The following is an 83,109-nucleotide window of genomic DNA, read 5'->3' on the forward strand; positions in this document are numbered from 1 at the left end:
CGGATTGCGAACGCAATGTGCCGGTCAGCATACCGCGCCCAAGCGGGCTATAGGGTACGAAACCGATACCAAGTTCACGGCAGACCGGCAGCACATTATCCTCCGGATCGCGTGCCCATAGCGAATATTCGCTTTGCAGCGCCGCGATGGGATGGACCGCATGAGCGCGGCGCAGGGTGGAAGCACCCGCTTCCGAAAGACCGATAGCGCGAATTTTTCCCTCGTCAATCAGGTCCTTCAAAGTGCCAACCACATCCTCAATCGGCACGGATGGATCGACGCGGTGCTGGTAGAACAGATCGATCACATCGATGCCGAGCCGTTTCAGGGAGGCCTCGGCTACCTCCCGGATGTGTTCGGGACGGCTGTCGACACCTTTCATCTGGCCGTCTTCGATCTTGAAGCCGAACTTGGTTGCAATAGTCACCTGGTCACGGAACGGCTTAAGCGCCTTGCCGACGAGTTTCTCGTTCTCAAACGGACCATAGACCTCTGCCGTATCGAAAAATGTCACGCCGAGCTCGACGGCGCGATGCAGCGTACGGATTGCGTCCTGCTCGTCCTGGCCACCATAGGCATGGGTCATTCCCATGCAGCCGAAACCGAGGGCGGAAACGCTCAATTGCTGGCCGAGTTTGCGCTGTTGCATAGTAGTTCCTTTCGAATGGTGGTTGAAAGTACTGAAAATTTTGCGGGAAAATCGGGAGGAGATTCTGGCAGAATGCGCCCTCATGGTGGCTGCGTCTGAGCCAGGGATCACGTTGCGAACAATAAAACGGGACGATCAATTCGATAATACCGATTTATTTTCACAGCTTGTTCTGTAATTTATAACAATGAATCGAAGCCAACTGTCACAGCTAGCCGTTCTTGCCGCCGTCGCGGCCCATGGAAGTTTCCGTGGCGCGGCGCGGGAATTGGCGATTGCGCCGTCGGCCGTCAGCCACGCGGTAGCGACGCTGGAGGACAGTCTGGGTGTGCGTCTCCTCGCGCGAACCACGCGCAGCGTCGCACCGACGGAGGCTGGGCGGCAATTGCTGGAAAGGCTGGCACCGGCACTTGAAGAGATCAACGCGGCTTTGGGCGCCGCTGTCGATTCGCGGGATCGCCCTTCGGGGATACTGCGAATCACGGCGCCCTATGTGGCTGCCCAACTGGTCATCGCACCGCGCCTGGGTGAATTCGCCAGGGCTTATCCCGACATTACACTCGATCTGCGGGTGGAAAACGGCTTCACTGATATTGTTGCAGCAGGCTTCGATGCGGGTGTGCGTCTCGGTGAAAGCCTCGAAGTGGATATGATAGCAACGCGGCTTACCGGACATGTTCGCGCGGCAATCGTTGCTGCACCGGCTTATTTCGAAAACCATCCGGTTCCGGTCGAGCCGCGCGATCTCCTGCATCACGCCTGCATCCGCCATCGTTTTCCGAGCGGTCGAACCTATCGTTGGGAGTTCGAAAGGGTGGGCGAGGCACAGGAAATCGCCATTGAGGGACCGCTGATCGTCAATGACGACAGGGTTATTCTGGAGGCGGCTTTGAACGGTGCCGGACTTGCCTATCTGTTCGAAGATTATGTTCACGATGCTTTGGCGGAAGGGCGGCTCGTCCGGGTTCTGGAAGACTGGTGCCAGCCCTTCGCCGGGCTTCATCTCTATTATCCAAGCCGTCGTCAGATGCGCCCGGCATTACGCGCATTCATCGATTTTTATCGCCACGCATCGGGAAACGGTCAGTGACGGGGATGTCGGATCACTTGCGTTATGTGGCTTTGCTGCCTGCAGAACAGCGGAATATCTTTTCACAGATGATTCTGGAAAGTCCGATGCTGGCCGACGCGCTGCAACGGTTGCATGAACTGGCCGGAGAGGCATCCGAATTCTGGCTCGTCTCTGGTGCGCTCTATAACACTATCTGGAACCGGCTGACCGGGAGACCGGCCCTGCATGGAATCAAGGATCTCGATATCATCTATTTCGACGGCAGCGATCTTTCCTGGGAAGCGGAGGATGCGGTCATCGCGCGGGGGACTGAGGTCTTTCGCGATTTTCCGCTTCCGGTGGAGATTCGCAATCAGGCGCGGGTGCATCTGTGGTTCGAAAAGCGCTTCGGACAACCCTACGCTCCGCTTCATTCGGTGACTGAATCGATAGAACGCTATGCGACGATTGCCCATTGCGTGGGCGCGCGGCTGGCAAAGGACGACGAGCCGGCAGATTGCGGGCTGCTCATCCACGCTCCTTTCGGCCTCGATGATATTTTTTCGTTTCGCATTCGGCCCAATCGTGCCATCGATAACCGCGAAACGCATGAAATCAAGGCGGACCGCGCGCTGAAATTCTGGCCGGAACTGACCGTTCAGGGCTGGGACGTGCCGGACTGAGACTTGGATTGAGCCCGGATCGGGCCCGGCTCCAGCTTTGAATAAAAGAGGGAATAGCATGTTTCGTTGGGGTATTCTTTCAACCGCCAAGATTGGTGTCACCCAGGTGATTCCAGCACTTTGCGCCTCCGATAACGGTGTCGTTCATGCCATTGCGAGTCGCGACCAGTCGCGTGCGCGCGCCGTTGCCGACCGTTTTGGTGCACCGCTGGCCTTTGGTTCCTATGAAGAACTGCTGGCAAGCGACGCCATCGACGGCGTCTATATACCGCTGCCGACATCACAACATATCGAATGGAGCCTCAAGGCTGCCGAGGCGGGCAAACACGTCCTGTGTGAAAAGCCGATCGCACTCAAGGCCGACGATATCGATCAACTCATCGCCGCGCGTGACAAGCACAAGGTCACGATGGCCGAAGCCTTCATGGTCTATTATCACCCGCAATGGATCAAGTTGCAGGAGCTTCTGGCCGAAGGTGCCATCGGCCAGCTTCGCCATGTGCAGGGCGCTTTTTCCTATTTCAATGTCGATCCGGACAATATGCGCAATCAGCCGGAACTGGGTGGTGGCGCTCTGCCGGATATCGGCGTCTATCCGACCGTGGTAACCCGTATGGTCACCGGGCAGGAACCGGTGTCGGTCAAGGCGTCGGTGGAGTATGACCCGGCCTTCGGCACCGACCGCTATGCCAATGTTTCAGCCCGCTTCGACGGCTTCGACCTGAGCTTCTATGTCGCCACGCAGCTTGGCGCTCGCCAGACGATGGTTTTCCACGGCGACAAGGGCTTCATCGAAGTCTATGCGCCGTTCAATACCGGCAAATACGGTCACGGCAGCATCGCGCTTTTCGATGCCGGTCATACGAAGGCGACAGAATGGTCGTTCGGAGATGCCAATCATTATCAGCTTCAGGCCGAAAGTTTCGTGCGGGCTGCGCGCGGTAACAAGGATGCGCGGCTTTTCTCGCTTGAAAATTCGAAAGCGAACCAGAAATTCATCGATGCCATCTACCGTGCGGCAAAAGACGGCGGATCGGCTATGGTATGATGGCCAGCACGCACTATGTTGGGCAGCGAGCGGTCCCTATTGTGTATGTCGATAGGCCCCTGTCAGTATTTCCGGGTGTGGAATCTGCCTCAGCTTGACTGTTGTGACTTGCAGTGAAAAACCGCGTTTCTTATATACGCCTCGCACAGGGCATTGATGTTCGTCTGGAAACCGGCTCGGTGTCCGGATAAATGTCGTGAAAAGAGCATTGTGAAACCGATAGGAACCGCCCATGGAACGCTCGGTAGAGGTCTTGGCGGTTTGCTGAATGGAGAGAAATATGGCTAAAGTTATTGGTATCGATCTGGGAACGACCAACTCCTGCGTATCCGTCATGGACGGCAAAAGCGCGAAGGTCATCGAAAATGCCGAAGGTGCGCGTACAACCCCTTCGATCGTTGCGTTCTCCGATAGCGACGAACGTCTCATCGGTCAGCCTGCAAAGCGTCAGGCCGTCACCAATCCGGAAGGTACCATTTTTGCGGTCAAACGCCTGATCGGGCGCCGTTTCGACGATCCGATGGTTACCAAGGACAAGGACCTGGTCCCGTATCAGATCGTCAAGGGCGACAACGGCGACGCATGGGTCGAAGTCCACGGCAAGAAATATTCCCCGTCGCAGGTCTCTGCGATGATTCTTCAGAAGATGAAGGAAACTGCTGAGTCCTATCTCGGCGAAACGGTTACGCAGGCGGTTATCACCGTTCCGGCCTACTTCAACGACGCTCAGCGCCAGGCAACCAAGGATGCAGGCAAGATCGCCGGTCTTGAAGTGCTGCGTATCATCAACGAGCCGACTGCTGCTGCACTCGCTTACGGTCTCGACAAGAACGAAGGCAAGACCATCGCTGTTTATGACCTTGGCGGCGGTACCTTCGACGTGTCGGTGCTCGAAATCGGCGACGGCGTCTTCGAAGTGAAGTCGACCAACGGCGACACCTTCCTCGGCGGTGAAGACTTTGACATGCGTCTGGTCGAATACCTGGTTTCCGAGTTCAAGAAAGAAAGCGGCATCGATCTCAAGAACGACAAGCTCGCTCTGCAGCGCCTCAAGGAAGCTGCCGAAAAGGCCAAGATCGAACTGTCGTCCTCGCAGCAGACCGAAGTCAACCTGCCGTTCATCACGGCTGACCAGACTGGTCCGAAGCACCTTGCCATCAAGCTGTCGCGCGCCAAGTTCGAAAGCCTGGTCGACGATCTCGTCCAGCGCACGATCGAGCCTTGCAAGGCAGCACTGAAGGATGCCGGTCTCAAGGCTGGTGAAATCGATGAAGTGATTCTGGTTGGCGGCATGACCCGTATGCCGAAGATTCAGGAAGTCGTGAAGGCCTTCTTCGGCAAGGAACCGCACAAGGGCGTCAATCCTGATGAAGTCGTTGCCATGGGCGCGGCCATTCAGGCCGGTGTTCTGCAGGGCGACGTCAAGGACGTTCTGCTGCTCGACGTGACCCCGCTTTCGCTGGGTATCGAAACGCTGGGCGGCGTGTTCACCCGTCTGATCGAACGCAACACCACGATCCCGACCAAGAAGTCGCAGACCTTCTCCACCGCCGAGGACAACCAGTCGGCCGTGACGATCCGCGTCTTCCAGGGCGAGCGTGAAATGGCGGCCGACAACAAGATGCTCGGCCAGTTCGACCTCGTCGGCATTCCGCCCGCACCGCGCGGCGTGCCACAGATCGAAGTGACCTTCGACATCGACGCCAATGGTATCGTCAACGTGACGGCCAAGGACAAGGGCACCGGCAAGGAACACCAGATCCGCATTCAGGCATCGGGTGGTCTTTCGGATGCTGACATCGAAAAGATGGTCAAGGACGCCGAGGCGAATGCCGAGGCGGACAAGAAGCGTCGTGATGCCGTTGAAGCCAAGAACCAGGGTGAAAGCCTCGTTCATTCGACCGAAAAGTCGCTGAGCGAATATGGCGACAAGGTTTCGGCTGACGACAAGAAGGCCATTGAGGATGCTCTCGCAAGCCTCAAGACCTCGCTTGAAGGCGACGATGCCGAGGACATCAAGGCCAAGACGCAGACGCTGGCTGAGGCTTCGATGAAACTCGGGCAGGCCATGTATGAAGCCGCTCAGGCTGCTGAAACCGGCGCCGCTGGCGGTAGCGAAGAAGCCGCTTCGAACGACGATGTTGTCGACGCCGATTACGAAGAAATCGACGACGACAAGAAGAAGTCGTAATTCTAGGCTCAATACGCTCAAGCCCGGGGCTCTGCCCCGGGCTTTTGCCAATTATTGAGATGTCATATTCGCAGGTTTTGTATAAGCCTGCATGCTGGCCGGTGTCGGTGAAAATACCGATGAAAGTGTCGGGAAAATCAGCCTCTGTTTGAAAAGTGGCTCTGGCCTGCATACATCTTGATTAGCATGAGACGGTTTCGGGCAAAGTGGTATTGATGCGGAAGCCCGGAGCGCCGCTTCGACGCGTTAGGTCGGATGGTGCTTCGATAAATGAACAATTGGAAACGCTGGCCCCTGACAAGTGTTGAACGCTTCGGGGCGTGTCGCACGAATCTGGGGACCGGTTTCGGGATACGATGTCCGTGAAAGCAAAAGGCGCGTTCCTGTCGCCGGGATAACGAACTGATGAAGATCGACTACTACGAAGCTCTGGGTGTTGAAAGAACAGCAGACGACAAGACGCTGAAGACAGCCTTTCGCAAACTCGCCATGGAATACCATCCGGATCGCAATCCGGATAATCCGGAAGCTGAACGCAAGTTCAAGGAAATCGGCGAGGCTTACGAAACGCTGAAGGATCCGCAGAAGCGTGCCGCTTACGACCGGTTCGGCCATGCAGCCTTTGAAAATGGCGGTATGGGCGGCGGTTTCGGCAACGGTTTTGGTGGTGCTGGCGGCTTTGCCGATATCTTCGAAGACATTTTTGGCGAGATGATGGGTGGCGGTCGCCGTCGCTCCAATGGCGGACGCGAACGCGGCGCCGATCTTCGCTACAATATGGAAGTGACGCTGGAAGAAGCCTATGCGGGCAAGACCGCGCAAATCCGCGTTCCGACTTCCATAACCTGCGACGAGTGCTCCGGTTCCGGTGCAAAGGCCGGCTCCCAGCCGACCACATGTACCATGTGTTCGGGTTCGGGCCGGGTTCGCGCTGCCCAGGGATTTTTCTCGGTGGAGCGCACCTGCCCGACCTGTAACGGTCGCGGACAGATGATCAAGGACCCTTGCGGCAAGTGCCATGGTCAGGGCCGCGTCACGCAGGAGCGTTCGCTGTCGGTCAATATTCCGGCGGGCATCGAGGATGGCACCCGTATCCGCCTCTCCGGCGAAGGCGAAGCCGGTATGCGCGGCGGCCCGTCGGGCGATCTTTATATTTTTCTTTCGGTCAAGCCGCACGAGTTTTTCCAGCGCGACGGCTCCGACCTTTACTGCAAGGTGCCGATCTCGATGACGACGGCGGCCCTCGGAGGCCAGTTCGAAGTTTCGACACTCGATGGCACACAGACGCGGGTCAAAGTTCCGGACGGCACACAGAACGCCAAGCAGTTCCGCCTCAAGGGCAAGGGCATGCCGGTTTTGCGACAGGCGGCTGTCGGCGATCTCTATATACAGATCGACATTGAAACGCCGCAGAACCTGTCAAAGCGCCAGCGTGAATTGCTGGAAGAGTTCGAAAAACTTTCCTCGCAAGAGAACAGCCCGAAATCAGCGGGGTTCTTCTCAAGGATGAAAGAGTTCTTCGAAGGTATCGGAGAGTAATAAAGGGAGCCTTTCGGCTCCCTTTTTTGTTCTTTTCCTTATTCCCGCCTTGCTTAGGGAATTCAAAGCGGCATAAACTTGTCCAATAACGACAATGGGAGCAGCAAGCATGGCAGGACAGCTCGGCAGGAAACTGGCCGCTAAGTTCGATGAGGAGATCCGTTTTTTCAAGGGATGGATAGACGGGCCGAAAGCGGTCGGCGCTATTTTGCCGACGAGCTCCATTACCGCGCGCCGAATGGCAAGCGTCATCGACACCGGCTCCGGTCTTCCGGTCCTGGAGCTTGGGCCCGGCACAGGTGTTATCACCAAGGCGATCCTGAAACAGGGCGTCAAACCGGCCGACCTTTACTCTATCGAATATTCGCAGGACTTCGTGGATCACCTGAATACGGCCTTTCCGGAGGTCAATATCATTCAGGGTGATGCATTCGATCTCGACACTGCGCTGGGCGAGAAGAAGGACCAGAAATTCGACTGCATCATCTCTGCCGTACCGATGCTCAATTTTGCGATGGATCAGCGCATTCAACTGGTGGAAAGCCTGCTTTCACGCATTCCGCGCGGACGTCCGCTGATGCAGATCACCTATGGTCCCTTGCCGCCGGTTCCATCTGGGCGCGGCAATTATATTGTCCAGCACTATGATTTCGTGGTGCGAAACGTGCCTCCGGCGCAGCTTTGGGTTTATCGCAGTCCAATGGTCTAGATTTTTCTTTGCGGAGTTCCGGTATGACTGCACGTATTCTCGTCTTCGCGGGTTCCGTTCGCATCGGCGCTTTTTCCGGCCATATGGCGGATGCTGCTGAAAAGGAGCTGCAGGTGCAGGGTGCGCAGGTGACGCGCATCACACTTGCCGATTATCCGTTGCCGATCATGGACCAGAATCTGGAGAAAGAGCATGGCGTTCCCGACAACGCCATGCGCCTCGGACGCCTGTTCGCGGAACAGGACGGGCTGATGATCTGTTCTCCAGAATATAACGCCTCGATCCCGCCGCTTCTCAAAAACACCATCGATTGGGTGAGCCGCATTTCCCGGGACGGGGACAGGCCATTCAAGCCCTATGCCGGTCTGACGGTCGGCCTGTGTTCCAGCTCTGACGGCATGTTCGCCGGGATGCGTGGACTTTATCATTTGCGTGCGGTTTTGATGAATGTCGGCGTGCAGATCGTCACCGAGCAATGCTCGGTGGGGCATGCATCAGTGGCGTTCAACGAGGATGGAACGCTGAAAGAAGAGCGCAGTGCCCGAATGCTCTCTGCCGTCTGCCGCAGTCTTATCGAGCGGGTGGAAGAAGCAAAAAGCTGATTCCATTTCGTTTGCGATACGCTCCAAAGTGATACGAATTTCGGATTTGCCACACCGTCATCTTTCGTATCGGGCATTGTTGTGCGAAGAGAGTAAAAATCACCACGGAGACTCTGATGATGACGACACACTTGCGCGATCACTTGATCGTGGGCCTCGACGTGCCGACCATTGCCGAGGCTGAGAAGACCGTCGAAGAGCTGGGCGATGCCGTTTCCTTCTACAAGATCGGTTATCAGCTGGTTTTTGCGGGCGGTCTCGACTTTGCAAAAAGCCTTGTCGCGGCGAAGAAGAAAGTCTTCCTCGACATGAAGCTGCTCGACATCGACAACACCATCGCAAAGGGCGTTGAGAATGTCGCTAAGATGGGTGTTTCCATGCTCACCCTGCATGCTTATCCGAAAGCGATGCGGGCAGCGGTCGAAGCAGCAAAGGGATCGGACCTCTGCCTTCTGGGCGTGACGGTTCTGACCTCGATGGACAATGCCGACCTGCAGGAAGCCGGTTATTCTGATGATGCGGAAACTCTGGTGTTGAAAAGGGCGCGTCAGGCGCGTGAGGCGGGTATGGGCGGCATCGTTGCTTCTGCCGTCGAAGCGGCGGCCATCCGTCAGGCGGTGGGGCCGGATATGGCCATCGTCACACCAGGCATTCGCCCTGCAGGTTCAGAAAAAGGCGACCAGAAGCGGGTCATGACCCCTGCCGATGCGTTGAAAGCCGGAGCCAGCCATCTGGTCGTTGCCCGTCCTATTATCAGCGCCAATGATCGCAAAGCCGCGGCTCTTGCCATTCTTGAAGAAATGCGCTCGGTTGCGTGAAAGAGTTACTGGAGGAGACAGCATGACGAAAGCCTACTGGATTGCCCGTGTGGATGTCCGTGATCCCGAGCGATACAAGGACTATGTTTCGACCGCGAAACCGGCATTTGAGCGTTACGGTGCAAATTTCATCGCACGCGGTGGCAAGGCTGAAGCGGTTGAGGGGCAGGGCCGTGCCCGCAATGTGATCATCGAATTCGAGACCATGCAACACGCGCTCGATTGCTACAATTCGCCGGAATATCAGGCGGCGAAGGCGATCCGCCAGACGGTCGCGGATGGTGAGATCATGATTGTCGAAGGTGTTTGAAATCAAAGGGCCCGCAGGGGCCCTTTTTTACGCGTGTTCTATAGCCGGACCGGCGGATCGTGCCGCCCGGCAAGCGTCAGGTCGAGCAGCAGAACCTTTCCGGCATGGGGATCGGATCGGCGCGCCTCTTCGTCGAGGCCTTCATTGGCGCTCGTCACGATCATAACCGTTGCATCAGGTCCAACGAAAGCCGGGCAGGAGGGCTGCCGGACCGGCAGCGGAACCGAACGGATCAGGCGGCCTTGCGGTGAATAGGCATTGAGCGAACTGCCGCCCCAGCAGGCATTCCACAGCGTGCCTTCTCCATCGACAACTGATCCGTCGACGCCGCCTTCTTCGGCCCGGTGATGGAAGACGCTTTTGTCAGATATCGGCAATCCGGTTTCGGGATCCGTGTCGACCCGCCAGATGATATTGCGATCCGTATCGGCGAAATAGGCGATCTTTCCGTCGGGAGAAAAGCAGATCGAATTGGTGATCGTAATGCCCGAGAAAAGCTTTTTTATCTGGCCCTCGCGGTACCACCATACCGAACCCGCATCGGCCTCGGCCTTTTTGCCCATTGTCCCGATCCAGAACGATCCTGATGGATGTACGCGCGCATCGTTGGAACGGGTGATTTCATTATCGGCTTCAAGCGGATGATGAAGGGTCAATCGCCCATTGGAGCGCTCGCGAATGAACAGCCCATGCTCGCTGACGATCAACTGCCGGTCGCGATCGATGACAGCAAGGGCGCTGGCTTTCATGCCGAGTGCATGGACGTGGATTTCGCCGCTGTCCCAGTTTTTCTCGATCAGTTTCTGGCCGAGGATATCGAACCACCAGACGTTTCCGCTCAGAGGATCATAGCCGGGGCCTTCGCCGAGTTGCGCTACATGATCAGCAAACAGGGTAGTTTTAACGACGGTCAATTTTTCCTCCCGAAACGGCCGAACCGATTACAGCCAGCATAGACAACCGATGAAAGCCGATCCAGTTGAACTTCACATATTGGAAAAGCAAAGTCGATGTCCAAGGCGGATTGAGAGAAAGGACTATGTTGCCTGATCATTCCGTTTTAGATTTCCCGCAACTTCGAATCGCGAGGAAATCATGGCTCTCAAAGTCGCGGTCCAGATGGACCATATCAGCACGGTGAACATTACCGGCGATACCACATTCGCCCTTTCGCTCGAGGCGCAGAAACGCGGTCATGAGCTCTATCATTATACGCCCGACCGGCTTTCAATGCGCGATGGCGTCGTTTCCGCTCGCCTCGAAAAGATGGAAGTGCGCGACATCAAGGGCGATCACTATACGCTGGGCGAGCCGGTCCGCAGGGACCTGTCGGAAATGGATGTGGTGCTTCTGCGTCAGGATCCGCCGTTCGACATGAACTACATTACCACCACCCATCTTCTGGAGCGGATTCACCCGAAAACACTGGTGGTCAACGATCCGGCATGGGTGCGCAACAGTCCGGAAAAAATCTTCGTGACAGAGTTTCCTGACCTGATGCCGGAAACGCTCATCACCAAGGATCCGCAGGAAGTCATGGATTTCCGTCGCGAGTTCGGCGACATCATTTTGAAGCCGCTTTACGGTAATGGCGGTGCGGGCGTCTTCCATCTGGCCGATGGTGACCGTAACCTCACTTCGCTTCTGGAAATGTTCGGTCAGCTCTTCAAGGAGCCCTTCATTGCGCAGCGCTATCTGAAAGACGTGCGCGCCGGTGACAAACGCATCATCCTGATCGATGGCGAACCTGTCGGCGCAATCAACCGCGTGCCTTCGGAAACCGATGCCCGTTCCAACATGCATGTCGGCGGGCGTGCCGAACAGAGCAAGCTCACGCCGCGTGAACGCGAGATTTGCGAGCGCATCGGCCCATCACTGAAAGAGCGTGGTTTCATTCTGGTCGGCATCGATGTGATCGGCGACTATATGACCGAAATCAATGTCACCTCTCCGACCGGTATCCGCGAAATCCAGCGTTTTGACGGAACCAATATTGCAGCCCTGTTCTGGGATGCGGTTGAAGCCAAGCGTTAATTTGTTCTCTTAACGTTCTTGAACTTGCCGCTCGTCCGTGCTTAACTCTTTAAGTTGTATTTGAGTATTTACTCACTTAAGAGATGTAGTGCGTGGCGAGCGGGGGCACATGGTCGCGCGGGTTGGAACGGTTGATTTTCAGGGCATAGAGGCCGTGCCTGTCGACGTGCAGGTAATGGTTGCGCCAGGCAAGATGGGCATGTCCATCGTCGGACTGCCAGACAAGGCGGTGGCGGAGAGCCGTGAGCGTGTGCAAGCGGCATTGCATGCGTCTGGCCTGTCCATGCCGACAAAGCGGGTGACGGTCAATCTGGCACCTGCCGATCTGCCGAAGGAAGGGTCGCATTACGATTTGCCCATTGCTGTCGGGCTCATGGCGGCAATCGGCGCCATTCCGGCGGATGCAATCCAGTCCTATCTCGTTCTGGGTGAGCTGTCGCTCGACGGTTCGATAACATCAGTGGCAGGTGTTCTGCCTGCTGCAATCGGCGCGAACCGGGATGAGAAAGGGCTCATCTGCCCTTATGCCTGCGGGCCGGAGGCAGCCTGGGCGGGCGCTGGTATCGACATATTGGCTCCGCGCAGCCTGATCGCCCTTGCCAATCATTTTCGTGGCACGCAGGTCCTGACCCGGCCGGAACCATCCATGCGGATTTCCGGTGAAACGGAACTCGATCTTGCCGACATAAAGGGACAGGAAACCGCCAAGCGTGCGCTTGAAATCGCGGCTGCGGGCAATCACAATCTGCTGCTTGTCGGACCGCCGGGATCAGGCAAGTCCATGCTCGCCCAGCGATTGCCATCCATTCTGCCCCGCCTTTCTCCGCGCGAATTGTTGGACGTATCGATGATCGCCTCGATTGCAGGCGAACTTTCGGGTGGAAAACTGTCGGATCGCCGTCCGTTCCGGGCGCCGCATCATTCGGCCTCGATGGCGGCAATGGTTGGTGGCGGGCTGCGTGCGCGGCCCGGCGAAGTATCGCTTGCGCATAACGGCGTGCTGTTTCTGGACGAGTTTCCGGAATTTTCGCCGCAGGTGCTGGATTCGCTGCGCCAGCCGCTTGAAACCGGCGAATGCCTCATCGCGCGTGTCAATCATCGAACCACCTATCCCGCGCGCTTTCAACTGATCGCGGCCATGAACCCCTGCCGTTGTGGAATGGCGGGCGAACCCGGCCATGTCTGTGCACGCGGGCCGCGTTGTCAGGCCGACTATCAGGCGCGCATTTCAGGCCCGCTTCTCGACCGTATAGATTTGCGGGTGGACATGCCTGCTGTTTCTGCCTTCGATCTCATCAAGCCGTCGCGATCGGAATCGAGCGCGACGGTCGCGCAACGCGTTGCCCGTGCCCGCGCAATACAAACCGCGCGTTATGCCGCGCGCGGTCTGGAACCGTCCATGACCAATGCCTATTGTTCAGCCAAGCTGATAGAGGAGGTGGCGGAACCGGATGCAGCCGGTCTCAAGCTTTTGCGCGACGCGAGCGAGCAGATGCGGTTTTCCGCCCGCGCCTATCATCGCATTTTGAAGGTCGCCCGGACGCTGGCCGATCTGGAGGGGAGCGACCAAGTCGGCCGCATCCATCTGGCCAGTGCCATATCCTATCGTATGGGTGCAGAGAGGCTGGTTTCGGTAGCCTGAACTGGAACCAGAGCAGTCAGCGCGGCGCTATCGGCACCCAGTGATGGAGCACGGCATTGTCTTCGCATGAGTAGCACCAGTAATGCCCCTGAAAGGGCTGGTCATACTGGCGGCTGATCGGAAGTCCGGCCAGAAAGCAGAAAAGCAGCGTACCGGCACCGCCGTGGCCGACAATAGCGATATTCCCGGAGGCTGTCGGTCGTTTCACTGCTTCGAAGCCTTCTACGGTGCGCCTTTGCACATCGATGGCCCGCTCCCAACCACGAATGCTGGTTTCAGGTGCTGAAAAGAATTGGTCGGCGACAATCTCGTGTTGTTCGGCGGGCAGGAAGCCGGTGGCGCTTCGGTCGATCTCGCTAAAGCGGTGGTCCGTTGATGGGCTCGGTCCCAAAGCGCCAGCCAGAATTTCAGCCGCTTCAATCGCCTTTGTTTCGGTGCTGGACCAGATCGAGGTGATCGATTGCAGCTCTGGCTGGCTGGCAAAGAAACGCATGCGTTCAATGCCACGCTCCGACAGGTTCCATGACGGGACAGGCTTTACCGGATCGATCACGACTTCCGGATGCGAAATGAAATAGATTTTTGTCATGCGATCCCCAATAGTCGCATCTTTAGAAGCCACAGGGCGCGAAATGCACCCTGTGGCCACCTTATCGGTTCATATCCCGAATGTTACCAAGCCATTCTCGTCGATGGCCCAGGCCGGGTTCCAGGCAATTTCCCACGCGTGACTGTCGGGATCTGCGACATAGCCACGAAAACCGCCATGGACCGGTGCATCGGCAGACCGCAACAGTTTGCCGCCAACTTCAACCAGTCGGTCCATCAGTGGCGCAACATCCGCTTTCAGTTCCACATTATGCGCAAGAGAAAACGCACCGGGCTGCAGAAGACCGCCGCGGTTCATGTCGACTTCCAGGGAGGTTTTCAGAAAGGTTCCGAGAACGAAGCCGTTCATCTGATAGAAGATGATTTCTTCATTCTCGAAAACCGGCACCCAGCCGAAGCCCTCGGCGTAAAAACGACGTGAGCGCTCAAGATCGGCGATACCAAGTGTAATGACGGAGATTTGCTGTTTCATAACCAAGACCTTTTGTTCTCCAATGCACCCATTGCATTGGAGTGTAAGGTCAAGGGACTCGATGCATTTGCCGAAATGAAAGCAATCGCGAAGGCCAGGACCCGCTTTGCAACGGGGATCGGGCTAACCGCACCGACCTCTCCTTTTTAGACCCGGAATGAATAACACATTCCGGGACCATCTTCAAAATCAATCGGGACGTTTCGATATCAGCGCACTGAGCCGACGAGAAGATTGTCCGGGCCTTCGATCGTGACCCAGCGACCAGTATCACTGGCGGCCTGACGCTTCAGATAGGTATAATCCGTCTCGTTCCAGCGCATGACTTCGTCGGTCAGATTGTCGAGAACGAAGTCGCCGCGATCCGTGCGAACGGTGAGGACTGCGTGGCCTTCGCCGTCCGGCTTGCGAACGACGGTGATCAGAAGATCCGTAATCGGGATGCCGGCCTTCTGCAATTCGCGCTGCTTCAGCAGTACGTAATCTTCGCAGTCGCCAACGGTCGTCGGGTAAGCCCAGTATTCCTCAACGCCGTAGATTTCCATGTCGGTCATCGGCTTGATGCTTTCATTGACCGCAAGGTTGATCTCGACGATGCGCTGCCAATTTGAATGGTCGAGCTGTAGCGCGCGGGTGTCACGGCTGCTGATGCCGCATTCCTTGGCTTCGCGCTTGCAGAACTCATAATGTCCGATCGGCTGCGAGGTCAGCTTGCCGGTCTGCATGAAGTCACCGGAGGCGGCTTGTGCACCAAAGCTTGCCATCAGCAGCGAAGCCGCGAAACCGGCGGCGGCCATAATCTTTGTGGTCGAGCGAACAACGCAAAACATACTCAACGCCCTTTGGCTTTCGCCATTTACTCATTTATTAACGAAACGTTAATGTCTGAAATACTCCGGAGTCAATTCAGTTTGCCTCGAGACTGCCTGACTTCTTAATTAATGGTTAATGAGGGTATTCTTAAAGATTGCAATTATTGGTTGAATTTATCGGTCGTTCAAAGCGGGATCTGGCGGTGAAAATCACTCATAATTTTGCCACGGTCCGGGCGCTTGTCTTTTGCCTCGAATAAGCCAATTGTTGGTGTTCGACCGGATCGTAATGATCTCTTTGCAAAGGCCAAATGATGACAGGCGCAACGACGCGCAAGGCCACGGCAGACGATATAGATGCGCTCATGCGCATCGAAGAGCGCTGTTTCGAGACAGACCGAATTTCCCGCCGTTCTTTTCGCGCACTCATCGCGCGACCGACCGCCGAAACCATCGTTGCAACAATGGACGGGACGGTCATCGGCTATGCGATGATCCTGTTTCGTCATGGCACTGCGCTTGCACGGCTTTACTCGATTGCCGTCGATCCGGAGGCAACGATCAAGGGTGTCGGCTCTCTCCTGATGCAGGCGGCGGAAACGGCAGCTTATGATCACGACCGTCCGTTGCTGCGGCTGGAAGTGCGCGAGGATAATGAACGCGCCATCGCGCTCTACAAGCGGCATGGCTACCGCCCCATCGGGCGCTATCTCGATTACTATGCTGACCATTCGGATGCGCTGCGTTTCGAAAAGACGGTTCGCGGTGACATTTCGCCGGTCACAGCCTTTCCCTATTACGAGCAGACGACCGATTTTACCTGCGGTGCGGCTTGTCTGATGATGGTACTTGCCCGGCACAATCGGGAAACGCAGCTCGATCCAGTGCTGGAAGTCCGCCTTTGGCGCGATGCAACGACGATCTATATGATGTCGGGGCCGGGCGGCTGTGAACCTTTCGGACTTGCGGTCGCTGCGCATGAGCGCGGTCTGAAAGCGTCGATCATCGTATCCATCGAGGACATGCTTTTCCTGCAGTCGGTGCGTTCGGAAGAAAAACGCAAAGTCATGCAACTGGCCCAGACCGATTTTCGCCAGCGCACGGAAGCCTATGCCATCCCGGTGGACTATCGCGGCTTCACGCTGCACGACATTCTGGACGCCCTGCGCCGCGGGGCGGCAGTAATCGTGTTGATTAGCGGCTATCTCATGTTCGGCAAGAAAGTGCCGCACTGGGTGCTTGCCCATGGTGAAGACGGGCGTCACATTCTCATTCATGACCCCTGGGTGGAGGAAGAGCTCGGCGAAACCATCGCCGATGCTGCAAACGTCCCTGTTCCTTTCCATATTTTCGACCGCATCGCACGGTTCGGCAGTGATGGGCTCAGGGCAGCCGTTATTCTGGAAAAAAGGACGGACTGATGACGATCTGCGTCATTCTGGTAGGGCGCCTCTCGGATATCGATAATGGGGCGACGCCACATAAGGTCATGACCACGCGCGACTATCTTGCGCACCCCGCGCTCTTCAACGGACAGCTGCGCCCGCGCATCATTAATCTGTCACGCTCCTACGCTTATCAGAGCCGCGGCTATTATGCTTCGCTTCTGGCTGAAGCGCGGGGACATCGCATCATTCCCTCCGTGGAAACCATGATCGATCTGTCGGAACGGCGGCTTTATGAAAACGCTATTCCCGAACTCGAAGACATGCTGAACAAGGCGCTCGGCAAGCATCCGGAAAAAGCGCCGGAAATGATTCACGTGCATTTCGGCCTTGCCGATAATCCCGAGTTTGAGCGCTTTGGCCGGCTGCTCTTCGACTGGTTTCGCGCGCCGTCGCTGGAAGTCACGGTCAAGCCCGGCGAATGGGCTCGGATCCAGAAGATCGGCTTTGCAAACATCACGAAATTCTCCAAAGCTCAGAAGGAGCGCTTCGAAGAGGCGCTTGACCGCTATACACAGCGCGAGTGGCGCGCTGCGCGCCCAAAGGTCCCTGCGCGCTATTCCTTCGCAACGCTGTGCGATCCGAAGGAAGCGATGCCACCATCGACCGTCTCGACGCTGAAGCATTGGGCGAGGATTGCGGCGCGGCTTGGTGTGGAAGTGGAGCCGATCGGCAAGCGCGATCTGCCGCGGCTTGCCAATTATGATGCACTGTTCATCCGCGAGACGACGTCGATCTCCAATCATACCTACCGTTTCGCCCGGCGGGCGCAGCAGGAAAACATGCCGGTGATCGATGATCCGATTTCCATGATCCGCTGCACCAACAAGGTTTATCTGCACGAATTAATGCAGGCCAATGATGTGGCGGTTCCGCCAACGGTGATGATTGCGGGCGAGGAGGATCTGGAGCGGGCTGCCGATATGCTCGGCTTTCCGTTGGTCATCAAGATACCGGATTCATCATTTTCGCGCGGTGTGAAGAAGGTGAAGGATTTTGCCGAGTTGAAAGCGCTTGCCACGTTGTGGCTGGAGGATAGCGATCTGCTGCTGGCACAGAAATACATGCCGACGAAGTTCGACTGGCGCGTCGGCGTTCTCGATGGCAAACCGCTTTTCATCTGCCAGTATATGATGGCGAAGAACCACTGGCAGATCGTCAAGCACGATACGGGCGGCAAGCCGCTGGAAGGCGGGTTTCGTTCCTACGCCCTGGGAGATGCGCCGCCATCGGTTCTGGAAACCGGGCTGCGCGCGGCGCGCTGCATCGGCGACGGACTTTACGGCGTCGATCTGAAGGAAACGGATGATGGCGTGGTGGTGATCGAGGTCAACGACAATCCCAATCTTGAACATGGGATCGAGGATGCCGCCGAAAAGGACGAGGTCTGGATCAAGCTGACCCGCTGGTTCACCGACCGGCTGGATCGCAAGTAGGGCGTGCCGAAAACAACTGGATGGAGCATCTCCAACGATCAAACTTAGATCGGAAATGCTCTATATCCAGCAGTCGGGCGAAACCTCGCTGAAATCAAAGAGGTGTAAAGCAGACCTTGGTGTGTCCTGCACCGATGAAGCCGAGACGGCCTGCAGCCCCCTTCGACAGGTCGAGGACGCGTCCTTTGATGAACGGGCCGCGATCGTTGATGCGCACGACGAGCGACTTGCCGTTTCTCTGATTGGTGACCTTGACCTTGCTGCCAAGCGGCAGGGTGCGGTGCGCTGCGGTCAGACCGGACGGGTTCATACGTTCACCCGAAGCCGTGCGGGAAGTGAGGGCGTACCAGGAGGCACCGCCGCATTGCTGTGCTGAAGCTTCGATTGCGGTGGCCGCGAGAAGACCGGTTGCCGCAACGGCAAGCATAGCCATACGGGTCTTGAAAGTCATGCCAGATCCACTAGTTGTTAACGGGGTGTCCCACAGTTGTTGCTGAGAAAGACAATCGCGAACTGGAATCTAAATGTGGCGATGGCGTGGTTCTAATGAGAGCATTGTACGATAACTGAATCTATATCGCGTCGGGAAAATCATCCTATACTGAGTGTTATTTACTTAAAGACATAAACATAACCAAGGAATATTAGGAAAGATTCGAATTGGTTGCTGTAAATTCGTTTACGATTCGTTAGGAATCTGCGGCAAGCCTTTGCTATGCCTTGTTTTCGCGTGCTGATTGCAAGAAAAGCTGCTTGGTCGGTTGCCGGTCTGATGCGTCCGAATTGCGATTTCTATTTGTAGGGCAAGTTTTCGGGCGTTGTGCCAAAGTTGACGAAATAAGGCATTTTGGGGGCAGATTGCAATTTATGGCTGTGTTTCATAAATTCTTACCGGTCCTTAAAAGTTATCCACAGGGGTTGAGTGGCGGTGCGATGACGTTTCTTTGACTGCTGTGAACCTGCACGAAAGCGCGAAATTCCTGCTATAAGCGTGCGGATCAGACGACGGAACGCCATGCAGGATCACCCGGAAAAAGACAGGACCGACACCACCTCACCCGCAATTTCAACGGGTAAGCGGATACTCTATCTTTGTCTCGGTTTCCTGATGTTGGGCTTTGGCATTATTGGTGCCTTCCTGCCGGTCATGCCGACCACGATCTTCATCATTTTTGCGGCGTGGTTCTTTGCGCGATCATCGCCGAAGTTTGAAGCACGTCTGCTTGCCGATCAGCGTTTTGGTCCGCTGGTTATTAAATGGCGCGAGCGTGGAGCCATCCCGCCGCGCGCGAAGCTTTATGCCTGTATCGGCATGACGGTGGGTTATGGCTTGTTCTGGTGGGGCGCGAAACCCGGCTGGCTGCTGGCCGCAGCCGTTACCGTCTTCATGCTCGGTTCGGCTGCTTATGTACTTTCGCGTCCAAGCGATTAACAACTTCAACCGTGCAAGTGTTCACGATAGGAGTGGTTATCTGGAGCATTTTCAGCAAAGTGCGAGGTAGTTTTGCGTAGGATAATGCGTAAAAACAAAAAGATAGAGCAGTTCCACGATTCCGTTTGAACTGGAACCGCTCTGAAATGGGAGCCGCCAATGTCCTTGCCTGTCGTCAATCCGCTGATCAATCGTCTTTCCGTACCACCCATTCCAGCGGTACAGGCCTGGGCACGGGGCTATGACGGTTCGCATGGTGCACTGATAGATCTGTCGCAGGCAGTCCCCGGCTATCCCCCGCATCCCGATATGCTGCGCTTTCTCGGCGAGGCGGCGGGATCGGTTGCTTCCGCCGGTTACGGTCCGATCGAAGGCGAACGGATTCTGCGCGAAGCCTATGCAGCACATGTCGGCCAGCTCTATCACGCACAGATCGGCGCATCCGATGTCCACATCACATCGGGTTGCAATCAGGCCTTTATCGCTGCCATCATGTGTGTGGCGCAAAGCGGCGATACGGTGCTGACCACCGATCCGTTCTATTTCAACCATCGTTCATCGTTGGAAATGCTCGGCATAGCTTCAGGTTCAGTGTCCAGTCATGCTCAAAATGGTTTCATCCCAAGCGTCGAAGATGTCCGGGCTGCGCTCCGTCCGGGCATCGCGGCGCTGGCCCTCGTTTCTCCGAACAATCCGACCGGGGCAATTTATCCAGCCGGGCTTCTGGCAGAGATCTATGTACTCTGCCGTGACAATGGGACATGGCTCATTCTGGACGAGACCTATCGTGATTTTCTGACCGATGGTGATGAGCCTCCGCATCGGCTTTTTGACGAGGCGGACTGGCCGTTGCATCTGATCCAGCTTTACAGCTTTTCAAAATCATTCTGCATTCCGGGGCACCGGCTTGGGGCGATTGTTGCGGGCAAGGCGATGGTCGAGAATGTCGCAAAAGTCATGGACAACCTGCAGATATGCGCAAGCCGTGCGCCGCAGATCGCTGTCGCCCGCGCTATCGAACCTTTGAGCGGCTGGCGTGACGATAATCGTGGCGAGATCGCAAGGCGTGCCTCTACATTGCGGTCGGTCATGGCTAATCTCGAAGGCTGGCATGTGGAGGCGGTTGGAGCCTATTTCGCTTTCGTTCGCCATCCCTATCCGGATGTCTCATCGGTCGATGTTGCCGAACGTCTTGCAAAGTCGCTCGGCATCGTCACTTTGCCGGGCCGGTTCTTCGGTGAGGAGCAGGAGGCCTTTCTGCGCTTTGCCTTCGCCAATGTCGATGTTTCCGGCATAGAGGCTCTCGCTGCGCGTTTGCCGCATTTCAGGACCTGAATCCCCTGCCGGTCCAGGGATCGGCAAAACCCCACAAAATCACTGGCAAGCGGCTCTGATACAAACCTGTAACAATAGTGTCATATGAATGTAATATAGAGCGCGTAGAGGGCTAACGACGCCACATCGTCATATGTCTTTTACAACAGGAGCCGCAGCTCATGAACAAGATGATTTCCTCGACCGCAGCGCTTGCCATCGCTGCCGTTATGTCGGTTTCCGCCGCTCAGGCGCGCGATCAGATTCAGGTTGCCGGTTCCTCGACCGTTCTGCCTTATGCAAAAATCGTTGCCGAGACGTTCGGTGAAACCTTCCCGAACTTCAAGACGCCAGTCGTTGAATCGGGCGGTTCGGGCGCAGGCATCAAGGAATTCTGCAAGGGCGTCGGCGAAAACACCATCGATATCGCCAATGCATCGCGCGCCATGAAGGACTCGGAACTTAAGTCCTGCATCGACGCTGGCGTCAAGGACGTTCAGGAAGTGCGCTTCGGCTATGACGGCATCGTCTTCGCGACCGACGCCAAGGGTCCGGATTGGAAGCTGAAGCCGGAAGATGTCTACAAGGCTCTCGCAGCCAAGCTGGTCGTCGACGGCAAGCTGGTCGACAATCCGAACACCAAGTGGAACCAGGTCAACCCGAACCTTCCGGACTGGGACATTGCAGCCTATATTCCAGGCGAAAAGCACGGCACCCGTGAAGTGTTCGAAGAAAAAGTTCTCGCCGACGGCTGCAAGCACTCCGGCGCTCTGGATGAAATCAAGAAGGCCGGTCTCGACGACAAGGCTGCCGCTTCCGCCTGTATCGCAGTGCGCAAGGACGGCAAGGCTGTCGATATCGATGGCGACTATGCTGAAACTCTGGCCCGCATCGACTCCAACAAGACCGGCGTTGGCATTTTCGGCCTCTACTTCTTCGAAAACAACGCTGACAAGCTGAAGGTTGCCACCGTCAACGACATCACGCCGTCGGCTGAAACCGTCGCTTCGGGTGAATATCCGGTGTCGCGTCCGCTGTTCTTCTACGTGAAGAAGGCTCACCTCGGCGTTATCCCGGGTCTGAAGGAATATGTCGAGTTCTTCCTGAACGACCAGATGATCGGCCCTGACGGCCCGCTCGCCGAATACGGTCTGGTTCCGGCTCCGGACGCTGAACGTGAGGCCCAGCGCGCTGCCTTCACCGAAGGCAAGACGATGGCTGCAAAGTAAGTTTTAATCTGTGGAACGCGGGGATGACAAATCTCCGCGTTCTTCTCCTTTCGCGCCTTTACACTAAGACAGGCGCATCCGCGTGGAATGGTATGGGTAGCCGCACCTCAAAACCGTCCGCATTCATCAGGGCAACCGGGGAAATTGAATGTCCTTCTTTCTGGTTCTCGTCAGTATCGTTGCAATCGGGCTGATTGGATTCTTCATAGGCCGGCAGCGTGCCGTTGCACTGGACAAGATCCAGTCTGCTTCCGCGCAAGCTTCGCGGACCGAGAAAATGCATTCCCGCCCGCATTATCATGGCTGGTGGGTTTTCCTCGTTTCGGCATTGCCTGCCGTTCTGTTCCTTGCTGTTTGGGCCGTTGGAACGTCAGTCTATCTCGATCACAGTGCGACCGCGCGTCTGCCGGACGCCGTCGAGGGCGGCTCCTTTACCAATCGCAGCCTGCAGCTCGGCATGGTGCGTGGTCTTGCCAACGGGCTTGACCGGCTGACGCCCGCCGAACTGGAAAACTTTCCGTCGAATTATCAGGATGCCCGCACACTTCTGGCATCCAAGGGCGTGGCGCTCGCGACCGAAGGCCAGGATTACATGGTGCCGATCGCGCTCTACCTGGAAAATGCGACCGCGCTGACGCATACGATCGGTTCCGCTGTTTCTCTGGTAATCGCGGTCGCAGGCGTGATCTTCGGCCTTTCCACGATCAGTCGCCGCATGCGCGCGCGCAACAATGTCGAGCGGATCGTTCTCTGGGGCCTGATCGCAGCATCAGGCATCGCCATCCTGACGACCGTCGGCATCATCTGCTCGATGCTGTTTCAGACGATCAGCTTTTTCCAATCCGTTTCGCCGTGGGAATTCTTCTTCGGCACTGTATGGGATCCACGCTTTGCCGCAGCCGGTTCAGGTGGCGAGACAGGCCAGTTCGGTCTCATTCCGCTTTTGGCTGGTACGCTTTATATCGCGCTTGTAGCCATGCTGTTCGCGGTTCCGGTCGGATTGTTCTCGGCCATTTACATGGCGGAATATGCATCGCCGAGGGTGCGCACGGTTGTAAAACCGGTTCTTGAACTCCTGGCCGGTATTCCCAGCATCGTCTACGGCTTCTTCGCCCTTGTCACTGTCGGACCTTTCCTGCGCGATCTGTCGATTGCCATAGCGGGGGGGCAGGGCTTTATCATGGCGCAGAGCGTTCTCACTGCCGGTCTCGTGATGGGCGTGATGCTGATCCCTTTCGTGTCGTCGCTTTCCGATGACATCATCACCGCCGTGCCGCAGACGTTGCGCGACGGTTCGCTCGGTCTCGGTGCTACTCGCTCTGAAACCATCAAGCGCGTGATCCTTCCGGCTGCTCTGCCCGGCATCGTCGGTGCGCTTTTGATGACCGCATCCCGCGCTATCGGTGAAACCATGATCGTGGTTCTGGCGGCAGGCGTTGCGGCCCGCATCAACATCAACCCTTTCGAGGCGATGACCACCATCACGGTGAAAATCGTCAACCAGCTCACCGGTGATCTTGAGTTCAACTCGCCGCAAACGCTGGTGGCTTTTGCGCTCGGCATCACGCTTTTCGTCCTGACGCTGATCATGAACATCTTTGCGCTGCACATCGTGCGCAAGTACCGGGAGCAGTACGAATAATGACCGATACGACCCTCAACGCCGGCGGTGCAACGGCGCAGCCGACACGCCGCGATATCGGAATCAAGCGTCGTTACGCCGCTGAACGTCGCTTTCGCTACTATGGTATTGCCGCGATTTCCATCGGCGTGTTCTTCCTCTGCGCGCTCCTGTTCTCGGTCTTTTCCAAGGGCTATACGGCCTTCTGGCAGACGACGCTGTATCTGCCGGTCAAGCTTGAAGAAAAGGTGATCGATCCGGGCAACAAGCGCGCGACCGATCCCAATGTGCTGATCACGGCCAATTATCCGCTGCTGGTGCGCAATGCGTTGGCTGAAAAGCTCGGTGTTGCCACAACAGACCGTCCGGCAATGCGCGATCTGGGCCGTTTCTATTCCGACGGCGTACGCATTCAGTTGCGCAAGATGGTGATGGATAATCCGTCGCTCATCGGCACGACCCAGACCGTTCCGGTTCTGGCGGGCGCCGACATCGATTCCGCCTTCAAAGGGCAGATCGACCTTTCCGTGCCAGAGACGAGCCGCAAGGTTTCGGACCGTCAGGTGGGCTGGATGAAGACGCTTTCGGAAGAAGGCGTCATGAAGGAGGCCTTCAATACCGGTCTCTTCACCTTCGGCGCTTCCAGCCGTCCGGAAACGTCCGGTCTTGGTGTTGCGCTGGTCGGTTCGTTCTACATGATGCTGATCGTTCTCGGCCTGTCGCTGCCTATCGGCGTCGCCGCTTCGATTTATCTGGAAGAGTTCGCCAAGAAGAACCGGTTCACCGACATGATCGAGGTGAACATCAACAATCTGGCGGCCGTACCGTCCATCGTGTTCGGTCTGCTTGGGCTTGCGGTCTTCATCAACTTTTTCGGCCTGCCGCGTTCCGCGTCGCTGGTTGGTGGGCTGGTGCTGACGCTGATGACACTTCCCACCATCATCATTGCGACCCGTGCTGCCCTTCGCGCAGTGCCACCGTCGATCCGCGCCGCAGCTCTTGGCCTGGGCGCTTCGAAAACGCAGATGGTGTTCCACCACGTCCTGCCGCTTGCCGCACCCGGCATCCTGACCGGTACCATTATTGGTCTTGCCCATGCGCTCGGTGAAACCGCGCCGCTTCTGCTGATCGGCATGGTGGCGTTCGTCGCCGACGTGCCGTCGACACCGATGGACCCGTCGACCGCTTTGCCGGTGCAGATCTATATGTGGGCGAACGAAGCAGAACGAGCCTTTGTGGAACGCACGTCAGGCGCTATCATCGTCCTGCTTCTGTTCCTTGCCGTGATGAACATTGCAGCAATCATTCTGCGCCGCCGCTTCGAGCGCCGCTGGTAAACGGGAGTCGAAAGCTATGAATCTGATGACCGAACGATCTCTCGAGAAAGCCGTAGGAGAAAAAATGAACGCCAACGCCAATTCCATAAAGATGCGCGGCGACAAGGTCTGCGTATTTTATGGTGAGAAGCAGGCGCTGTTCGACGTCGATCTGGAAATCCAGGAAAAGATGGTCACGGCGCTGATCGGCCCTTCGGGCTGCGGCAAGTCCACCTTCCTGCGTTCGCTCAATCGCATGAACGATACGATCGAAGGCTGCAAGGTCGGCGGCAAGATCACGCTCGACAATGAGGACATCTACGATCCGAAGATCGATGTCGTCGAGCTGCGCGCCCGCGTTGGCATGGTGTTCCAGAAGCCGAATCCGTTTCCGAAGTCGATTTATGAAAATGTCGCTTACGGCCCGCGCATTCATGGTCTCGCCCGTACCAAGGCCGATCTGGAGGAAATCGTCGTGACGAGCCTGCAGAAGGCGAGCTTGTTCGAGGAAGTGAAGGACCGTCTGCACGATGCTGGCACCGGCCTTTCCGGTGGCCAGCAGCAGCGCCTCTGCATTGCGCGCGCGATTGCGGTGAGCCCGGAAGTCATTTTGATGGATGAACCGTGCTCGGCGCTCGATCCGATTGCTACCGCCAAGGTGGAGGAGCTGATCGACGAGCTGCGCCAGAACTATACGATCGTGATCGTCACCCACTCCATGCAGCAGGCTGCCCGCGTTTCGCAGCGCACCGCCATGTTCCATCTTGGCAATCTGGTCGAAGTGGGCGACACGGAAACCATGTTCACCGCGCCGACCGAAAAGCGCACGCAGGACTACATCACCGGACGCTTCGGCTAATCCGGAACTGCGCTCAAACAGATAGACAGTGCGGCTTCCCCGCAATTTATATTACGAGGTCTACTATGCCGTCTCAGCATACCGTTCGCTCCTACGATGAGGAATTGAAGTTTCTCACCCATAAGATCGCCGAAATGGGCGGACATGCGGAACGTATGGTCGAGCAGTCGGTCGCCGCTATCGTCAATGCGGACAATGCGCTCGCACAACGCGTTATCTCCGACGATCTGATCCTCGATGCCAGTGAGCGCGAGATCGACGACAAGGCTGTGATGATCATTGCCAAGCGCCAGCCCATGGCTGTGGACTTGCGTGAAATCATCGGCTCGATCCGCATCTCTGCCGATCTGGAGCGTGTCGGCGATCTGGGCAAGAACATTGCCAAGCGCGTTGCCGCCGTTTCGGAATCGCGTCAGCCGGTAAAGCTATATCGCGGCCTTGAAACCCTGGCCGAACTGGCGCTGACCCAGCTCAAGGATGTGCTCGACGCCTATGCGTCGCGCTCGGTGCAGCAGATCAATGTCGTTCGCGATCGCGATGACGAGATCGACGCCATGTACACGTCGCTGTTCCGCGAACTGCTGACTTATATGATGGAAGATCCGCGCAATATCTCCGCCTGCACGCATCTTCTGTTCTGCGCGAAGAATATCGAGCGCATCGGCGATCACGCGACCAATATCGCGGAGACTGTCTATTACATCGTGACCGGCCTGCAAATGCCGGCCGAACGACCCAAGGAAGACCTGAGCCACGGCATTGTCGTGGATGAGGCGCGTAAACCCTGAACTACAGCCGACCGAACTTCGGTCCGGCGGTTGAGAATGAGTGAATAGCGCGGCGGCACGCGGTCGATTGGGGGATTGTATCTAGCGCCCGCCGAAATTGGATAGGGAAATACTGGATGTCACAGGCACCCAAAATCGCTGTGGTGGAAGACGAAGAGGCGCTGAGCGTCCTGCTTCGCTACAATCTCGAAGCAGAGGGCTATCAGGTCGATACGATGCTGCGCGGCGACGAGGCCGAAATCGCCTTGCGCGAGAACGTGCCGGATCTGCTCATTCTGGACTGGATGCTGCCAGGCGTGTCAGGCATCGAGCTTTGCCGCCGTCTGCGTCAATGGCCTGAAACGGAGCGCCTGCCGATTATCATGCTGACGGCGCGTGGCGAGGAAAGCGAACGCGTTCGCGGCTTGAGCGTCGGCGCAGACGATTATGTCGTGAAGCCATTTTCGACGCCGGAACTTCTGGCGCGCGTCAAGGCCATGCTGCGCCGGTCCAATCCAAGCATTCTTTCTCACGTGCTGAAAGTGGGTGATCTCGTTCTCGACCGCCAGCAGCATCGTGTCTATCGCAAGGAAAAGGAAGTTCGCCTTGGACCGACGGAATTCCGCCTGCTCGAATATTTCATGATGTCGCCCGGTCGTGTTTTCTCGCGAAGCCAGCTTCTCGATGGGGTCTGGGGACCGGATATCTATGTGGATGATCGCACGGTGGACGTCCATGTCGGACGGTTGCGCAAGGCGATCAATGTCGGTCGCGCGCTTGATCTGATCCGCACCGTCCGCGGCGCCGGTTATTCTTTCGGCTGATCGACGCAGTCGTCTACGATTTCAGGAATTGAACTTATCCGGTCCGCCACGGCTCTCGTGGTGGGCCGTTTTTGCTTGCGGCGGAGCTTTGTGAAGCGCAGGTCGGTGTCATCCGATTCGCATCGGGACGGTCGAAACAGGCGTTGAAAGCCCGGTCTCACGCGATGTTACAAGCCTGTTTCCAAAGTTGACATGGTGCAGCGGAACCTCTCTCAAAACAGAAATTCCGCAGATCATTTGAAGCACCATGAATGTGCTTGCAAAAAATGCGCAAGCAAAAGCGAATTAAGGCAGCGATATGGCGTGTATTGCGAGACTTTGAATCTCATTAAATCAATATCTTATCTGAATTGATAGATACTGTTAAGAAATTGTTAATATATTTAAAGGGCTTGTAGGCATATTCGCACTCTCGATTCGGAATTGTTTTCGGACGTTTCAGCCGTCCTCAGCATTGTTGGGATTTGACCCTTCGCCTTTTTTTGGCCTAAAAATTCCAAAACCTTGAATTCGATTGAGCGACAGTAGGGCGTGTGATTTTGATCTTCGTCCTCTTTGACTTGCACCGCAGTCAGACGTTCGAGCGCATCGTTCCAGATGTGTTTGCCCGAATGGATGACTGGATCAGTTAAGGGTCCTAACATGAGACTGAGCCATTGACGCGCGCCGCGAAGTGGAAATTGCCCGTTCTTATCGGGCTAGTGGTTGCGCCTTTCGTGGTGACCGGTTGCACGACGACTGGAACCTCGGGAAAAGCCAATTCGGAAAAGACGGCGGCAAGCCACGTCAAGACCGTCAATGGCGTGAAGACCTATACCTACACCGCACGGGACAAGAATTGTCTTGAGCGTGCGATGTTCTTCGAATCCAACCGTTCGAGCTCCGATGGCCTTCTGGCTGTCGGCACGGTCGTCATGAATCGTCTCGCATCGGGCCGTTATCCGGATACGATTTGTGGTGTGGTCGGTCAGAAGAACCAGTTTGCACCTGGTGTTCTTTCACGCCAGATGAATTCCAAAGCGCTGCCGGACGTCCAGGCCGCCGCAGCCGCAGTCCTCAAAGGGGAACGGCATCCAAAGTTGAAGAATGCCATGTTCTTCCACACGGCTGGCCTGAAATTTCCCTATAACAACATGCATTATGTGCTCGTCGCGGGTGGCAATTCCTTCTACGAGAAGCGCAATCGCGACGGTTCGCTGCAAAGCCCGGTTCCGCAGGATCCATACAATCTCGCTCTGGCCTATTCACCGCAATCACCTTCTGTTCCGCAAGATGCATCCTATGACGTGACCTTGCCGCAGACAGGACCGGTTCCGGGAACGGAACCAACCGTTCAGGTGGCGCTTGCGGAAGCTGTAAAGGCTCAAAGCGTGGAACAGAATGTCGGTGCTGGCCCGCAGGCTCGCGGCGACCGTCTGGCGCGTCATCGCGGTGTTGCAGCGCCTCAACAGGAACAGCCTGTGCAGATGGCCTCCTACCAGTCGCAATTCGATACGACTGCCCCGCAGGCGGCATCGCTCGGCTATGCGCCTGCAAGCCAGAAGCAGGTTGACGCCATCGGCGCGCTCCTTCTGTCCCAGGACCGCCCGGAAGCACCGCTCTAAGAAGCGTGTTTATAATCGGACAAACTGAAACGCCGGTCTGATTTCATTCAGATCGGCGTTTTGGTTTCATGGGTGACCGCTGTCCCTTTCCGGAGAAGCTTTCAGGGCCGGTAGATCACCATCGGTGCGTCGTAGAAATCGACCTGGTTCTGCCAGGCGCGCCGGTCGGCTCTGCGATCGAGGTCCAATCGCATGAGACAATTGGCGAAAGCGTCGGTCTTGGCCTTGAAGCCATAGCTGCGGCAGGTCTGCTCGTCGGCGGCGCGGCGTTGCTCGGGCGTCATGGTAACGCAGCCCGCAAGTAGGCTGGTTATGCAAAGTAGGATAAGCACTTTCCGGTTCATCGCCGTTACTTTCCTCGTGGCGCTCACCGCATCGTTATCGTGCGTGGTGCGATGAAATTATACGAGCGTATCCCGATAAGTGCGAAGCATCTTTCGGGAAAAAGCGCTAAAAAAATGGGTCGAGCATTTCCAATGGTTCAATCCAGACAGGAAATGCTCTAGGCGCTAGAGCAACGTCAGCGATTTCGGTAATCTAATCACGTGGAATCGAATCTTCCCGCTTTGTCAAAACCATGGATAGGGAAGAGGCAGACCTTCCTCGACATCTCGGTCATTCTGCCAGAGACGCTTGTCGATATCGCGTTGGAGATCCCGCTGTCCGAGGCATTTTTTGAAAGCTGTCGTCTTCGGTTTATATCCCGCAGTATGGCAGAAATTCTGATCCATAGTGCGAAGTTGCGCGACGGTCTGAGTCGAGCATCCGGTAATTGCAGAAAAGGAAAATAAAATAAAATAAGAAATATTCTGGTGTTCATAATCACTCCAAAGAAAAATGCACTTCTATGTATATTTGAAGGTGTTTACATTGTAATCACCAGTTTTTAATACCAATTAATTTCAGTTTGTTCACCCAAGAAGGCTAACATATGGAGATTCGTCAATACATGGGCAACAATTCATTCGTGAATGCCATTCATCCGGTGAAACTTGAACGTCTGGCGGAAGTCGCTGTTCGCGTTGGCCTGCAATTGCGCGAGGGGCAAGATCTCGTCATCACCGCACCGGTCGTCGCGCTGCCGCTGGTTCGGCTGATTGCCAAGCATGCCTACAAGGCCGGGGCTGGACTGGTAACACCATTCTTCGCGGATGACGACATGGCGCTTGCCCGTTACGAGAACGCGCCTGACGCGAGTTTCGACCGCGCAGCGAGCTGGCTTTATGAAGGCATGGCAAAGGCCTATTCGGACGGCGCTGCCCGTCTGGCAATTGCTGCCGATAATCCCATGCTCCTCTCCAGTCAGGACCCGGCCAGGGTTTCACGCGCCAACCGCGCCAATTCGAAGGCTTATCAGCCGGCACTCGAAAAGATCGCCGGTTTCGACATCAACTGGAACATCGTCTCCTATCCCAACCCGGCATGGGCAAAGCTCATGTTTCCAAACGAACCGGAGGACATTGCGACCCGCAAGCTGGCCGATGCGATCTTCGCGGCTTCACGGGTCGATGTCGACGATCCAGTCGGTGCCTGGGCGGCACACAATGCAGCGCTCCGCACGCGCACCCGCTTCCTGAACGGCAAGGCCTATAGCGCCTTGCATTTCAAAGGCCCGAATACCGATCTGACGGTCGGACTTGCTGATGGTCATGAATGGCACGGCGGCGCTTCCACCGCGAAAAATGGTATTACCTGCAATCCGAACATTCCGACGGAGGAGGTGTTCACCACGCCTCATGCGCTGCGCGTCGAGGGGTATGTGACGAGCACCAAGCCTCTATCGCATCAGGGCACCCTGATCGAGAATATTGCGGTTCGCTTTGAAGGCGGACGGATCGTCGAGGCAAAGGCCAGTCGCGGTGAAGAAGTTCTCAATAAAGTGCTGGATACCGATGAAGGCGCCCGTCGTCTGGGCGAAGTGGCACTTGTGCCGCATTCCTCGCCGATCTCGCAAAGCGGACTTCTGTTCTACAACACCTTGTTTGATGAAAATGCTGCAAGCCACATCGCGCTCGGCCAGTGTTATTCCAAATGCTTTGTCGACGGCGCAAAACTCACGCCGGAACAGATCAAGGCGCAAGGTGGCAATTCAAGTCTGATCCATATCGACTGGATGATCGGCTCTGGCCAAATCGACGTCGATGGCATCAGCGCCGATGGAACCCGTGAGCCGGTCATGCGCAGCGGTGAGTGGGCAAGCTGATCCGGGAAATAGAGGAGGCCGGGAATTTCCCGGCCTTTTATTTGATTCAGGCTTTATCGATATTGGGGAATTATGCCATTCGCAGGCCGTCAGAACCCCAATGTCAGTTCTTTTCCTGAACATGGGCCTCGAGGAACCACAGCGCCTTGTCCAGACTACGGGATGCGGCGGTAAAAATATCCGCTGTATCGTCGTCACCTGCATCGTCCGCATCCTTGATCGACTTGCGCAAGAGATTGGCAACATCGCCATAGCGTTCGATCAGGGCAAGCAGATGGTCGTGAACGGCATAGATATCGGTCGGATATGGCTTGAGTTTGCTTTCCTTGGCCACGACCTGCGTGGTGCCATAGGCCGTCCCGCCGATCTGCACGGCACGCTCGGCAATCGTATCGACATGTTCGTCGAGATCGTCACGGAAACCGTCGAGCATTTCATGAACAGCGATGAACTGCGGCCCCTTGAGGTTCCAGTGAGCCTGTTTTGTGATGAGGGCAAGATCGATGGTCGCGGCAAGGTTTTCGTTGAGCAGCGCGATCATTGTCGTCTTCGTATTGGAAGGAAGATCGTTGCGGGTTGCATGCATCGACGTCTTGGACATTTTATCCTCATATCCTTTTGCTCGATCCGGCTTGGAGTGGCCGGGGGAGTAACTGGGGGAGCGACTGGGAAATGTCGCTCATAGTCGTGGGCAGCTGTTCCAAACGCAAACGAAGCTGCCAGATCCCTGTGAGGCTGCTTGCCGGATGGACCATTGTTGCCGTTGGGACAACGCAAAAACGTTCCCGCACCCGCTTGCAAAACGTATATCGCCAGCTTTTGTTCCGCGAGGACGGCTAAAAACGAACGCGATCCGGCCTTTGGGCAAGACTTGGCTTGTCGCGACGCAAAATCTGATTTACCCGGTTGCACATGAAGATACTTGCGCTTGATACTGCCGCTTCGTGGTGTTCCGTTGCCGTCTATAACTCCGATGGCGATGTTGTACTCGCCGATGTGAGCGAAAACATCGGTAAGGGCCACGCGGAAGTGCTGATGGCCTATGTAGAACGCGCGATGAAAATGGCGAAACTATCGCTCCACGACATGGATCGGGTGGCGGTCAATATCGGGCCGGGATCTTTCACCGGTGTTCGTATTGGTGTTTCGGCGGCACGCGGTTTTGCACTGGCGCTGGGTGTTCCTGCCATCGGCATCACTGCCTTCGAAGCGCTGGCGGCAGAAACGCAGGCCCTATTGCCGGGGAAGCCGGTGCTGATCCTCCTTGAGGCGCATCGCGGCGAGATTTATGCGCAAGCGTACGACGCGCAAGGTGGGCCGAACTTGAAGCCTCTGGTCCTGTCGCGGGAAGAGGCCGAGGCTCTTGCAGTTTCCCAAGCGGAGAACACGGTTCTCGCGGGTTCCGCAGCATCGGCGATCAATGAAGCCATCGGCGGCCGTTTTGCGTTAGGTCCGGCGGAGCCCACGGCGAAAATCGGCATCTATGCGCGTCTGGCATGCACGCGCCAGCCGGGTGATGCACCCAAACCGCTTTATATGCGCGGGCCCGATGCGAAGCCGCAGGTCGGGTTTGCCTTGCCACGCAGGCAGGCTGGAGAATAGCCGATGATGGGCTTGCCGTTCGGCCGTTTTGGCCGCAGACAGGTGTCAGTCGAACCGCTGGGCGCACAGGACAGTCATGCGATCCAGCGCATCCACGCCGTTGCTTTCCATCATGGCTGGAGTTCTGATGATTTCAGGTCGCTGATCGCGCAGGATACGGTTTTCGGCTTCGTTGCCCGTTTGGAGGGCAAGCCGAAAGACGCCTGTGGCTTCGTGCTGGCTCGTCTGGTTGCGGGTGAAGCGGAAATCCTGACGATAGCCGTCGCGCGCGATGTACAGCGTCAGGGTGTTGGACGCGTGCTGATGGATGCCGTGCTGCGTCATCTCTATCAGGAGCGCGCCGAAACGCTTTTTCTGGAAGTGGATGAGGCGAATGTTGCTGCACAGGCGCTCTATCGCCGCCTCGGCTTCCAGAAAGTTGGCGACAGGCCCGCTTATTACGAAACAGCGAATGGGCGTTCGGCCGCGCTGATATTGCGTCGCGACCTGAACCGTGCCTCGGCGGGGCCGCGATGATCGGAGCAATCCGCATCTTTCTGGTTGTTGCGGCAATGGCCGTGCTGAGCTTGTCGCTCATTCCGCTCCAGTATCTGTTTCTGAAACTGAAGAATGGCTGGAAGCGACGCCTGCCGACTTTTTTCCACCGCACCGTCGCACGTCTGTTTGGCTTCCGCATCAAGACTGTCGGCCAGATGCATGAGGGACGCCCCCTTCTGCTCGTCGCCAATCACAGCTCGTGGAGCGATATCATCGTTCTGTCGACGGTCGGTCAGGTATCCTTCATCGCCAAGTCGGAAGTCAGAAAGTGGCCTGTTTTTGGTATGTTCGCCGTTTTGCAACGCACCGTTTTCGTGGAACGGGAGCGGCGGGGCAAGACGGCTGAACAAACATCGGAAATCGCCAAGCGGCTGGCAACCGATGATGCGATGGTGCTGTTCGCAGAAGGCACGACATCGGATGGCAATCGCGTCCTGCCGTTCAAGACGGCGCTTTTCGGTGCCGCACACGCCGCGATCAGGGAAGCCAATGTGCCCGAAGTGGTGGTTCAGCCGGTTGCCGTTGCCTATACGGGTGTTCACGGCATGGCGATGGGCCGTTATTTCCGCCCGATCGCCTCTTGGCCGGGTGACGTCGAATTGATGCCGCACCTGAAAGGTATTTTGCGCGAGGGCGCCATCGACGTTGAAGTACGTTTCGGCGAACCGGTCGTCGTGACAGCCAAGACCGACCGCAAGGCGCTGGCCCGTACGATGGAGAACCGCGTGCGTGCGCTATTGCAAAGTGCGCTGCTGGGGCGCGAGATTCCGGAAGAGTAACAGCCGTTCGATCAGGCGTTCAGCCGAGTGGTTAGCCGATTGGCTAGAATGTCACCTTTCAAAATGACGACAAAAGCTGTAGATAGCCGCGCATGAGCGACAATATCACCGATCTTGAACCAACGGCAGAGCGCCCCAACGTGCGCAAGGTTTTCGTAAAAACCTATGGCTGCCAGATGAACGTCTACGATAGCCAGCGCATGGCCGACAGCCTTGCAGCGGAAGGCTATGTCGCAACCGATACGCCGGACGATGCCGATCTGGTTCTGCTCAATACTTGCCATATTCGCGAGAAGGCGTCGGAAAAGCTCTATTCCGCGCTTGGCCGGCTGCGCAAGATGAAGGACGCGCGCGAAGCAAATGGCAAGGAATTGACCATTGGCGTAGCAGGATGTGTGGCGCAGGCCGAAGGGCAGGAAATCCTTCGCCGCGCGCCAAACGTCGATCTCGTCATCGGTCCGCAGACCTATCACCGGCTGCCCAATGCGCTTGCTCGGGTTCGTGGCGGTGAAAAGGTCGTCGAAACCGAATATGCCCTGGAGGACAAGTTCGAGCATCTGCCGTCGCCGAAGCGTGAGGAAACCCGCAAGCGCGGTGTATCCGCTTTCCTGACAGTGCAGGAAGGCTGCGACAAATTCTGTACCTTCTGTGTGGTTCCCTATACGCGCGGCTCCGAAGTTTCGCGCAGCGTGAAGCAGATCGTGGCTGAGGCCGAACGTCTCGCCGATAGCGGCGTGCGCGAACTGACCCTGCTTGGCCAGAACGTCAATGCCTGGCACGGTGCTGGCGATGATGGTCGCGAATGGGGCTTGGGCGAGCTTCTGTTCCGTCTGGCGCGCATCCCGGGTATTGCCCGCCTTCGTTACACGACAAGCCATCCGCGCGACATGGACGACAGCCTGATTGCCGCCCACCGCGACCTGCGCCAGTTGATGCCTTACCTGCATCTGCCGGTGCAATCCGGTTCGGACCGCATTCTCAAGGCAATGAACCGTCGCCACAAGGCGGACGAATATGTGCGTCTGATCGAGCGCATCCGTGAAGTCAGGCCGGATATGGCGCTGTCGGGCGATTTCATCGTCGGTTTCCCCGGTGAAACCGATCAGGACTTCGAAGACACGATGCAGCTGGTGCGTGAGGTTAATTACGCGCAAGCCTATTCGTTCAAATATTCTCCGCGCCCCGGAACACCGGGTGCGGATCTTGATGATCACGTCGAGGAAGCGGTCAAGGATGAGCGCCTCCAGCGCCTCCAGGCGCTACTGTCCGAGCAGCAATATGCGTTTCAGGCTTCCATGATCGGTCGCGAGATGGACGTGCTCATCGAAAAGCCAGGCCGTGAGGCTGGGCAGATGGTGGGGCGCTCGCCCTGGCTTCTGCCGGTCGTCATTGACGGAAGCAGCGACAGCGTTGGCGACATCATTCATGTGAAAATCACGTCCACAGGTACCAATAGCCTTATTGCGCAAAAACTGACCTGAAGGCATGATGGTGTTGAGGCAGAAAATTTCGGCGTTTTGAGTCGCTTGCCGGTAATCCTGTCGAGACGGTGATTGCAAAGCGTGAACGGTTTGTGTTCACGCAGAATCTGGTCTGAAAAGTCTGCAACTTTTCAGGATTCTGCTTTAAGGAGATACGGTTGAGCGCTACGGAAAAGCTGAAGTCTGCCAAGCCAACCAATCAAACGCAAAAAAGCCCGACGACCGGGGCCTCGGATATGGCCCACATCGTGCTCACCTTCGACAACAACCGTTTTGCCAGCGCGCTTTACGGTCAGTTCGATGAAAATCTGGCCCGTATCGAACAGAAGCTTGGCGTGGATGTCCGCTCCAAGGGGAACCAGCTTTCGATCCGGGGCGAGCCGACCGCAACCGAGCAGGCGCGGCGTACGCTTGATCATCTTTATGAAACGCTGCAGAAGGGTCATGAGCTGACGACTTCGGATGTCGACGGAGCGTTGCGCATGGCAATCGCTGCCGATGACCAGTTGACGCTACCGACCATGGAAAACAAGGGCAAGCTTTCGGCAGCCCAGATTTCCACGCGCAAGAAGACGATCTTTGCCCGCACGCCGACGCAGGACGCCTATATGCGTGCGCTTGACCGGTCGGAGCTGGTGCTCGGCGTCGGACCTGCCGGTACCGGCAAGACCTATCTTGCCGTCGCCCATGCAGCCATGTTGCTTGAGCGCGGTCTCGTCGAGCGCATTATCCTGTCGCGTCCGGCTGTCGAGGCTGGTGAACGACTGGGCTTCCTGCCGGGTGACATGAAGGAAAAGGTCGATCCCTATCTGCGCCCGCTCTATGATGCGCTTTATGACATGATGCCCGCCGATAAAGTCGAGCGTGCCATCACTGCGAACGTGATCGAGATCGCGCCGCTGGCTTTCATGCGCGGGCGCACGCTGGCGCATTCTGCGGTCATTCTCGATGAAGCCCAGAACACGACGTCCATGCAGATGAAGATGTTCCTGACCCGCCTCGGCGAGGGTTCGCGCATGATCGTGACTGGCGATCCGAGCCAGATCGATCTTCCGCCGGGCCAGAAGTCGGGTCTCGTGGAAGCACTACGCGTGCTGGACGATGTCGAAGGCGTCATTAAGGTGCGTTTCACCGAGAAGGATGTCGTTCGTCATCCGCTGGTGGCAGCCATCGTCGGGGCTTACGATCGCGACGGCAAGCAGCACGCCCGTTCGGAATGATGCGAGTACGCGGATTGATCTTGCAATTGCCTATCGGAATCACGATTTAAAGGGTGCTGTCTGCCTTTTTGGCAGACAGCTTTCTTGTAACTGAAAGGATGAAGCGGCTGCTCGATACGGGGAGCCGCTGTAGAACGTGTCAAATAACGCGATCCATATCGATATCATGGTCGAAGCCGGCAACTGGCCGGATGAGACTACCCTTGAAGGGTTCGTCAGAACGCCGGTCGAAGCTGCCTGGACCAATCTTGGCTTGAAAAGCGCGACAAGCGAGCTGAGTGTCGTCTTCACCGACGATGCTTCGATCCAGAGCCTGAATGCGGAATGGCGCGGCAAGGACAAGCCGACCAATGTGCTTTCATTTCCGGCATTTCCGGTCAAGGCCGGGGCGCAGCCGGGGCCAATGCTGGGCGATATCATCATCGCACGGGAAACTGTCGAGCGAGAAGCCCGTGAAGAGGGCAAGCCGCTCGAAAATCATCTCACTCACCTCGTCGTGCATGGTTTCCTGCACCTTTTGGGTTACGATCACGAAACCGATGTGGAAGCGGAGGTGATGGAGGGCCGCGAGCGTGAAATCCTTCATGCTCTTGCCATCCCCGACCCTTATGCTGTATCCGATGAAGACACTAACAACGATTGACCATGGCTGATCAAACATCGCATTCTCCGTCCGCTGGCGAAAATCGCAGCGAGACCCAAGACGCCGAAGGGCAAAGTACGCAGCGGCCTGTAGTGGCCGAGAGGCGTTCCCTGTTGTCTAACATTTTCCCGTTCATGCGCTCGCGCCAGTCATCTTCCTTGCGCGAAGATCTGGCCGATGCTCTTTCCAGCACGGCAAGCGAACAGGATTCCGCATTCTCGCCTGAAGAAAAGGCGATGCTGCACAACATCCTTCGCCTGCGCGAAATCCGCGTCGAAGACGTGATGATCCCGCGTGCCGATGTCGAGGCCGTGGAAATTTCCACGCCGCTCTGGGAAGTGCTGGAGCTTTTCGAAAAATCCGGCCATTCGCGTATGCCGGTCTATGCCGAGACGCTGGACGATCCGCGCGGCATGATCCATATCCGCGATGTCCTGAATTTCATCACCAAGCAGGCCCGTCAGAAGACCACTCGCCGCAGCAGCACGCGCAAGGCGACTGCGGAAGACAAAGCCGCCAAATTCGACATGAGCCGTATCGATCTTACCAAGACGATCGGCGAGCTCAATCTGATGCGCAAGGTCCTGTTCGTGCCGCCATCCATGATGGCAAGCGGCCTGATGGCGCGCATGCAGGCGACCCATATCCAGATGGCGCTGGTCATCGATGAATATGGCGGTACAGACGGCCTGGTTTCGCTGGAAGACATCGTCGAAATGGTTGTCGGCGATATCGAAGATGAACATGACGACGAAGAAATCATGATCGCCGAAGAGGCCGATGGCGTGTTCGTTGTCGATGCGCGCGCCGATCTGGAAGAACTGACCGCAAAAATCGGCCCGTCCTTCGAAGTGGGCGAGCATGGCGAGGATGTCGACACGGTCGGGGGTCTCATCTTCTCGGTCCTTGGACGTATTCCGGTTCGCGGCGAGGTGGTGCAGGCTATTCCGGGCTATGAATTCCATGTGCTGGAAGTGGATCCGCGCCGTGTGAAGAAAGTGCGCATCGTGCCGCTTTCTGCGGCTGACCGCCGTCGCCAGCAGCGCGCGGTTGTATCGTCCAAGCCCGGAGAGCAGCCGACAGACGCGGAAGCCGCAACCGACAATCCCAAAGAGGCCTGATGATCGAAAGGCTCGCGGGGAGGATCATTCTTTCGAGCGGCTGGCGTCGTGCGCTGGCCGCTTTTCTGAGCGGCGCTTTCGCCACGCTGACGCAGCCGCCATTTGATGTTTTCGTCGCGGGCTTCATCTCATTTCCCATTCTTGTCTGGCTGATCGACGGTGCCATTGCGAAAGCGAACGCTGGACCGGTTCGCCGCCTGCTTCCTGCAGCCATAGTTGGTTGGTGGTTCGGGTTCGGCTATTTCGTTTTCGGGCTGTGGTGGATCGGTACGGCGCTGCTCGTCGATGCGGACCAGTTCGCATGGGCCCTGCCACTTGCAGTTCTGGGCCTGCCTGCCTTTCTCGCATTGTTTTATGCATTGGCAACTATGGTTGCGCGCATATTCTGGTCGGATGGATTGGGGCGCATCTTCGCGCTTGCATTCGGTTTTGCGCTGGCGGAATGGTTGCGCCTTTTCCTGTTCACCGGCTTCCCCTGGAACGCTATCGGCTATGCCGTCATGCCGACGCCGCTTCTGATGCAATCGGTTGCCGTGCTGGGCCTGATCGGAATGAGCGCCTTGGCGGTGTTCGTCTTCGCGGCGCCTGCTCTGTTGATCGGCGGGCGGTTTGCAAAGACGGGCATCGCATTTGCCCTGTTACTCATCGCCGGTCACGTTGGCTTCGGTGCCTGGACGCTTTCACAAGCACCGGCAATCGGTGAGGAAAAAGGGTCGCTCGCAGTTCGTATCGTACAGCCTTCCATCGCCCAGACCATGAAATGGGACAATGCCGAGCGCCGGTCGATCTTCGACACATTGGTGTCGCTGACTGGGGAGGCGCCTGCCGACGGCAAGCCGAAGCCCGATGTGATCATATGGCCGGAGACGGCGGTTCCTTACATCCTCACCTCGACGCCCGAGGCTCTGTCACGCATCGGTGAAGTTTTGCAGGACGGGCAGGTGCTGTTGGCCGGCGCCGTTCGTGAAGAGAAGGCGACCGGTGGCGGTGAACCGCGCTACTATAACTCGATCTATACGATCGATGATCGCGGTGTCATTGTCGATGCCGCCGACAAGGTGCATCTGGTCCCGTTTGGCGAATATCTCCCGTACGAAAGTTTTCTGCGCAGGCTTGGGCTTCAGGAAGTGGTGGAAATGCCCGGCGGATTTACCGCTGGCGCGTCGCGTCGCGCGCTGAACGTGAAAGACGGCCAGACCTTTCTGCCGCTGATCTGTTACGAAGCAATTTTTCCGGACGAGCTTGGATATACGGGCCAAAAAGCCAGCGCCATCATCAATGTGACAAACGATGCATGGTATGGTGACACGCCGGGCCCGTACCAGCATTTCCGCCAGGCGCAGGTGCGCGCCGTGGAACAGGGCCTGCCGCTCATTCGTGCAGCTAATAATGGTCTTTCGGCTGTTGTTGATGCTTATGGTCGAATCACTGAAGGGCTGGCCCATAATGCCGTCGGGGTCATCGACGCTTACCTACCGTCATCTCGTGCACCATTTTGGGGCACGCCACAGGGTGCACGACAATCTCTGGTAGCGCTGTTAACCTTACTCGTGGTGAGCATGGCTTTCCGACTGCCATTCGGCAGGCGTTTTCATTGACAGACTAATATTGTTACGTTGTTATGGCCCGGCGGCGACGGTTTTTGCGGAAAAATCGTCAGACTACCTTCCAAAACTTATTGTTATCGCTGTTCAGATGAACAGAGCATGAATGAAAGCTCGCAGCTGCGAGGAGTGACAACTGTATGATTGAGAATAAAAAGAAGCCCAATCCCATTGACGTGCATGTCGGCAGCCGCATCCGTCTCCGCCGTAACATGCTGGGCCTCAGTCAGGAAAAGCTCGGCGAAAGCCTCGGAATTACCTTTCAGCAGATCCAGAAATACGAGAAAGGCACCAACCGCGTCGGTGCAAGCCGACTTCAGGCGATCTCGTCAATTCTGAATGTCCCGGTTTCCTTCTTTTTTGAAGATGCACCAGGCTCCTCGGCCCAGGCCGGTTTTGCAGAGGACAACGAAGCGACCTATGTGGTCGATTTCCTGAATTCCAATGAAGGCGTGCAGTTGACCCGCGCGTTCACGAAAATTTCAGATCCGAAAGTGCGCCGCAAGATCATCGATCTCGTGAAGTCGCTCGCTGCGGACGCCGACTGATTTCAGTTCTTGAGAAGAGCAGTAAAGCGGGACATAGGCATGTCCCGCTGGATTTTGCGATTTGCAGCGCCTGAACCGGCAGGAAATGCCGTCTGAAACGAATTTTCCCGCTGAGGCGCTGTCGCAACAAGAATATGCATTGACGGTTTAATCCCAACTTCGCTAACACATTACTGTGCCCGGAACGCTGAAAACCTGTTCCGGGCGCTACTGTGTTTCCATGGCGGAGATATTCTCCGTTGGATTTTCAAGAGGGGTTACCCGTGTCGCGCAGTTCTTATCTCTTCACCAGCGAATCTGTGTCCGAAGGACATCCGGACAAGGTTTGCGACCGCATCTCCGATGAAATCGTGGACATGATCTACAAGGAAGCGCGCCGCACCGGCGTGGATCCATGGTCTGTCCGTGTTGCCTGCGAAACGCTTGCCACCACCAATCGCGTGGTCATTGCCGGCGAAGTGCGTGTGCCGGATACCTTCCTGAAGAAGAATAAGGACGGCACTGTCGCCCACGATGCGGCCGGACATCCGCTGATCAATCCTTCGCGCTTCCGCTCGGCAGCCCGCAAGGCGATCCGCGAAATCGGTTACGAACAGGACGGTTTCAACTGGAAGACGGTGAAGATCGACGTGCTTCTGCATCCGCAGTCCGCCGATATCGCGCAGGGCGTGGACAATGCCGCCGACCGTCAGGGCGAAGAAGGTGCAGGCGATCAGGGCATCATGTTCGGTTATGCCTGCCGCGAAACCCCGGATCTCATGCCGGCACCGATCTATTATTCGCACAAGATACTCGAAAAGCTCTCGGAAGCCCGCCACAAGGGCGAGGGCGATGCGGGCAAGCTCGGCCCCGACGCCAAGAGCCAGGTCACGGTGCGTTACGAGAACGGCAAGGCCGCCGAAGTCACGCAGATCGTTCTTTCCACGCAGCACCTGGATGCAAACTGGGATTCAAAGAAGGTTCGTTCGGTTGTCGAGCCCTACATCCGGGACGCGCTCGGCGAGCTTCCGATTGCAGCCACCTGCAACTGGTACATCAATCCGACCGGCAAGTTCGTCATTGGCGGACCGGACGGTGATGCCGGGCTGACTGGCCGCAAAATTATCGTGGATACTTATGGCGGGGCCGCTCCTCATGGCGGTGGCGCATTCTCGGGCAAGGACACGACCAAGGTCGATCGCTCCGCCGCTTATGCCGCGCGCTATCTCGCCAAGAACGTCGTTGCCGCCGGACTTGCCGACCGCTGCACGATCCAGCTTTCCTATGCTATCGGCGTGGCGCAGCCGCTTTCGGTTTACGTCGATCTGCATGGTACCGGCAAAGTGGCCGAAGCCGCAGTCGAGGAAGCGCTTCGCGAAGTCATGGACCTGTCACCGACGGGTATTCGCAAGCATCTTGACCTCAACAAGCCGATCTATGCCAAGACCTCGTCTTATGGCCATTTCGGTCGCAAGCCGGGTCGTGACGGTTCCTTCTCCTGGGAGAAGACCGACCTCACCAAGGCGCTGAAGGCAGCAGTGGCGTAACTTCTCCCAGGGAAAGTTGCATCGCAGGCCGCTTGGCGTTATGTGTCCAGGCAAATTTCGAGGAGCGCGGTCTTTGATCGCGCTCCTCTGCTATTAGCGCATCCCGAAAAGTGTGAAATGGTTTTCGGACAAGATGTGCGTCTGAACAAATAGATAGAGCGCAGATCTGATTCAATCGGATCGAAACGCGCACTATTATTCATTATGACGCCGACGGATAAAACATGACCGAAGAATCTCATCCTCTGCGCGGTGCCGGAAACTTTTTCGGCCGACGCCACGGCAAGCCTCTGCGGAGCCATCAGAAGAACCTGTTCGAGGATCTTCTGCCGCACATCAAGATCGACCTCGAAAGCCCGGCACCACAGGATCTGCGTGCGCTTTTTGAAACGAAGGTCGAGGCTGTGCGTCTGGAAATCGGTTTCGGCGGCGGCGAGCATCTGCACCATGAGACAGGTCGCCATCAGCAGACGGGTTTCATTGGTGTCGAACCGTTCGTCAACGGCATGGCAAAAATGCTTGCGGCACTCGATGAGGCGCCGCGCCCGAACCTGCGCCTCTATGACGAGGATGCAACGGCGGTCCTCGACTGGCTGCCGGACGCATCCCTTTCCGGCATTGATCTTTTCTATCCTGACCCTTGGCACAAGCGACGCCACTGGAAGCGCCGTTTCGTCAGCGATGCCAATCTTGACCGCTTCGCCCGCGTGCTGAAGCCCGGTGCAAAATTTCGCTTTGCTTCCGACATCGAGCATTATGTCAACTGGACGCTCCAGCATTGTCGCCGTCATCCGGCATTCGACTGGCAGGCCGACGGCCCGTCCGACTGGAACGGCGCTTATGAAGGCTGGCCGGGCACACGCTATGAAGCAAAGGCTTTTCGCGAAGGTCGGCGTGCTGCCTATCTGACCTTTATCCGCCGTTGAAGCTGCCTGTAGCGAACACAATCAATCGAACCTCAGAAGCGGTCTTGAAAAAAGCCGCTTCCGCTGGTATATAAGTCTCAAATTCTTGGTCGTTTGAACAAGAGTGGGTCCACCCGGTCCCGCTCTTTTTTGTTACTTACGGCCTGCTTGAAGAGGCTTTTCCAGCTTCTCGAAAGGTTTTTAGGTTGACGGAACAGGTTCAGGCAAACGAAGCAGAGGCGCTTGCGACAGGCGCGAATGAACGCATCATTCGCGAGACGGGCATCGATGCGAAAGTGGCTTCTATCATCGAGCCCATCATCAATACGCTGGGCTTTCGACTGGTGCGCGTGCGCCTTTCGGGACTGAATGGCCAGACCCTGCAGATCATGGCCGAACGCCCCGATGGCACGATGACCGTCGAGGATTGCGAACTGGTCAGCCGCACCGTTGCGCCGGTTCTCGACGTGGAAGACCCAATCAGCGGAAAATATCATCTGGAGATTTCGTCTCCTGGTATCGACCGTCCACTGGTCCGCAAGTCGGACTTTTCCGACTGGGCCGGTCATGTTGCGAAGGTGGAAACCTCTATCGTGCACGAGGGCCGCAAGAAATTCCGCGGGCGTATCGTTCTGGGCGATGCGGAAACGGTTGTGATCGAAAGCGATCAGATTTCCTACGGTAACGAACCTGTCGTGCGCATTCCATTCGATCTGATTTCGGATGCGCGTCTCGTGCTGACCGATGACCTGATCCGCGATGCGCTGCGCAAGGACAAGGCCCTGCGCGAAGGCCGCATCCCCGGTGACGATCTGGGCGGTGTTCAGGAAGTCGAAACGGATGAACAGTCCGGCGAAGCTGGGTCTGACGAAGCCGCATCGGGCGAAGCCGAAAAGAAGAAATAAGTTTCAGGCGTCCGGTATCTTGAGGAGCCGGATGCGACACCAAGGAGAGTCCAATGGCAGTCAGTGCTAACAGGCTGGAGCTTCTGCAGATCGCCGATGCGGTCGCACGCGAGAAGTCGATCGACCGCGAGATCGTTCTTGCGGCCATGGCCGATGCGATCCAGAAGGCGGCGCGTTCGCGTTACGGCCAGGAAAGCAACATCCGCGCGGACATCAATGCGAAGTCCGGTGAGATCAAGCTGCAGCGCCTGCTCGAAGTCGTTGAGCATGTCGAGGATTACGCGACGCAGATTTCGCTGTTCACCGCTCGCGATCGCAATCCGGATGCGCAGGTCGGCGACTTCATCGCCGATCAGTTGCCGCCGATGGATTTCGGTCGTATCGCCGCCCAGTCGGCAAAGCAGGTTATCGTGCAGAAAGTGCGTGAAGCCGAGCGTGACCGTCAGTATGACGAATACAAGGATCGCGTTGGCGAAATCGTCAACGGCACCGTCAAGCGTGTCGAATACGGCAATGTGATCGTCGATCTCGGTCGTGGTGAAGCCATTGTGCGCCGCGACGAACTGATCCCGCGCGAAGCTTTCCGCTATGGCGACCGCATTCGCGCCTATGTCTACGATGTGCGCCGCGAGCAGCGTGGCCCGCAGATTTTCCTGTCGCGCACCCATCCGTCCTTCATGGCGAAGCTCTTCACCATGGAAGTCCCGGAAATCTACGACGGCATCATCGAAATCAAATCGGTTGCCCGTGATCCGGGTTCGCGCGCCAAGATTGCGGTCGTGTCGCGTGACGCCTCCATCGATCCGGTCGGTGCCTGCGTCGGTATGCGCGGCTCCCGCGTTCAGGCCGTTGTCGGTGAATTGCAGGGTGAAAAGATCGACATCATTCCGTGGTCTCCGGATGCGGCTTCCTTCATCGTCAACGCGCTTCAGCCGGCTGAAGTTGCCAAGGTTGTGCTCGATGAAGATGCCGAACGTATTGAAGTTGTCGTCCCGAATGACCAACTATCACTTGCAATCGGTCGTCGCGGTCAGAATGTGCGCCTTGCTTCCCAGCTCACCGGCTGGGACATCGACATCCTGACGGAAGACGAGGAATCCGAACGTCGCCAGAAGGAATTCACCGAACGTTCGACCCTCTTCATGGATGCTCTCAACGTTGACGAGATGGTTGGTCAGGTTCTGGCCTCCGAAGGTTTCGCATCCGTTGAAGAACTGGCCTATGTAGAGTCGGGCGAAATCGCTTCCATCGATGGTTTCGATGAGGATACGGCTGGCGAAATCCAGGAACGGGCCCGCGAATATCTGGATCGCATCGAAAGCGAACAGGATGACCGCCGCAAGGAACTGGGCGTCGAGGACGAACTGCGTGAACTGCCGGGCATCACCACGGCGATGCTGGTGGCAGTCGGTGAAGACGGCGTCAAGACGATGGATGACTTTGCCGGTTATGCCGTCGACGATCTGGTCGGCTGGCGTGAACGCAAGGACGGCGAAACCGTCGCTCATAGCGGCATCTTCTCTTCCTTCGACGTTTCGCGCGTCGATGCGGAACAGATGGTCCTTTCCGCGCGTTTGAAGGCAGGATGGATCACGGAAGAAGAACTGGCATCGGCTCAGGAAGAAGAAGCTGAAGCTGAAGCCGGTGAAGAGGAAGCCGCTTCGTAAGAAGAGCGCTGGAATAGAAGAGCCGCATGGCTTCTTACGTCTGAGGCAATTCAGGCGTAAGCTGTGCGGCTCTCGCAATTGAACCCTGAAAAATGGTCGTCGTTCATCTGAATTGATCGACCAGTTCGGGTTTCGAATGAAGTTCCGGCCATCTTACGGGTTGTGGTGGGGCTTTTGCTCTGGTACAGCGCCACGCATCGGGTCCGATGCGTTGGACATGGTCAAAAACTGGTGTTCGCGTAGCAATTTCGTCGCCCATGTAAGAGCGATGCAGGCGAGCCGGTCAGGACATTGGTGCAAGTCCGGAATGCGGCCCCGCTATGGCCGTCACGGCAAAACTGGAGTTCGCGTGGAGCAGGATATGAATGACAGAACCTGTATCGTCACGCGCGAAAGCGGTTCTGTCGATGATCTGATCCGTTTCGTGGCCGGTCCCGACGGGTCCGTGGTGCCGGATTTGAAAAGAAATCTGCCGGGCAGGGGATGCTGGGTCAAAGCCGAGCGCCGTCTGGTGGATGAAGCGGTCAAGCGCAAGCTCTTTGCGCGGGCGCTGAAAGAAGGTGTGACGCCGCAGGCGGATCTTGGCGCGCTGGTGGACCAGCTGCTGACGAAATCTGCTCTTGGTAGCCTCGCTCTGGCTCGTAAGGCGGGCGCCGTGGTAACGGGCTCGACCAAGGTGGATCAAGCGATCCGCACCGGGACAGCTGCCATGGTGTTGCACGCTCAGGAAGCCGCAGCCGATGGCGTGCGCAAGCTCGATCAGGCAAGGCGCGCCGTGGTGCATCTTGATGGCCCCGAAATCCCTGCCTTCACCCTTTTTAAGGGGGAAGAAATGGATTTGGCATTTGGGGGCGGAAATGTGATACATGCAGCCGTACTTGAAGGAAAGGCGGCGGCCGGGTTCGTGAAGCGGGCGCTTCTGTTGCATCGCTATCGCGGTGAAAGCGCATCGAACCTGGATTAGAGCGCAACTCTGGAGGGGCTTGGCAGACCCTGGATCGGATTGCGCGTTGAAGCGGATGACTGGAGCTTTATCCAACATGACCAGGTCGCGTTGGATAATGCTCGAGTAGAGCGGCCGGAGCCGCGAAGGAAACGGAAACGTAATGAGCGATAAAACGAACGACGACAAGACGCTGAGCGTTAATACGAAGAAGACGCTGACCATGAAGCGGCCAGGCGTCGAGCAGAGCACCGTGCGCCAGAATTTCAGCCACGGCCGCACGAAGGCTGTCGTCGTTGAAACGAAGAAGCGCAAATTCTCGCGGCCTGACGAGAAGCCAGAAGTGGAGGCAGCGGCACCAAAGCCTGTAGCTGCACCTGCTCCGGCAACTCCTGCAGCCGTAGCCCCGCAGGCACCTGCACCAGCAGCGACGCCTGCACCTGTAGCGACACCTGCGCCAGCGGCTCCCGCAGCAGCGGCCCCACAGGCACCTGCACCGGCAGCGACGCCTGCACCACAGCAGCCAAAGGCTCCTGCGGCAGCAGCACCGGCAGCCCCTGTGACAACGCCTCGGCCGCATGTTGCCCAGCAGCAGCCGCGTAACCAGCAGCGCTCCGGCCAGCAGTCACAGCGTCCACGCCAGTCTGATCGCTCGGGTATGGTGTTGAATACGCTGTCGCGTTCGGAAATGGATGCACGTCGCCGTGCGCTGGAAGGCGCGTTGGTTCGTGATGCGGAAGATCGTGTCCGCGCAGCCGAAGAAGCCAAGCGTCGCGCAGAAGAAGATGCACGCCGCGCCAAGGAGCGTGAAGAATCCGCTCGCCGCCAGGCAGAGGAAGAAGCACGTCTGAAGGCAGAAGCGGAAGCCAAGGCTCGCGCAGAAGCAGAAGCAAACAAGCGCATGCCGCAGTCGGAAGGCCGTTCGGAGCATCGCGGCGATTCCCGTCCTGCCCCGCAGGGCGGTCGTCCGCAGCATTCGGGTCGTCCACCACAGGGTGGTCGTCCCGGCCAGGGGCAGGGACAGCGTCCGGCATCGCCTGCGATTGCAGACGTCATTCCAACCGCAAACAAGCCGCTTCCGCAGAGCCAACAGCGTAAGCCTGGTTCTACGGGTGACGACGATGATCGTCGTGGCGGTGGCCTGACGGCTGCTCGTCGTGGTGTACCGGCAAAGCCAGAAGCGCGCACGCCAAAGGTCACCAAGACCGAAGACGACCGTCGTCGCGGCAAGCTGACCATCTCCAGCAATCTGGAAGATGAAGGCCGTTCGCGTTCGCTGTCGGCAATGCGTCGCCGTCAGGAAAAGTTCAAGCGTTCGCAGATGCAGGAAACCCGCGAGAAGATTTCCCGCGAAGTGACCGTGCCTGAAACGATTACGCTTCAGGAACTCGCACAGCGTATGGCTGAGCGTTCCGTCGACATCATCAAGTACCTGATGAAACAGGGCCAGATGATGAAGCCGGGCGATGTGATCGATGCCGATATGGCGCAGCTCATTGCTGAAGAATTCGGCCATACCGTCAAGCGCGTTGCTGAATCCGACGTTGAAGAAGGTATCTTCAACGTGGTGGACGATCAGGCAGCACTCGTGTCGCGTCCTCCGGTCGTGACCATCATGGGTCACGTCGATCACGGCAAGACCTCGCTGCTCGATGCGATCCGTCACGCCAATGTCGTGTCGGGTGAAGCTGGCGGTATTACCCAGCATATCGGTGCTTATCAGGTCGAACAGAACGGCCAGAAGATCACCTTCATCGATACGCCGGGCCACGCCGCCTTTACTGCGATGCGTGCCCGCGGTGCGCAGGCAACCGACATCGCCATTCTGGTGGTTGCCGCTGACGACAGCGTGATGCCGCAGACGATTGAATCGATCAACCACGCCAAGGCGGCGGGTGTTCCGATCATCGTTGCGATCAACAAGATCGACAAGCCGGCTGCCGATCCTCAGAAGGTTCGTACTTCGCTGCTGCAGCACGATGTCTTCGTGGAATCGATGGGCGGTGAAGTGCTCGACGTCGAGGTTTCGGCCAAGAACAAGATCAACCTCGACAAGCTGCTTGAAGCAGTTTTGCTGCAGGCTGAAATTCTTGACCTCAAGGCTGATCCGACACGTACGGCTGAAGGTGTCGTCATCGAAGCTCAGCTCGACCGTGGCCGTGGTTCGGTCGCAACCGTTCTGGTTCAGAAGGGTACATTGCGTCCGGGCGATATTATCGCTGCCGGTAACGAATGGGGCCGTGTGCGCGCTCTGGTCAACGATCATGGCGAACACGTTAAGGAAGCAGGACCTGCAATGCCGGTTGAAGTCCTTGGTCTCCAGGGAACTCCGCAGGCAGGCGATCGTTTCGCAGTTGTTGCCAACGAAGCCAAGGCTCGTGAAATTGCTGATTATCGCCAGCGTCTTGCTCGCGATAAGGCTGTTGCCCGTCAGACTGGTCAGCGCGGCTCGCTTGAGCAGATGATGAGCCAGCTGCAGGTGAATGGCACGAAGGAATTCCCGCTCGTCATCAAGGGTGACGTGCAGGGTTCGGTCGAAGCAATCATTACGGCTCTCGACAAGCTCGGCACCGACGAAGTGCGTGCACGTATCGTCCATTCGGGCGCCGGTGGTATCACGGAAAGCGACGTGTCGCTGGCCGAAGCCTCCAATGCAGCGATCATTGGCTTCAACGTTCGTGCCAACAAGCAGGCACGCGATGCGGCCGACCAGCAGGGTACCGAAATCCGCTACTACAACATCATTTACGATCTGATCGAAGATGTTAAGGCGGCAATGTCGGGACTTCTGTCGCCAGAACGTCGTGAAACCTTCATTGGTAATGCTGAGATTCTTGAAGTCTTCAACATCACCAAAGTGGGTAAGGTTGCCGGTTGCCGGGTTATCGACGGCAAGGTTGAACGTGGTGCAGGCGTCCGCCTCATCCGTGACAACGTGGTTATCCACGAAGGCAAGCTCAAGACGCTCAAGCGCTTCAAGGACGAAGTGTCGGAAGTGCCGATGGGCCAGGAATGCGGTATGGCGTTCGAAAACTACGACGACATTCGCGCAGGCGACACGATCGAAGCGTTCCGCGTCGAACACATTACGCGCACGCTCTAATATCTATATGCCGGACCGTCCTGTTATGGGCGGTCCGGTTTTTCATTACCCGGTTCCGAGGGTCTGACTCCCGTCTGAACTGTGGTAAGTTGCACCATTCAGTTTTAGCCGTTTCGTCGGACAGCCATTTGGGCTGGGTGCCGATTAATGGTTGTTTATCGAGGATATAGCTATGGCACGTTCTCCGGATCCAAAAGGCTCAGGTGGCCTTTCCCAGCGTCAGCTTCGCGTGGGCGAGCAGGTGCGTCACGCGTTGGCACAGGTGCTTCAGCGTGGAGAAATCCGCGACGATCTTATCGCCCGCACCGTGATTTCCGTGTCGGAAGTGCGTATGTCGCCTGATCTCAAGATCGCAACTTGCTTCATTACCCCTCTTGGTGATGCCGATACGCAGGCGGTTATCAAGGCGCTGGCTTCGAATGCGAAATTCATTCGCGGCCGTATGGCCCCGAGCCTCAGCCAGATGAAGTACATGCCGGAATTCCGCTTCCGGGCAGATACCAGCTTTGACAATTTTTCCAAGATCGATGCGCTGCTCCGCTCGCCGGAAGTCGCACGCGATCTTGGGCATGACGATGAAGAAGACCGGGAAGCAGACAAGGCTTCCCGCAATGGAGACGAATAAAGCATGGCAAGACGGGGCAAGAAAAAAGGCCGTCCGGTTTCCGGTTGGGTTATTTTCGACAAGCCGAAAGGTATGGGATCGACCGAGGCGGTCTCGAAGATCAAGTGGCTGTTCAACGCCGAAAAAGCCGGTCATGCCGGTACACTTGATCCGCTTGCTTCCGGCATGTTGCCCATAGCGCTGGGTGAAGCCACCAAGACCGTGCCTTATGTCATGGACGGAACCAAGATCTATCGTTTTACGGTCAGCTGGGGTGAAGAACGCTCGACGGATGACCTGGAAGGTCAGCCCACCAAAACCTCGGACAAGCGCCCGTCGCGCGCGGATGTCGAGGCATTGCTGCCGAATTATACAGGCGTCATTTCGCAGGTGCCGCCGCAGTTCTCCGCCATCAAGATAGACGGTGAGCGGGCCTACGATCTTGCCCGCGAAGGTGAGACCGTCGAGATCCCTTCTCGTGAAGTCGAGATCGACCGCCTGGAGATTGTGGGCATCCCGGATGCAGACCGCACCGAATTCGAGGTTGAATGCTCCAAGGGCACCTATGTGCGCTCGCTGGCGCGCGACATGGGCCGCGATCTTGGATGCTACGGCCATATTTCGGAACTGCGCCGTATCGAAGTGGCACCGTTCACGGAAGAGGATTCCGTGACGCTGGCAGAACTTGAGCAGGCATGGCCGCCGCTTCCGCCGAAGGATGAGGAAGGCAATATCGTGGAACCGGCACCGCGTCGCGACTTTTCGGCGATTGACGCGTTGGTCATCGACACGGGCGCTGCACTGGACTGTCTGCCGCAGATACCGCTTTCCGACGATCAGGCGCAACGCGTGCGTCTTGGTAATCCGGTCATCCTGCGTGGTCGCGACGCGCCTTTGGAAGCTGAGGAAGCCTGTGTCACGACACGCGGAAAATTGCTCGCTATCGGCTATATCGAGCACGGACAGTTCAAACCGAAGCGCGTTTTTACAACGGGCTGATTTTTCGCCACAAGATCGCGATGGGGCGGCAAATCGAATTGAGACTGGCATTCCTGCCAATTTTACACTATATGCCGCTCATCGATCATGCGTAAAAGCATGTCAGATCGTGTAAATGGCCCGCGCTGGACGACATCCCGGCCTGGGCGTCTCTTTTTCCTCTCATCAAGAAAGGGTGTACGATGTCGATTACTGCTGAGCGCAAGCAAGCACTTATCAAGGAATACGCCACCAAGGAAGGCGATACCGGTTCTCCTGAAGTACAGGTTGCCGTTCTTTCCGAGCGTATTGCCAACCTTACGGATCATTTCAAGGGCCACAAGAATGACAATCATTCGCGTCGCGGCCTTCTGAAGCTGGTTTCGCAGCGTCGTCGTCTTCTTGACTATGTCAAGGGCATCGACCAGGCACGTTACCAGGCGCTGATCGGCCGTCTCGGCCTGCGCCGCTAACGGTAAAATCGGGCGACGTGTTCAAACGTCGCCCGTTTGATTTATCGAGCATTTTGTCATGCGGATAGCCGCTGACAGATCAAAATGCGACAGTATCGGGCGAATGCCCGCTGGCATGAGACGGCGCACCAGGTGCATTCCGTCATGCCGATGAAGAGCCATACGGCTCATGACCTGGACCAGTCATGGGGCAGGATTGCAGGCAGTTCGTGTCAGGGAATATTCGGGAATGAATGTTCTGACACATAACGAACTTCCCGTTGTCTTGCCCGTGGCCTGTCTGCCAACCAAGGAGATGCCTTAGCGCTTCGCGCGGCGTCTCCGTATGAGGACAAGATATGTTCAATACCCATAAAGTGGAAATCGAATGGGGCGGTCGTCCGCTCACGCTCGAAACCGGCAAGATCGCCCGTCAGGCCGACGGCGCAGTTCTCGCAACCTATGGCGAAACCGTCGTTCTGGCGACTGTCGTTTCTGCCAAGGAACCAAAGCCAGGTCAGGATTTCTTCCCGCTGACCGTCAACTATCAGGAAAAGACCTATGCCGCCGGCAAGATCCCTGGTGGTTTCTTCAAGCGTGAAGGCCGTCCGAGCGAAAACGAAACCCTCGTTTCGCGCCTGATCGACCGTCCGATCCGCCCGCTCTTCGTCGATGGCTACAAGAACGACACACAGGTTGTTCTGACTGTCATTCAGCATGACCTTGAGAACAATCCAGACGTTCTGTCGATGGTTGCAGCTTCCGCAGCGCTGACCATTTCCGGCGTTCCTTTCATGGGCCCGATCGGCGGCGCACGCGTTGGCTACATCAACGGCGAATATGTGCTGAACCCGAATATCGACGAAATGCCGGAATCGAAGCTCGATCTGGTTGTTGCCGGTACGGCTGACGCTGTTCTGATGGTTGAATCGGAAGCACAGGAACTCTCCGAAGAAGTCATGCTCGGCGCCGTTGTTTTCGGTCAGAAGGGCTTCCAGCCGGTTATCGACGCGATCATCAAGCTCGCCGAAGTTGCTGCCAAGGAACCACGCGATTTCCAGCCGGAAGATCTTTCGGACCTCGAAGCCAAGATGCTTGCAGTTGTCGAAAACGACCTGCGCGACGCTTACAAGATCACGGAAAAGCAGGCTCGCTACGTCGCTGTTGACGCTGCAAAGGCCAAGGCGAAGGCTCATTTCTTCCCTGAAGGCGTTGAAGAGCCGGAATTCTCGGCTGAAAAGTTTGCAACTGTCTTCAAGCACCTGCAGGCAAAGATTGTTCGCTGGAACATTCTCGACACCGGCAATCGTATCGATGGTCGCGATTTGTCGACCGTTCGCGCAATCGTTTCGGAAGTCGGCCTTCTGCCGCGTACGCACGGTTCGGCGCTGTTTACCCGCGGTGAAACGCAGGCAATCGTTGTTGCCACGCTCGGCACCGGCGAAGACGAACAGATGATCGATTCTCTGACGGGTACGTACAAAGAATCCTTCATGCTGCATTACAACTTCCCGCCATATTCGGTCGGTGAAACCGGTCGTATGGGTTCGCCAGGTCGTCGTGAAGTTGGTCATGGCAAGCTCGCATGGCGTGCAATCCATCCAATGCTGCCTGCTGCTGAACAGTTCCCTTACACGATCCGCGCTGTTTCCGAGATCACGGAATCGAATGGCTCTTCGTCGATGGCAACCGTTTGCGGCACCTCGCTGGCGCTGATGGATGCAGGCGTTCCAATCACCCGTCCGGTGGCTGGTATTGCCATGGGTCTGATCAAGGAAGGCGAGCGTTTCGCAGTTCTTTCCGACATCCTGGGTGATGAAGATCACCTCGGCGACATGGACTTCAAGGTAGCCGGTACCGAAAGCGGTATCACTGCACTTCAGATGGACATCAAGATCGACGGTATCACCGAAGAGATCATGAAGGTCGCTCTGGAACAGGCCAAGGGCGGTCGCGTTCACATCCTCGGCGAAATGAGCAAGGCTCTTTCGACGTCGCGTGAAGAACTCGGCGAATTCGCTCCACGCATCGAAGTCATGAACATTCCTACCGACAAGATCCGTGATGTAATCGGTTCGGGCGGTAAGGTTATTCGTGAAATCGTCGAAAAGACTGGCGCGAAGATCAACATCGAAGACGATGGTACGGTCAAGATCGCTTCGTCGAACGGCAAGGAAATCGAAGCCGCCAAGAAGTGGATTCATTCGATCGTTGCCGAGCCGGAAGTTGGCGAAATCTACGAAGGCACGGTCGTCAAGACCGCTGACTTCGGCGCGTTTGTGAATTTCTTCGGTCCGCGTGATGGTCTGGTTCACATCTCGCAGCTGGCTTCCGACCGCGTTGCCAAGACCACCGATGTGGTTAAGGAAGGCCAGAAGGTCTGGGTCAAGCTCATGGGCTTCGACGAACGTGGCAAGGTTCGCCTGTCGATGAAGGTCGTCGATCAGGAAACCGGCAAGGAAGTCGTTGCTGAAAAGAAGGCGGAAGCAGACGCTGAATAAGCGTCGTACTCTGCAAGCAATTTAAAAAGAGCGCGCTCCCAATGCTTTTGGGGGCGCGCTTTTTTGTTGCGCATAGAGCAATTGATCGGCATGGGTGAAGCATGATGACACCTATGACCCCACTGGCACAACAAACACTCTTTCTTCCCTTCGATCAGGGCATTCTGGATATGCCCGAACGAGGACAATCCTTCCTCGCCTGCGGTCTTTCTGCGGATCGGCGTCTCGAGGATGAATGGAAGCAGGCGCTGACCTTTCTGCAGCCCTGGCGCCCGGACTGGCTGGCGCTGGATAAGGAAGGCTTCAGTGTCGTTCCCAGGCTGGGCTCAAAATTGGACGAGGAGCGGCGTTTTTCCGGCGGGCTACTTCTGCTTGGAAAACATCGCGGACGCAATGAGGCGTGGTTTGCGGAGCTTCTGGCGCGTGTTGAGCCGGGCGGGTGGATTGCCGTGTCTGGCGACAAGAAACTCGGCATCGACAGTTTCCGCAAATGGGTCGGCAATATTGCCGAGATCAGCGACCGCATGTCGAAAAACCATGCGGTGGTCTTCTGGCTCCGGCGTCCCGCCGATCTCACCGCTGACTTCATCGCCGCGTTGAAGCCGCTTGCCGCCGATATTGACGATGTGTTTCGCACCGAGCCCGGCATGTTCTCGCACGGTGTTATCGACAAGGGCTCGGCACTGCTCGTGCCGCATATGGAGAAGATCGTCTTTGGCAACGTCGCTGATCTTGGCGCCGGCTGGGGCTATCTTGCTGCGCAATGCCTGAAGTTTGCAGATCGCATCAAATCCATCGATCTCTACGAGGCCGATTACGAGGCACTGGAGGCCGCACGCGGCAATCTGGAGCGTCTGGGTGCTTCCGTGCCAATGTCATTCAACTGGTTCGATGTAACCAGTGAAAAAATGACGGGTATTTATGACACCGTGATCATGAACCCGCCGTTTCACGAAGGACGCGCGGCAGACATGTCGCTTGGGCAGACATTTATCGCTGCCGCTGCTTCGCGGCTCAAGATCGGCGGTCGTCTGCTGATGGTCGCAAACCGTCAATTGCCTTATGAGACAACGCTGAAGGGGCTGTTCAAGAACGTGACGCTTCTCGAAGAGGCCAATGGCTTCAAGATATTCGATGCAAAGAAATGAAACAAAAAGGCCGCCTCGAAAGGCGGCTTTTTTACTACATAATTTTAAATGTTAGGGCGCCGTACGCCTAGGAGGGCGCACGGCGCTCTAATCCCCTGTAAGGCTTATTCGCCGCGCTCCGCATCCGAGCTTTTCAGCTCTTCAAGCGTTGGCATGGAGACGATGTTGTAGCCGGAATCCACATAATGGACTTCACCGGTGACACCGCTCGAAAGATCGGACAGCAAATAGAGTGCCGATTTGCCGACATCGTCGATATCGACAGTACGGCGCAGCGGCGAATTGCGGCGCTGATAGCTGAAAATCGCGCGTGCATCGCCGATGCCGGCGCCTGCCAGTGTGCGAACCGGGCCAGCCGAGATCGCATTGACGCGGATGCCCTGTGGGCCATAATCGGCAGCAAGATAACGAACCATGGCTTCAAGCGCGGCCTTGGCAACGCCCATCACGTTGTAGTTCGGAATCGTACGGGTCGAACCGCCATAGGTCAGCGTCAGGATAGAGCCGCCGTCCTTCATAAGCTTTTCGGCGCGCTGAGCCATTTCCGTGAAGGAGTAGGCGGAAATCACCATGGTGCGGCTGAAATTTTCGCGCGTGGTGACGTCTGCGTAGCGACCCTTCAGTTCGGTCTTGTCGGAAAAGCCGATGGCGTGAACGATGAAATCGAGCTTTCCCCATTTCTTCTCGATTTCAGCGAAAACAGCATCGACAGATTCGATGTTTTCCACATCGCAAGGCAGTACGAAATCAGAGCCGACCTGTTCGGCAAGCGGCTTTACGCGCTTGCCGAGTGCATCGCCCTGATAGGTAAAGGCGAGTTCGGCGCCCTGTGCTGCGAGTTGTTTTGAAATTCCCCAAGCGAGTGAGTGATTATTCGCGACCCCCATGATGAGGCCGCGTTTGCCTTTCATCAAACCTTCCATATTTCCCTCTCCCTCAGCCCTGGTAGCGCTGGAAAACCAGCGTTGCATTGGTGCCGCCAAATCCGAAGGAGTTGGAGAGCACGGTGTTGAGCTGAGCGTTGTCAATGCGCTTGCGAACGATAGGCATGTCCGCGAAGGCAGGGTCCAGTTCTTCGATATGTGCGCTTTCGCAAATGAAATTGTTCTGCATCATCAAAAGCGAATAGATCGCTTCCTGCACGCCGGTAGCACCCAGCGAATGTCCGGTCAGCGACTTGGTCGCGGCAATCGGCGGGCAGGCGTCGCCCGAGCCGAACACCTGACGGATGGCGTCGATTTCCGGCGCATCGCCAGCAGGCGTCGAGGTTGCGTGCGGGTTGATGTAGTCAATCTTGGTCTTCACGGTCGAAAGCGCCATCTTCATGCAGCGAATCGCGCCTTCACCAGACGGCGCAACCATGTCGTAACCGTCAGATGTTGCGCCATAGCCGACGATTTCGCCGTAAATCTTGGCGCCGCGCGCAAGCGCGGTTTCGAGGTCTTCCAGCACCAGAACACCGGCGCCGCCTGCAATCACGAAGCCGTCGCGGTTCTTGTCATAGGCGCGCGATGCGGTGGACGGCGTGTCATTATATTTGCTCGACATGGCACCCATGGCGTCAAACAGAACCGAAAGCGTCCAGTCGAGATCCTCGCAGCCGCCTGCGAACATGCGGTCCTGCTTACCATACTGGATCATCTCGAACGCATTGCCGATGCAATGGTTGGATGTCGCGCAGGCCGAAGAGATCGAATAATTGATGCCCTTGATCTTGAAGAACGTCGCAAGCGTCGCGGAAGCCGTCGAGCTCATGGCTTTCGGCACGGCGAACGGGCCGACTCGCTTCGGGCCTTTTTCGCGGGTGATGTCGGCAGAATCAACGATGGTGCGGGTCGAAGGACCGCCGGAACCCATAATGATGCCAGTGCGGTCGTTGGAAATTTCCTCTTCGGAAAGTCCCGCATCCGCAATGGCCTGATCCATGGCGACGTGGTTCCAGGCCGTACCACGGCCATGGAAACGCATCGCGCGCCGGTCGACCAGCGCTTCGACGTCGATATTCGGGGCACCGTGCACCTGGCAACGGAAACCGAGTTCGGCATATTCCTCAGCGCGGGAGATGCCGGACTTTGCTTCACGCAGCGAAGCCGTGACCTCTTCGGTGTTGTTACCAATCGAGGATACGATCCCCATACCCGTTACGACCACACGCCGCATCGCGTTCTCCTTTACACCTGATCCGTGAGCGACGTGTCCATCATACGGACTGCCGCCTGTTCGCGGTTACATAGGTGCGATCTTCGCATGTTTTGAGCGCGGCCGCATGAAAACTGTTCACTTTTTTGCAGTCGCGCTCGTGGATGATGGTGATTGAGGCGCCTTATTGGCCCTCATTGTCCTTCGACAGGCCGACGCGTAGATCGCTCGCCCGGTAGATGGTTTCGCCATCGGCTTTCAACCAGCCATCCGCCGTGCCGAGCACGAGGCGACCGCGCATGACGCGCTTGAAATCAATGCCGTATTCAAGAAGCTTGGTATGCGGACGCACCATGCCCTTGAACTTGACTTCACCGGTGGACAGAGCCATGCCGCGGCCCGGCTCGCCGAGCCAGCCGAGGAAGAAACCGGTCAACTGCCACATGCCGTCGAGGCCGAGACAGCCCGGCATGATCGGATTGCCCATGAAATGGCACGGGAAATACCAGTCGTCGGGGCGCACGTCATATTCGGCGCGGATATAACCCTTGTCGAACTCGCCGCCGGTTTCAGAAATATCGGTGATGCGATGGACCATCAGCATCGGAGGCAGGGGAAGCTGAGCATTGCCGGGGCCGAACATCTCGCCGCGTGCGCAGGCCAGGAGTTCTTCATACCCGTAGCTGGATTTCTGTTCTGCCATTACGCCTCCCTTGAGGTTCATTCTGTATCGACCGGCAATCCGGCCCGATTGTAGGTTTCACCGGAACATCCCTACCACAGACTGTTTCCGGCAGTAAAATCATGCAATGGGTTTATCCGAAAAACCGGGCAATTCCCAAAGCTATTGATAGTTATTTCGCAACGGCATATATCAATGTCAGTATGCAATGGGCAACAGCCCGTTTGACGATTGATGATTTTGCTACAAGCTTGTGACGGAACCAACGGTGAATATGCAATCTTCACATACCCACTCGACGGTCTCGATGGAAGAGCGGCTCCGCCATGCGGGCTTGCGCCCGACGCGTCAGCGCGTTGCGCTTGCGAGCCTGATCTTCGCCCGGGGCGATCGCCATTTGGCTGCCGAAGACCTCCACGAAGAGGCCGTGATGGCCGATGTGCCGGTGTCTCTGGCGACAGTTTACAACACGCTGCACCAGTTCACGGAAGCCGGTATGCTGCGTATTATCGCGGTTGAGGGGTCGAAAACCTATTTCGATACCAATATCTCGGATCACCAGCATTTCTTCCTCGAAGGCGAAAATGTCGTGTTCGATATTCCACATGGCGAGCGTGGGCAGCCGACGGTTGCCAACATGCCGGATGCACCGCAGGGTATGGAAATCGTCAATGTGGATATTATCGTTCGTTTGCGCCGCAAGGGCCAGTAACGGACGACACTGCACACCGGATTGAAAAGAAAGCGGCTATGGCCGCTTTTTTTGTTGCGTATTGGATTGCGTGGGGCTGAAAAGGGAGAAAGTTCTGCGATCCAGGCTGAATCGCCTCCCAAGTTTCAGCCGGATACATTCCAAGGAGATATCATGCGTAAGTTATTCATCGCCGCGACCGTTCTTGCCGTTTTTACCGCCGGCAGTGCCTTTGCAAAAACAGTCCGGGTCGCAGTTACCCCCGGGCCGCATGCCCAGATCATGGAAAAGGTGAAGGAAGTCGCTGAAAAGAACGGTCTTGAAATCGATATTCAGGAATTCTCCGACTATGTCATCCCGAACATGGCGCTCGCGGACGGCGCGCTGGAAGCCAACTCTTTTCAGCATAAGCCTTATCTGGACAATCAGGTCGCCGATCGCGGCTTCGACATTGTGAGCGTTGCCGAGACCGTCAATTTTCCGATGGGTATGTATTCGAAGAAGCTGAAGAATATTTCCGAGCTGGCCGAAGGCGCGACGATTGCGATCCCCAACGATCCGACCAATGGTGGTCGTGCTTTGCTCGTTCTTGCCGAAAACGGCATCATCAAGCTCGATCCTGCCAAGGGATTGAAGGTCAGCGCCCTCGACATCATCGAGAACCCGAAGAGCCTCAAATTCGTTGAACTCGATGCGGCACAGCTTCCGCGTTCGATGGAAGATGTCGATGCTGCTGTCATCAATACCAATTATGCCATGGAAGCAGGCCTGAACCCCGCGGCCGATCCGCTGGTACGGGAAGGCGAGAAGGCGCCTTACGTCAATATTCTCGTCGTTCGCGCTGCCGACAAGGATGCCGATTGGGTTAAAACCCTGATTTCATCCTATCACAGCGATGAAGTGAAAGAATTTATTGCCACGACATTCAAGGGATCGGTGATCCCCGCCTGGTGAGACGTTGGAGTGGCGGCGGGGCGATTTTTCGCCCCGCTCTTCTATCAGGCTTTCAGGTCCATCCGGATATTGCGAAAGGGAAGGCCGTTGTCATCTTTCGATCGCTGACCGGTAATCTTGAAGCCGAGGCGGTTGTAGAAGTGATACGCCCGCTCGTTATCGGCATAGACTTCAAGCGATAATTCACCCTTCAATGTCAGGGCGTGGCGGATCAGAATCTGCCCCACACCAGAGCCTTGACGCTCAGGGTCGACAAACAGCCCGCCGATGAAACAATCCAGCAGGCCAATAAAACCGACCGGACTGTCATCGATGGTGGCAACCCATGTTTCCGCCTTTTCGAGATAGACATCCTCGATGAGTTGACGCTGATCTTGAAGCCGACCTTCTCCAAGAAAAGAATGTGCTTCCAGTGAGGCACGATACCAGATGGACGATAAAGATGGTTTATCCGATGCCCGATAGGCACGGATTGTCACGTCGTGATTTTTCATGATTTTCCAGAGTTTTGGATATGCACAGGAGTTCCGCCGCATGGGCGGGTTCAAATCCGTTAAAACGGTAGCGATGAACGTCTGCGCATAAAACTCCTTCGAAATTCAATTTATTTGCAATATCGGTTTGCGTCGGGAGAAGTCAAGCTTCGCCAGTGCCGTTATCCCGCTTCTGCAGAAAGCCGGGTCAATCAAAGACCTCGCCCGGGTAAACGCCCCAGAGATCCGATTGCTTTATCCACCCGCGGACGCCGCCCATATCCAACCGGCACCATTGGCCGGTGCATTCACGCACCGTGCCGACCACACCCGGCTCAATCTCGGCGGCAAGTCCCGATGTGTCGCTGGCGTCGCGGCGCATATTGATCATCGCCCCCTGATCGTTTTTGAGCCAGGGCGCTGTGATGGCGGTTCTCTTGCCGGAAAGAAGCGACTGGTAGACCCAGCCTTCTGTGCCGTCGGCATCGCGGATACGACGCCAGTTGTCATATTCCTGGATGATCTCGACCGGCAGCCCTGCCTTCATGAAGAGCCATGAAACCGCATAGTCGCGCCCCGGGCCGATACGCAGATTGACGCGAGCCGGTTTAAGGCTGACGAAACGCGGCACCGGAAGCCCGCTTGCGCCGACAGTGGTGCCTGCGGGCTCTGCAGCTTGCGCTCCATGCTCGTGTGAGGCGCCAAGCGGTGCCAGAATGAGAAAAAATGCCAGAAAGCCAAGCGTGGCCATCAAAAAGCGTTGCGAAAGTACTCTGTACAAACTGCGACCTCTCGCCGTCCTGTCACGGCAGAACGGTAGTAGCTTCAGCAGTTTAAGGGGGCTGCGAGGCGACGTTGCCGTCCTGTTTTCAGGCCGTTTATCCATCTGTGTGCAACAGATCGAAATACGGCCTAATTGTTTGATTTTAAATGTATCTTTTCGGAAAACCATCGTGGTTTTTCCAAGAGACACCTGAAGTTTCCGGTTTTTCTTTGTCTTTGCCGCTTCGCCTTGATAGAGATGTTCAGCCGAAGCAATATCCCATATTGCACCGCCTTGGTTAAGGAGGTCTCAACATGAAGCTTCGGTTAACGCATTTCCCGGAAAAGTGGGAGTCGGTTTTCCGCTGGGAATGTGCAGGAAATTTCTTGGAGCGCGACCTGTCAGTTGGTTACAATACGGGCTGTTCCAGGGGCTTTGCTCAACGATGGGGTGGAGATGTCGAACAAGAAGAAACCGCTGGTCGTTCTTACGCGAAAATTGCCGGACCCAGTGGAAACCCGGATGCGGGAACTGTTTGATGCGCGTCTGAACATAGACGACCACCGCATGAATCAGCCGGAAGTCATCGCTGCGATGAAGGAAGCGGACGTTCTGGTGCCTTGCATCACCGACGTTATCGACGCCGCAGCAATCGAGCAGGCGGGCCCCAACCTCAAGCTGATCGCGAATTTCGGCAATGGCGTGGACAATATCGATGTCGCCGCCGCCGCGAAACGCGGTATCACCGTCACCAATACGCCGAATGTCCTCACCGAGGACACAGCCGACATGACCCTGGCGCTGTTGCTGTCGGTGCCAAGACGTCTGGTGGAAGGCGCCAATGTGCTCAATGAGCGCCACGGACAATGGCCGGGCTGGTCGCCGACCTGGATGCTCGGACGGCGCATCTGGGGCAAACGCCTCGGCATTGTCGGCATGGGACGCATCGGTACAGCGGTCGCTCGGCGCGCCAAGGCTTTCGGGCTTTCCATTCACTATCACAACCGCAAGCGTGTCAATCCGCAGGTCGAGGAAGAGCTGGAAGCGACCTACTGGGATAGTCTCGACCAGATGCTGGCCCGGATGGATATCATCTCGGTCAATTGCCCATCCACGCCCGCTACATTCCATTTGCTATCCGCGCGCCGCATCGCGCTGATGCAGCCGACCGCCTATATGGTTAATACGGCCCGCGGCCAGATCATCGACGAGAACGCGCTGATCGAGCTCATCGAGCAGGGCAAGCTTGCCGGAGCAGGGCTGGACGTGTTCGAGAACGAACCGGCGGTTAATCCGCGCCTGCTGGCCCTCGCCGAAAAAGGCAAGGTCGTCCTGCTGCCGCATATGGGCTCGGCCACAATGGAAGGCCGCATCGATATGGGCGACAAGGTTATCATCAATATCAAGGCTTTTGTCGACGGGCATCGCCCGCCCGACCGCGTATTGCCGAACCGGGTTTAGAGCATTTCCAGCAAAAGTGCGAAGCGGCTTTGCGAAGGATAATGCGCACAAAAAATAGCTCTAGCTTTTCCGGCTCGCGGTTTTCGTCTCGTTGACGTTCTTGCCATCGATGAAACGCAGCACCGTATGTGCATAAAGGCGCGGATTTTCGACAGGGACGCCGTGTCCGGCATCGGGCAGGATGATCAGTTGGGCACCCGGTATCTGGCTGGCGATGAATTCCGTATGGTCGCGCGTGATGGCCGTATCGCGGTCGCCGATGACGATTGCAGTGCGAACGCGGATATCCGACAGGTCTTCATCGGTGTAGTTCGGCTCATTTGCCCAGAGCGCATGAATTTCCTTGTCGATGCTCTCATAGTGGCGCAGTTCCGGTATCGGCTTTCCTTCGGCACGAGCCTCGGTATAGCCCGTATTGCCATCGGGCGTGACATTGGCCGCCTGCGCGAACAGGCTTTTCAACCGTTCCGGATAACGCATGGCGATATCGAGGCCGATAATGCCGCCATCGCTCCAGCCGACAAGATCGACCTTGCCGATGTGGAGAAAATCAAGCAGCGCGACATAGTCATCGGCCATCAATCCGTAGGTGATTGGATCTTCGGTGCGGGTTGAATGTCCCTGTCCGCGACTATCGGCAACGATCACGGTGTGGTGACGCGCAAGGATCGGTAGCTGCGCATCCCACACATGCTGGTCGGACAGGCCGCCGGGAATAAGCAGGATTGGCGATCCCTTGCCGACGATCCGGTAATACATCTGGATGCCGTTGACTTCGGCAAAGGCGGCAGGGGACGCGGGAATGGTCATGCGCGCAATTCTCTCAGTCGAAACGGGGGAGGGGAAAGACAAGGCAAAGCCGACCAGCAAGGCGGCTATCGTCAATGTCGTCTTTCCCTTCATGGGTCCCGGTCTCTTGTTGGAGCATCTACAAGTCAGGGCCTGCGGATAAGTGTCGGCAGATCATAGAGATAAGCAATTCGCTTGATCGCATCCTGAAGCGGTTCCAGCGTGACCGTCATCGTGTGTCCGCTCGCATGGATCAGCATATCGTGGGAGGCGCAGATGGCGACATGGCCCTTCCAGAAGACAAGATCGCCGCGCTTCAGGTTGGAGTAAGTCGCATCGGGTTCGACGATTTCGCCGAGCGTATTCTGCTGCATGTCCGAATCGCGCAGGACTTTGCGGCCCGCCACCCACATGGACAGTTGCACAAGGCCGGAACAATCGATGCCGAAGCTCGACGTGCCGCCCCACAGATAGGGCGTGTGAAGAAGGGTTTCTGCGACGGCCACATAGTCTGCCGCATGTTCACTGACCGGCGCAAGATGGCTCGCAATCAGGGCTTCGCCGCTTTCCAGAATCGCATATTTCGTGCCGCGCGTCTCTGCGGCGCCGACGATGCGCGCGCGTGAACCGAGTGACAGTGCCTTGGTATGCGGGAAGCGGAGATCGGCACCGGGATAAACGAAGGTGCGCGGCACAATGACCAGATGCGTTTCGGTTCCAGCGGGTTGTTCCAGCGCGGCAGCGGAGACGTAACCGGTATAGCCGTCGCGTTCGGCCTGCACCCACGACCAGCCGTCCATTTCCTCAAAGACGCGGACGCGATCACCAAAGATCATCTGTGTCTGCGGCCCGCTATCCATACGCGGTTCGGCACGCAGATCGACAACGGACGCGGAAACCTGCATCGGCGTTCCGGCGGTAAAACGCGCCGCTTCCACCTGACCGGTCAGCCGTTCATCGGCGAGGTCAGGGCGGTAGGCGTTGAGGCGGCGGTCGAGCATGGTCAAAGTGGTAACTCCCTGGCTTTGGCGATCACCAGATCACCCAGTCTTTCAACATAAAGTGCACCGGCGACTGTCCTCTTTACTAGCACATTTCGCCGATCTTTTTCATCACGATGCCGGGAGACGAAATCAAGCGCGCCCATTGTGTCGAGCGCGCGGGTAATGACCGGCTTGGTGACATCCAGTTTTGCTGCAAGTCCCCGCACGGTATGCGGCGGGGGCTCCAGATAGATGGTCAGGAGAATGGCTGCCTGTCGCGTGGTAAGATCGGGCATCTCGTCACGCACCTGTTCCAGCGACAGGGTCCTCAGCAATGTCAGCGCCTGCAACGGCTTCAGTTCAATTGGCATCCGGTTCCACCAAAAAACGGGGATTGTTTCGGAACCGTTTTATTCAATCTGCTTTCGGCGTTTCACGCAAGTGAATTCGGGCGAATTCAGCGCGCCGGGTAGCGTTCCTTCAAAAACTGGTAAAGAGCGCGAATGGCTTGTGCCTCTCCACCGACTGGCGAGGCGGGCTTTTCCACCGGCACCCAGCCGAAAATGTCGAAATGCGCCCATCCTTGAGCCTTATCGACAAATTTACTGAGGAAAAGTGCTGCTGTCACCGATCCGGCAAAGCCATCGGTGGTTACATTGTTGATGTCGGCGATCCGTGAGGACAGTTTTTGCGCATAGGGCTTCCACAGCGGCATCCGCCATAGCGGGTCTGCCGTGGCATCCGCACTTTGTGCAATCGAAGCGGCAAGTCCGTCATCATGCGTATAAAATGGCGGCAGATCGGGACCGAGCGCAACACGCGCAGCCCCCGTCAGCGTTGCCATGTCGATCAGGAGTGCAGGCTCCTCTTCATCGGCAAGCGCAAGCGCATCGGCAAGAACCAGACGGCCTTCTGCATCGGTATTGCCGATTTCGACAGTCAGTCCCTTGCGGCTTTGCAGCACGTCGCCCGGACGGAAGGCATTTCCGGCAATCGAATTTTCCACCGCCGGGATCAACACGCGCAGCCGCACCGGCAATTGCGCATCCATGATCATGGAGGCGAGCCCCAGCACATTGGCGGCACCGCCCATGTCCTTCTTCATCAAGAGCATGCCACTTGCCGGTTTGATGTCGAGACCGCCGGTGTCGAAGCAGACGCCCTTGCCAACCAGCGTGATTTTCGGATCGCTTGCTTTGCCCCAGGTGAGATCGATCAGGCGAGGCGCAATAGCGCCAGCGCGACCGACCGCATGGATCATGGGGAAATTCTTCTCCAAAAGCGCATCGCCTTCGGTGACGGCAATGTCAGCCTTGTGTCTCTTCGCCAGTTCACGAGCGGCTTTTTCGAGAGCATCCGGTCCCATATCGTTGGTCGGTGTGTTGATGAGATCGCGCACCAGCGTCACCGCAGTGGAGATGCGACGGATTTCGGCCTCATCCACCCCATCTGGCAAGGCAAGGCGGATCGCCTTGCCATTTGCCTTGCGATAGCGCGTGAAACTATAGCCACCCATCAAGAAGCCCAGAACCGCCAGTCCAGCCTCATCAATCGTGCCGTCAATATGCCAGTCTCCGTCTGGAAGACCGCGCGCAAGCTTTCCAGCCAGAAGCTGCGACTGACTGCCCTTTTCCTCATCTCCTGTTCCAAAAAACGCACCCGATACCAATCCGCCGGCACCGGGGAGGACGAGCACACGTCCGGCTTCTCCGTCAAAGCCGTTGGATTTCGCCCAGACAACCGCATCGGCGGGAAGGCTGGAGGTTTCCAGTCCGCCTTTCGGCGTAAACCAGATCGGGCGGCTTTGTTCGGATTTTCGGGAAAGAAGTTCGACAGACATGATGCTCTTTCTGACCAAATAAGCGATGTCCGGCAAAAGCGCTGGGGTTTTGTCGGAAGTTCATAAAAACAAACAGATAGCGCGATTATTGCCGTGCGGAAACAGAAACCGCAATCGCTTTATTAACCAATCATTAGGGTTAACAGATTATTGATTTAGCAGGAATTGGGCTTGAGGGTGACTAAAGCATGTTGGATGCGCGACACGCTTTGGCAGGAGAGGCGGGATGCTGAACATCGTTCGAAAAGACGCTATCGCAACACGCCTTGGCTTCGCCTGTATTCTTTCAGCACTGGTACTTTCCGGCTGCACATCCGTCGACCGGACTACGACCGGTTCGGTGCGCCGCGCGGCAACAGTTGCCACTTTCGATCACATGAACGACGCGCAGCTTGCCGCCATGGCCGGGCGGCTCGGGGCGCAATATGAGCGCAATCCGAAGGATCGCCAGACGGCGCTCAACTATGCCAATGTGCTGACGCGCCTTGGCCGCAACGATCAGGCGCTGGCCGTCATGCGGGCACTCGCCATTGTCTATCCGAAAGATCAGGCCGTTCTTGCGGCTTATGGCAAGGCGCTTGCAGGCGCTGGCCAGTTCGACGGCGCGCTTGATGCCGTTCGCCGTGCACAGAACCCGGCCTATCCCGATTGGAAACTGGTTTCCGCAGAAGGTGCTGTTCTCGACCAGATGGGCCGGAAGGAGGAGGCGCGCGCGACTTATCAAAAGGCGTTGCAGCTTCAGCCGAATGAACCATCGATCATCTCCAATATGGGGATGTCCTATCTTCTGGCCGGTGATGCGCGAACGGCCGAGACCTATTTCAAGCAGGCCGCAGCTGCGCCCGGTGCGGACAGCCGTGTGCGTCAGAACCTTGCCCTGTCCGTCGGCCTGCAGGGCCGGTTTCAGGAAGCCGAAGCGATTGCCGCGCGCGAGATTTCTCCGCAGCAGGCCAAGGCCAATACGGATTATCTCCGTTCCATGCTGGCACAACAGAACTCCTGGAACATGCTCAAGGACAAGTCGAAGGGCTGAGTCCCCTCACATGGGGATATTTAAGTCAAGGTTGTTGTTCGTGCTACATCAGCATTCTCCACCCTATCGGTATCCAGGTTCTGAGCCATACTGCATGACGCGGCTCGACATCCGAGCCTGATCAACCTCACATCCGGTCGCCGTTGTATGCGGCTACACCAATATCCCGCTTACGGCGGGCAAGGCTCAGGACAACGGGACCTTTCTTTAAAACGGCATTTCGCCAGGGGACTCATCGGTCCGTTGACCCGGATCCGCCGGAACTGATCAGGCTCCGGAAGATTTCAGAATAGGTTTGCGTAGTATCAGCCGGCTTTCATTACGGCGCCCTCTATGACAACACCGGCGGTGACGTATTTCCACAATGCGACCAGCAGCTTGCGGGCAAGTGCGACGATCGTCGTCTTCTTGAGACGACCGCCGCCAGGCTTGATCCGGGCCTTAAACCACAAAGTGAGCGCAGATTGTGGCTGGTGGCGCAACCAGAGCCAGGCAAGCTGGACCATCGTCGTTCGCAGGCGAGGATTGCCCGCTTTTGAAACGCCCTGTTCGCGATCAATCGATCCGCTTCTCCAAGGTGTCGGTGACAGCCCTGCATAGGCAGCGAGCTGTCTCCGGTTGGAAAAATGTCGGAACAGACCTTCCGAGTAGAGATTGACAGCAAACTCGGGACCAATCCCTTTGATCTCAAGTAACATCGCAGCTGGCGACGCTGGGGTGGACGTCTTTTTCTCGGCTACGAGAGCGTCACGCTCCCTCTCCACCGACTTGATCTGCTCAAGAAGCAGCTCAAGTCGATCGAGCTCGCGGCTGATCTGCGCTTTCAAATGCGGCGGTAGCGGGCAGCCATCACCGGTCTTAAGTGCCTCCAGTTTCTTGCGACGGTCGCTGCGCAACGGTTCGTAGCCGGTGATACCTTGGCTGAAGAGCAATCCCTTGACGCGATTGATGTGAAGCGTTCGCTCACATACCAGTGTCTTCCGCTCACGGCAAATCCGACGACGATCCTCCTGCTCGCGCGTCGGTGCCCTGACCATTGAGCAAACACGCGGCTCTCCTCGCTTGTAGGCTAACAGCGTTCGCACCAGTGTCTCGCCGTCAAGACGGTCGGTCTTCACTCGGCGGCGTCGGCGCGACACCGCGATCGAGGCGGCATCGACGATATGGCTTTCGATCCAATCTTCTTGACACAACCGTCGATCGATCCAGAAACCATCGAGACCCGCTTCCTGTATCACCACCAATGGGTACCATGTTCCAGTACGCGCCTGCGCCTTTTCTCGCAATTCGCCAAAGCGCTCCAGAAGTCCTGCTACGTCACCACCGACAACCGCGTGCCGCGACATTTTTTCGCCGCTGCCCGGCGACAAGGATGTGATTAGCCAAGTCGATTTACTCAGTTCTATTGATACGAAAATTGCACCAAGGTCGATGCGGATCGTGGCACGCGCTTCGGATTGGTCAGCCGTAAAAAACATGATTGTCTCCACAGAGTTTGTTGCAGCCTCACTCTGTCACAGTGGAGGCCGCTATCCCCATGGGATCTTTAATTTGCGCGTCAAGCAAACATTTGGAGCGCCGATCTGATTTACTCAGATCGAAGCGCGCTCTAGTTGCCTCCGAACAATCCGCCTTGCGCCGAAATCTGGATAAAGGCCGGTCCGAGAATAACAATAAAGAGCACGGGCAGGAAAAAGACGATCATCGGCACGGTCAGTTTTGGCGGCAGGGCTGCAGCCTTCTTTTCGGCGTCCAGCAAGCGTAAGTCACGGCTTTCCTGAGAAAGCGTGCGCAGCGCCTGTGCAACGGGCGTGCCGTAACGCTCGGCTTGAATCAATGCCTGCGTTACGGATTTCACCGGTTCCAGGCCTGTGCGATTGGCGAGATTTTCATAGGCCTGACGGCGCTCCGGCAGGAAAGAAAGCTCGGCATTGGTCAGCATCAGTTCTTCGGCAAGCTCGACGGATTGAATGCCGATTTCATCGGCCACCCGGCGAAAAGCAGCTTCAGTGGACATGCCCGATTCGACGCAGATCAGCATCAGATCAAGCGCGTCCGGCCATGCGCGTCGGATGGACTGCTTGCGCTTGGTTGCCCTGTTCGAGACGTAGAGATTGGGCGCGTAGAAACCGGCATAGCCAGCAATAATGCAAACGAGAAAGCGTAGGAAGAACGATTGATCGGCAAGCACGCCGAGCACGAAAATGTAGATGGCGGCGACGATTATCGCGCCGAAAGGCAGAACAAAGCGCAGGAACAGAAAGATGTTGAGCGGGTTCTGCCCCCGGAAGCCTGCCTGCCTGAGCGAAGCGATCGTCTTTTCATCGGCAAGCGCACGCTTGAGGTCAAGCTTTTCGACGAATTCGCGGATGCCCTGCTTCTGCTGATGGCGCAGGCTGTTGCGACGGTCGCTTTCCGCAGCAAGTCGGGCGCGTTCGCGCGAGCGAATGGCTTCACGTTCGGTGGCAACCGATTTCATGCGCGACTTGAGCGCGCTGCCGCTAAGGACCGGCATGAGGATCGTCACTGCTGTGGCAAAAACCGCAACGGTGATCAAAGCGCCGATCAGAAACTGCGGATCGGATAATTTCTGCGTGAGGAGAGAAAACATGTCCAGTGCCTCACATATCGAAATTGATCATGTTCTTCATGATGAAGATACCGGTCAGCATCAGAACGGCTGCAATGCCCAGGAGCATGTGGCCGGTCGAAGAGGTAAAGAGCAGCGTCATATATTGCGGGCTGGTCAGGTAGACGAGAATCGTGACGATGAAGGGCAAAGCGCCGATGATCGCAGCCGAAGCCTTGGCTTCCATGGATAGCGCATTGACCTTGGCCTTCATCTTCTTTCGATCACGCAGAACCTTTGAAAGATTGTTGAGCGCTTCGGAAAGATTGCCACCTGCCTGAGACTGAATCTGGATGACGATGGCGAAGAAGTTGGTTTCCGGGCACGGCATGGAATCAGGCATCTTGCCGACCGCTTCGGGGATGGAAAGCCCGATCTGCTGTGCCTCGACCACCTTCTTGAATTCGCTCTTCACCGGTTCGACAGCCTCGCTTGCAATGAGCCTCAGGCCGTCATTGAGCGGAAGCCCGGCGCGGGTTGCACGCACGATAACATCAAGTGCGTTGGGAAATTCTTCGAGGAACTTCTTCAGTCGCCGCTTGCGCTTCTGCAGCACGAACCAGCGTGGCAAACCGAAGAAACCGGCAATTGCAATGCCCGGCAGGAAAAGCAGCGGCGCGCCGAAAATCAGCGCGATGAATGTTGCGAGAAACGCGGTCACACCGGAATAGATGTAGAATTTCTGCAAGGTGAGATTAAGCCCCGCCTGTGTCAGCAGAATGCGCAGGGGTGGATATTTCTGATTTTTCTCGCGTTGCTTCTGCCGCGCTTCCAGATCTTTTATATTGTCCTGCAGATGTTTGCGGCGCTTCTGGATGTCGGCGTTTCTGTCGCGCTCGCTGCGCGTTATCGCCCGTTCCGAACCGCTGTTGCGCACGGTTTCGAAGCGCCGTGCCGCGTGATCTTTCTTGCCGAGCTTTTCGTAAAACAGTGCATAGAACAATGCCGCGCAAGCGATGACGGCAAGCATGATGAACATCACAATGCTGGCGCCGGAACCGGTCATGCGTTCGTCCTTTCCATGCTGTCGAGCACGGAAGCAAGGCGGCTGTCCTCATTATAGTAGCGGGCGCGTTCCCAGAAGGCGGGACGTCCGATGCCGGTCGAGCTGTGGCTGCCGAGAATGCGGCCGGAAGCGTCTTCACCCTTGATATCGTATAGAACCAGATCCTGGGTGATAATGACGTCGCCTTCCAGCCCCACCACTTCGGTAATGTGGGTGATGCGGCGTGTGCCGTCGCGCAGGCGCGCGGCCTGAATGATGATATCGACCGAGCCGACGATGATCTCGCGCACGGTCTTTTGCGGCAGCACATAGCCGCCCATGGCGATCATGGCTTCCATACGGTTGAGGCATTCACGCGGGCTGTTGGAATGGATCGTCCCCATCGAACCATCGTGGCCGGTATTCATGGCCTGCAAGAGGTCGAATACTTCGGAACCGCGCACTTCGCCGACGATGATGCGTTCGGGACGCATGCGCAGGCAGTTCTTGACCAGATCGCGCATGGTGACTTCGCCTTCACCTTCCAGATTGGGTGGGCGGGTTTCCAGGCGCACCACATGCGGCTGCTGCAATTGCAGTTCAGCCGAATCCTCACAGGTTATGATGCGTTCGTGCGTGTCGATATAGCGTGTCAGGCAGTTGAGAAGCGTGGTCTTGCCTGAACCGGTACCGCCCGAAATGATGACATTGCAGCGCACGCGGCTGATGATCTGCAGTAGCTCCGCTCCGGCATTCGATATGGCGCCGAAACGCACCAGCTGGTCGAGCGTCAGCTTGTCCTTGCGGAATTTACGGATGGTCAAAGTGGGGCCGTCGAGCGACAGCGGCGGCGCGATGACATTGACGCGCGAACCGTCAGGCAGGCGGGCATCGCAGATTGGGCTCGATTCGTCGACACGGCGTCCGACCTGGCTCACGATGCGCTGACAGATGTTAAGAAGCTGCTGGTTATCGCGGAAGCGGATGCCGGTTTCCTGTAGCAGGCCGTCCACTTCGATATAGGTGCGGCGTGAGCCGTTGACCATGATATCGGCGATGTCGTCACGCGAAAGAAGCGGTTCCAGCGGACCGTAGCCCAGAACGTCGTTGCAGATATCATCGAGCAGTTCTTCCTGCTCCGCAATCGACATGACGAAGTTCTTGATGGCGATGATGTCGTTGACGATGTCGCGGATTTCCTCGCGCGCGGCGTCCGGTGCCATGCGGGAGAGTTGCGACAGATCAATCGTGTCGATCAGCGCCGAAAAGACCTGCGATTTGGTGTCGTAGTAACTTTCGGTTTTCTCACGTCCTTGCGTGCCGGTATGGGCGGGAGATCGCGCCTGCGTCGTCGGGACGGCTGCCTGCATACGGGATGGCTGGACTGTCGGCTGGGCCGGAGCGGACATTGCAGCCGAAGTGGCAGGTTTCGGCGCAGCCGGTCGCATTCCGCTTTCCGGCTTGTTTCCCGTATCGTTGCCTCTTCTGCCGAACATGATTTCCTGCCGTTATCTGGTCTTGCGTGCAAACTTGCCGAGAAGGCTCGAAATGCCGATCTTCTTGCGCGGCTGCACATCGGCCCTGCCGGTGACGACATGCGCGATATGGCTGATAGCTTCGGCTGCCGGGCTTTCCGGATTGGTTTCAGCGATCATCCGGCCATTATTGGCTGCATTGCCGAAAAGCTGCGGATCGAAGTCGATGGTTGCGATGGGATCGATGCCGAGCGGCTCTGAAAAATCGGCGAGCGCGATTTCCGGCCGTTTGGGCATACCCATCTGATTCAGGACGAGATGCGGCTTCACATCGTTCGGGCGCAATTGTGCCAGCGTGTCGAGAAGGTTCTTCGTGTTGCGGAGATTGGCGAGATCGGGCGTTGCGACAATCACGACCTCGTCGGCGCGCATCAAAGTGGTGCGGGTCCAACCGGTCCAGCCATGCGCCACGTCCAGCACGATCAGCGGAGAATTGCGCTGGGCAACATCGATCAGTTCGGCAAAGGCATCTTCGCCGAAATCGAACGTGCGCTCCAGGCTGGAAGGGGCAGCGAGGATCGACAGATGGTCGCCGTACTGCACCAGCAGCCGGTCGAGATAGACCTCGTCAATCCGTTCCGGCGAGAAGACAGCGTCGGCGATGCCAAGCGTCGGATCCTGATCGAAATTGATATTCGCCGTGCCGAAAGGCAGATCCATATCCGCCAGCACGACATCGTGCCGGAACAGATCCGAAATCGACCAGGCGACATTGTGTGCGATGGTTGAGGCACCGACACCGCCTTTCGCGCCGATAAAGGCGACGGAGCGGCCCAGCGGCTCAGCGCCGGGATCGAGAAATATCGAGGAAACGATGGCCAGAATGTCTGCAAGCGCGACCGGCGCTACGATGTATTCCGAAACGCCCCGGCGCAGCAGTTCACGATAAAGCCAGACCTCGTTGGAATGACCGATGACCATGACTTTCGAGCCGGGATCACAGGCATCCGACAATTGCAGTAGTTCTTCGAGCAGCACATTGGGATCGGAAGCCGATTCGACGATAATCAGATTGGGTGTGGACGCGGTCTGATAAAACTCGATTGCAGCCGCAATGCCGCCCATCATGACCTTGAGGTGGGTTTTTGCCATGCGCCGGTCGCCGCCTGCACGTTCGATCGGAATGGCGACGCTTTCGTTCACGCAGAACGCCTGAATTGAAATGCGCGGAATAGGGCGCACATTCTCAAGCATGATCGGCGCGCGGCCTGTCTCCGGGCCCTGCGCCTCTTCCTCCGGTTCGAACGCGAAATTGGTCATGGCGTCCTCTTAATACTCGGCCTGCTGGCTGCGGGGTTCGCGCCAGTTTTGCGTCTGTGCCGGTGACATTTTCACATAGCCCTGATCGCCGTTGAGACGTTCCGTCGTGCGATCCGAATCGATAGGCGACATGGCACGCGGCCCAAGAAGATCGGCCGGATTGGCAATCTGTGCGGCGAGATTGTTCTGCGAGGCGCAGCCGAAATTGGCGTAGTGCTTGTTTTCAGGCGTGCTGGCCAGATCGTCCGGCCAGCGTCCGCACGGTGTCGTGCCCGCCGTCATCGCATAATAGCTGATGCGGATGGGTGCCGCCGCATCCGGGCTTTCGACCGGATAATTCTCGATGGCAATATTGTTTGCCTTGATGCCGCCGTGCCGCAGCACCGTGGACACCTCGGTGCTCAGCCGGTAGGCAGCAGCCTGATTGGATGCACCTGAAGGCACCAGAACATAGAGCATGCCGGATCCGCTGCGCCGATAGTTGGCGATGGCGCCCTGAATGATGCCACGCTGCATGGGGCTGAGCTTCTGGTCGGCCTGCGCGACCGGAATATCGGTGACCTGCTCCCGCTCGGCAATCGTGATCGGATGGTTGGTGCGATAATCGTCCGGCAGGGCACCGACGGTGACGTGCTGGCGATTTGCGCAGCCTGCGAGAAGGGCCAGCGACAGGGCAACAAGCGCTGGTCGGGCGGAAATCCTGCAAAAGCCTCTGACTGAATATGTCATGATCTGTCCCCGCTCACTTGTAGATATAACCGACGACGCCGTTATAGCGACCGGGCGGCAGTTTGGTTTCCATCGTGCCGTACACGCGATTGACCTTGCCAAGGATGTATCCTGCGCCATCGCTGGCCGGGTTGAGATTGTCGTCAGGCCGCGCAAGCTGCTGGCGGGCCACCGGGCGCGCCAGATAAGGCGTTACAATCACCACCAGTTCGGATTCGTTGCGGATGAAATCCTTGCTGCGGAACAGCGCACCGAGGACCGGAATCTTGGTAAGGCCCGGAAATCCGGAAACCGACTGGCGCACTTCATCGCGGATCAGGCCGCCGATCATCATGGAGCCACCGGATGGGAGCTCGACCGTCGTGTCGGCCACACGCTTGCGCAGGGACAGAATGCTCGCGCCGACGCCATCCATCTTGTTGGTCGTGCCGGCCCCTTCCGTCGTTGGTTCGGAGACGGAGGTTCTGATTTTCAGGCTGATGCGTCCTGGCCCCAGCACGGTCGGCATGAATTCGAGGCCGATCCCGTAATTGATCTTGGCCAGCTCGTTGGTGCGTTTCCCGTCGTCATCATATTTCACGCTGTTGATGACGTTATATTCGCCGCCGACATTGAAAGCCGCTTTTTCGCCCGAGATCGCGGTCAGCGTCGGCTCGGCGAGTGTCTTCATGACACCGGCTGTCTCCATCGCCCGCAGATAGGCTGAAAAATTGCTTGTCGCGAGGCCGAACCCGGTATCGGACAGGTTGTTGCCAATGGCTCCGGCAATACTCTCGGAAATTCCGCCATAGGAGATGCCATTCGAAACGCCGCCGCCGCTCATATTGACGCCAAGCTGCTTCATCACCGAGCGACTGACCTCGGCGACGGTGACTTTCAAGGTCACCTGATCTTCGCCAACAATAGTGAGCATGTTGACGATGGCGCTTTGACGGCGTCCTCGGTCAGGGTTGTTGATGGCGACGCCACCGCCATCGGTTGGAGCCGAGGCTGTGGTCGAATATTGCCCTGTCGTTGCTTCGCCACCGGTTACGAAAAGACCGGCGAGCTTTGCGGCCTGCGCCGAATCCTGCGGGGTCTGCACGGTTCCGGTCAGCACCACATTGTCGTTGATCAATTCGACGCGAATATCGGAACCGGGAATGAGGCGTTTGAGCTGGGCAGAAAGCCCGCTCACATCACGCTCGATTTCGACGTCGATGGATGCGACTTGCTCGCCATTCGGACCGAAAACGAAAATATTGGTCTGCCCGACCTGTTTGCCGAAAAGATAGATGCGCCGCGACGTGCGCGTCACCGCATCGGCAATGGTCGGGTTGGAGACGAGAACGTCATAAGCATCCTGCGGAAGATCGAGAACCACGGACTTGTTGAGGCCGAGCTTGATCGTCTGTGAACGCTGCTGCCCGCCAACCTTGACGATGCCAGCCGCCGCCATGGCGGACATATCCGAAAGAGGCAGTGAAAATGCGGCAAGCGCGCTGGTCAACAGCGCGATCTTTGCGGAATACGGGCGCACGCGTTTTATCTTTCTCATGAGCGCGGTCCTATTTCTGTAACGCTGCCGGACTTGATGACCTTGACCGTGCCGCTGCGGGTCGGCGAGGAAACCAGATAGTCGGCCTGCTTGATATCCTTGTCCTCGACGTCCTGTGTCGAGCGAAGCGCCAGCGTCAGGCGGTCGGCCATCTGTTGGGCGACGGTAATGATTTCAGCTTGTTCCGGCGTGACTTCGAGCGTTGCGGTCTGGCCGACCATGACTTTGCGGCCCTGTTCATCTTCCTGAATGGCCTGATCGATGGCCAGAACACGCACGTTCTGCAATACGGTTTCCGTGGTGAAGGGGCTCAGGGATTTTTCGCCGTTGTCCGGTTTGCGGCGGGTCATGATGACATCGACGAAATCGTTGGGAAGAATGAAGCCACCAGCCGAACTCTCGGCATTGATCTGCGTTGCGACGGCGCGCATGCCAGGCGGCAGGATCGATGACATGAAGCTCTGCCCCGGGCCGATGAGCTTGGTCTTGCGGATCGGCTCGCCCGTGAAGAACTGCAGCCGGACGGTTGCGCCGCTCAGCTGGTTGATGGCGTCGGGTTCGCTCGATCGGGTGATGTAGCCGTCGCTGACTGCTTCGGCGGGCCAGGGCTGCCAGCGCATCTGCGATGTCAGTTCTGCGCCGACGCCAAGATTTTCGGTGGCGACGAGCACGTCTTCCAGTTTCATCTGCGGTGTTTCAGGCGCGGCGACAATGGGTGCAGGCGGCGGTGCGGCGAGGTTCATGGCAATATAGCCAGCTCCACCAGCCGCAAGAACGGCCACTCCTAAAATGAGCAGTCGAGCTGATTTCATGATGTGCCCCGCGCAAATCCCCACGTCACGATGACGTGTTCCAAAATTGCACTGGCAATCGTGTAATTATGGTTAATATAATCTTATTCGAATAAAGAAAGATTGGGAGTACACGTAAGCGTTGCGCATAAATGCGCTCAAAATGCTCCCGCCAAATAGGCCTTTATCGATTCTCCAACCGGCGACAGCGGAAATGTCCAGAGACCGGCAGCGCCGAGAGCAATACCATAAGGAATGCCCACATCCTTGCGGGCGAGCGTCCCCATAAAAGCGTAGCGATCTGCCAGAAGCGGGCGGGGGATCATCCTGTAGAGAATGATCGTGAGTGTCAGCACGCCGCCCAGGATCGAAACCATCACAAGATAATCCAGGAGGCTGATCGTGGGGCCGAACCACAAGGCTGTTGCGGCGATGAGCTTGGCATCGCCACCGCCCATGGCGCGAAGGCAGAAGAGCGAAAAGGTGATGATCAGCGCGATGCCACCGACACCGAGATGCCAGGCATAATCGGAAAGAGAAAGCCCCAGGAGCGGCGCGAGCAGGATAAAGCCGAGTGTCAGCCCGATGGAAACGCGGTTGCGGATGGTCATTGAGGTCAGGTCGGTGATCATGGCGGTCACCATTGCCAGAGCGAAGATTGCCGTCATGGCTGCTGCTGTCATTGCCGATGCCCCCGCGTCGCCTGTCATCCCATCATTTGGCCACCGTTTGCACGGAACCGTATTCTGTCGATTAGCGATTGGTCGCCTGTTCGAACTGTGTGGCTGTGTCGTTAAACTTTTCGCCGACACTTCCGGCCACGAGCGCAACGCCGCTGATGATCGCAATGGAGACGAGCGTGCCGATAAGCGCATATTCAATCGCTGTCGAACCGGCCCTGTTCTTCATGAAACGCGTCATCAATGTCGGCATCGCATGCTCCTCGCTGTTCCGATAGCGCTGGTTCTTGGGACACGCTTTAAATTCGGATGTGCTCAAGCATAGGAGAGAGGAATTGTGGCCCCCTTAACAATCAGGGTTAATGAAGCGTTTCAGCGCCCGGAAAGCCACGACCGTTGCGTGATTGGTTAATCTTTGGCGAATTGCGGAATGCGGCCTGCACGGAAGGGTAGCGACTTAATTCTTCCTTCACCAATCCCGTTCATTCTTTGCTCATAATATTGGCGGGGCCTGATCTATCAGCGGGGAATATAGCGTGACGCGTCGTTTGTTTTCTTTGGGCGGCCCAGGCATGGCATCTGCCATGGGCGTTGTGCTCATGGTTATCTTTGTCGCCGCACCTGCGTCTGCGGAAGACTATATTGCCCTCGAAACAAGCCAGGCCCGCATTTTGCGGCTGGCGCGCCCGGCTGACAGCGTTGTGATTGGAAATCCGTCGATTGCCGACGCGGTTGTTCAGGATGCGCAGACCATCGTTCTGACCGGCAGGGACTTCGGCGTAACCAATATCGTCGTCATGGACAAGCAGGGCGAACCGATCCTCGACCGTGAACTGGTGGTTTCCCGCAATGCACGCGGAACGACGCGGATTTACCGTCAGGCCGAAGTACAAACGCTCTCCTGCACGCCCTATTGCGAAAAAGCCTCGACGAAGAACGGCTTTGACGACAAATAGCAATAATCGCTTATGAGTTCCTGCTTCCGTTAATACTCTTTCAGGTTGTCCTGTTGTAACGATACGCCCAATCGAATTCATGTGGAATTGGGTGGGGTTATGACTTTCGGGATTTTGGCGCGTCACCTTGCGGGGGTGAACGCGAACCTGCGCCGTTTCGCTCGCGCACAAAATGGCGTGGCGGCGGTGGAGTTTGCGCTGCTCATCGTTCCGTTCCTGATCATCGTCTTTGCGACGATAGAGGTCGGCGTGAGTTTTGCGGCGCGACAGGTCATATCCAATGCGACGGAGACCGTGGCGCGCAGATTGCAGACAGGCCAGATCAGAGGAACCGTGATAAGCGAAGAAAGCCTGCGCACCGAACTGTGCCAGCAGATGCAGTTCATGGTTGCAAAAGACTGCCCCAATCTTTCGTTCAATCTAGGGACCTATGAGGGTTTCAACGCGGTTCCGACGGACCAGATTCTCGATAGCGAGGGCAAGCTGACGCGGGCAGGCATTACCGGGACGAGCGGGACATCAACGATCAACCAGCTCAACGTCGTTTATGCGTGGCCCGTATTGACGAACATCCTCTACCTGATCGAAAGCCCACATGCAGCAGGCGGCACAATGCCGCTGTTTGCTACCCTCACCTGGCAGAACGAACCCTTCCCGAACTAGAGCATGTCTCCCAAAAGTGGGAACCGGTTTTGGGATAAAGACATGCGTAGAAACAAAGAGATAGAGTATTCCAATGTTTTAGTTAAAACGGGAAATGCTCTTAAACAACCGATGCGCATTCCGAACACTGTTTCACCTTTTTCGGGATGCGCTCTGGAGCGATCGATTGTCATGCGTAACTGTCTTCGGAAATTTCTGTACGATCGGCGCGGGGTGGGAGCGGTTGAATTCGCCCTGATCGTTCCGCTCCTGCTTCTGATTTATCTAGGCTCCGTCGATCTTGCCGATGGGATGGACACGAACAAGAAAGTGTCTCGCTCGGCGAGCAGTCTTGCCGATCTGGTTGCCCGACAATTATCGGTCACGCCGGATGACTTGAGCGATATGTTCAATATCAGCCGCGCGTCCCTTCTGCCCTACGGCCGGAGCAATCCGAAGATAAGGATAACGGCGATCAGGGTCGAAGGAACGGCAACCGCCAGCAACCTGACGCCGAAGGTGGACTGGTCCTATGCCAATATCGCGGATTTTGCCGCGAATAAGGGCGACACCGGTGATCTTCCGTCAAGTCTCCTGGGTGAGGGGGGGTATTTCATCAAGGTCGATGTCGAACTCGATTACAAGCCGCTCAATGCATGGATTTCGACGAGCATTCCCATGAGCGAAACCTATTATCTGGCACCGCGCTATACCAATACAATCCCCTGCACCAAATGCTGAGCATCTTGGCATTGCGGACAAAACTGAACATATAATACCAAAACCCGATGAGTACGACTCATCGGGTTTTGGTTAAGCCCGAGTGGCGATTGAACTTTTTCAAGGCGTGATGCGTCAGCATCTTAGCGCCTTGGTATAAGAATCGAGCCGATGCATGGCTCTTGTTCAGGATCAGTTTTCAATGCCCGAATTACCAGAGGTCGAAACGGTACGCCGTGGTCTGCAGCCCGTCATGGAAGGGGCGACCGTCGAGCGAGTGGAGCAGCGGCGCCCGGATCTGCGCTTTCCATTTCCCGACCGTTTTGTCGAACGGCTTTCCGGCCGACGCATTGCAGCGCTTGGTCGCCGTGCGAAGTATCTGACGATCCATCTCGATGACGGCCTTTCCGTCATCAGCCATCTTGGCATGTCGGGTTCGTTCCGCATCGAGACGGATGACGAGGGCAGTACGCCCGGCGCGTTTCAGCATGAACGATCCAAGCTGAGCGCACATGATCATGTGGTGTTTCACCTCATGCGTGCCGATGGCGCTCCTGCCCGTGTGGTCTACAACGATCCACGCCGTTTTGGCTTCATGCTCTTTGCCGAGGAAGGCACGCTCGACAGCCATCCGTTTCTGGCAAGCCTCGGCATCGAGCCGACAGGCAATCTGCTTTCCGGCGCTGTCCTGGCAGAACTCTTCGCGGGCCGTAAGGCGCCGCTCAAGGCTGCTCTGCTCGATCAGCGGCTGATCGCCGGTCTCGGCAATATTTATGTCTGCGAAGCGCTCTGGCGCAGTCACCTGTCACCCATGCGTGCCGCCGGGTCCATCGCGCAGGATCCCGAAGTCATGGAGCGGCTGGCTTTCGACATACGTTCTGTGATCGCCGATGCGATTGCAGCGGGCGGTTCGACCCTCAAGGACTTTATTCAGGCAGACGGTGCGCTTGGTTATTTCCAGCACTCCTTTTCTGTCTACGGGCGCGAGGGTGAGCCGTGCCGAAACCCCGCCTGCAACGGCATCGTGGAACGGGCGGTTCAGTCTGGACGGTCGACTTTTTTCTGTGCTTCCTGCCAGCAATGAGGCCTTGAAAAAGAAGCCGCGCCAGTCCAATTTGCCCCGCAATAAGCTTGCCATTGAAGGAGGAGTTCAAATTCATGGCCTATGAAACGATCATCGTCGAGACACGTGGCGGCGTCGGCCTCATCCGCCTCAACCGCCCGCAGGCGCTCAATGCCCTGAACAGTAAAGTGCTCGACGAACTGACAGAAGCTCTCGGTGCTTTCGATACGGATGGCAAGATCGGCGCAATCGTCCTGACAGGCTCCGAAAAGGCTTTTGCCGCCGGTGCCGACATCAAGGAAATGCAGCCGATCGATTTCGTGGATGCCTATCTTCAGGACATGTTCGCCGACTGGCAGAAGGTGGATCGGGTCCGCAAGCCGATCATCGCGGCGGTTTCGGGCTATGCACTTGGCGGAGGCTGTGAACTTGCCATGATGTGCGATTTCATCATCGCGGGCAGCAACGCCAAGTTCGGTCAGCCGGAAATCACGCTCGGCGTTATGCCCGGTATGGGCGGCTCGCAGCGACTCACGCGCTATGTCGGCAAGTCCAAGGCGATGGATATGTGCCTGACCGGGCGCATGATGGACGCCACGGAAGCTGAACGCAGCGGTCTCGTTTCGCGGGTTGTCGCGCCGGAGGAGCTTCTGGATGAGGCGTTGAAGGCCGCCGAACGCATTGCATCCTTCTCACGTCCGTCCGTGCTGATGGTCAAGGAAGCGGTCAACCGTACCTATGAAATGACCCTGAGTGAAGGACTTCGTTTCGAGCGTCGCCAGTTCCATTCGCTGTTCGCCACGGAAGACCAGAAGGAAGGTATGGCAGCCTTCGTCGACAAGCGCACGCCAGCGTTCAAGAATCGCTGATTGCTCGGCTGGCGGTCGAAAGGCCGCCCGACGAGCGCTGCCCGGGAGCCTCGAAGTCGCTTTTTGCGGGCTTTCGGGCCGGGTTTGCGGGTTTTTGATCGCGCTATGGGGCAGAATCCACGTTGACGTCGCGCCAAAGCTGATCTATAAGCCCGCCCACGGATCGGCGGCCCAAGGGATTTTCTCGGCTGCCCTAGAGGTTTTGTGCCCGGCGGTTTATGCCCCTGGCTAGCTGACAGAAAAAAGAGAGGCATTTATGGCCAATACTCCTTCGGCCAAGAAGGCAGTGCGCAAGATCGCTGCCCGCACCGAAATCAACAAGTCCCGCCGTTCGCGCGTTCGCACCTTCGTGCGCAAGCTGGAAGACGCTCTGCTGAGCGGCGACAAGCAGGCTGCGGAAGTCGCGTTCAAGGCTGCTGAGCCTGAACTGATGCGCGCTGCTTCCAAGGGCGTGATGCACAAGAATACCGCTTCGCGTAAGGTGTCTCGCCTTGCCCAGCGCGTTAAGGCTCTGAACGCCTAAGCATTCATCCATTTTTATGGATCAGTTTCGAAACCCGGCTCATAGTTAGCCGGGTTTTCTTTTTTGAGCGTTTTTCGGAGAAATTGCATTCTTTCACTCCACCTTGAATTGTAGAGCTATTTCAATGCCTAGCTGGAATAGTTGAGAGGGTGGCCAATTGCGCAGCCAGGTATTTGTTTAGTATTTTCAAATGGTTGCAGATTATTATCCACTGTTATCCACAGGCTGGTTTAGGGACTCGGAAGGGGGTTTGAGTCAAGGAATATTTTTAAATTTATTTTCAAGAAGAACATATCAGGACCACCTAAAAATTGCCCTGTGAAAACGCATTGAATCCAAAGGTGTTATTTCGCTGGCATCCGATTCCCTCTATTTGCCAAGCCCCCCTGCAAGGGCTTTCAGCAAAAAAATGTGGCTTTCCGAGGCTTGCCCTTTACGGCGAGGCTTCGTTAAAGTCAGGGCATAAGAGGGGTGAGCCACCGGCTCGGAGTTAGCATCAAATAGAGAGTTTGTCGGCGTGGGCGTCACAGCCCGCGGGTGTTATATTCTGGTCGTAAGGTCCTGTTCCTCATGGTTGTTTGCTTACCGTTCATTAACCGGAATGCCGTTTTAGGCATGTCCCTGACAATTGAATGGTTGTGGCGGATTTCGTTCCGGGCAATCAGCCTCCGGTAAAAGTGTTGTGAGTCGTAAAAAGGTCGCCGGGAAGGAGTATCCGGGTGTTGGTCCTGACGGGACCGTTTGAGTTTGTGTTTGGCCCAGAGCTGTAGAGCCGGGCCTTTTGAGTGAGTACCTGTCGGACGGGACGGAAAATAAATCCGCAGTTCGGGCAGGAAAAAAATGACAAGCGCCGAAAAAGGGCGCGTACGAATGTGAAGGCAGGCGAGACGATGGCA

Annotated in this window: 80 protein-coding genes (1 of these 80 running past the window's edge); 53 read left to right on the top strand and 27 right to left on the bottom strand. The window is 56.9% G+C overall.

Annotation, left to right across the window (positions count from 1 at the left end; genetic code table 11):
- Positions 1–649: the 5' portion of an aldo/keto reductase gene (locus CQZ93_RS13720; protein WP_105543034.1), read on the bottom strand. 332 nt of this gene lie to the left of the window's left edge; only the first 649 of its 981 coding nucleotides appear in the window; the start codon lies at positions 647–649; its stop codon lies beyond the left edge, outside the window.
- 187 nt (positions 650–836) lie between these two features.
- On the opposite strand from CQZ93_RS13720, the gene CQZ93_RS13725 reads away from it, so the two are divergent.
- From CQZ93_RS13725 to CQZ93_RS13765, 9 genes are all read left to right on the top strand, one after another.
- Positions 837–1,739, top strand: a complete 903-nt coding sequence (locus CQZ93_RS13725) for a LysR family transcriptional regulator (RefSeq protein WP_105543035.1) — start codon at positions 837–839, stop codon at positions 1,737–1,739.
- A 5-nt stretch (positions 1,740–1,744) separates the two neighbouring features.
- Positions 1,745–2,383 (top strand): nucleotidyltransferase family protein, encoded by a 639-nt coding sequence (locus CQZ93_RS13730; protein ID WP_422616095.1) that lies wholly within the window; start codon positions 1,745–1,747, stop codon positions 2,381–2,383.
- Positions 2,384–2,441: 58 nt separating this feature from the next.
- Positions 2,442–3,431, top strand: coding sequence for a Gfo/Idh/MocA family protein (locus CQZ93_RS13735; protein WP_105543037.1), 990 nt, complete (start codon positions 2,442–2,444; stop codon positions 3,429–3,431).
- A gap of 280 nt (positions 3,432–3,711) precedes the next feature.
- Positions 3,712–5,622: a molecular chaperone DnaK gene (gene dnaK / locus CQZ93_RS13740; protein WP_105543038.1), complete on the top strand. Its 1,911-nt coding sequence runs from the start codon at positions 3,712–3,714 to the stop codon at positions 5,620–5,622.
- A gap of 405 nt (positions 5,623–6,027) precedes the next feature.
- On the top strand, positions 6,028–7,161 hold the full coding sequence (gene dnaJ / locus CQZ93_RS13745) for a molecular chaperone DnaJ (protein WP_181153353.1): 1,134 nt from the start codon (positions 6,028–6,030) through the stop codon (positions 7,159–7,161).
- A gap of 109 nt (positions 7,162–7,270) precedes the next feature.
- The gene (gene pmtA, locus CQZ93_RS13750) at positions 7,271–7,870 is read left to right on the top strand and encodes a phospholipid N-methyltransferase PmtA (RefSeq protein WP_105543040.1); all 600 of its coding nucleotides are present in this window, start codon (positions 7,271–7,273) and stop codon (positions 7,868–7,870) included.
- Positions 7,871–7,893: 23 nt separating this feature from the next.
- Complete coding sequence (locus CQZ93_RS13755; protein ID WP_105543041.1) at positions 7,894–8,472, top strand: NADPH-dependent FMN reductase; 579 nt, start codon at positions 7,894–7,896, stop codon at positions 8,470–8,472.
- 119 nt (positions 8,473–8,591) lie between these two features.
- Positions 8,592–9,290, top strand: coding sequence for an orotidine-5'-phosphate decarboxylase (pyrF, locus tag CQZ93_RS13760; RefSeq protein ID WP_422616096.1), 699 nt, complete (start codon positions 8,592–8,594; stop codon positions 9,288–9,290).
- A 22-nt stretch (positions 9,291–9,312) separates the two neighbouring features.
- Positions 9,313–9,600: a DUF1330 domain-containing protein gene (locus tag CQZ93_RS13765; RefSeq protein ID WP_105543043.1), complete on the top strand. Its 288-nt coding sequence runs from the start codon at positions 9,313–9,315 to the stop codon at positions 9,598–9,600.
- A gap of 38 nt (positions 9,601–9,638) precedes the next feature.
- Here the strand turns inward: CQZ93_RS13765 and CQZ93_RS13770 are convergent, their stop codons facing one another.
- Positions 9,639–10,514, bottom strand: coding sequence for an SMP-30/gluconolactonase/LRE family protein (locus CQZ93_RS13770; protein ID WP_105543044.1), 876 nt, complete (start codon positions 10,512–10,514; stop codon positions 9,639–9,641).
- Positions 10,515–10,695: 181 nt separating this feature from the next.
- Between CQZ93_RS13770 and gshB the strand changes: the two genes are divergently transcribed.
- Positions 10,696–11,634 carry a glutathione synthase gene (gene gshB, locus CQZ93_RS13775; protein ID WP_105543045.1) on the top strand — a complete coding sequence of 313 codons (939 nt, stop codon included), beginning with the start codon at positions 10,696–10,698 and terminating at the stop codon, positions 11,632–11,634.
- Positions 11,635–11,743: 109 nt separating this feature from the next.
- The gene (locus CQZ93_RS13780; protein WP_105543046.1) at positions 11,744–13,276 is read left to right on the top strand and encodes a YifB family Mg chelatase-like AAA ATPase; all 1,533 of its coding nucleotides are present in this window, start codon (positions 11,744–11,746) and stop codon (positions 13,274–13,276) included.
- A 16-nt stretch (positions 13,277–13,292) separates the two neighbouring features.
- Here the strand turns inward: CQZ93_RS13780 and CQZ93_RS13785 are convergent, their stop codons facing one another.
- The 3 genes from CQZ93_RS13785 to CQZ93_RS13795 form a co-directional block, all read right to left on the bottom strand.
- Positions 13,293–13,865, bottom strand: coding sequence for a histidine phosphatase family protein (locus CQZ93_RS13785; protein WP_105543047.1), 573 nt, complete (start codon positions 13,863–13,865; stop codon positions 13,293–13,295).
- Between the two features lie 69 nt (positions 13,866–13,934).
- Positions 13,935–14,357, bottom strand: a complete 423-nt coding sequence (locus CQZ93_RS13790) for a VOC family protein (protein ID WP_105543048.1) — start codon at positions 14,355–14,357, stop codon at positions 13,935–13,937.
- A 209-nt stretch (positions 14,358–14,566) separates the two neighbouring features.
- The gene (locus CQZ93_RS13795) at positions 14,567–15,187 is read right to left on the bottom strand and encodes a transglutaminase-like cysteine peptidase (RefSeq protein WP_105543049.1); all 621 of its coding nucleotides are present in this window, start codon (positions 15,185–15,187) and stop codon (positions 14,567–14,569) included.
- 296 nt (positions 15,188–15,483) lie between these two features.
- Between CQZ93_RS13795 and CQZ93_RS13800 the strand changes: the two genes are divergently transcribed.
- Together CQZ93_RS13800 and CQZ93_RS13805 are read left to right on the top strand one after the other, a co-directional pair.
- Complete coding sequence (locus CQZ93_RS13800) at positions 15,484–16,590, top strand: peptidase C39 family protein (protein ID WP_105543320.1); 1,107 nt, start codon at positions 15,484–15,486, stop codon at positions 16,588–16,590.
- Positions 16,590–18,050 carry a RimK family ATP-grasp domain-containing protein gene (locus CQZ93_RS13805; RefSeq protein ID WP_105543050.1) on the top strand — a complete coding sequence of 487 codons (1,461 nt, stop codon included), beginning with the start codon at positions 16,590–16,592 and terminating at the stop codon, positions 18,048–18,050. Before CQZ93_RS13800 ends, CQZ93_RS13805 begins: the two co-directional genes overlap by 1 nt.
- Positions 18,051–18,144: 94 nt before the next feature.
- Here CQZ93_RS13805 and CQZ93_RS13810 read toward each other — a convergent pair whose 3' ends face one another.
- Positions 18,145–18,501, bottom strand: coding sequence for a septal ring lytic transglycosylase RlpA family protein (locus tag CQZ93_RS13810; RefSeq protein ID WP_006468123.1), 357 nt, complete (start codon positions 18,499–18,501; stop codon positions 18,145–18,147).
- A gap of 564 nt (positions 18,502–19,065) precedes the next feature.
- Here CQZ93_RS13810 and CQZ93_RS13820 point away from each other — a divergent pair.
- From CQZ93_RS13820 to CQZ93_RS13865, 9 genes are all read left to right on the top strand, one after another.
- Positions 19,066–19,482: a YbaN family protein gene (locus CQZ93_RS13820; protein ID WP_105543051.1), complete on the top strand. Its 417-nt coding sequence runs from the start codon at positions 19,066–19,068 to the stop codon at positions 19,480–19,482.
- Between the two features lie 165 nt (positions 19,483–19,647).
- Complete coding sequence (locus CQZ93_RS13825; RefSeq protein ID WP_181153383.1) at positions 19,648–20,817, top strand: aminotransferase; 1,170 nt, start codon at positions 19,648–19,650, stop codon at positions 20,815–20,817.
- Positions 20,818–20,978: 161 nt separating this feature from the next.
- On the top strand, positions 20,979–22,025 hold the full coding sequence (locus CQZ93_RS13830; protein ID WP_105543053.1) for a PstS family phosphate ABC transporter substrate-binding protein: 1,047 nt from the start codon (positions 20,979–20,981) through the stop codon (positions 22,023–22,025).
- Between the two features lie 148 nt (positions 22,026–22,173).
- Complete coding sequence (gene pstC, locus CQZ93_RS13835; protein ID WP_105543054.1) at positions 22,174–23,667, top strand: phosphate ABC transporter permease subunit PstC; 1,494 nt, start codon at positions 22,174–22,176, stop codon at positions 23,665–23,667.
- Entirely contained in the window at positions 23,667–24,983 is a 1,317-nt protein-coding gene (gene pstA, locus CQZ93_RS13840; protein WP_105543055.1) for a phosphate ABC transporter permease PstA, read from the top strand. The genes pstC and pstA overlap by 1 nt, the downstream gene beginning before the upstream one ends.
- Positions 24,984–25,047: 64 nt before the next feature.
- Positions 25,048–25,821, top strand: a complete 774-nt coding sequence (gene pstB / locus CQZ93_RS13845) for a phosphate ABC transporter ATP-binding protein PstB (RefSeq protein WP_010657754.1) — start codon at positions 25,048–25,050, stop codon at positions 25,819–25,821.
- A gap of 65 nt (positions 25,822–25,886) precedes the next feature.
- Positions 25,887–26,609: a phosphate signaling complex protein PhoU gene (phoU, locus tag CQZ93_RS13850; RefSeq protein ID WP_006468129.1), complete on the top strand. Its 723-nt coding sequence runs from the start codon at positions 25,887–25,889 to the stop codon at positions 26,607–26,609.
- A 116-nt stretch (positions 26,610–26,725) separates the two neighbouring features.
- Complete coding sequence (phoB, locus tag CQZ93_RS13855) at positions 26,726–27,412, top strand: phosphate regulon transcriptional regulator PhoB (RefSeq protein ID WP_105543056.1); 687 nt, start codon at positions 26,726–26,728, stop codon at positions 27,410–27,412.
- 656 nt (positions 27,413–28,068) lie between these two features.
- On the top strand, positions 28,069–29,016 hold the full coding sequence (locus CQZ93_RS13865) for a cell wall hydrolase (protein WP_105543058.1): 948 nt from the start codon (positions 28,069–28,071) through the stop codon (positions 29,014–29,016).
- 101 nt (positions 29,017–29,117) lie between these two features.
- Here CQZ93_RS13865 and CQZ93_RS13870 read toward each other — a convergent pair whose 3' ends face one another.
- Complete coding sequence (locus tag CQZ93_RS13870; protein ID WP_105543059.1) at positions 29,118–29,360, bottom strand: hypothetical protein; 243 nt, start codon at positions 29,358–29,360, stop codon at positions 29,118–29,120.
- Between the two features lie 605 nt (positions 29,361–29,965).
- On the opposite strand from CQZ93_RS13870, the gene CQZ93_RS13875 reads away from it, so the two are divergent.
- Positions 29,966–31,219: an aminopeptidase gene (locus CQZ93_RS13875; RefSeq protein ID WP_105543060.1), complete on the top strand. Its 1,254-nt coding sequence runs from the start codon at positions 29,966–29,968 to the stop codon at positions 31,217–31,219.
- Positions 31,220–31,322: 103 nt separating this feature from the next.
- Here the strand turns inward: CQZ93_RS13875 and dps are convergent, their stop codons facing one another.
- Complete coding sequence (gene dps / locus CQZ93_RS13880) at positions 31,323–31,820, bottom strand: DNA starvation/stationary phase protection protein Dps (RefSeq protein WP_105543061.1); 498 nt, start codon at positions 31,818–31,820, stop codon at positions 31,323–31,325.
- A gap of 311 nt (positions 31,821–32,131) precedes the next feature.
- Between dps and tsaB the strand changes: the two genes are divergently transcribed.
- The 20 genes from tsaB to CQZ93_RS13985 all read left to right on the top strand — a co-directional run bounded on the left by tsaB (position 32,132) and on the right by CQZ93_RS13985 (position 55,486).
- On the top strand, positions 32,132–32,821 hold the full coding sequence (gene tsaB / locus CQZ93_RS13885; RefSeq protein WP_105543062.1) for a tRNA (adenosine(37)-N6)-threonylcarbamoyltransferase complex dimerization subunit type 1 TsaB: 690 nt from the start codon (positions 32,132–32,134) through the stop codon (positions 32,819–32,821).
- 3 nt (positions 32,822–32,824) lie between these two features.
- Positions 32,825–33,337 (top strand): ribosomal protein S18-alanine N-acetyltransferase, encoded by a 513-nt coding sequence (rimI, locus tag CQZ93_RS13890; RefSeq protein ID WP_105543063.1) that lies wholly within the window; start codon positions 32,825–32,827, stop codon positions 33,335–33,337.
- Entirely contained in the window at positions 33,334–34,137 is an 804-nt protein-coding gene (gene olsA / locus CQZ93_RS13895; RefSeq protein ID WP_105543064.1) for a lyso-ornithine lipid O-acyltransferase, read from the top strand. The genes rimI and olsA overlap by 4 nt, the downstream gene beginning before the upstream one ends.
- A gap of 92 nt (positions 34,138–34,229) precedes the next feature.
- Positions 34,230–35,618, top strand: a complete 1,389-nt coding sequence (miaB, locus tag CQZ93_RS13900; protein WP_105543065.1) for a tRNA (N6-isopentenyl adenosine(37)-C2)-methylthiotransferase MiaB — start codon at positions 34,230–34,232, stop codon at positions 35,616–35,618.
- 158 nt (positions 35,619–35,776) lie between these two features.
- Positions 35,777–36,838: a PhoH family protein gene (locus tag CQZ93_RS13905; protein ID WP_174977410.1), complete on the top strand. Its 1,062-nt coding sequence runs from the start codon at positions 35,777–35,779 to the stop codon at positions 36,836–36,838.
- A gap of 136 nt (positions 36,839–36,974) precedes the next feature.
- Positions 36,975–37,481, top strand: a complete 507-nt coding sequence (ybeY, locus tag CQZ93_RS13910) for an rRNA maturation RNase YbeY (protein ID WP_105543067.1) — start codon at positions 36,975–36,977, stop codon at positions 37,479–37,481.
- A gap of 2 nt (positions 37,482–37,483) precedes the next feature.
- Positions 37,484–38,602, top strand: coding sequence for a hemolysin family protein (locus CQZ93_RS13915; RefSeq protein ID WP_105543068.1), 1,119 nt, complete (start codon positions 37,484–37,486; stop codon positions 38,600–38,602).
- Positions 38,602–40,200: an apolipoprotein N-acyltransferase gene (gene lnt / locus CQZ93_RS13920; RefSeq protein ID WP_105543069.1), complete on the top strand. Its 1,599-nt coding sequence runs from the start codon at positions 38,602–38,604 to the stop codon at positions 40,198–40,200. The genes CQZ93_RS13915 and lnt overlap by 1 nt, the downstream gene beginning before the upstream one ends.
- 146 nt (positions 40,201–40,346) lie before the next feature.
- Positions 40,347–40,754: a helix-turn-helix domain-containing protein gene (locus CQZ93_RS13925; RefSeq protein ID WP_105543070.1), complete on the top strand. Its 408-nt coding sequence runs from the start codon at positions 40,347–40,349 to the stop codon at positions 40,752–40,754.
- 263 nt (positions 40,755–41,017) lie between these two features.
- The gene (gene metK, locus CQZ93_RS13930; RefSeq protein WP_105543071.1) at positions 41,018–42,280 is read left to right on the top strand and encodes a methionine adenosyltransferase; all 1,263 of its coding nucleotides are present in this window, start codon (positions 41,018–41,020) and stop codon (positions 42,278–42,280) included.
- A 224-nt stretch (positions 42,281–42,504) separates the two neighbouring features.
- Positions 42,505–43,206: a tRNA (guanine(46)-N(7))-methyltransferase TrmB gene (gene trmB, locus CQZ93_RS13940; RefSeq protein WP_105543073.1), complete on the top strand. Its 702-nt coding sequence runs from the start codon at positions 42,505–42,507 to the stop codon at positions 43,204–43,206.
- Positions 43,207–43,391: 185 nt separating this feature from the next.
- Positions 43,392–44,090 (top strand): ribosome maturation factor RimP, encoded by a 699-nt coding sequence (rimP, locus tag CQZ93_RS13945; RefSeq protein WP_105543074.1) that lies wholly within the window; start codon positions 43,392–43,394, stop codon positions 44,088–44,090.
- A gap of 53 nt (positions 44,091–44,143) precedes the next feature.
- Entirely contained in the window at positions 44,144–45,757 is a 1,614-nt protein-coding gene (gene nusA / locus CQZ93_RS13950; protein WP_105543075.1) for a transcription termination factor NusA, read from the top strand.
- Positions 45,758–46,064: 307 nt separating this feature from the next.
- A complete protein-coding gene (locus CQZ93_RS13955; RefSeq protein WP_105543076.1) occupies positions 46,065–46,721 on the top strand; it encodes an RNA-binding protein in 657 nt (218 codons plus the stop codon).
- Between the two features lie 142 nt (positions 46,722–46,863).
- Positions 46,864–49,803 carry a translation initiation factor IF-2 gene (infB, locus tag CQZ93_RS13960; protein ID WP_105543077.1) on the top strand — a complete coding sequence of 980 codons (2,940 nt, stop codon included), beginning with the start codon at positions 46,864–46,866 and terminating at the stop codon, positions 49,801–49,803.
- Between the two features lie 172 nt (positions 49,804–49,975).
- Positions 49,976–50,428: a 30S ribosome-binding factor RbfA gene (gene rbfA, locus CQZ93_RS13965; RefSeq protein ID WP_105543078.1), complete on the top strand. Its 453-nt coding sequence runs from the start codon at positions 49,976–49,978 to the stop codon at positions 50,426–50,428.
- Between the two features lie 3 nt (positions 50,429–50,431).
- A complete protein-coding gene (gene truB / locus CQZ93_RS13970; RefSeq protein WP_105543079.1) occupies positions 50,432–51,406 on the top strand; it encodes a tRNA pseudouridine(55) synthase TruB in 975 nt (324 codons plus the stop codon).
- A gap of 182 nt (positions 51,407–51,588) precedes the next feature.
- Positions 51,589–51,858 (top strand): 30S ribosomal protein S15, encoded by a 270-nt coding sequence (rpsO, locus tag CQZ93_RS13975; protein ID WP_024898336.1) that lies wholly within the window; start codon positions 51,589–51,591, stop codon positions 51,856–51,858.
- Positions 51,859–52,196: 338 nt separating this feature from the next.
- The gene (gene pnp, locus CQZ93_RS13980) at positions 52,197–54,338 is read left to right on the top strand and encodes a polyribonucleotide nucleotidyltransferase (RefSeq protein WP_105543080.1); all 2,142 of its coding nucleotides are present in this window, start codon (positions 52,197–52,199) and stop codon (positions 54,336–54,338) included.
- A 113-nt stretch (positions 54,339–54,451) separates the two neighbouring features.
- Positions 54,452–55,486, top strand: coding sequence for a class I SAM-dependent methyltransferase (locus CQZ93_RS13985; protein ID WP_105543081.1), 1,035 nt, complete (start codon positions 54,452–54,454; stop codon positions 55,484–55,486).
- 104 nt (positions 55,487–55,590) lie between these two features.
- On the opposite strand, the gene fabI is transcribed toward CQZ93_RS13985, so the two are convergent.
- From fabI to fabA, 3 genes are all read right to left on the bottom strand, one after another.
- Positions 55,591–56,409 carry an enoyl-ACP reductase FabI gene (gene fabI / locus CQZ93_RS13990; RefSeq protein ID WP_105543082.1) on the bottom strand — a complete coding sequence of 273 codons (819 nt, stop codon included), beginning with the start codon at positions 56,407–56,409 and terminating at the stop codon, positions 55,591–55,593.
- A gap of 13 nt (positions 56,410–56,422) precedes the next feature.
- The gene (fabB, locus tag CQZ93_RS13995) at positions 56,423–57,646 is read right to left on the bottom strand and encodes a beta-ketoacyl-ACP synthase I (protein WP_105543083.1); all 1,224 of its coding nucleotides are present in this window, start codon (positions 57,644–57,646) and stop codon (positions 56,423–56,425) included.
- A gap of 163 nt (positions 57,647–57,809) precedes the next feature.
- A complete protein-coding gene (gene fabA, locus CQZ93_RS14000) occupies positions 57,810–58,328 on the bottom strand; it encodes a 3-hydroxyacyl-[acyl-carrier-protein] dehydratase FabA (RefSeq protein ID WP_105543084.1) in 519 nt (172 codons plus the stop codon).
- A 253-nt stretch (positions 58,329–58,581) separates the two neighbouring features.
- Here fabA and irrA point away from each other — a divergent pair, with 253 nt between their 5' ends.
- Together irrA and CQZ93_RS14010 are read left to right on the top strand one after the other, a co-directional pair.
- Positions 58,582–59,019, top strand: a complete 438-nt coding sequence (gene irrA / locus CQZ93_RS14005; protein ID WP_105543085.1) for an iron response transcriptional regulator IrrA — start codon at positions 58,582–58,584, stop codon at positions 59,017–59,019.
- Positions 59,020–59,172: 153 nt separating this feature from the next.
- Complete coding sequence (locus CQZ93_RS14010) at positions 59,173–59,952, top strand: MetQ/NlpA family ABC transporter substrate-binding protein (protein WP_105543321.1); 780 nt, start codon at positions 59,173–59,175, stop codon at positions 59,950–59,952.
- Positions 59,953–59,996: 44 nt separating this feature from the next.
- On the opposite strand, the gene CQZ93_RS14015 is transcribed toward CQZ93_RS14010, so the two are convergent.
- Complete coding sequence (locus CQZ93_RS14015; protein WP_105543086.1) at positions 59,997–60,446, bottom strand: GNAT family N-acetyltransferase; 450 nt, start codon at positions 60,444–60,446, stop codon at positions 59,997–59,999.
- Between the two features lie 187 nt (positions 60,447–60,633).
- Positions 60,634–61,206, bottom strand: coding sequence for an SH3 domain-containing protein (locus tag CQZ93_RS14020; protein WP_105543087.1), 573 nt, complete (start codon positions 61,204–61,206; stop codon positions 60,634–60,636).
- 438 nt (positions 61,207–61,644) lie between these two features.
- Here CQZ93_RS14020 and CQZ93_RS14030 point away from each other — a divergent pair, with 438 nt between their 5' ends.
- On the top strand, positions 61,645–62,649 hold the full coding sequence (locus tag CQZ93_RS14030; RefSeq protein WP_105543089.1) for a 2-hydroxyacid dehydrogenase: 1,005 nt from the start codon (positions 61,645–61,647) through the stop codon (positions 62,647–62,649).
- 60 nt (positions 62,650–62,709) lie between these two features.
- Here CQZ93_RS14030 and CQZ93_RS14035 read toward each other — a convergent pair whose 3' ends face one another.
- From CQZ93_RS14035 to CQZ93_RS14050, 4 genes are all read right to left on the bottom strand, one after another.
- Entirely contained in the window at positions 62,710–63,552 is an 843-nt protein-coding gene (locus CQZ93_RS14035) for an alpha/beta fold hydrolase (RefSeq protein ID WP_105543090.1), read from the bottom strand.
- 32 nt (positions 63,553–63,584) lie between these two features.
- Entirely contained in the window at positions 63,585–64,439 is an 855-nt protein-coding gene (locus tag CQZ93_RS14040; RefSeq protein ID WP_181153384.1) for a C40 family peptidase, read from the bottom strand.
- A 2-nt stretch (positions 64,440–64,441) separates the two neighbouring features.
- Complete coding sequence (locus CQZ93_RS14045; protein ID WP_105543092.1) at positions 64,442–64,792, bottom strand: MarR family transcriptional regulator; 351 nt, start codon at positions 64,790–64,792, stop codon at positions 64,442–64,444.
- 86 nt (positions 64,793–64,878) lie between these two features.
- On the bottom strand, positions 64,879–66,261 hold the full coding sequence (locus CQZ93_RS14050) for a leucyl aminopeptidase family protein (RefSeq protein WP_105543093.1): 1,383 nt from the start codon (positions 66,259–66,261) through the stop codon (positions 64,879–64,881).
- Positions 66,262–66,487: 226 nt separating this feature from the next.
- On the opposite strand from CQZ93_RS14050, the gene CQZ93_RS14055 reads away from it, so the two are divergent.
- A complete protein-coding gene (locus CQZ93_RS14055) occupies positions 66,488–67,294 on the top strand; it encodes a tetratricopeptide repeat protein (protein ID WP_105543094.1) in 807 nt (268 codons plus the stop codon).
- Positions 67,295–67,599: 305 nt separating this feature from the next.
- Here the strand turns inward: CQZ93_RS14055 and CQZ93_RS14060 are convergent, their stop codons facing one another.
- From CQZ93_RS14060 to CQZ93_RS14105, 10 genes are all read right to left on the bottom strand, one after another.
- Positions 67,600–68,772, bottom strand: coding sequence for an IS110 family RNA-guided transposase (locus CQZ93_RS14060; protein WP_105541851.1), 1,173 nt, complete (start codon positions 68,770–68,772; stop codon positions 67,600–67,602).
- A gap of 131 nt (positions 68,773–68,903) precedes the next feature.
- Positions 68,904–69,905 carry a type II secretion system F family protein gene (locus tag CQZ93_RS14065; protein WP_105543095.1) on the bottom strand — a complete coding sequence of 334 codons (1,002 nt, stop codon included), beginning with the start codon at positions 69,903–69,905 and terminating at the stop codon, positions 68,904–68,906.
- A 10-nt stretch (positions 69,906–69,915) separates the two neighbouring features.
- Complete coding sequence (locus CQZ93_RS14070; RefSeq protein ID WP_105543096.1) at positions 69,916–70,929, bottom strand: type II secretion system F family protein; 1,014 nt, start codon at positions 70,927–70,929, stop codon at positions 69,916–69,918.
- Complete coding sequence (locus tag CQZ93_RS14075) at positions 70,926–72,404, bottom strand: TadA family conjugal transfer-associated ATPase (protein WP_105543097.1); 1,479 nt, start codon at positions 72,402–72,404, stop codon at positions 70,926–70,928. The genes CQZ93_RS14070 and CQZ93_RS14075 overlap by 4 nt, the downstream gene beginning before the upstream one ends.
- Positions 72,405–72,416: 12 nt before the next feature.
- The gene (locus CQZ93_RS14080) at positions 72,417–73,703 is read right to left on the bottom strand and encodes a CpaE/TadZ family protein (protein ID WP_105543098.1); all 1,287 of its coding nucleotides are present in this window, start codon (positions 73,701–73,703) and stop codon (positions 72,417–72,419) included.
- A 9-nt stretch (positions 73,704–73,712) separates the two neighbouring features.
- The gene (locus CQZ93_RS14085; RefSeq protein ID WP_105543099.1) at positions 73,713–74,432 is read right to left on the bottom strand and encodes a CpaD family pilus assembly protein; all 720 of its coding nucleotides are present in this window, start codon (positions 74,430–74,432) and stop codon (positions 73,713–73,715) included.
- A 13-nt stretch (positions 74,433–74,445) separates the two neighbouring features.
- Complete coding sequence (locus CQZ93_RS14090; RefSeq protein WP_105543100.1) at positions 74,446–75,969, bottom strand: type II and III secretion system protein family protein; 1,524 nt, start codon at positions 75,967–75,969, stop codon at positions 74,446–74,448.
- Positions 75,966–76,781, bottom strand: coding sequence for a Flp pilus assembly protein CpaB (gene cpaB / locus CQZ93_RS14095; protein WP_105543101.1), 816 nt, complete (start codon positions 76,779–76,781; stop codon positions 75,966–75,968). The genes CQZ93_RS14090 and cpaB overlap by 4 nt, the downstream gene beginning before the upstream one ends.
- A 137-nt stretch (positions 76,782–76,918) precedes the next feature.
- On the bottom strand, positions 76,919–77,443 hold the full coding sequence (locus CQZ93_RS14100) for an A24 family peptidase (protein WP_286153394.1): 525 nt from the start codon (positions 77,441–77,443) through the stop codon (positions 76,919–76,921).
- Between the two features lie 70 nt (positions 77,444–77,513).
- Positions 77,514–77,693: a Flp family type IVb pilin gene (locus CQZ93_RS14105; protein ID WP_105543103.1), complete on the bottom strand. Its 180-nt coding sequence runs from the start codon at positions 77,691–77,693 to the stop codon at positions 77,514–77,516.
- A 319-nt stretch (positions 77,694–78,012) separates the two neighbouring features.
- On the opposite strand from CQZ93_RS14105, the gene CQZ93_RS14110 reads away from it, so the two are divergent.
- The 6 genes from CQZ93_RS14110 to rpsT all read left to right on the top strand — a co-directional run bounded on the left by CQZ93_RS14110 (position 78,013) and on the right by rpsT (position 82,213).
- The gene (locus tag CQZ93_RS14110) at positions 78,013–78,396 is read left to right on the top strand and encodes a pilus assembly protein N-terminal domain-containing protein (protein ID WP_422616087.1); all 384 of its coding nucleotides are present in this window, start codon (positions 78,013–78,015) and stop codon (positions 78,394–78,396) included.
- 99 nt (positions 78,397–78,495) lie between these two features.
- A complete protein-coding gene (locus CQZ93_RS14115) occupies positions 78,496–79,059 on the top strand; it encodes a TadE/TadG family type IV pilus assembly protein (protein ID WP_105543105.1) in 564 nt (187 codons plus the stop codon).
- 171 nt (positions 79,060–79,230) lie between these two features.
- Entirely contained in the window at positions 79,231–79,779 is a 549-nt protein-coding gene (locus CQZ93_RS14120) for a TadE/TadG family type IV pilus assembly protein (protein ID WP_105543322.1), read from the top strand.
- A 181-nt stretch (positions 79,780–79,960) separates the two neighbouring features.
- Positions 79,961–80,842, top strand: a complete 882-nt coding sequence (mutM, locus tag CQZ93_RS14125) for a bifunctional DNA-formamidopyrimidine glycosylase/DNA-(apurinic or apyrimidinic site) lyase (RefSeq protein WP_105543323.1) — start codon at positions 79,961–79,963, stop codon at positions 80,840–80,842.
- A gap of 74 nt (positions 80,843–80,916) precedes the next feature.
- On the top strand, positions 80,917–81,690 hold the full coding sequence (locus tag CQZ93_RS14130) for an enoyl-CoA hydratase (protein WP_105543106.1): 774 nt from the start codon (positions 80,917–80,919) through the stop codon (positions 81,688–81,690).
- Positions 81,691–81,946: 256 nt separating this feature from the next.
- On the top strand, positions 81,947–82,213 hold the full coding sequence (gene rpsT, locus CQZ93_RS14135) for a 30S ribosomal protein S20 (protein WP_010657809.1): 267 nt from the start codon (positions 81,947–81,949) through the stop codon (positions 82,211–82,213).
- The last annotated feature ends 896 nt before the right edge of the window (positions 82,214–83,109 follow it).

It is taken from the genome of Ochrobactrum vermis, from assembly GCF_002975205.1.
GTDB lineage: Bacteria > Pseudomonadota > Alphaproteobacteria > Rhizobiales > Rhizobiaceae > Brucella > Brucella vermis.

Excerpts from the sequence above, each read along its gene's own strand:
- CQZ93_RS13725 (WP_105543035.1), top strand. The coding sequence starts at position 837 with ATGAATCGAAGCCAACTGTCACAGCTAGCCGTTCTTGCCGCCGTCGCG.
- CQZ93_RS13730 (WP_422616095.1), top strand. The coding sequence starts at position 1,745 with ATGTCGGATCACTTGCGTTATGTGGCTTTGCTGCCTGCAGAACAGCGG.
- CQZ93_RS13735 (WP_105543037.1), top strand. The coding sequence starts at position 2,442 with ATGTTTCGTTGGGGTATTCTTTCAACCGCCAAGATTGGTGTCACCCAG.
- dnaK (WP_105543038.1), top strand. The coding sequence starts at position 3,712 with ATGGCTAAAGTTATTGGTATCGATCTGGGAACGACCAACTCCTGCGTA.
- dnaJ (WP_181153353.1), top strand. The coding sequence starts at position 6,028 with ATGAAGATCGACTACTACGAAGCTCTGGGTGTTGAAAGAACAGCAGAC.
- pmtA (WP_105543040.1), top strand. The coding sequence starts at position 7,271 with ATGGCAGGACAGCTCGGCAGGAAACTGGCCGCTAAGTTCGATGAGGAG.
- CQZ93_RS13755 (WP_105543041.1), top strand. The coding sequence starts at position 7,894 with ATGACTGCACGTATTCTCGTCTTCGCGGGTTCCGTTCGCATCGGCGCT.
- pyrF (WP_422616096.1), top strand. The coding sequence starts at position 8,592 with ATGACGACACACTTGCGCGATCACTTGATCGTGGGCCTCGACGTGCCG.
- CQZ93_RS13765 (WP_105543043.1), top strand. The coding sequence starts at position 9,313 with ATGACGAAAGCCTACTGGATTGCCCGTGTGGATGTCCGTGATCCCGAG.
- gshB (WP_105543045.1), top strand. The coding sequence starts at position 10,696 with ATGGCTCTCAAAGTCGCGGTCCAGATGGACCATATCAGCACGGTGAAC.
- CQZ93_RS13780 (WP_105543046.1), top strand. The coding sequence starts at position 11,744 with ATGGTCGCGCGGGTTGGAACGGTTGATTTTCAGGGCATAGAGGCCGTG.
- CQZ93_RS13785 (WP_105543047.1), bottom strand. The coding sequence starts at position 13,865 with ATGACAAAAATCTATTTCATTTCGCATCCGGAAGTCGTGATCGATCCG.
- CQZ93_RS13790 (WP_105543048.1), bottom strand. The coding sequence starts at position 14,357 with ATGAAACAGCAAATCTCCGTCATTACACTTGGTATCGCCGATCTTGAG.
- CQZ93_RS13795 (WP_105543049.1), bottom strand. The coding sequence starts at position 15,187 with ATGTTTTGCGTTGTTCGCTCGACCACAAAGATTATGGCCGCCGCCGGT.
- CQZ93_RS13800 (WP_105543320.1), top strand. The coding sequence starts at position 15,484 with ATGACAGGCGCAACGACGCGCAAGGCCACGGCAGACGATATAGATGCG.
- CQZ93_RS13805 (WP_105543050.1), top strand. The coding sequence starts at position 16,590 with ATGACGATCTGCGTCATTCTGGTAGGGCGCCTCTCGGATATCGATAAT.
- CQZ93_RS13810 (WP_006468123.1), bottom strand. The coding sequence starts at position 18,501 with ATGACTTTCAAGACCCGTATGGCTATGCTTGCCGTTGCGGCAACCGGT.
- CQZ93_RS13820 (WP_105543051.1), top strand. The coding sequence starts at position 19,066 with ATGCAGGATCACCCGGAAAAAGACAGGACCGACACCACCTCACCCGCA.
- CQZ93_RS13830 (WP_105543053.1), top strand. The coding sequence starts at position 20,979 with ATGAACAAGATGATTTCCTCGACCGCAGCGCTTGCCATCGCTGCCGTT.
- pstC (WP_105543054.1), top strand. The coding sequence starts at position 22,174 with ATGTCCTTCTTTCTGGTTCTCGTCAGTATCGTTGCAATCGGGCTGATT.
- pstA (WP_105543055.1), top strand. The coding sequence starts at position 23,667 with ATGACCGATACGACCCTCAACGCCGGCGGTGCAACGGCGCAGCCGACA.
- pstB (WP_010657754.1), top strand. The coding sequence starts at position 25,048 with ATGAACGCCAACGCCAATTCCATAAAGATGCGCGGCGACAAGGTCTGC.
- phoU (WP_006468129.1), top strand. The coding sequence starts at position 25,887 with ATGCCGTCTCAGCATACCGTTCGCTCCTACGATGAGGAATTGAAGTTT.
- phoB (WP_105543056.1), top strand. The coding sequence starts at position 26,726 with ATGTCACAGGCACCCAAAATCGCTGTGGTGGAAGACGAAGAGGCGCTG.
- CQZ93_RS13870 (WP_105543059.1), bottom strand. The coding sequence starts at position 29,360 with ATGAACCGGAAAGTGCTTATCCTACTTTGCATAACCAGCCTACTTGCG.
- CQZ93_RS13875 (WP_105543060.1), top strand. The coding sequence starts at position 29,966 with ATGGGCAACAATTCATTCGTGAATGCCATTCATCCGGTGAAACTTGAA.
- dps (WP_105543061.1), bottom strand. The coding sequence starts at position 31,820 with ATGTCCAAGACGTCGATGCATGCAACCCGCAACGATCTTCCTTCCAAT.
- tsaB (WP_105543062.1), top strand. The coding sequence starts at position 32,132 with ATGAAGATACTTGCGCTTGATACTGCCGCTTCGTGGTGTTCCGTTGCC.
- rimI (WP_105543063.1), top strand. The coding sequence starts at position 32,825 with ATGATGGGCTTGCCGTTCGGCCGTTTTGGCCGCAGACAGGTGTCAGTC.
- olsA (WP_105543064.1), top strand. The coding sequence starts at position 33,334 with ATGATCGGAGCAATCCGCATCTTTCTGGTTGTTGCGGCAATGGCCGTG.
- miaB (WP_105543065.1), top strand. The coding sequence starts at position 34,230 with ATGAGCGACAATATCACCGATCTTGAACCAACGGCAGAGCGCCCCAAC.
- CQZ93_RS13915 (WP_105543068.1), top strand. The coding sequence starts at position 37,484 with ATGGCTGATCAAACATCGCATTCTCCGTCCGCTGGCGAAAATCGCAGC.
- lnt (WP_105543069.1), top strand. The coding sequence starts at position 38,602 with ATGATCGAAAGGCTCGCGGGGAGGATCATTCTTTCGAGCGGCTGGCGT.
- CQZ93_RS13925 (WP_105543070.1), top strand. The coding sequence starts at position 40,347 with ATGATTGAGAATAAAAAGAAGCCCAATCCCATTGACGTGCATGTCGGC.
- trmB (WP_105543073.1), top strand. The coding sequence starts at position 42,505 with ATGACCGAAGAATCTCATCCTCTGCGCGGTGCCGGAAACTTTTTCGGC.
- nusA (WP_105543075.1), top strand. The coding sequence starts at position 44,144 with ATGGCAGTCAGTGCTAACAGGCTGGAGCTTCTGCAGATCGCCGATGCG.
- CQZ93_RS13955 (WP_105543076.1), top strand. The coding sequence starts at position 46,065 with ATGCGGCCCCGCTATGGCCGTCACGGCAAAACTGGAGTTCGCGTGGAG.
- infB (WP_105543077.1), top strand. The coding sequence starts at position 46,864 with ATGAGCGATAAAACGAACGACGACAAGACGCTGAGCGTTAATACGAAG.
- rbfA (WP_105543078.1), top strand. The coding sequence starts at position 49,976 with ATGGCACGTTCTCCGGATCCAAAAGGCTCAGGTGGCCTTTCCCAGCGT.
- truB (WP_105543079.1), top strand. The coding sequence starts at position 50,432 with ATGGCAAGACGGGGCAAGAAAAAAGGCCGTCCGGTTTCCGGTTGGGTT.
- rpsO (WP_024898336.1), top strand. The coding sequence starts at position 51,589 with ATGTCGATTACTGCTGAGCGCAAGCAAGCACTTATCAAGGAATACGCC.
- pnp (WP_105543080.1), top strand. The coding sequence starts at position 52,197 with ATGTTCAATACCCATAAAGTGGAAATCGAATGGGGCGGTCGTCCGCTC.
- CQZ93_RS13985 (WP_105543081.1), top strand. The coding sequence starts at position 54,452 with ATGACCCCACTGGCACAACAAACACTCTTTCTTCCCTTCGATCAGGGC.
- fabI (WP_105543082.1), bottom strand. The coding sequence starts at position 56,409 with ATGGAAGGTTTGATGAAAGGCAAACGCGGCCTCATCATGGGGGTCGCG.
- fabB (WP_105543083.1), bottom strand. The coding sequence starts at position 57,646 with ATGCGGCGTGTGGTCGTAACGGGTATGGGGATCGTATCCTCGATTGGT.
- fabA (WP_105543084.1), bottom strand. The coding sequence starts at position 58,328 with ATGGCAGAACAGAAATCCAGCTACGGGTATGAAGAACTCCTGGCCTGC.
- irrA (WP_105543085.1), top strand. The coding sequence starts at position 58,582 with ATGCAATCTTCACATACCCACTCGACGGTCTCGATGGAAGAGCGGCTC.
- CQZ93_RS14010 (WP_105543321.1), top strand. The coding sequence starts at position 59,173 with ATGCGTAAGTTATTCATCGCCGCGACCGTTCTTGCCGTTTTTACCGCC.
- CQZ93_RS14015 (WP_105543086.1), bottom strand. The coding sequence starts at position 60,446 with ATGAAAAATCACGACGTGACAATCCGTGCCTATCGGGCATCGGATAAA.
- CQZ93_RS14030 (WP_105543089.1), top strand. The coding sequence starts at position 61,645 with ATGTCGAACAAGAAGAAACCGCTGGTCGTTCTTACGCGAAAATTGCCG.
- CQZ93_RS14035 (WP_105543090.1), bottom strand. The coding sequence starts at position 63,552 with ATGAAGGGAAAGACGACATTGACGATAGCCGCCTTGCTGGTCGGCTTT.
- CQZ93_RS14040 (WP_181153384.1), bottom strand. The coding sequence starts at position 64,439 with ATGCTCGACCGCCGCCTCAACGCCTACCGCCCTGACCTCGCCGATGAA.
- CQZ93_RS14045 (WP_105543092.1), bottom strand. The coding sequence starts at position 64,792 with ATGCCAATTGAACTGAAGCCGTTGCAGGCGCTGACATTGCTGAGGACC.
- CQZ93_RS14050 (WP_105543093.1), bottom strand. The coding sequence starts at position 66,261 with ATGTCTGTCGAACTTCTTTCCCGAAAATCCGAACAAAGCCGCCCGATC.
- CQZ93_RS14055 (WP_105543094.1), top strand. The coding sequence starts at position 66,488 with ATGCTGAACATCGTTCGAAAAGACGCTATCGCAACACGCCTTGGCTTC.
- CQZ93_RS14060 (WP_105541851.1), bottom strand. The coding sequence starts at position 68,772 with ATGTTTTTTACGGCTGACCAATCCGAAGCGCGTGCCACGATCCGCATC.
- CQZ93_RS14065 (WP_105543095.1), bottom strand. The coding sequence starts at position 69,905 with ATGTTTTCTCTCCTCACGCAGAAATTATCCGATCCGCAGTTTCTGATC.
- CQZ93_RS14070 (WP_105543096.1), bottom strand. The coding sequence starts at position 70,929 with ATGACCGGTTCCGGCGCCAGCATTGTGATGTTCATCATGCTTGCCGTC.
- CQZ93_RS14075 (WP_105543097.1), bottom strand. The coding sequence starts at position 72,404 with ATGTTCGGCAGAAGAGGCAACGATACGGGAAACAAGCCGGAAAGCGGA.
- CQZ93_RS14080 (WP_105543098.1), bottom strand. The coding sequence starts at position 73,703 with ATGACCAATTTCGCGTTCGAACCGGAGGAAGAGGCGCAGGGCCCGGAG.
- CQZ93_RS14085 (WP_105543099.1), bottom strand. The coding sequence starts at position 74,432 with ATGACATATTCAGTCAGAGGCTTTTGCAGGATTTCCGCCCGACCAGCG.
- CQZ93_RS14090 (WP_105543100.1), bottom strand. The coding sequence starts at position 75,969 with ATGAGAAAGATAAAACGCGTGCGCCCGTATTCCGCAAAGATCGCGCTG.
- cpaB (WP_105543101.1), bottom strand. The coding sequence starts at position 76,781 with ATGAAATCAGCTCGACTGCTCATTTTAGGAGTGGCCGTTCTTGCGGCT.
- CQZ93_RS14100 (WP_286153394.1), bottom strand. The coding sequence starts at position 77,443 with ATGACAGCAGCAGCCATGACGGCAATCTTCGCTCTGGCAATGGTGACC.
- CQZ93_RS14105 (WP_105543103.1), bottom strand. The coding sequence starts at position 77,693 with ATGCCGACATTGATGACGCGTTTCATGAAGAACAGGGCCGGTTCGACA.
- CQZ93_RS14110 (WP_422616087.1), top strand. The coding sequence starts at position 78,013 with ATGGCATCTGCCATGGGCGTTGTGCTCATGGTTATCTTTGTCGCCGCA.
- CQZ93_RS14115 (WP_105543105.1), top strand. The coding sequence starts at position 78,496 with ATGACTTTCGGGATTTTGGCGCGTCACCTTGCGGGGGTGAACGCGAAC.
- CQZ93_RS14120 (WP_105543322.1), top strand. The coding sequence starts at position 79,231 with ATGCGTAACTGTCTTCGGAAATTTCTGTACGATCGGCGCGGGGTGGGA.
- mutM (WP_105543323.1), top strand. The coding sequence starts at position 79,961 with ATGCCCGAATTACCAGAGGTCGAAACGGTACGCCGTGGTCTGCAGCCC.
- CQZ93_RS14130 (WP_105543106.1), top strand. The coding sequence starts at position 80,917 with ATGGCCTATGAAACGATCATCGTCGAGACACGTGGCGGCGTCGGCCTC.
- rpsT (WP_010657809.1), top strand. The coding sequence starts at position 81,947 with ATGGCCAATACTCCTTCGGCCAAGAAGGCAGTGCGCAAGATCGCTGCC.